Annotated in this window: 93 protein-coding genes, 1 tRNA gene and 1 riboswitch (2 of these 95 only partly in view); of the genes, 47 read left to right on the top strand and 47 right to left on the bottom strand. The window is 44.4% G+C overall.

The features are described 5' to 3' along the window. The 6 genes from CFX1CAM_RS06085 to CFX1CAM_RS06110 form a co-directional block, all read right to left on the bottom strand. Positions 1 to 1,061 carry the 5' portion of a C25 family cysteine peptidase gene (locus tag CFX1CAM_RS06085; protein WP_087862167.1) on the bottom strand. 1,603 nt of this gene lie to the left of the window's left edge, so the window shows 1,061 of its 2,664 coding nt (coding positions 1-1,061); the start codon lies at positions 1,059 to 1,061; its stop codon lies off the left edge, out of view. A 2-nt stretch (positions 1,062 to 1,063) separates the two neighbouring features. Further along, entirely contained in the window at positions 1,064 to 6,370 is a 5,307-nt protein-coding gene (locus tag CFX1CAM_RS06090; RefSeq protein WP_162287661.1) for a tetratricopeptide repeat protein, read from the bottom strand. A 152-nt stretch (positions 6,371 to 6,522) separates the two neighbouring features. Next, on the bottom strand, positions 6,523 to 6,852 hold the full coding sequence (locus tag CFX1CAM_RS06095) for a hypothetical protein (RefSeq protein ID WP_087862169.1): 330 nt from the start codon (positions 6,850 to 6,852) through the stop codon (positions 6,523 to 6,525). A gap of 73 nt (positions 6,853 to 6,925) precedes the next feature. Beyond that, positions 6,926 to 8,107: a sigma-54-dependent transcriptional regulator gene (locus tag CFX1CAM_RS06100; RefSeq protein ID WP_087862170.1), complete on the bottom strand. Its 1,182-nt coding sequence runs from the start codon at positions 8,105 to 8,107 to the stop codon at positions 6,926 to 6,928. Next, entirely contained in the window at positions 8,104 to 10,095 is a 1,992-nt protein-coding gene (locus CFX1CAM_RS06105; protein WP_087862171.1) for a two-component system sensor histidine kinase NtrB, read from the bottom strand. The genes CFX1CAM_RS06100 and CFX1CAM_RS06105 overlap by 4 nt, the downstream gene beginning before the upstream one ends. Further along, complete coding sequence (locus CFX1CAM_RS06110) at positions 10,073 to 11,554, bottom strand: RNA polymerase factor sigma-54 (RefSeq protein ID WP_231940967.1); 1,482 nt, start codon at positions 11,552 to 11,554, stop codon at positions 10,073 to 10,075. The genes CFX1CAM_RS06105 and CFX1CAM_RS06110 overlap by 23 nt, the downstream gene beginning before the upstream one ends. A gap of 87 nt (positions 11,555 to 11,641) precedes the next feature. On the opposite strand from CFX1CAM_RS06110, the gene trmFO reads away from it, so the two are divergent. The 3 genes from trmFO to hflX all read left to right on the top strand — a co-directional run bounded on the left by trmFO (position 11,642) and on the right by hflX (position 15,669). After that, entirely contained in the window at positions 11,642 to 12,991 is a 1,350-nt protein-coding gene (gene trmFO / locus CFX1CAM_RS06115) for a methylenetetrahydrofolate--tRNA-(uracil(54)-C(5))-methyltransferase (FADH(2)-oxidizing) TrmFO (protein WP_087862173.1), read from the top strand. Between the two features lie 128 nt (positions 12,992 to 13,119). Further along, positions 13,120 to 14,298, top strand: a complete 1,179-nt coding sequence (locus CFX1CAM_RS06120; RefSeq protein ID WP_087862174.1) for an aminotransferase class I/II-fold pyridoxal phosphate-dependent enzyme — start codon at positions 13,120 to 13,122, stop codon at positions 14,296 to 14,298. 6 nt (positions 14,299 to 14,304) lie between these two features. Next, positions 14,305 to 15,669, top strand: a complete 1,365-nt coding sequence (gene hflX / locus CFX1CAM_RS06125; RefSeq protein WP_087862175.1) for a GTPase HflX — start codon at positions 14,305 to 14,307, stop codon at positions 15,667 to 15,669. Positions 15,670 to 15,737: 68 nt separating this feature from the next. Here hflX and rpmF read toward each other — a convergent pair whose 3' ends face one another. The 4 genes from rpmF to CFX1CAM_RS06145 form a co-directional block, all read right to left on the bottom strand. After that, the gene (rpmF, locus tag CFX1CAM_RS06130; RefSeq protein ID WP_087862176.1) at positions 15,738 to 15,926 is read right to left on the bottom strand and encodes a 50S ribosomal protein L32; all 189 of its coding nucleotides are present in this window, start codon (positions 15,924 to 15,926) and stop codon (positions 15,738 to 15,740) included. 79 nt (positions 15,927 to 16,005) lie between these two features. Then, the gene (locus CFX1CAM_RS06135) at positions 16,006 to 16,287 is read right to left on the bottom strand and encodes a putative signal transducing protein (RefSeq protein ID WP_087862177.1); all 282 of its coding nucleotides are present in this window, start codon (positions 16,285 to 16,287) and stop codon (positions 16,006 to 16,008) included. Beyond that, positions 16,274 to 17,635, bottom strand: a complete 1,362-nt coding sequence (locus CFX1CAM_RS06140) for a YfgM family protein (protein WP_087862178.1) — start codon at positions 17,633 to 17,635, stop codon at positions 16,274 to 16,276. The genes CFX1CAM_RS06135 and CFX1CAM_RS06140 overlap by 14 nt, the downstream gene beginning before the upstream one ends. Before the next feature lie 123 nt (positions 17,636 to 17,758). Next, entirely contained in the window at positions 17,759 to 18,961 is a 1,203-nt protein-coding gene (locus CFX1CAM_RS06145; protein ID WP_197687097.1) for a sigma-70 family RNA polymerase sigma factor, read from the bottom strand. A gap of 448 nt (positions 18,962 to 19,409) precedes the next feature. Between CFX1CAM_RS06145 and CFX1CAM_RS06150 the strand changes: the two genes are divergently transcribed. The 3 genes from CFX1CAM_RS06150 to CFX1CAM_RS06160 all read left to right on the top strand — a co-directional run bounded on the left by CFX1CAM_RS06150 (position 19,410) and on the right by CFX1CAM_RS06160 (position 22,404). Further along, a complete protein-coding gene (locus CFX1CAM_RS06150; RefSeq protein ID WP_157891757.1) occupies positions 19,410 to 20,519 on the top strand; it encodes a glycosyltransferase 87 family protein in 1,110 nt (369 codons plus the stop codon). A gap of 142 nt (positions 20,520 to 20,661) precedes the next feature. Continuing rightward, a complete protein-coding gene (locus CFX1CAM_RS06155; RefSeq protein WP_087862181.1) occupies positions 20,662 to 21,834 on the top strand; it encodes a 6-phosphofructokinase in 1,173 nt (390 codons plus the stop codon). A gap of 24 nt (positions 21,835 to 21,858) precedes the next feature. Continuing rightward, on the top strand, positions 21,859 to 22,404 hold the full coding sequence (locus CFX1CAM_RS06160; protein ID WP_087862182.1) for an NUDIX domain-containing protein: 546 nt from the start codon (positions 21,859 to 21,861) through the stop codon (positions 22,402 to 22,404). Here the strand turns inward: CFX1CAM_RS06160 and rsmD are convergent. From rsmD to CFX1CAM_RS06175, 3 genes are all read right to left on the bottom strand, one after another. Then, a complete protein-coding gene (gene rsmD, locus CFX1CAM_RS06165) occupies positions 22,393 to 22,953 on the bottom strand; it encodes a 16S rRNA (guanine(966)-N(2))-methyltransferase RsmD (protein ID WP_087862183.1) in 561 nt (186 codons plus the stop codon). The genes CFX1CAM_RS06160 and rsmD overlap by 12 nt on opposite strands. 343 nt (positions 22,954 to 23,296) lie before the next feature. Next, positions 23,297 to 23,818 (bottom strand): GtrA family protein, encoded by a 522-nt coding sequence (locus CFX1CAM_RS06170; protein ID WP_087862184.1) that lies wholly within the window; start codon positions 23,816 to 23,818, stop codon positions 23,297 to 23,299. 7 nt (positions 23,819 to 23,825) lie between these two features. Next, complete coding sequence (locus CFX1CAM_RS06175) at positions 23,826 to 24,770, bottom strand: UDP-glucuronic acid decarboxylase family protein (protein ID WP_087863237.1); 945 nt, start codon at positions 24,768 to 24,770, stop codon at positions 23,826 to 23,828. Between the two features lie 152 nt (positions 24,771 to 24,922). Here CFX1CAM_RS06175 and scpB point away from each other — a divergent pair, with 152 nt between their 5' ends. Further along, on the top strand, positions 24,923 to 25,498 hold the full coding sequence (gene scpB, locus CFX1CAM_RS06180) for an SMC-Scp complex subunit ScpB (RefSeq protein WP_087862185.1): 576 nt from the start codon (positions 24,923 to 24,925) through the stop codon (positions 25,496 to 25,498). Further along, entirely contained in the window at positions 25,498 to 26,226 is a 729-nt protein-coding gene (locus CFX1CAM_RS06185) for a pseudouridine synthase (RefSeq protein WP_087862186.1), read from the top strand. The genes scpB and CFX1CAM_RS06185 overlap by 1 nt, the downstream gene beginning before the upstream one ends. Before the next feature lie 10 nt (positions 26,227 to 26,236). Here CFX1CAM_RS06185 and CFX1CAM_RS06190 read toward each other — a convergent pair whose 3' ends face one another. After that, the gene (locus tag CFX1CAM_RS06190; RefSeq protein ID WP_087862187.1) at positions 26,237 to 26,932 is read right to left on the bottom strand and encodes a hypothetical protein; all 696 of its coding nucleotides are present in this window, start codon (positions 26,930 to 26,932) and stop codon (positions 26,237 to 26,239) included. A 16-nt stretch (positions 26,933 to 26,948) separates the two neighbouring features. Then, on the bottom strand, positions 26,949 to 27,938 hold the full coding sequence (gene plsX / locus CFX1CAM_RS06195) for a phosphate acyltransferase PlsX (RefSeq protein WP_157891759.1): 990 nt from the start codon (positions 27,936 to 27,938) through the stop codon (positions 26,949 to 26,951). Positions 27,939 to 28,009: 71 nt separating this feature from the next. Here plsX and CFX1CAM_RS06200 point away from each other — a divergent pair. Then, positions 28,010 to 28,091: transfer RNA gene (locus CFX1CAM_RS06200), tRNA-Leu, on the top strand. A 46-nt stretch (positions 28,092 to 28,137) separates the two neighbouring features. On the opposite strand, the gene CFX1CAM_RS06205 is transcribed toward CFX1CAM_RS06200, so the two are convergent. Beyond that, on the bottom strand, positions 28,138 to 29,556 hold the full coding sequence (locus CFX1CAM_RS06205; protein ID WP_087862189.1) for a peptidoglycan DD-metalloendopeptidase family protein: 1,419 nt from the start codon (positions 29,554 to 29,556) through the stop codon (positions 28,138 to 28,140). A 258-nt stretch (positions 29,557 to 29,814) separates the two neighbouring features. Here CFX1CAM_RS06205 and CFX1CAM_RS06210 point away from each other — a divergent pair, with 258 nt between their 5' ends. Next, the gene (locus CFX1CAM_RS06210) at positions 29,815 to 30,579 is read left to right on the top strand and encodes an exodeoxyribonuclease III (protein WP_087862190.1); all 765 of its coding nucleotides are present in this window, start codon (positions 29,815 to 29,817) and stop codon (positions 30,577 to 30,579) included. Between the two features lie 55 nt (positions 30,580 to 30,634). Here the strand turns inward: CFX1CAM_RS06210 and gcvPB are convergent, their stop codons facing one another. From gcvPB to CFX1CAM_RS06240, 6 genes are all read right to left on the bottom strand, one after another. Beyond that, positions 30,635 to 32,098, bottom strand: coding sequence for an aminomethyl-transferring glycine dehydrogenase subunit GcvPB (gene gcvPB / locus CFX1CAM_RS06215; RefSeq protein ID WP_087862191.1), 1,464 nt, complete (start codon positions 32,096 to 32,098; stop codon positions 30,635 to 30,637). Next, complete coding sequence (gene gcvPA / locus CFX1CAM_RS06220) at positions 32,091 to 33,446, bottom strand: aminomethyl-transferring glycine dehydrogenase subunit GcvPA (RefSeq protein WP_087862192.1); 1,356 nt, start codon at positions 33,444 to 33,446, stop codon at positions 32,091 to 32,093. The genes gcvPB and gcvPA overlap by 8 nt, the downstream gene beginning before the upstream one ends. After that, complete coding sequence (gene gcvH / locus CFX1CAM_RS06225; RefSeq protein WP_087862193.1) at positions 33,446 to 33,838, bottom strand: glycine cleavage system protein GcvH; 393 nt, start codon at positions 33,836 to 33,838, stop codon at positions 33,446 to 33,448. Before gcvH ends, gcvPA begins: the two co-directional genes overlap by 1 nt. Before the next feature lie 91 nt (positions 33,839 to 33,929). Continuing rightward, a riboswitch (glycine riboswitch) is annotated at positions 33,930 to 34,025 on the bottom strand. A 113-nt stretch (positions 34,026 to 34,138) separates the two neighbouring features. Continuing rightward, the gene (locus CFX1CAM_RS06230; protein ID WP_087862194.1) at positions 34,139 to 35,971 is read right to left on the bottom strand and encodes an ABC transporter ATP-binding protein; all 1,833 of its coding nucleotides are present in this window, start codon (positions 35,969 to 35,971) and stop codon (positions 34,139 to 34,141) included. A gap of 2 nt (positions 35,972 to 35,973) precedes the next feature. Then, positions 35,974 to 37,743: an ABC transporter ATP-binding protein gene (locus tag CFX1CAM_RS06235; protein WP_087862195.1), complete on the bottom strand. Its 1,770-nt coding sequence runs from the start codon at positions 37,741 to 37,743 to the stop codon at positions 35,974 to 35,976. Next, on the bottom strand, positions 37,736 to 39,877 hold the full coding sequence (locus tag CFX1CAM_RS06240) for a Tex family protein (protein WP_087862196.1): 2,142 nt from the start codon (positions 39,875 to 39,877) through the stop codon (positions 37,736 to 37,738). The genes CFX1CAM_RS06235 and CFX1CAM_RS06240 overlap by 8 nt, the downstream gene beginning before the upstream one ends. A 191-nt stretch (positions 39,878 to 40,068) precedes the next feature. On the opposite strand from CFX1CAM_RS06240, the gene CFX1CAM_RS06245 reads away from it, so the two are divergent. From CFX1CAM_RS06245 to CFX1CAM_RS06255, 3 genes are read left to right on the top strand one after another with little or no spacing between them, the layout of a single operon-like run. Then, on the top strand, positions 40,069 to 40,767 hold the full coding sequence (locus tag CFX1CAM_RS06245; RefSeq protein ID WP_087862197.1) for a FadR/GntR family transcriptional regulator: 699 nt from the start codon (positions 40,069 to 40,071) through the stop codon (positions 40,765 to 40,767). Between the two features lie 19 nt (positions 40,768 to 40,786). Continuing rightward, positions 40,787 to 42,628 (top strand): 2-oxoacid:acceptor oxidoreductase subunit alpha, encoded by a 1,842-nt coding sequence (locus tag CFX1CAM_RS06250; protein ID WP_087862198.1) that lies wholly within the window; start codon positions 40,787 to 40,789, stop codon positions 42,626 to 42,628. Next, a complete protein-coding gene (locus tag CFX1CAM_RS06255) occupies positions 42,621 to 43,655 on the top strand; it encodes a 2-oxoacid:ferredoxin oxidoreductase subunit beta (protein WP_087862199.1) in 1,035 nt (344 codons plus the stop codon). The genes CFX1CAM_RS06250 and CFX1CAM_RS06255 overlap by 8 nt, the downstream gene beginning before the upstream one ends. Before the next feature lie 71 nt (positions 43,656 to 43,726). Here the strand turns inward: CFX1CAM_RS06255 and pyk are convergent, their stop codons facing one another. From pyk to CFX1CAM_RS06300, 9 genes are all read right to left on the bottom strand, one after another. Continuing rightward, positions 43,727 to 45,175: a pyruvate kinase gene (gene pyk, locus CFX1CAM_RS06260; RefSeq protein WP_087862200.1), complete on the bottom strand. Its 1,449-nt coding sequence runs from the start codon at positions 45,173 to 45,175 to the stop codon at positions 43,727 to 43,729. A 24-nt stretch (positions 45,176 to 45,199) separates the two neighbouring features. After that, positions 45,200 to 46,453, bottom strand: a complete 1,254-nt coding sequence (rocD, locus tag CFX1CAM_RS06265; protein WP_269457032.1) for an ornithine--oxo-acid transaminase — start codon at positions 46,451 to 46,453, stop codon at positions 45,200 to 45,202. Beyond that, entirely contained in the window at positions 46,395 to 47,333 is a 939-nt protein-coding gene (gene argF / locus CFX1CAM_RS06270; protein WP_087862202.1) for an ornithine carbamoyltransferase, read from the bottom strand. Before argF ends, rocD begins: the two co-directional genes overlap by 59 nt. A gap of 24 nt (positions 47,334 to 47,357) precedes the next feature. Then, the gene (locus CFX1CAM_RS06275) at positions 47,358 to 48,209 is read right to left on the bottom strand and encodes a hypothetical protein (RefSeq protein WP_087862203.1); all 852 of its coding nucleotides are present in this window, start codon (positions 48,207 to 48,209) and stop codon (positions 47,358 to 47,360) included. After that, positions 48,206 to 48,676 (bottom strand): rRNA maturation RNase YbeY, encoded by a 471-nt coding sequence (gene ybeY / locus CFX1CAM_RS06280; protein WP_087862204.1) that lies wholly within the window; start codon positions 48,674 to 48,676, stop codon positions 48,206 to 48,208. Before ybeY ends, CFX1CAM_RS06275 begins: the two co-directional genes overlap by 4 nt. Then, complete coding sequence (locus CFX1CAM_RS06285; RefSeq protein ID WP_087862205.1) at positions 48,673 to 50,772, bottom strand: HD family phosphohydrolase; 2,100 nt, start codon at positions 50,770 to 50,772, stop codon at positions 48,673 to 48,675. Before CFX1CAM_RS06285 ends, ybeY begins: the two co-directional genes overlap by 4 nt. Positions 50,773 to 51,047: 275 nt before the next feature. Continuing rightward, positions 51,048 to 51,659, bottom strand: a complete 612-nt coding sequence (locus CFX1CAM_RS06290; protein ID WP_162287662.1) for a helix-hairpin-helix domain-containing protein — start codon at positions 51,657 to 51,659, stop codon at positions 51,048 to 51,050. A gap of 32 nt (positions 51,660 to 51,691) precedes the next feature. Next, the gene (locus CFX1CAM_RS06295; protein ID WP_087862207.1) at positions 51,692 to 52,576 is read right to left on the bottom strand and encodes a DUF1385 domain-containing protein; all 885 of its coding nucleotides are present in this window, start codon (positions 52,574 to 52,576) and stop codon (positions 51,692 to 51,694) included. Positions 52,577 to 52,595: 19 nt separating this feature from the next. Continuing rightward, positions 52,596 to 53,966 (bottom strand): dipeptidase, encoded by a 1,371-nt coding sequence (locus CFX1CAM_RS06300; RefSeq protein WP_157891760.1) that lies wholly within the window; start codon positions 53,964 to 53,966, stop codon positions 52,596 to 52,598. Between the two features lie 213 nt (positions 53,967 to 54,179). Here CFX1CAM_RS06300 and trxB point away from each other — a divergent pair, with 213 nt between their 5' ends. After that, positions 54,180 to 55,136 (top strand): thioredoxin-disulfide reductase, encoded by a 957-nt coding sequence (gene trxB, locus CFX1CAM_RS06305; RefSeq protein ID WP_087862209.1) that lies wholly within the window; start codon positions 54,180 to 54,182, stop codon positions 55,134 to 55,136. Between the two features lie 48 nt (positions 55,137 to 55,184). On the opposite strand, the gene CFX1CAM_RS06310 is transcribed toward trxB, so the two are convergent. Further along, positions 55,185 to 56,333: a LysM peptidoglycan-binding domain-containing protein gene (locus CFX1CAM_RS06310; protein ID WP_087862210.1), complete on the bottom strand. Its 1,149-nt coding sequence runs from the start codon at positions 56,331 to 56,333 to the stop codon at positions 55,185 to 55,187. An 83-nt stretch (positions 56,334 to 56,416) separates the two neighbouring features. Here CFX1CAM_RS06310 and hemW point away from each other — a divergent pair, with 83 nt between their 5' ends. Further along, complete coding sequence (hemW, locus tag CFX1CAM_RS06315) at positions 56,417 to 57,598, top strand: radical SAM family heme chaperone HemW (protein WP_087862211.1); 1,182 nt, start codon at positions 56,417 to 56,419, stop codon at positions 57,596 to 57,598. Here the strand turns inward: hemW and CFX1CAM_RS06320 are convergent, their stop codons facing one another. The 3 genes from CFX1CAM_RS06320 to CFX1CAM_RS06330 all read right to left on the bottom strand — a co-directional run bounded on the left by CFX1CAM_RS06320 (position 57,599) and on the right by CFX1CAM_RS06330 (position 61,740). Beyond that, positions 57,599 to 58,630, bottom strand: a complete 1,032-nt coding sequence (locus CFX1CAM_RS06320; protein WP_087862212.1) for a L,D-transpeptidase — start codon at positions 58,628 to 58,630, stop codon at positions 57,599 to 57,601. Between the two features lie 32 nt (positions 58,631 to 58,662). Then, on the bottom strand, positions 58,663 to 59,436 hold the full coding sequence (locus CFX1CAM_RS06325; RefSeq protein ID WP_087862213.1) for an HAD-IIA family hydrolase: 774 nt from the start codon (positions 59,434 to 59,436) through the stop codon (positions 58,663 to 58,665). Between the two features lie 198 nt (positions 59,437 to 59,634). Next, entirely contained in the window at positions 59,635 to 61,740 is a 2,106-nt protein-coding gene (locus tag CFX1CAM_RS06330) for an acetate--CoA ligase family protein (protein ID WP_197687098.1), read from the bottom strand. A 149-nt stretch (positions 61,741 to 61,889) separates the two neighbouring features. Between CFX1CAM_RS06330 and CFX1CAM_RS06335 the strand changes: the two genes are divergently transcribed. The 3 genes from CFX1CAM_RS06335 (at position 61,890) to bfr (ending at position 64,997) form a co-directional block, all read left to right on the top strand. After that, positions 61,890 to 63,287, top strand: coding sequence for a glycerate kinase type-2 family protein (locus tag CFX1CAM_RS06335; RefSeq protein WP_087862214.1), 1,398 nt, complete (start codon positions 61,890 to 61,892; stop codon positions 63,285 to 63,287). Between the two features lie 177 nt (positions 63,288 to 63,464). Next, positions 63,465 to 64,439, top strand: coding sequence for an LCP family protein (locus CFX1CAM_RS06340; protein ID WP_087862215.1), 975 nt, complete (start codon positions 63,465 to 63,467; stop codon positions 64,437 to 64,439). 93 nt (positions 64,440 to 64,532) lie between these two features. Continuing rightward, a complete protein-coding gene (bfr, locus tag CFX1CAM_RS06345; protein WP_087862216.1) occupies positions 64,533 to 64,997 on the top strand; it encodes a bacterioferritin in 465 nt (154 codons plus the stop codon). A 69-nt stretch (positions 64,998 to 65,066) separates the two neighbouring features. On the opposite strand, the gene CFX1CAM_RS06350 is transcribed toward bfr, so the two are convergent. Beyond that, the gene (locus CFX1CAM_RS06350; protein WP_087862217.1) at positions 65,067 to 65,984 is read right to left on the bottom strand and encodes an alpha/beta fold hydrolase; all 918 of its coding nucleotides are present in this window, start codon (positions 65,982 to 65,984) and stop codon (positions 65,067 to 65,069) included. Positions 65,985 to 66,199: 215 nt separating this feature from the next. Here CFX1CAM_RS06350 and CFX1CAM_RS06355 point away from each other — a divergent pair, with 215 nt between their 5' ends. Continuing rightward, complete coding sequence (locus CFX1CAM_RS06355; RefSeq protein ID WP_087862218.1) at positions 66,200 to 66,694, top strand: hypothetical protein; 495 nt, start codon at positions 66,200 to 66,202, stop codon at positions 66,692 to 66,694. A 92-nt stretch (positions 66,695 to 66,786) separates the two neighbouring features. Here CFX1CAM_RS06355 and galK read toward each other — a convergent pair whose 3' ends face one another. The 4 genes from galK to CFX1CAM_RS06375 form a co-directional block, all read right to left on the bottom strand. Beyond that, positions 66,787 to 67,947 carry a galactokinase gene (gene galK / locus CFX1CAM_RS06360; protein WP_157891761.1) on the bottom strand — a complete coding sequence of 387 codons (1,161 nt, stop codon included), beginning with the start codon at positions 67,945 to 67,947 and terminating at the stop codon, positions 66,787 to 66,789. Between the two features lie 43 nt (positions 67,948 to 67,990). Then, a complete protein-coding gene (locus CFX1CAM_RS06365; RefSeq protein WP_087862220.1) occupies positions 67,991 to 69,004 on the bottom strand; it encodes a LacI family DNA-binding transcriptional regulator in 1,014 nt (337 codons plus the stop codon). Positions 69,005 to 69,225: 221 nt separating this feature from the next. After that, a complete protein-coding gene (locus CFX1CAM_RS06370; RefSeq protein ID WP_157891762.1) occupies positions 69,226 to 70,833 on the bottom strand; it encodes a LuxR C-terminal-related transcriptional regulator in 1,608 nt (535 codons plus the stop codon). A 274-nt stretch (positions 70,834 to 71,107) separates the two neighbouring features. Continuing rightward, positions 71,108 to 72,595 carry a S10 family peptidase gene (locus tag CFX1CAM_RS06375; protein ID WP_087862222.1) on the bottom strand — a complete coding sequence of 496 codons (1,488 nt, stop codon included), beginning with the start codon at positions 72,593 to 72,595 and terminating at the stop codon, positions 71,108 to 71,110. A gap of 444 nt (positions 72,596 to 73,039) precedes the next feature. On the opposite strand from CFX1CAM_RS06375, the gene recD2 reads away from it, so the two are divergent. From recD2 to CFX1CAM_RS06445, 14 genes are all read left to right on the top strand, one after another. Further along, a complete protein-coding gene (recD2, locus tag CFX1CAM_RS06380; RefSeq protein ID WP_087862223.1) occupies positions 73,040 to 75,259 on the top strand; it encodes an SF1B family DNA helicase RecD2 in 2,220 nt (739 codons plus the stop codon). 91 nt (positions 75,260 to 75,350) lie between these two features. Then, a complete protein-coding gene (locus CFX1CAM_RS06385) occupies positions 75,351 to 78,557 on the top strand; it encodes a BTAD domain-containing putative transcriptional regulator (RefSeq protein WP_087862224.1) in 3,207 nt (1,068 codons plus the stop codon). A 135-nt stretch (positions 78,558 to 78,692) separates the two neighbouring features. Next, positions 78,693 to 79,457 (top strand): beta-ketoacyl-ACP reductase, encoded by a 765-nt coding sequence (locus tag CFX1CAM_RS06390; protein WP_087862225.1) that lies wholly within the window; start codon positions 78,693 to 78,695, stop codon positions 79,455 to 79,457. Positions 79,458 to 79,508: 51 nt separating this feature from the next. Next, the gene (locus tag CFX1CAM_RS06395) at positions 79,509 to 80,519 is read left to right on the top strand and encodes a 3-oxoacyl-ACP synthase III family protein (protein WP_087862226.1); all 1,011 of its coding nucleotides are present in this window, start codon (positions 79,509 to 79,511) and stop codon (positions 80,517 to 80,519) included. Positions 80,520 to 80,536: 17 nt separating this feature from the next. Next, positions 80,537 to 81,850: an acetyl-CoA hydrolase/transferase family protein gene (locus tag CFX1CAM_RS06400; RefSeq protein WP_087862227.1), complete on the top strand. Its 1,314-nt coding sequence runs from the start codon at positions 80,537 to 80,539 to the stop codon at positions 81,848 to 81,850. A gap of 18 nt (positions 81,851 to 81,868) precedes the next feature. Continuing rightward, positions 81,869 to 82,177: a hypothetical protein gene (locus CFX1CAM_RS06405; protein ID WP_087862228.1), complete on the top strand. Its 309-nt coding sequence runs from the start codon at positions 81,869 to 81,871 to the stop codon at positions 82,175 to 82,177. A 20-nt stretch (positions 82,178 to 82,197) separates the two neighbouring features. After that, positions 82,198 to 83,460 (top strand): thiolase C-terminal domain-containing protein, encoded by a 1,263-nt coding sequence (locus CFX1CAM_RS06410; RefSeq protein ID WP_087863239.1) that lies wholly within the window; start codon positions 82,198 to 82,200, stop codon positions 83,458 to 83,460. Position 83,461: 1 nt separating this feature from the next. Then, the gene (locus CFX1CAM_RS06415) at positions 83,462 to 83,878 is read left to right on the top strand and encodes a Zn-ribbon domain-containing OB-fold protein (protein WP_162287663.1); all 417 of its coding nucleotides are present in this window, start codon (positions 83,462 to 83,464) and stop codon (positions 83,876 to 83,878) included. A 15-nt stretch (positions 83,879 to 83,893) separates the two neighbouring features. Next, on the top strand, positions 83,894 to 84,697 hold the full coding sequence (locus tag CFX1CAM_RS06420) for an alpha/beta fold hydrolase (protein ID WP_087862230.1): 804 nt from the start codon (positions 83,894 to 83,896) through the stop codon (positions 84,695 to 84,697). Positions 84,698 to 84,781: 84 nt separating this feature from the next. Continuing rightward, positions 84,782 to 86,248, top strand: coding sequence for a substrate-binding domain-containing protein (locus CFX1CAM_RS06425; RefSeq protein WP_087862231.1), 1,467 nt, complete (start codon positions 84,782 to 84,784; stop codon positions 86,246 to 86,248). 217 nt (positions 86,249 to 86,465) lie between these two features. After that, positions 86,466 to 87,179, top strand: a complete 714-nt coding sequence (locus CFX1CAM_RS06430) for an ABC transporter ATP-binding protein (protein ID WP_197687099.1) — start codon at positions 86,466 to 86,468, stop codon at positions 87,177 to 87,179. Continuing rightward, on the top strand, positions 87,176 to 87,940 hold the full coding sequence (locus CFX1CAM_RS06435; RefSeq protein ID WP_197687100.1) for an ABC transporter ATP-binding protein: 765 nt from the start codon (positions 87,176 to 87,178) through the stop codon (positions 87,938 to 87,940). Before CFX1CAM_RS06430 ends, CFX1CAM_RS06435 begins: the two co-directional genes overlap by 4 nt. After that, entirely contained in the window at positions 87,927 to 89,420 is a 1,494-nt protein-coding gene (locus tag CFX1CAM_RS06440; RefSeq protein WP_087862233.1) for a branched-chain amino acid ABC transporter permease, read from the top strand. The genes CFX1CAM_RS06435 and CFX1CAM_RS06440 overlap by 14 nt, the downstream gene beginning before the upstream one ends. Positions 89,421 to 89,427: 7 nt before the next feature. Further along, positions 89,428 to 90,576, top strand: coding sequence for a branched-chain amino acid ABC transporter permease (locus CFX1CAM_RS06445; RefSeq protein ID WP_087862234.1), 1,149 nt, complete (start codon positions 89,428 to 89,430; stop codon positions 90,574 to 90,576). 389 nt (positions 90,577 to 90,965) lie between these two features. Here CFX1CAM_RS06445 and CFX1CAM_RS06450 read toward each other — a convergent pair whose 3' ends face one another. Genes CFX1CAM_RS06450 through CFX1CAM_RS06460 form a run of 3 tightly spaced genes read right to left on the bottom strand, consistent with a single transcriptional unit; the run spans position 90,966 to position 93,805 of the window. Next, positions 90,966 to 92,243, bottom strand: coding sequence for a DUF4910 domain-containing protein (locus tag CFX1CAM_RS06450; protein ID WP_087862235.1), 1,278 nt, complete (start codon positions 92,241 to 92,243; stop codon positions 90,966 to 90,968). 31 nt (positions 92,244 to 92,274) lie between these two features. Continuing rightward, positions 92,275 to 92,838 (bottom strand): GNAT family N-acetyltransferase, encoded by a 564-nt coding sequence (locus CFX1CAM_RS06455; RefSeq protein WP_157891763.1) that lies wholly within the window; start codon positions 92,836 to 92,838, stop codon positions 92,275 to 92,277. After that, positions 92,831 to 93,805 (bottom strand): hypothetical protein, encoded by a 975-nt coding sequence (locus CFX1CAM_RS06460; protein WP_087862237.1) that lies wholly within the window; start codon positions 93,803 to 93,805, stop codon positions 92,831 to 92,833. Before CFX1CAM_RS06460 ends, CFX1CAM_RS06455 begins: the two co-directional genes overlap by 8 nt. Before the next feature lie 1,187 nt (positions 93,806 to 94,992). Here CFX1CAM_RS06460 and CFX1CAM_RS06465 point away from each other — a divergent pair. The 9 genes from CFX1CAM_RS06465 (at position 94,993) to CFX1CAM_RS06505 (ending at position 107,002) form a co-directional block, all read left to right on the top strand. Beyond that, entirely contained in the window at positions 94,993 to 96,138 is a 1,146-nt protein-coding gene (locus CFX1CAM_RS06465; protein WP_087862238.1) for an ABC transporter permease, read from the top strand. Next, positions 96,135 to 97,067 carry an ABC transporter permease gene (locus CFX1CAM_RS06470; RefSeq protein ID WP_197687101.1) on the top strand — a complete coding sequence of 311 codons (933 nt, stop codon included), beginning with the start codon at positions 96,135 to 96,137 and terminating at the stop codon, positions 97,065 to 97,067. Before CFX1CAM_RS06465 ends, CFX1CAM_RS06470 begins: the two co-directional genes overlap by 4 nt. Before the next feature lie 137 nt (positions 97,068 to 97,204). Further along, positions 97,205 to 98,230 (top strand): BMP family lipoprotein, encoded by a 1,026-nt coding sequence (locus CFX1CAM_RS06475; RefSeq protein WP_087862239.1) that lies wholly within the window; start codon positions 97,205 to 97,207, stop codon positions 98,228 to 98,230. A 91-nt stretch (positions 98,231 to 98,321) separates the two neighbouring features. Beyond that, entirely contained in the window at positions 98,322 to 99,893 is a 1,572-nt protein-coding gene (locus CFX1CAM_RS06480) for an ABC transporter ATP-binding protein (protein WP_087862240.1), read from the top strand. A 133-nt stretch (positions 99,894 to 100,026) separates the two neighbouring features. Next, positions 100,027 to 100,899 carry an FAD binding domain-containing protein gene (locus tag CFX1CAM_RS06485; protein ID WP_087862241.1) on the top strand — a complete coding sequence of 291 codons (873 nt, stop codon included), beginning with the start codon at positions 100,027 to 100,029 and terminating at the stop codon, positions 100,897 to 100,899. Positions 100,900 to 100,954: 55 nt separating this feature from the next. After that, on the top strand, positions 100,955 to 103,741 hold the full coding sequence (locus CFX1CAM_RS06490) for a molybdopterin-dependent oxidoreductase (RefSeq protein ID WP_087862242.1): 2,787 nt from the start codon (positions 100,955 to 100,957) through the stop codon (positions 103,739 to 103,741). A gap of 131 nt (positions 103,742 to 103,872) precedes the next feature. Beyond that, positions 103,873 to 104,250 carry a DUF1893 domain-containing protein gene (locus tag CFX1CAM_RS06495; protein WP_087862243.1) on the top strand — a complete coding sequence of 126 codons (378 nt, stop codon included), beginning with the start codon at positions 103,873 to 103,875 and terminating at the stop codon, positions 104,248 to 104,250. 198 nt (positions 104,251 to 104,448) lie between these two features. After that, the gene (locus CFX1CAM_RS06500) at positions 104,449 to 106,185 is read left to right on the top strand and encodes an ABC transporter ATP-binding protein (RefSeq protein WP_087862244.1); all 1,737 of its coding nucleotides are present in this window, start codon (positions 104,449 to 104,451) and stop codon (positions 106,183 to 106,185) included. After that, positions 106,178 to 107,002, top strand: coding sequence for an energy-coupling factor transporter transmembrane component T family protein (locus tag CFX1CAM_RS06505; RefSeq protein WP_087862245.1), 825 nt, complete (start codon positions 106,178 to 106,180; stop codon positions 107,000 to 107,002). Before CFX1CAM_RS06500 ends, CFX1CAM_RS06505 begins: the two co-directional genes overlap by 8 nt. Positions 107,003 to 107,012: 10 nt before the next feature. On the opposite strand, the gene CFX1CAM_RS06510 is transcribed toward CFX1CAM_RS06505, so the two are convergent. Both CFX1CAM_RS06510 and CFX1CAM_RS06515 read right to left on the bottom strand, forming a co-directional pair. Beyond that, on the bottom strand, positions 107,013 to 107,573 hold the full coding sequence (locus tag CFX1CAM_RS06510; protein ID WP_087862246.1) for an ECF transporter S component: 561 nt from the start codon (positions 107,571 to 107,573) through the stop codon (positions 107,013 to 107,015). Positions 107,574 to 107,617: 44 nt separating this feature from the next. Next, the gene (locus CFX1CAM_RS06515) at positions 107,618 to 108,760 is read right to left on the bottom strand and encodes a 4Fe-4S binding protein (RefSeq protein ID WP_162287664.1); all 1,143 of its coding nucleotides are present in this window, start codon (positions 108,758 to 108,760) and stop codon (positions 107,618 to 107,620) included. Between the two features lie 187 nt (positions 108,761 to 108,947). Here CFX1CAM_RS06515 and CFX1CAM_RS06520 point away from each other — a divergent pair, with 187 nt between their 5' ends. From CFX1CAM_RS06520 to pepF, 4 genes are all read left to right on the top strand, one after another. Further along, positions 108,948 to 109,343 (top strand): NifB/NifX family molybdenum-iron cluster-binding protein, encoded by a 396-nt coding sequence (locus tag CFX1CAM_RS06520; RefSeq protein ID WP_087862248.1) that lies wholly within the window; start codon positions 108,948 to 108,950, stop codon positions 109,341 to 109,343. 170 nt (positions 109,344 to 109,513) lie between these two features. After that, positions 109,514 to 110,569, top strand: a complete 1,056-nt coding sequence (locus CFX1CAM_RS06525) for a tyrosine-type recombinase/integrase (RefSeq protein ID WP_087862249.1) — start codon at positions 109,514 to 109,516, stop codon at positions 110,567 to 110,569. A gap of 240 nt (positions 110,570 to 110,809) precedes the next feature. After that, entirely contained in the window at positions 110,810 to 111,196 is a 387-nt protein-coding gene (locus CFX1CAM_RS06530; RefSeq protein WP_197687102.1) for a hypothetical protein, read from the top strand. An 88-nt stretch (positions 111,197 to 111,284) separates the two neighbouring features. Continuing rightward, positions 111,285 to 113,105 (top strand): oligoendopeptidase F, encoded by a 1,821-nt coding sequence (gene pepF / locus CFX1CAM_RS06535; protein WP_087862251.1) that lies wholly within the window; start codon positions 111,285 to 111,287, stop codon positions 113,103 to 113,105. A gap of 63 nt (positions 113,106 to 113,168) precedes the next feature. On the opposite strand, the gene CFX1CAM_RS06540 is transcribed toward pepF, so the two are convergent. Continuing rightward, positions 113,169 to 114,047, bottom strand: coding sequence for an SDR family NAD(P)-dependent oxidoreductase (locus CFX1CAM_RS06540; RefSeq protein ID WP_157891764.1), 879 nt, complete (start codon positions 114,045 to 114,047; stop codon positions 113,169 to 113,171). Positions 114,048 to 114,220: 173 nt separating this feature from the next. Between CFX1CAM_RS06540 and CFX1CAM_RS06545 the strand changes: the two genes are divergently transcribed. Next, entirely contained in the window at positions 114,221 to 114,640 is a 420-nt protein-coding gene (locus tag CFX1CAM_RS06545; protein WP_087862253.1) for an acyl-CoA thioesterase, read from the top strand. A 309-nt stretch (positions 114,641 to 114,949) separates the two neighbouring features. On the opposite strand, the gene CFX1CAM_RS06550 is transcribed toward CFX1CAM_RS06545, so the two are convergent. After that, positions 114,950 to 115,343 carry the 3' portion of an MFS transporter gene (locus tag CFX1CAM_RS06550; RefSeq protein ID WP_157891765.1) on the bottom strand. The gene runs 839 nt beyond the window's last position, so only the last 394 of its 1,233 coding nucleotides appear in the window; the start codon falls outside the window, past its right edge; the stop codon is at positions 114,950 to 114,952.

A 115,343-nucleotide genomic window follows, 5' to 3' on the forward strand; every position in this document is an offset into this window, starting at 1 on the left:
TCAAGCTCGGGTTTCTTAAGCCGCTTGGCAATTTTTGAAAAAGCACCCCGGATTTCTTCCAGGTCTTCTTCTGATGCCCATTTCTCAGGCGTTGATCGAAGCGGAACATCTTCAGGGATGACCGCCTGCACCGACTTAATCACTGGCGGCGGAGCAAATGCGGTCTGAATTTTCTGTGTGACATCAGAACTGCTGACTTGAGGTGATCGAGGTTGTGATACAAAGTTTTTGGCAAAGGTTGGCTTTTTTACCTGTCCAGCATTCAGGCGATTCCAGCCCAAATAAGCCGAGACAGAGGCGGGAATCGGCAGATCAAAACAAATCTCAAACCGATCTGGCCAAAGATCTTTAAATGGGTGGTCCACACCCATCAACTGCTCAATGACCTGACCTGCAGTATCGTGGGCTGCAACCCAATGCAAACGTTCAACCGCAGTCGCTTCTAACCCCAGATCCATTTCAACCAGGGCTCGAATCACGTTGATGTGCAGGCAATTAGGCCATTGTTGATGGTAAATCTCAGAAAGGTTGCTGAGCATATCCTGATTGCCCAATTCACGTGCTGTTTTTAGATGCAAAATCGCTGGCAACGCAGTAGGTGGATTGTGCACCATTGCCTCGTGAATGTGAACCAGCGCCAGATCAAACTCGCCCTGAGAGAAGGCTATCCTGGCACTCCACAGGGGTGCAAGCCATTTCTCTGCTTTGTTGTCAGGCGCTGCTTTTTCCTCCAGATAACACACCAGGTCAGCATAAAGCTTTTGTTGGGATTTAGTCGGCGAAAGACGCTGCAAATCACGCACTGCTTCCAGGAATGTCGGATCCCAGGTTACGATCTGCTCAAGCTGGTCAAATGCCTGGTTTTGCAGATCAAGTTTCGCATAGGATAATGCCTGGTGATATTTAACAAAGAGATCACCCGGATAATTTGCCAACCAGAGCATTGCAACTTCTTTGACAAACTGGTATTCTTGACAAATATTTCCTGCATTAAGGACCATTAAAAATCGATAACGGTCCATGGAATTTAAGCTTTTTTCAGATTGAGTTATTGATGACATTGTTATCTCACCTCTCGTAAGTTGTTTACCAGATTGAGGGCTGTGACCACGCCAAGCTGGCGGATGATATTGCTATCATCAGGTGAATACTTTTTAGCCGTTTTCAGCATCAGTTCGGCACCCGGATAATCTTTGATTTCTTTTAATGCTAACCCGGCATAATAATAAGGTCGTGGATCGGATTTATTTGCCTGGGAGCCTTTATCAAATATTTCAATGGCTTTTTCCACATCTCTACGTTCCTGGTAGGTTTTTCCTAATTCGATATAAGCTTCGATCAAGGTATCGTCTAAAGTGATGGCCTGTGAGAGATGGGTGATGGCCTGATCTAAATCTCCCTTGGCACGCTGCAAACGTCCCAACATTAAGTGTATTTCTGCCCGATCAGGTGCAAACCTCAAGGTTGTTTGAGCAACTTTTTCTGCCTCTGTGATGCGATTTGCCTGGATCAACCATTCTGTGAGGCTGGTCAACACTGCGGGGTCTTTAGGGTTATTTTGAGCCAGGACGATTAAATCTGGCAAAGCTTTTTCAACGCCAACCTGCTCTTTTTTTATCTTTAGATATTCCAAAGCCACTCTGGTGTTATCGGGGTCTTTATCCAGGTTCTGGATCAGTGTTGATAAAGCTTGAGCAAATTTTCCCTGTTTTGCTAATGCACGGGCTAAATAGATCAGTGCAGTTTCATTTTCACTGTGTTCTGTCAACACCGCTGTTGCCCGAGATTCAAGGTCAGAGAAATTGTTTTGCTCGAATAAGAGTTTCATTTCCATCTCAACCAGGTGCACATCATCAGGATCAAGTTGGCTGGCTTTTCGAATACTGAAAAGAGCATCAGAAATATCGCCCATACGACGGTTAACTTCAGCCATGGCTACCCAGCTTTTAGGATCATCGGACCGGTACGCTGTGCTTTTTTCCAAATCTGATTTCGCCTGGACAAAGTTGTTGGTTTGTACATTAAGTGACGCGCTTTTTTGCCAGTAGTATGCATTCTCTGGTTGATATTCCAGCGCAGATTGAATGTGTTTTTCTGCCAGATCAGGGTGGGACAGCCTGGCGTGCAGGTCAGCAGCCAGGATATGCCAATCAGGCTCTTCAGGCCAAAGGCTTAATGCCGTCTCAATTGAGTCAATTGCCTGTGCAGGCTGATCAAGGCTGAGATAAGCCAGCAGGGCGTGGTTGATCGGGTTAGCAGGGTCGATCTTGAGTGCTTTTTCAATGAGCGGAATTGCGTCGTGTCGCCCATGTCGTAGTGCGTAAACGCCATATGCTTGTAAAACCTTGACGTCGTTTGAATACGCTTCGAGGATGTCCCGGATTAAATTGTCATCTTCGCTGCCAATGAGTACCGCTGCTGCTTCTTCGGGTCCTTGTAAGCAGGCGTCCACATTCAGATGCACAGGCCAGATGCCAGTGAAAGCTGATTCAATCCTTGCTTTCATGCAGATAATTTGATCCTGAGGAACCTTGCTGTGAATGTTGACCAATAAACGCTCTGCGGTTGTGTGGTGTTCTTCTGAAAGGCAAGCTGATCCGGGGCTATGTGTGGTGATCGACACAGCAGAGGCGATTTGCTGAACCTCCGCTGCGGTCACCAATGCGTATAAATAACGCCAGTTGAATAGGGGTTGAGTATCAAATTGACCATAAACTTTAGACCAGGCCTGTATTGCATCTAAATATTCATCCAGCGCCAGGCATGCTTCTGAAATGCTGTGCTGGTTGATCATTTTCCTGAAGATTTCTGGCAGCGATCGCGTCGAATGATTCCCGAAGGTTGTATTGAGGTTTTTGATCGCCTCGCTGAGGTGTTTTTTGGCAGTGTCAAAGTCACCATTGTTAGCAGCAAAACGGCTTTTTATTGCCAGTACCCTGGGGTAAGTCAAATCGACGTCAGCCAGAAGCAAAAAACGTTCCAAAGCTTTTTCATAATTTTCCTGGTACAGGAATACTTCTATCTGAGAACAGATCAGATCCAGTAAATCATGTGAATCTTTATTCTTCAGCAATTCTGACGGGGTGATGTGCTGTGTAATTTCCAGCACGGGTTTATGGTCCAGTCCCACCATGGCTGTCTCAATGATTGCATTGGTGAGTTTTATGTCACCTTTATTTCTCTGGTGAGTAAGCGTTAGATGTTCTAAAGACTCCTCAAAATGTCCCAGTGCTCTAAAAAGGTATCCAAGGCGAAGATGATACCCATCCAGTGTTAGATCATGAGAATAAAGGAGGGGTGATTTGCTGATTAGAAGGGGAGGGGTGGTATCTGTCTCCAGTGTCTTCAATGCGCTATCGTCAATGGATATCAATGCCGCGCAGGCGTGTTCATATTCGCCAATATTAGAAAACAAATCCGCAGTTAATATCGCAATTTGTGGATATTGAGAAATCAGGCTCTGTTCAATATCAAGCGCATCTAAAGCTTGTTTGTGTTGGCCCTGCAAAGCATAAATGATGGCAAGGTCCATTACCATTAGCGGGTTAAAATCGGGATATATTTGCAGGGCTTTTTCCAGGGCTTGAGCAGCATTTTCGAGGTCATTTAAGTGAACGCAAACATAAGCTGCCTGGTGGAGTAGGTCGGGATTGGGCGGCGGGGACACGATAAAATCGACGACGTTCTCCTGAGCTTCTTCCAGCAATCCCGCAGAAATCAGCGCTTTTGCCAGCCAAAGCCGCAACTCACTGCGGTGAGGAGAGAGTTGAAGAGCTTCTTTCAGTGCTCGAACTGCTTCTTCGGGGTCATTTGCGCGAGTTTTAAAACCGGCATACCAGAGGATGTTATTTAAGTCCTGTGGCGCCATTATCAGTGCGCTTTTGGCCATAGCGTGTGCTTTTCCAGGTAGGTCGGTAGCCTGAAAGGCATCTGCCAGGGCGTGGCGAATGATCAGGTTACTGGGTTGAATGTCAAGTGCATCCTGCAGTGCTGCCAGCCCGACTTCCGGGTCTGCCAATCCCATGGCGGCTTGTCCCAACCCATACTTCAGACGCCAATCACCCAGTAAATTATGTTGCTCTGCCGCTTTTGCCAGCCTGGTATAAACATTAAACGCACTTTGATGCTGACCGTTTAGGCGTTCAACATCAGCTAATAAGCGAGTGATCACGGATTGATCCGCGTGTATATGAGAAGCTTGCAAGAGGATTGCGTTGACACGGTCCAGAACCCGTCCCGTTTCTTGTTCTGGATCGGATTCCAACCGATCCAAAACTAAGTGAGAGGCAGCGACAACAGTTTGAACATCTTCTGGAAATTTCTCAGCAGCAAAGAGCAGGAGCGGCTCAGCAGAAACCACCTGTTCCAACGCCAGCAAGATATGGCCTAACAGCTTGGCAGCAATTGGATTCTGCTCATAATTGTCGCTAAATGCTTCCATTAAGGGGTAGGCATGCTCAGGCTGACCTAACCGAAAATAAATATCTGCTAATTCGATTTTTCCTTCAGTGTGCTGAGAATCAAGCTCATAAGCCTGTTTGTAGGCAGCGAGCGCCTCAGCGTACTCCTGGTTGGCATCCTGAGCTTTTCCAAGAGCTCGCAGTAAGCGAGGTTGATTTGGGACAACCTTGATACTCTTTTTTAGCGTTTCAAGGGCGCGATCGGTTTGGTCATTCTCAGCCCACAGCCAGGCCATCGTTAACCAGGCGTCAGGCTCAGTCGGTATCAAATCGAGCACGCTTTCCATATGCTGGATTGCTTTAAGGGGATCACCTTTGAGGTGGTAAATTTCTCCCAATAAAACCAGCGCCTTTGGATTTTTTTCATAGCGTTGTAAAATGTTCTGGCAAATTGAAATGGCTGTTTCTGTTTGTTGTGTCCTTACAGCGGCCTCTGCATACATTTCCAAATCTTCTATTTCGCTGGACTCCATTGAATTAATGAACGTTTGCAGGAAGGTAAAGGCATCTTGCCAGCGCTCTGCGCGAGCATACAAACGAGCCAAAGAACGCTTGTGTGCAATCTCTGTGGGTTCAATTCTTTCAAGATATGAAGTCAGTTCAATTGATTTCTCAATCTGGTTGGATTCATCATACAAATCGCGAGCAATACTGATCGCCTGTAGATCGTTTGAATTTGATCGCAGATATTTTTCCAGCCAATGCAGACGATCTCCTCGACAATCTGCTTTTTGGATTGCCAACAATATCCCCGCTTCAGGAGAGAGGTGCGGCTGGTGGACATAATAACTCGCCAGGGGCTGTTTTTTTCGATGCGACCATTTGCTCGACGGAGTGTGAGATTTAATCGCAGCATTGATAATTTCTTTGTCTTCTCCATCAATCTGATGAAGCAAAAGTTGCTGTTGAATGGTTTCCGGCAATTCAGTTAACTGCTGGTGCGCATCTTCAAACTGACCATCGGCGATTAATGAGCGTGCGTAGAAAAGACGTGCTTGCTTGGAGTGGGGCACTGATTTAATGATTTCGAGCCAGCGGGTTGGCGCGACATGCCCTTTCTCATCAGCGAGGGTTTGAAAAAGTGCCTGTGCTTTCAAAAATTCAAAAATTTCAGTGACTTTCTGATAGGTGTCAGCTGCTTTCCGTTGGTTTCCGGTAAAAAAGTAAAACGCAGCCAAGCGATTAACATTTTCAGGTAAAGCGTAGGAAACGGTCTTTTCCAGGGGATCAGAATCCGCACTGACCGCATCAAAGGCCTCGATTCCGGAAAAGACATTGGCGAAGAATTCCCTGTTATTCTTGGTCTGAAGCAGTTGTCTTGCTAAATTAATTTGTAGTGCTTCTTGATTGAAATCTCTCAACCATCCCAGGTTTTCCAATTGGTGATCAATCGTAAGTTGCTTAGCAAATTCAAACAATTGATCCAATAACAAATCGGGATCCATCGGATTTGTTATCAGGGTGTGTAAAAGAATTGGAATAAAAGCCTGACGAATTGAATCAGATGGCGAAGAAATAAACTCATCAATCAAATCATTAAAATCATGGCAAATAGAAAATAAACATGCAAAGGGCGTTTGCCAGATACGATAGTTTTTGAGGATAGATTGAGGATTCCGGTTAATGAAGATTTCTTCAGAGAGCCCTTTCCAGGTGTCTCTCCTCATTCGTCGTTCATAGAGAGTTAAGGCGAGTAAACCTGCTGTATAAAGATCAGCAGGAGGGAGGCTGGTGTTAAATACAGTTTCCAAAGCTTGTGCTGCCGCTGCTTTAATTTGAGCAGGAAGATTGATTTCACATTGACCAAGGTCTGGAATAGATAAACCGATCTTCTGTTCGATCAACCAGGTAGCCATTTTCATGGGTGCGTAGCTGGCCAGGTCATTGGGAGCATTCAAAAAAAATGGCAAACTGTGGTCTTCCCCTTGAATAAATTGCCAGACCAAAGGGTCTTGTTGCAGGCTTTTCACTAGAATTTGGCCATCATTGGGCGAAAAGCGCTGTCTGATTAAATCGAGCCAAGCTGTTAGTGACATGATGTGTCCAATCTTGCCTGATGGGATCAATTTGTAATACCAAGATTTCTGGTGATGAAATATGCCGTTGTCAGCAAAGCAATACCCAGGAAAACAAGGAAAACGCCAATACCTGAATTGGTTTTAGAAAGATCGTGCAAGGCATTGATCAATGATGAGGCATTGCCTACCAAGCCGGCGACATTGTCTGTAATGCCTTTTTGTGCCAGTTTTGTGGTTTGCTTGGCAATTGTTTTAATGTCGCGACCAACAGCATGCTTTATCAGGATAAAGATACTGATAACAAGTACGATCAATCCAAGCAAGAACAACGCTGTTGCCATGGTCATTTGGAAATCAAAAGTTGAAGTAAACATAAAAACACCTCCAGATTAATATCTCTGGAGGTGATGTAGCAAGTTCTGTGCCAAGCGAACGCTTGACAGGGATTTAAATTGAACTTCTTTCGATGATCTCTGAAGGCAGATGCTGGATATCGATTGCAGGGTCATCGCAGAAAATGATGGCGCGTTCGAGCGCATTGCGCAGTTCTCGGATATTTCCTGGCCAGTCATAATCCATCATTGCCTCTAGTGCGCGCGGGGTAACATCCTTGATGTTGGTGCCCATGCTCATGTTGCTTTGATTTAATAAAAGGCCAACCAGTTCGGGGATGTCTTCCTTACGTTTTCTGAGCGGCGGGATGTCCAGGTCGACGACTTTCAAGCGGTAGTACAGGTCTTCTCGAAATTCGCCGTTTTTAATCATTTCTTTTAAATCCCGGTTTGATGCAGCGATAATCTGTACATCCACGCGGATGAGTGTCGTACCGCCAACCCGGCGAAAGGCACGCTCTTCGATAGCCCGCAAAAGCTTAGCCTGCATGTCAAGTGGCATTGATGAAATTTCATCAAGAAACAGGATTCCGCCATCAGCAACTTCCATTAAACCATTTTTACGCTTGTTTGACGCGCCGGTAAAAGCATTCGCTTCATGCCCAAACAATTCAGATTCCAACAAGGTGTTGGCAATCGCAGCGCAGTTGATTGCGATAAAAGGCTTGTCACTGCGGGGACCCGACTGGAGGATAAAAGTAGCCATAACTTCTTTTCCTGTTCCGGATTCGCCGGTAATTAAAACAGACACCGAAGCTTCCGCCGCACGTTGGGCAAGATTGATCAAAGCTTGCATGCGAGGGTGCTGACCGACTACGAATTTTGCTGATAATGCTTGAGAATGGCGCAAATGATCAAGTTCGCGACGCATGGCTACGAGGTCCTCTGCCCTTGATATGGATTTCTTTAAAGTTTTCATATCAATGGGTTTGGTAATGAAATCCAGAGCGCCTTTTTTCATGGCTTCCACGGCATAATCAATTTGACCGTGGGCAGTAATTACGATGAACTTTGGCTGAAAAGCCATATGAATGACTTCATCTAACAACGATAAGCCATTGCCATCGGGTAGGAGGATGTCTAAAATACAGATATCAGCTTTATTCAATTCTAAAAAGCCGCGTGCTTCTTTGAGGGTGCCCGCTTCCAGAACTTCTTTGCCATCTTTTCGTAGGCTGTCCGCGATTGCTTCTCGGGCAGTATCAACATCGTCTACGACCAGGATTGTTGCACTCATTCGTTGCCAGGACCTTTCTTCTTCAACAAGAATATCTTAAATATTGTTCCCCCGGGGTAGCTATCGACCTCGATTTTACCTTTATGGGTATTGATGATTTGCTGGGTGATTGCCAAACCCAGACCAGTTCCACGTTTCGAGCCCGTTACAAAGGGTTTGAACATGTGGGACTTCATTTCATCGGGGATACCTGTTCCGGTGTCAGTTAAGTTGATCTGAATGTAGCGATGGTCTTGATCATCTTCGGCTTCTGTTATTTTAATCCCCAATGAGCCGCCTTTTTCAGCCATGGCATTGACTGAATTACTGATCAAGTTGGTAAACACCTGGTCTAGAGCCCGCAGATCGCCTTCGATAATGGGATTGTCAACCTCAGTTTCATAATAAGTCGAGATATTTAATCGCATAAGCCTGGGATGCCATCGCTCCAGCATTCGTGTGAGCAAAAAATTTAAATCCACCCCAGCCATTTTATATTCCAGCGGTTTGGCAAAAGATAAGACACTATCCATTAAATACATCAGTTTGTTACATTCATCACGGATGTTGTCCAGCCATTTCAAGTTTGGATCACCTTCTTTTAGTGAGTCTTCAATAACTTGCAAAGAAAGCATTATCGCATTGATGGGATTACGTACTTCGTGGGCAAAAATCGCGGTAACTTCACCTAAAATTGCTCGCTGTTCCAATTGCTTATTGATGGCCTGATTTTCTTCTTGTTGGCTCAGGTCGCGAATCAACATGATTATTGAAAAGAGTTGCCCTTTGATCATCACGGGAGACATTAGAATTTGAGCAGGGAAAGAGCGACCGGTGCGGTGGTAAATGGTTAGATCGCCACTGGTAAGGCTGGGGATGCCCTGTTGGGTGGAACGCAGCGAAGATTCCAAAGATTCTGAGCCAATAAGAATGGTAGTAATTGGTTGACGGAGTGCTTCGACATTGGCATATCCCAGGATTGCTTCAGCTGCTGGATTAATTTCTGCTACAGTTAAATCTGGTGCAAGGATGATTACTCCCTCTTCCAGGTTCGTTACAATCTCATTCTGGATTTTTACCACTTGTCTGATCTTGTGGATGAGATTATTCTGAATTTGCTGTTTGTTATGGTTTTCCATTATCCCAGCTATATAAACGGCTAGCAATCTTGCCAGGGGAAGCGTGTTTAAATGGGGCACTTGCGATTCAGAACAGGCAACCAATAATCCGAAATTTGCTGCTTCAAGCCCCAATGGGACACTGACCAAATAACCAAGCTGAGCAGCCATTACATAATGGTGAAGGCCAGAAACGGCGGGTAAATCTGGCGTCCATATCCCAGGGCTTTGATGACTGAGAAGGTCGTCGTCGGTCAAGTGGGTGGGTAATTCCGATGCTCGCTCCTTATTTGACGTTAGATGAAGAACCATAGGAGGAGTCGACCCGGTTGCTTTGTATAAGCAAACGAGCGGCGTTTCCAATAATGCTCCAGCTTTCATAAGAATTTGTTCAAGAACGGGATCCATCATTGGTTTGTTGACCGATTGTAACAGAGAGGTCAGCCCTTCGATAACGGCAATTTGTTCACCTGCCTGAAATTTTTTGACCGGTCGCTCATCATCTGGCTTGAGTAGAATAATCAAATACTCATCTACATGGACAAGCGGAAAGATTCTGACAGTGACGGGCATTAATGGAAGTTTTTTATGGCGCAAAAAAGCTTTTTTGTCATGCCCGCTGAGTGGGTCAGTATTTGATATATTCGGGAGCAAGGTTTTTATGGATTGATGAATGAAATCAGCCTCGCCGAGGTTTGTCAGCAAGAAAAGGGCATTGTTTGCTGCTAAGATCGAATCATTGCTGGGCTGATAGATGATTGCAGGATCAGGTATTAAATTAAATAATGTCAGGAGGCTTTCAAGACCCTCTTCAGGTGTGAAATTGAAATTATTAAAATTGTCAGAGATATTTTGGGTCACATTTTTCTCATAGTGTAGCGAATTTTTCATTTCGTCTCAGATGGGCTGGGAGTATGCCTTCCATGGCACGATATTTCGCCACGGTCCGCCGAGCCACTGAGATGCCCTGGTTTTCCAATTGTTCCTGGAGTTCGGTATCGTTAAGTGGATGTGGTTCGTTAGCGATGATCTCCTTAAGAACTGTCCTGACAGCCAGGCTGCGATCAAAGAACATCGCCATTGGAATTATTCTTTTATTTGGCAACTGCACTGTCTTATTGGCAACTGCACGCGAAATGGTTGATTCGTGTACATCCAATTCTGCCGCAATTTGGGCTCTGGTAAGGGGTTCTAAAAACGTCTCACCTTGCATTATAAATGGTTTTTGAATTGCAACCAATCGGGACATCAGTTGTTGCATGGTATTGTTGCGTTGTTGAATGCACTTGATCAAGAGCGACGCTTTGCCGATGTCTTTTTTCCACTCCTCCTGGTTTTCTCCGGTTTGTTCTTTAATCGCCTGTTTAAACAAGGGGTTAATCCTCAAAAAACCACGTGATGGCATGATGATTTCAATAACCAATGGATTACCGGGTTTGTTATTAAGATAATAGATTAGGACATCTGGTTGATTAAAAACATCAGGTTTATTATCGCTCGGATTGCGGAATGTTCCCCAATTGGCTCTTGCTGGGAATGGGTTAAGGTTATCACTGATAAAACTTGCAAGACTTTGCATCTCATACAATGTGGTTCTGTATTTCTTTGCCAGCTCTGAATAATGGTGTCGGGACAGCAATTTAAAATCTTCGCTAATTACCTGTTTGGCAAATTCGGGCACAGTGCCTGTTTCAGCAAGGTGATCAAGTTGCACGAGCAGAGCTTCTTTCACATTACGGGAAGCGACTCCAATGGGATCGCAATGTTGGATTTTAGATAATACTTTTTCTACTTTGGAGGGCGGCACATGATGATAGCGGCAGATCTCAACGATGTTGATGTTGAGGAATCCATCCTCATCCAGGTTGGTCAGGATCATCGCTGCGATTTCCCGCTCATCAAGTTCTAACACTGGCGCCACCTGGCGTAAGACGTAACTGGACAGATCTAGATTTGCTGATGAAAACGGATCTTCGGGGTAATCCTCAATTGAGGTAGAGGCACTAGCGCTGAAGGTGTAAAAATCATCTCTTGGAGAGACAAACACAATGGTCTCGTCAGGATCCATGGTTTTTGGCTGGCTGCAGATTGAACAAGGACCTTCAGGTGGCAATCTTCGACCACACATTGGACAGCGGCGCTCGTTGATAAGCTCTAAAGCCGGATTTTGTGAAAGTTCACGATCAATGGTTTGGAGTAATTCAGTCGATGTCATGTACAACAATGTCATGGTTTGGGCGATATGCGCCGATGTCATCGGGCTTTGTGTTTGATATTGGCTGTGTGTAGACCTCAGTTGCACGAGATTGTCTCCTGATCTTATTATAAAATAATAATCGAAATGTTGCAAGATGTGTGCCAGAAACGATCGTATTCAGATAGCGAAAAGCCATGCCAGGCGTGGTAAAATCTCAAGAAAAGCAACTATGAGGCATCTATGAAGTTGACTGTCATTGGCGGAGGCCTGGCAGGTTGTGAAGCAGCCTGGCAAGCTGCAGAGCGGGGAGTTGAGGTCGTGTTGCACGAAATGCGCCCAATACTTAGTACTGGCGCCCACCGCACAGGAAAATTAGCTGAACTGGTGTGTTCAAATTCTCTTGGCTCAAACCTTCAAAATCGAGCTTCAGGATTATTGAAAGCTGAATTGCGCCAATTAAGATCGTTACTCATCGATTGTGCTGATGCAAGTGCGATACCGGCTGGTGGTGCGTTGGCTGTGGACCGGGAGCAATTTTCTGACCGCGTGGAAGATAAGCTTACGTCACACCCAAAAATAGATATTATCCGGCAAGAAATCCAAACCATACCGCTGAGCCCAGCAATATTGGCAACCGGTCCGCTGACCTCGCAGAATTTATCAGAGAAGCTACTCGCATTTACCGATCATGAGCATCTATTTTTCTTTGATGCAATTGCGCCGGTTATCGAATATGGCTCAATTAATTTCGATGTTGCATTTCGAGCAGACCGTTATGATTATGACAAAATTAACGAAGGCGATTACATCAATTGTCCTTTTGATAAAGATCGATATCAAGAATTTCTCAACGCTTTGATCCAGGCGAAAAGGATCCCGCTCCAAACTTTTGAAACTGAGATCGACGATGGAGTGGATGCTGGCACTGAGACCTACTTTCAACGTTGTCAGCCGATAGAAGTTCTCGCACAAAAGGGTGAAAGAGCGCTGTTGTTTGGACCATTGCGCCCGGTTGGATTGATTGATCCCAGAACTGGTCGCCGTCCGTACGCGGTGGTTCAACTTCGGCAGGATACATTGACTGGTGATCTTTACAATTTGGTTGGCTTTCAAACCAATCTGACCCATGCTGAACAGGCGCGTGTCTTCAGAATGATTCCCGGATTAGAAAATGTGAAATTCCAACGATTTGGACAGATGCATAGAAACACCTATCTGGCTGCTCCAAAGCTGTTGGATAATACTTTGGCATTTCATAAGCAGCCTGGATTATTTGTTGCCGGTCAGTTGTCCGGGACCGAAGGGTATGCGGGAAATATCGCCAGTGGTTTGGTGGCTGGAATCAATGCAGCGCATTATTTGCTTGGAAAGCCGCCGTTACAGTTGCCGGTGACTACAATGACGGGAGCGTTGATTCATTACATTACACACGCTGAAATCAAGAGTTTTCAGCCGATGAAAGCCATGTTTGGGTTGCTACCAGACCCTGATCAAACTCAGAGGTTGAAAAAAATCGAACGTTACAAATTTTACGCAGAGCGCGCCTTGACCGATTTAGACAACTACATAAAACACCATTTAACAACATAAATATTGAGTAATGGAGATTTTATGCGAGGAAGGTCAGGGCAAGGGAGGGCGTTTGTTCATTATTCAGTGACAATAGATATATTATAATAAAGGCAATATCACTAACAAAAGAGAGGTAATTCTGTCGTATGGAGATCAAACCTGCACAACGCATATCTTCAGTCAAGCCGTATTTTTTTGCAGATCTAGAAAAAACCATTGCAAAATTAAAGCAATCTGGCCTGAACATCATCCGCCTTGATATGGGATCGCCAGACTTGCCACCTGCCGATAATATTATTGAAACCTTGGTCAACTCTGCTCGTCGATCAGATGTACATGGTTATGGCCCCTCCGGTGGATCAGTTGGATTAAAATCAGCCTTTGCCAAGTATTATGAAGATCGTTTTGGGGTTGAGCTTGATCCAGAACGCGAAGTGTTAACATTAATTGGATCGAAAGAGGGAATTTACAATATCAACCAGGTGCTGATCGACCCGGGCGATGTAGTGCTTTTGCCAGACCCGTGTTATCCTGTTTACCGTTCAGGTGTGATGATCAGTCAGGGACAATCCTTTTCGATGCCCCTCTTGGCGGAAAATGGTTTTCTGCCGGATTTAGAACGCATCCCCGAGGATGTAGCGCAGAAAGCCAAATTAATGTGGCTTAATTATCCGAATAATCCCACTGGAGCAATTGCTCCGCTCTCGTTCTTCCAAAAAGTTGTGGACTTTGCCACTAAATATAATATTGTAGTTGCACATGATGCACCTTATGTGGATGTCTGCTTTGATGATTATATTGCGCCAAGCATTCTACAGATTCCAGGGGCAAAAGATGTATGTATTGAATTTAATTCGCTGTCAAAAACCTATAATATGGCTGGATGGCGAGTCGGTGTGGCTGTTGGCAACCCAGAAATTGTGCGATTATTGCGTTTACTGAAAAGCCAGATGGATTCTTCACTTTTCGTTCCAATTATGTTGGCTGCCGAAGCCGCGTTACTGGAAGATCAATCCTGGATCCGAAACCGGAATTTGGTTTATCAGCGCCGCCGCGACATTGTTGTGAAAACAATGGAAGAACTTGGCTTTACTATTGAGAATCCCAAAGCAGCTCTTTATGTTTGGGCTGGCTTGCCCAATGGATGGAAAGATGACATCGAGTTTTGCGATGTGTTATTGAGAGAAACCGGAGTCAGTATTACCCCCGGTGTCGTTTATGGCGATTCAGGCGCTGGATACGTGCGCATTTCTCTTGTTATACCGGCAGAAAAGCTTGTCGAAGCGATGTTGCGTTTGAAGGATTGGATCAAGGAGCGTGAATAGCCCTTTATGGCAAAAAACAAACTGATAAATACAGAACAATTACAACAAAGAGCCTTCTTAGTTGGTGCGAATGTGTCAACACGAGAGGATTTACTTTCGCAAGACGATTCGATGCAAGAATTGGAGTTGCTGGCTCAGACAGCAGGTATTGAAGTCGTTGGACATGTAACCCAAAATTTAACCATCCCCAATCCCAAAACATATATCGGCTCTGGTAAGGTTGATGAAATTAAATTACTTGTTGAGGAGTTTGACGCTGACCTGGTGATTTTTGACATCGAACTCTCTCCACGACATCAGCGAGAATTGGAGAAAGCCTTAGGAGATACACTTCAGGTTATTGACCGAACCGCCTTGATTCTGGATATTTTCGCACAGCACGCCCATACCAGTGAGGGTGTTTTACAAGTTGAGCTGGCACAATATGAATACCGCTTGCCGCGCTTAACCAGAGCCTGGACCCATCTAGCACGACAGGCAGGCGGAGGTGGTGGTCGAACTGGAAGCGTGGGCGGTGTCGGATTGCGGGGTCCAGGTGAGACCCAGCTTGAGGTAGATCGACGAACGATCTCTGCCCGTATCGAACTTCTTAAAGAAGAACTAGAAAAGGTCCGGGCGCATCGCTCCCGTTATCGAAAACAAAGAAAAAGAACTCACATACCTGTGATATCTCTTGTCGGATATACCAATGCCGGTAAATCCACTTTACTTAACAAGCTTTCTGATGCTGAACTCTTTGTTGCAGACAAGCTTTTTGCGACGCTGGATCCAACCACACGCCGGGTTTCGCTTCCTGGCGGTCAGAAAGTGTTATTTACCGATACTGTTGGCTTTATTCAAAAACTTCCAACCGAATTGATTGCAGCCTTCCGAGCAACGCTGGAGGAAATTTCAGCAGCGGACTTGCTTTTACATGTTGTAGACATTACCCACGTCAATGCCAGCGCACAGGCGAAATCAGTTCAGGAGACATTAGTTGAGATCGGCGCAGGCGATATCCCCATCATTACTGCGCTGAACAAAATCGATGGCCTTAAGGATCCGCAAGGTGCAATCGCTGCACTCGAAGATTTTCCGAATACCTTTCCAATTTCTGCTCTGACCGGCCAGGGCTTAGGCGCCCTTTTATCTGGCATTGAAGAATTTTTATATGAAACATTTATTGATATTGATGTGCAAATCCCCTATGACCAGGGTCAACTTCTCTCTTTATTTTATGAAAAAGGACAGGTTAAACAAGTCGTTAACCAGGAATTTGGTACACGAATAATCGGCTTAATCCCAAGAAGATTCATTAGCAGGTATGAGCCATACTTTTCTTCTTCACTTAAAAATTCTGCTATCGACGAAGATGATTTTGAGTTAGAGTGAGAGAAAATTGCGATCAATAAAAAAAGGGCGCATTTATCGCCCTTTTTTACCGTTTAACCTTTCAATATTTAATCAGGTTTTTTGACTTCAACAACCTTGCGTCCCTTATAATATCCGCAATTTGCGCAAACCCGATGTGGCAAACGTGTTTCGCCACAATTGGAACAGACGAGGGTGTTGTGCGCTTTCAAAGCGTCGTGTGAGCGGCGTCGATCTCTGCGGCCAGATGAGGTTCTTCGCTTTGGTAGAGGGGGCATCTCTTACTCCTTAATTCTTCATATAATGCCAATATAACTCGGGGATTATACCGGTTAACAATTGCCGCGTCAAGATGTATTAATTGTCAGGATCTGGTTCAGATGGACCATCCTGATCATCAGGAAAGTCAATATTATCAAACTCACCTGCAGCGATCTCATCAATCAACTTCTTCGCCTCGATGACCTGTGATTCAGGAACCAGGACTTCAACAATCCCCAATTTTCCAGCAGATAAGCCTAATATCCGGCCAACACTTTCCTGACTCAGGAGTACTTGTAAACCTTGTGCTTCAAGAAAACCTTTGAGTATATTGGCTTCTAAAAGACCCGCAGCCGAGTAAATGCTAATCCAATCCATGAGAACCTTCCTGGTTATTTAGCAATAATCTCAGGGACTTCGCATAGGCTTTAATAGCCGCTTCAGGTTCACCCCGTTTTAATGCAATATCACCTATGAGCTCCATAACCTTGTTTGATCCTGGTTGCTGTTCAGAATACTCCTTTAACCACACCTCTAATTTTTCGAGATGGGATGATTTTTCTACTAAATCCTGAATAATGGGTAGGGCTTCATCAATTTGTCCTTGGTCAAGCTGTTGTTCGATCCAAGAGAGTTGGTCTGCATCTGTACCCAGGGGAACCTCATCAAGCAAAATTTCTTTTAGGTCCTCATTCTGATCAAGCATTGTTTCTGTGCGGGCCATGTCTTTGAAAAGTGGCGTTGACTCGTCAATTGCTTGATTCTCCTCGACCTCTTCTTCAACCAAGCTGAGCTCGATTTCATCCGCTTGCTCTGATGTCACCTCATCAATTTCGATTTCGTTGTCTTCAACAGGAAACGCTTCATCAATTCCGCTTGCCATATCCGTTATTTCTTCATCAGCAGGCAGTACAACGGGTGCAGTGTCCTCTTTCGCAATCGCTAAGGCATAATCCAGATCAAAATCAGAATCATGGGTTTCAAAATCAAAAGAAGGTATTTCTTCATCTGGTGCAATTATTTCGCTTACAAGGTCCTCTTCTGAGTTGATTGAATCTGAGATATCTGCATTGGGAAAGGGTTCAACTTCGGACATAAGGGCTGTTTCTGTTTCAGGTTGTTCGGATTCTATTTCTGCTTCAGCGATCATTTCCTGTAACCATTCAGGAAGTTCTCCTTCTCGCAAAGGTTCATCTCCAGAAATTTCGGCTTGATCATTTTGTGTTTTTGATAATCCCACTTCAGATATATCAACAAATCCTTCTTCTAATGTGGTTTCATCGAAATCCGTATCTATGCTGACATCATCAAGCTCTTCGGAAAGTTCAATAACAGCAATTTCTTCGGTGATTTCCCAATCCTCGATATCATCACTCGCATCTTCTTCGTCAACAGGGCTATGCCCGCTCTCTTCAATAAAAGGAGCGTCATCTCGACCTTCATCAATGGGTGTGCCATCTGCTTCGGAATCGGCTTTCGCACTGATTGGTTGTGCGGGTTCAGATAGTTCTGCCTCACCTTCGCCATCCTGCTCAGAATAATCGGCATCGATTTCGCGTATCCAGGGGCTTGCTTGTTCCTCACTCAGCTTGGTTGGTTTGGTTTCATTTTCATCGAGGTCATCGATGCCTTGCAACCATAATGGAATCCCTTTGTTATCAGATTGAGTTTTCGAATTGCCGTTCTCATCAATCGGATGATCATCGCTTACTTGATTATTACCCATAGTCGTTCCTCGTCTTAAGAATTTTCATCGGTAATTATTACCAATTATCATAAGCTTTTTTACTGTATTGGTCAAGAAAAAAGCCGTCCTCAGGACGGCTATGAAAGTTTATGAGTTGTGCTCTTATTCACCCAAATAATCTCTAAGGCGCCGTTTGACAGAAGGATGCCGTAAGCGGCTTAGGGCTTGCGCTTCTATTTGGCGGACTCGTTCGCGCGTAACACCCATTTTGCGCCCAACTTCTTCTAAAGTGTAAGACTGACCGTCAAGAAGGCCATATCGTAATTGTAGTATTCGCACTTCTCTCGGTGGTAAAGTATCCAGCACTGAAACCAGATGTTCTTTCAGCAGGTTGTATGTTGCTGTGTCATCGGGTGGAGGTGCCTCTTCATCTTCAATGAAATCTCCCAACATCGAGTCCTCTTCATCATCAGTAGGTGTCTCTAATGAGAGCGGTCTTTTAGCCACCTGAATCATATTTTCCACTTTTTTCGGAGGAACTTCAAGTTTTTCTGCTAATTCCTCCACCGTGGGCTCACGCCCTAATTGCTGGGTTAATTGGTGTTGAACACGTAATAGTCTATTAATTTGATCGCCCATGTGTACAGGTACGCGTATGGTTCGTCCTTGATCGGCAATAGCCCGTGTTACAGCTTGCCTGATCCACCATGTGGCATAGGTGCTGAATTTATGACCGCGGCGATATTCAAATTTCTTTGTGGCGCGAATCAACCCAATGTTTCCTTCTTGAATCAGGTCAAGGAACGGCACACCACGCCCCATGTATTTTTTTGCAACACTGATCACCAAGCGAGAATTAGCAGTGATTAAATGCTCACGAGCGACCCATCCATCTTCAATGAGGTTTCGAAGCTCGATCCGACGGCGATCGTTAATATTCCCCCGCGCCAATTCTTCGCGAGCCATGCGTCCACTCTCAATGCGTTGCGCAAGCTCGACTTCTTCCAGGGCTGTTAAAAGTGGAACTCGGCTGACTTCTTTTAAATATAATCCGATAGTGTCATCTGTGTCGATGTTTGCCAGATCGTCGATATATTTTTCTTCTTCTAATTTAACTTTAAGTATTTCTTCATCAGAAGGGTCCGCTAATAAATTTGCATCTTCAATATACTGAATTCCGGCTGAATTCAACGCTGCAAATGCTTCTTCAAGTTGTTCAACATTTTTTTCTGCGTCGGGGAAGAATTCTAAGATGTCATTTATGGTGATATATGTTTTTTTTCTGCCAATTTGGATCAAACGTGAGATTGGTGAATACTGACTTTGCATGTTTGATTTATTGCTTGTCATTGTATTTGTATCCATAAATCCCTTCTATTCCCTGTTTAATTAACGACTAATCAAACCCAATTGCCATTAAAACATTTGGTTAAGGATCATTTTTGATGAGATGGTCGCCATATACAGCACTGAGAATACTATTTAATTCAGAAAAGAGCAACAACCATTTAATTGGATTATTTAATAAACATCGTGCGAAAAGCTGGAAACAACTTATTTTCAAAAAGACACATGGATTTTTGTCAGGCGTTGACTAAGGTTAAACAACTGTTCTTCAAGACAGGCAATTGGTTTAATTGTCTGATTATCTTTTCACGGGGTAAAATTTCTTCGAGTTTCAATGATGATGAAAAGATACCGAAAAACGACACTTTCTCAATACACCACCGTAGCGCTGGCTTCTGTTCTAATTATTGGATTTTGTGTTTTGGGCTTTTTCGCGATGACAAACATCCGGCATTTTGATATGTTCGTGATTCCCTGGGCAGCAGGAAGAGGCTGGCTGTTAGAAGGCATTAGCCCCTATGCGTTATCAGCAATCGATATTGCGCACAGTGCGATTGATGATTCACCTTTTTCAGCGCAACTGCTAACTCAGCCATTGTTTTCGCAGCCATTTTTTTCTTTGATCTTCTATTTACCACTCAGCCTGTTGCCCTATACGCTTGCCCGATCAATTTGGACTGTAATTCTGGCTCTTTGTGTGGCTTTAATTGGATATTTTGGTGTTAAATTTTCAGGTTGGCAGATAAATCGCCTGGGAATGGTTTGTATCGCGATTTTCCTAATTTTCTCACTGCCGGGCGCCATTGCGATATTAGAGGGAGAAATTTCTCCAGTTATTATCGTGTTGTTATTATCCAGTATTTTGTTAATTCAAAACAACCAGGACACACCGGCAGGGTTTTTACTTGCGCTTGCTACCAGTAATTTTCTGACCAGTGGCCTGGTTGTCGTGTCACTTTTAATTTGGGCTATTGTAAAAAAACGCTTGTCAATTATTGCAAGTTTTTTCTCGGGGGTTGTTTTCCTAGTGATCATTTCATTTTTAATCCAGCCTTCATGGTTTGAGGATTGGATTTCAGTTTTGTTAAAATTGAATATTAATTTGGAATGGGTAAGAACCCCATTGATGGACCTGGCTGCTTTCTTGCCCGGAATCGCAAAACACTTATCGATTTTCTTACATGGGCTTTTTGTTGTGTTTGCCATTCGTAATTTAATTACTTTATTGGTGCAATCCGATCGGGGCTTTATTTATGCGATGGTCTTGATGTTAAGTCTCACATACTTTTTGCACATAAGGGCATCAACAGTTAATACGTTGTTAATGGTCCCTTCACTGATATTTGTTATTCGGTATTGGTCAGAGCGATGGAAGCGCTTGGGTGCCTTGATGGCCTGGATGTTCCTGGCTGCGTCTGGGGTTGGTTCGTGGTTATTGGTTTACCCTGAATTTGATTTATCAAAAAATAATTTGTCATGGATATTTATTGTGTATTCCTTGGTTGTTCTATCAGGAATGATTTGGATTCGTTGGTGGGCATTAGAACTCCCTAAGTTGCCTTATGAATCATTGTAAAATTGCATGTTGGTGTGGCATGAAAAATTTTGTGCTATACTTGGCAAAGTTCACTTGCATATCAAAATGAGCTGACAAGGGATCAGGCTAACAAAAAAATAGACAATGATCGAAATTATATTGTTTTTTTGAAGGAGAAGAAATGAGGAAAAAACGAATTGGAGTTCTAACCGGGGGCGGTGACGTTCCTGGATTGAACCCTGCTATAAAGGAAGTTGTCCTTAACGCTTTAAATGCCAATTATGAAGTCATCGGTATTCGGAGAGGTTGGCGGGGCTTGCTCTGGTATGATATAGCCGACCCAGCCAAACATGATGAATACGTGGCTAACCTCACGAAGAACGATGTTCGTCTGATTGATCGAACTGGGGGTACGTTTCTGCATACCTCGAGAACAAACCCCCAAAAGGTGAGACCTCACGATATACCCGAATTCTTGTTAAAAACGGATCTGGGTGAACCCGTTGATGATCGTGGCACGAAAGATTATACCGATCATGTACTTAAAGTCCTTGATCACCTTGGGGTTGATGTTTTGGTCACAATTGGAGGTGACGACACCCTTAGCTATAGTGTTAAATTAAGCAGAATGGGTTTTCCGGTTGTTGCAATTCCTAAAACCATGGATAATGATGTGTTTGGCACAGATTATTGCATTGGTTTTTCTACCGCAGTAACCCGCTCAGTTGATTTGATAACCCAGTTACGCACATCAGTGGGTTCACATGAACGCATTGGTGTTTTTGAGTTGTTTGGTCGCAACTCAGGCGAAACCAGTTTAATCAGTGCTTATTTGGCTTATGTTGACCGGGCGATTATCTCTGAAGTTCCTTTTGACATGGAAAAATTGGCCAGGTTTTTGCATGATGATAAACGAAACAGCCCTTCGAATTATTCGATTGTAACTGTTTCCGAAGGTGCACACATGATTGACGGTGAAATTATTCAATCCGGTCCTGCCGATGCTTACGGCCATCAGAAACTTGGTGGGATCGGTGAAATCGTAGCTGAAAAAATTCAGGAATTGACCGACCAGCATATCATGTATCAAAAATTTGCTTATGTGATGCGTTCAGGGGCGCCCGATTCTCTGGATCGAATGGTTGCGATGTCTTTTGGAAACCTCGCCATGCAACTGATTAAACGCGGTGATTACGGGAAAATGACCGCACTGCAGGCTGGACGCTATACCACTGTGCCGATTGAAATTGTATTGACGGGGAAAAAACAGGTGGATGTTGAAGCTTATTATGATAAGGAAAATTACAAGCCAATGATCAAAGATTTTCTTGGCGTGCCGATGTTTTTGACTTGATTGTGGATCTTAACAGCCCGTGTGATGCCAATCAACACGGGCTGTATTTATAGAAAGATAATGAATCCTAAATCTGACCAGCGTATTGACGACCAAGAGCGGTATCTTGTCGTTCCCCGGACACTGGTGTTTTTATTTGATGAACAAGACCGGGTTCTTTTATTGAAAGGTGCAGAAAATAAAATCAGATGGGCTGGTCTGTATAACGGCATTGGCGGGCACGTTGAAAGGGGGGAAGATATCATTGATGCAGCCTATCGGGAATTACAGGAAGAGGCGGGCATTTCTGATGTTGATTTGTATTTTTGTTGTCAGATTACCATTGACGTGTCAGAACAAGTTGGTGTGATGATTTTTGTGTTCAAAGGTGATTGCTTGAACCACAAATTCACGGAGTCTCCTGAAGGTACACTTTCTTGGGTCCATCTGGATGAAATCAAGTCCAAACCTGTCGTCGAAGATTTACCGGTGCTAATCCCATTGATTAAAGCACACAAGCCAACATCCCCGATAATCGTTGGGAAATATCGCTATAATAAAAATGGGGATCTTGAGACCTTATTCAGATAGGACCCGTTCGTAAAAAACCAACATCGTATCCCCGTAAATACGGCGATCAACTTCATTGAAGTTCGTATAGGTAATACCTTCAACAAATTCCTTAGGATGTATTTGTATGATCACGGTTTCTCCCAGACCGACCCAGCCTGGATTTTCATCAAGGGTTTGCATTGTCTTTGCCCAAATAGACCTATATTGTGGTGGCGCGATATAAATAAAATCAAACGCTTGTTTAGGGGATTCCCGAAGAAAAGCAAAGGCATCTTTCTTCAAGACGGTTGCATACGGATGTAGTTGGGTTATCTGCAGATTTTCCTCGATAATTTTTACTGCACGATAATTAATATCTAAGAAAACAACGTGTTCAGCCCCTCTGGAGAGCGCTTCAATGCCGACAGCTCCAGTGCCACCGAAAAGATCTAAAAACAGTTTCCCCTCCATGTCAACCCCGATGATATTGAACAAGGCTTCTTTAACCTGATCTGTTATAGGCCGGGTTGTTTTTCCCGGAACGCTGAGTAACTTTGCACCTTTGGCGCTGCCTGCGATCACACGCATGAACGGGTTACCTCCACTATTACCCTGAATAACAAAATCGTGCTGCAGGTTGTTGCTTGGCGTTGGGTGTCGTTGATGAGCATGACCGAGCGTTTTCTACCGTTTTGCGCTAATGTTTGTGATGTTGCCAGATGGAGTTGTTCAAGTCTATCCAATCTAAAACTTTGACTGCTCTTGACCATGCCTTGAAAGTGCTTTTGAAATGCTTTCAATCTCTGTGACATTCTTTTCTCGTTCAGGTTATGTGCCGGGGTAGTGACACCGGTGGCCAACTGATGGCTGGGAAATGTTTTTCTCCAGAATATCTGGTTTTCAGTCGTTCTATATGGGTTAATAACATGGGCTAATCCATTTCATGGTGATCTGTATTTGTAGTTTTGGAGAGAATTTGTTGCTGGTTACCCTTGCCGATTGGAATGTCCCTATAGGTCCACAAGCGGTTAGCAAAAAAATTCCAAAACAAAATCACAGCAATGCTGATGGTCAGGGCTAAGTTTTGGCTGAGAACAAAATTTTCTATGGGTAGTTTCATCTCCACGCGTTCCAATAATTGCAAAATAAGGCTATTTAGCCAAGAGATCAGAGGTGTTCTGACCAGAATGCCTACAATATTAATCAAAAAGAATTTTGCAAGCTGTCTTTTTGCGTTTTGAGAGCGAGATTCGGGATAAGTCCAATACCGATTCCACAGAAAGTTGTTAACCACCCCGGCAGAAAAAGAAATCGCCTGCGCCCAAACCAAAGGCAAGTGAAAAACCAGGTTTGCCAGGTTCATAATACCAAAATCAACAATTGTGCCGGTAACCCCAACAAAGGAAAATTTTAGAAAACGGATCCGTTCCTGTTTGTTGCTGATAAACTGCATGGTGCCCTTATTTCTTGAAATGAGGGATGGTTAGCAAAAGACCTTCGCGCAAACTGGTTTTAGGTTCCCACCCAAGAATGCTCCTTGCCAATGTAATATCTGGTTGGCGTCTTTGAGGATCATTCGAATGTCTTTTCTCAGCTTGTTCAATGATTCCGGACGGGTTTCCAGTCAACTCATTAACCAGGTTTGCCAGTTCGCGTATGCTGATCTCGGCCGGGTTGCCGATGTTGACCGGTGCATGGTAATCACTCATCATCAATCGGTAAATGCCCTCGATTAAATCATCGACATAACAGAAACTCCTGGTTTGATAGCCATCTCCATAAATGGTTAATGGCTCTCCATGCATGGCTTGCAGCAAAAAATTGGGGATTACACGGCCATCATCGATGCGCATGCGAGGGCCATAGGTGTTAAAAATGCGCACAATGCGTGTATCGATATTGTGAAAGCGGTGGTAAGCCATCGTCAGAGCTTCGGCAAAACGTTTTGCTTCATCATACACGGAACGGGGGCCAAGCGGATCAACATTTCCTCGATAGGTCTCTTTTTGTGGATGCTCGAGAGGGTCACCATAGATTTCACTGGTTGATGCAAGCAAGAATTTAGACTTGAAAGCTCGAGCAACGCCAAGTGTATTGTGTGTGCCCAATGCGCCTGCTTTCAACGTTTGGATTGGCAGATTCGGGTAGCCTAATGGTGAGGCGGGATTTGGTGAAGCTGGCGAAGCAAAATGAACCACATAATCAATTGGGCTTGTTACCTGTATGAAATTCGAGACGTCATGAAAAATAAAGCTGAAATTCGGGTTCTCATTCAGGTGCACTATGTTTTCTCGATTGCCAGTGATGAAATTATCCATCCCGATCACCATATGACCTTCTGCAAGGAGCCGATCTGCAAAGTGCGATCCCAGGAAACCTGCTGCACCAGTAAGTAAAATACGCATTGTTGCTTCACTTTCTTTTATTTGATCGTCCATGAAAAGTTATGGCTTGTTCACCTGCCAATTCTACCCGCTTAGCAAAAACTCTGGTCGGTTTTTATCGAGTATAATCATTTTGCTGTTTTTAAGACACCAGTTAAAGGTACGTTTTGATCATGACAGAGAAACCAGATCAGGAAAACCTTTCAGCCCGAATTGAGGGTTTATTATTTGTTTCATCAGGACTTGTCAGCCTTAGTCAGTTAGCAAAGGTTTTGGGCGTTTCTGAGAATGTTGTTGCATCAACGCTAAATGACCTTGATGCCCACTATAAAAGTGCTGGACGTGGTTTGCGGTTAATGCGAGTTAAATCCAGGGTGCAGCTTACAACCGCGCCCGAGATCAGCGACACCATTGAGAAATTTTTAGACCTTGACACAACGACAACGTTATCACAAGCAGCACTGGAGACTTTAGCCATCATTGCTTATAAACAACCGATTACCCGACCTGAGGTTGATGTGATCCGCGGTGTAAACAGCGACGCGGTCTTACGCACCCTGTTATCAAAAGGGTTAATTGAGGAACTGGGCCGGGCGGATACACCTGGACGACCGATTTATTACGGAACAACGCCTGAATTTTTGCAATATTTTGGTCTCGAATCCCTGGATGAACTTCCATTCATTGATTTTGACGCGCTAGAAGAACTCCATGAGGAAAATGGAGACAGGGAGATATTAAAAACATAATGACTGCGGAACGAGTACAGAAAATTTTGTCGCAAGCGGGTTTTGGATCCAGGCGCGGCTGTGAAAAATTAATCGAAAAGGGGCGTGTTACTGTTAATGGGAAAATAATTCACCTGGGTGCAAAAGCAGATCCTGCCATTGACGAAATTCGAGTTGACGGCACGCCCATCGGTAAACCAGAGAAAAAAGTGTATATTGCAGTGCATAAGCCACGCAATATGCTCTCCTTGCATTCTCCAGGTGACGACCGCCCAACAATTTTTGATCTTGTGAAGGATGAGCGGCATCTGTTTCCAGTGGGTCGTTTAGATTTTGACAGTGAAGGCTTGGTATTGCTGACCAACGATGGGGAATTGGCAAATCAGCTATCCCATCCGCGTTATGAACATGACAAAGAATATGAAGTCCGGGTCACGCGAAAACCGGATGATGAACAATTGGAGATCTGGCGGCGCGGGGTGGTGCTTGAAGATGGTTATCGAACTTTGCCCGCTGTGGTCGAAGTAAAATCTGTTACGAAAAACGGAGCCTGGTTGACAATTATGCTGAGAGAAGGAAAAAATCGGCAAATTCGTCGAACCGGTCTGCGTATCGGCTTGCCTGTTCGACAGATACGCCGGGTTAGAATTGGCCCAATTCTATTAGGCAAACTCCAACCCGGACATTTTCGCTATTTACAACCTGGGGAAATCAACGCGTTAAAAGAATACCTTCGTCTGAAAAAATAAACCGTTTTTATTAAAATTCGCTAAGTGTCTCATTTATTTTTTCAATCAGTGTTTCTGAAATTTTAAGCTCTTCTTTCCGGTCATTTTTCCTGATAAAACGCCGTAGACTACTGATATCGACGATTGGAACCGGTGCGTTTTCCACATCTCCGATGACAGCCTTGGGGTTCATGGACACCAGGACGAAATTTGTCGGCGGAATCTGCTCTTCATTGACGTGTTTTTTTAGAAAATCAATAATTAGTTTTTCCTGATTAATAATTTCTAATTCGGGTTTTCCGATACTTTCCTGTCCAAAAATTTTCATAAAGGCAGACCCACCGCGCTGCCGCCATTTATTGTCGTAAGAAATTTCACCGGCTGCGATCGTCGGAATAGGAATCCACAGGCCACTGGGGCCAACAAGCAGCATAGGCACAGGGCCGTTATAGACATAAAATGTGTATTGATTATTGAGCTTGCTGAGATTGTCAGCGATGATTTCATCAAAGCGAGGACTGCGCCCAAAACGGGTGACATACGTGGTGCTGATTTGTGCGACGATAAAGCCAACAATGAGCGCGCCAAAGGACACCAGCGTCTTGGTGGGCGTAGGGTTCATGTTCAGGATCAGCCCACCAATAAGGATCGCAAAACCGCTGATTGAGAGAACATTGCCAATGGTTTTATTTCGTTTGATGAGTTTTTCATTGATTACTTTGTTCATAATTATTGATTAATCCTTATAAGATATTTGTGATCTCTGCACGTAAATGGCTCAAAAGCTGATTATCAACAGCATGCTTTGCCGACCTGATCGCGTTAGCCAGTGCCCGTGAATCTGAACGGCCATGACCAACAAAAACCAATGCATCAATACCCATTAATGGCGCTGCTCCAATTTCGGCAGGGTCCAGCATGGATTTAATGTTTTGGAAGGCAGGTTTGGCTAACAAAGCGCCGATTTTTGTCCTGAAGGAGCCCATTAGTTCTTCTCTGAGGACGTCGATGATCAATTTGGCTACCGCTTCTGTGGATTTTAATACAATATTGCCTGTAAAACCATCGGTAACCACAACATCGACCTGCCCATTAAACAGCTCTTTGCCTTCAACATTGCCGATAAAATTCAAGTTCGCATCTTTAAGCAGGTGATATGCCGCACGTATAAGCTCATTACCTTTATCTTCTTCCTCACCATTGGATAAAAGACCAATTTTTGGGTCCTTCAGACCCAGTAAAGATTGTGCGTAAACCTTTCCCAAGAATGCGAATTGCAACAGGAATTCAGGGCGACATTCAGCATTGGCGCCAATATCCAACATAACTGCATGCCCTGTCTTAACAGGGACGACTGCAGACAAACAGGGACGAATTACCCCTTTAATATTGCCAAAGCTTTTTATGGCATAATACATTGCCATGCCGGTATTACCAGCGGTTACAAATGCGTCTCCTTCACCTGCTTTTACCAATTCCATACCCACACGCATGCTGTTTTGCTTTTTTCGGCGGGCATCTTCAATTTTATCTTCCATGTCAAGCGCTTCGGGCGCGTGCACGATGCGCACGCGTGACTTATCGCCGGGGATAGCTGCCAGCTTTGCAGCCAATGTCGGTTCATCTCCTATCAGGATAATTTCTTCATGTAATGCATTTGATGCTGTAATTGCAGCCTTTACTTCTGGGTCAGGCCGATTGTCACTGCCCATCGCATCTAACACAATTGGCATCATTTACTCCTTTGAATGTTAGCGGTTCAACTTGACAACTGATTCAACAAGATTATAATTACTTTGCTGTTGCGCTGGTGCTGGAACTGGCAGACAGGCGTGGTTGAGGGCCACGTGCCGAAAGGCGTGAGGGTTCGATTCCCTCTCAGCGCATGCAAACACAAGCACCCTGATAAGTGCTTGTGTTCGTTTTTAATGTTCAAGGGAATGTTAGGTCAAGCCAGGTCTGTGGATTGACGGGTATCCCATTAATAATAATTTCAAAATGTAAATGAGGACCGGCCGATCGCCCTGTATTGCCAATTAATCCCAACAAATCGCCAGGCTGGACCGTATCGCCCACGCTTACATTAAATTCTGAAAGATGCCAATAGCCTGACACAATGCCCCAGCCGTGATCAATCAGGATGGCGTTGCCGCGGACGATGAGTTCTTCTGCCATGATCACCTTGCCAGTAGCTGGCGCGTAGATATTCAGGTTGGGCGCACACACTGCGAAATCCATCCCGGAATGATAGAAATTGAGTAAACCATCATTGTACGTCCGACGAAGTCCAAACAGGCTGTTCACACAAGGTTCGTCAATTGGATATTGAAACTGACCTTCCCAAAGACGATCAGGCGTTATGTTCAATAGTATTGGAGTGACATAAGCGTCCTCCTGCGCGATGACATCGTCATCCAAAGATTCTGCGGAGACATAAACCGTTTGATGACCATAAAACCCAGGTGAGACCAGAACCAGTTGTTCGAAATGTTCTGTTCTGCCAGCATTGTCTGTTGTGATGATCTCCATGGGGTATGCGCCTGGCTCTGCCAGGGCATGGATGCCACAAAAGCTAAAATACCGCAAGTCGCCATCAGAGAAAAAATGTAATGGTTGACCGTTAAACGTGCCTCTGGCAGTCAGCGGCTCTGAGGCAATGATTGAAATTTGCAGGGTTTCACCCTGGATCAATGGCAAGTTGTTAATCGATATGGATCGACTATGTTGTTGTTCAGTTTCATTACCTTCAATAGAATAACCTGTGAATAATCGTTCCCCAGGCAGCACATCCCAACTGCCCAGGAGATGATTATTCTCAACCAACGCCCAGGGAGAAACACCCACGTGAATGGCAGTTTCTAGTGTTGAACTCCCAGGTTGGAGCGTTTGGATTTCGATCCGTTGATTTTGCTCATCAGTCACCGGGAAAAGAAAAGCAGCGCCTGCAATAACCTCAGCAGGGCTGGTTAATCGATTTAATTTGACCATGTCGCTTAGCGGCAATTTGTTTTGGCGCAACAGGCTGGTCAACGATGTGCCGAAAGGGAAAATTTTCGAGGTCAGGACACCGGTAATTCCTTCTAAACCAGGAATCAGGATTTCTTGACCGATATCCAGTGCATTTGGGTTTGTAAGTGCATTGGCTTCAATGATTTCATCAGGTGTGACGCCAAAGCGAATGGCGATTTCGTTCAGAGTCTCACCAGATTGGATGATGTATGTGGGTCCCGTTTCCTGCTGCAGGGCTAATGCTGTACCCAAATTTGAAGGGATGATAATGATCGCGACTGAAAATAAAATCGTTATCAATCGTTTCATCCAAATATTGCGAGGGTGTGCATAGCCGGTCATTAATTCTTTAATCCTATCCAAACGTCCAAAAAAATTAAATCGGACGCGATTTTGACTTGATTATTCAACTTGTAAGTTTACCATAGCCATGAATAGAATGGAAACCTTCCCATGCCTGAAAGGCTTAGATAAAAACAACATTGTTTTCATTGCTGTCGATAAATGTGGATGGTATCTGAGCCAAAGGAATGAAGAGTATGGATAGTTTTAGTAGCTGGTATAATCAGAGACGCAAATCTATGAAATAAAGGTGATAATGTGAAAATTACGACATGGAATGTGAATGGTTTTCGAGCTGTACTGCGAAAAAATGCTTTTGAATGGATCCCTGACGTTGATCCTGATGTTTTATGTTTTCAGGAAATCAAAGCAACTTTAGATCAAATAAGTGCTGAAGAAGCAATAATTGAACCTTATGAGGGGATTTGGAATCCTGCTGAAAGGAAAGGCTACAGCGGAACAGCAACATATTATAAAAATAAGCCCCTCAGCCATGAGAAAGGGTTTGGTATCGAGCACTTTGACATTGAAGGTCGAGTGATCCGATTAAAATATCCCGATTTTTATCTTTATAATATTTATTTTCCAAATGGGGGCGAGGGAAACAAACGGGTACCTTATAAGCTGGAATTTTACGAAGCGTTTTTAGAGATTTGTGATGATTTGCATGCACAAGGCGAAAATATCATCATCACAGGCGACTTTAATACGGCACATCAAGAAATTGACCTTGCCAATCCAAAACAGAATGAAAAGAACACCGGATTTTTACCAGAAGAGCGGGTTTGGATTGACCGTTACCTTGAGCACGGTTTTAAGGATGCTTATCGCGAACTGTATCCCGAGGAAGAAAAATATACCTGGTGGACGTACCGGTTCAATTCCCGAGAACGCGATATCGGCTGGCGGTTGGATTATTATCTGGTCTCTGATGCGCTAATGGACCGTGTGGAAGACGTGGTCATACACAGCGACATTATGGGGTCTGACCACTGCCCGGTCAGCCTTATTCTGAAGGAATAAATCAAGAAGGCGTTGAGAGCGGTTGCTTTCAACGCCTCAATTACTTTAGTGGGTGTTATAAAATTTCAGGTGTCCAACAACACAAAACAAGATCACGCGCTGCTTTAACTTCGTCGGTACGGCGAATCGGCGCTGTATGAGGTGCTTTAGTAAGCAATTCTGGATTTTCGCGGGCTTCTTGAGCAATTGCCTTCATTGCTGCAGCAAAGGCATCAAGTGTTTGCTTCGATTCCGTCTCGGTGGGTTCAACCATCAGTGCTTCGTGGACAATCAGCGGAAAGTAGTTTGTAGGGGGATGGAAACCATAATCGATCAAACGCTTGCTGATATCCAGTGCGTGCACACTTGGAACATCCTTCCAGGTGCCCTCAACCACAAATTCATGCATACATATTCGGTCATAGGGCAGGAAATAATCTTTTTTCACTTTTTCCATCAGGTAGTTGGCATTTAATACGGCTTTTACTCCGATGTCTCTCAATCCATCGGGGCCATGCATGGCAATGTAAGTAAACGCTTTAACCAGAACGCCGAAATGACCAAAGAAGGCTTTCATCCTGCCGATTGATTTCTCTGGCATGTACAAGCCATAGAAAGGCGGATTTTCCTCATCGCCCTCATCGAGGATGGTAACGATTGGACCGGGCAAATATTCTGCCAAACTTTCTGATACGCCCACTGGGCCAGAACCTGGTCCACCGCCACCGTGCGGTGTTGAAAAGGTTTTGTGCAGGTTGAAGTGCATGATGTCAAAGCCAACATCACCTGGTCTCAGAATGCCCAGAAGTGCATTCAGATTTGCGCCATCACCATAAACCAGTCCACCCGCTGTGTGAACCATTTCGATGACTTCAACAACGTTTTCGTCAAACAAACCCAGGGTATTTGGATTGGTCAGCATTAAACCAGCCAGGGTTTCATCACAGTTCGATTTCAGGGCATCCAAATCGACATTTCCTCGTTCATCCGAGGGCAAAGGGACAACAACAAAACCGCTCATCGATGAGGTGGCAGGGTTGGTGCCGTGCGCTGAGTCGGGGATTAGGATTTTGACGCGTTGTGTTTCGTTATTGTCTTCGTGATATTTTTTAATGATCAGCGCACCGACCAGTTCGCCATGCGCACCTGCAGCAGGTGTCAGGCTAACTTTATGGAAACCACTGATCTCCTGGATCCATTCCTGGAGCTGGTACATCAGGTAGAGATTCCCCTGTACACTTGTGATGGGTTGCAAAGGATGAGTTTGGGAGAAACCTGGAAGGCGGGAGGCAACTTCATTGATCTTGGGATTGTATTTCATCGTACAAGATCCCAGAGGGTAGAATCCACCGTCCACCGAATGGTTCAGATGTGACAAATTTGTGAAGTGCCTGATGACATCTAACTCAGAAAGTTCGGGTAAATTGACAGCCTCTCTTTCAAAGCCCTTCGGAAGAGGTGAGCTGGGCACGTCGGACGCAGGAAAGGTGAAACCTTTACGTCCCGGTTGGGAAAGTTCATAAATCGTCTTTTCAGTCATGGGTCACCTCCGCTAAGGCAGCGACGAAATCGTCAATATCATCCTTAGACATCTTTTCTGTCACAGCAACCAGCATCTGGTTTTCCATTTCCGGGTAAGTCTGGCTTAGATCATAACCGCCGAGGATCCAATATTCTTCAAGACGATCATTAATTTCTTTAACGGACATTGGGATCTTAAGAACAAATTCGTGGAAAAAAGGTGCATCCGGAAAAGCCATTTCAAATCCTGGCAATCTCGACAGTTGCTCTGCTGCATAATGTGCTTTTTGATAACACAGGTTCGCAACTTGCTTAAAGCCAGATTTCCCCAGCACGGAAAGGTAGACTGCTGCAGCCAGTGCCATCAAGCCCTGGTTAGTGCAGATATTTGAAGTGGATTTCTCACGCCGAATATGCTGTTCTCGAGCTGTGAGGGTCAGTACATAGGCACGTTTGCCATCTTCATCAACAGTTTCACCGACCAACCGGCCAGCTAATTTTCGCACAAATTGCTCTTTGACGGTGAAGATGCCCAAGTACGGACCCCCAAAAGAAAGCGGAATACCCAGGGGTTGTCCATCTCCGACAGCGATGTCTGCATCGAACGCACCGGGCGGTTTGAGAATACCCAGGGCTGTTGGATTGAAGACAAAGGCCACCAGGGCGCCGAATTCATGTGCTTTTTCGACTACTTTCGTGTAGTCTATAATCCGTCCAAAGAAATCAGGATATTGGACGATGACGATGGCTGTCTCTTTGTCAATCATTCCCAAAAGCTTAGAGATTTGATCTTCGCCAGGGTTAAGTGGTTCATCGCCATGAACGATGACATTTTCAAGCCCGGTCATATAGGTGCGAATCGTTTCTCGGTATTCTGGGTTTACGGAACGGGCGACAAGCATTTTCTTACGCTTGCCACGGAAGTGATGGTAGGCAAGGTTTGCCGCTTCTGCTGTTGCTGTTGCGCCATCATAATGCGAAGCATTGCTGATATCCATGCCAGTAAGCTCAGTCATCAACGTTTGATATTCAAAGATGGCTTGTAATGTCCCCTGTGACACCTCGGGTTGATAGGGTGTATAAGCGGTGTAAAACTCTCCGCGACTCAGGATGGCATCTACAGCGGCTGGAATGTAATGGTTATAAGCGCCAGCGCCTAAAAAGGAAATGAATTCATCTGAGGTTGCATTGGCTGCAGCAATTTCATTTAATTCTGCTGCGATTTCCAATTCGGTGAGGCCTTGTGGCAAATTGAGGTCAGGAAAGCGATATTCTTGTGGAACTGAATCAAATAAGTCCTCAACAGATTTTAAACCAATGACCCTCAGCATCTCCTCAATTTCTTGGGGGGTGTGAGGTGTATACATTAGTCCTCACGATCTTCATTGTAAGCGTCGTATTCATCGGCTGACATCAAACCGTCCAGCTCTGAAGGATCATCTAATTTGATTTTGATTAACCATGCAGCTCCATAAGGATCGCTGTTCAATCGTTCAGGCTCGTCGCTCAGCTCTTCGTTGATGGCAATTACCATGCCGGAGGCGGGAGCATTAACTTCAGCAGCCGCTTTTACGGATTCAACTGTGGCAATTTCGCTACCTTTCGTAACGGCATCGCCTTCTTCAACCACAAATTCAACGTAGACAATATCCGACAATTGATCCTGGGCGTAATCGCTGATACCAATTATTGCTTCGTCACCATCTACTTTGATCCATTCATCAGTTTTAGCGTACTTTAATTCTTGAGGTGTATTCATGTTCACTCCTTTTCAAAATGATTTTGTTTTTCCCAGTGAGGTTCCCTGTCTTTTTGTGGGTTTTCAAGAACCCAGCATTGATCCAGGGTCGTCTGTTTAATGGGTCTTTTTACCTGAGAGTTTCGGTTGACAAACCTTGCCCCTTCGGTGCCGCCGTCACGCACACGGTCTCTCTCCATTAACATCTAACGATTTCATATAATTGTATTCGAGCAAATAGTAAGAGCTCGGTCAAAATGTGTCAAGAACACAGACCACATATGATTCTTCTCTAATTATAATATGAAATCCCTCTAATTGTTAAATCGTAAAATCATGTCTTTGAGCAAATTTCCCAGCCTCTTCGATATATTCCAGTGATTGATGCCTGAAATAAGTGTTGTACAGTTCAGCATAGTGATTGCCTTGTTTCATCAGAGCCTCATGGTTTCCTTCTTCAATGATTTCACCCATACGCATCACAAGTATTCTGTCGGCTGAACGCACCGTAGACAGGCGGTGGGCAATTAATATGCTGGTTGTGTTTGAAAGGATCAAGTCTAAGGCTGTCTGTATCTGTTGTTCGGTGAAAGGGTCGATGCTGGCAGTCGCTTCATCCAGGATAAATATGGAGGGTTTTTGAATTAAAACTCGCATCAATGCCACTAATTGGCGTTGGCCCATAGATAGTTGTGCACCCCGTTCTCCGACCTGGGTGTCAAGGCCGTTTGGTAAGGTTTCCAACCATTCTCCACCGCCTATTTTGCTTCCGATATCCAAAATCTTTTCGCGAAGGCAATTCGGACAGCTATAGCGGATATTGTCTTCAACGGTGCCTGAAAACAAAAACGGTACCTGCGAGACAATTCCCATTTGCTTTCTTAAAGCGAGCAGGTCATATTTCCGAATATCGATACCATCGATTAATAATTCTCCGTCCTGGAATTCGTAAAACCTTGCAATCAACCGCCCGATGGATGTCTTTCCAGCACCGGTATGACCGACCAGCGCCAGGGTTTCTCCGGGTTTGATATCCAATGAAAAGTCAGTTAAAATCGGTTCATCAGGCGTATACCGAAAATGAAGGCTTCTCATTTCAATATGACCTTCAATACGTTCTGGGACAACGTGATCAATCTGCTTAACAGAATGTTCAGCGTCAATTAAAGCGAAGATTCTTTCTGCGGCAGACAAACCGGTTTGAACATTCGTCCAGAAGGATGCCACACTGAAAACAGGGAAAAGGAATTGCTCTAGGGTGGATAAAAATAAGTACCATGCGCCTGCGGAAATATAACCACCAAGAACCGATATTGCGCCAAAATAAACCATCAATGCTGTTGCCACGCTACCAACGATGCGCAAAAGCGGAAAAACAATCGAAAGGACAAATCCACGTTTTACATTGACCTCGAATGATGTTTGGTTTGCCTCATTAAATTCATCATAGATGGCTTCTTCCTGGCGAAAGTTCTTGGCGATGGCGATGCCACTAATTGATTCTTTAATTGCCGAGTTGACATTTGCCATTGCTCGCATTCCTTCGCGAGTGATTTTGCGGGCTATATGGCGGTAACGGATAACCAAAACCAGCGATATTGGGACTAACAAAAGAACGGCAAGGGATAATCGCCACTCCGTTCGAAAGAGGATCACCAACAACGAAATTGATGTGATAAGTTGCGTGATCACATCTGTCGATATTGTCACCAGCTGGCCAAATTCCCTGGTGTCAAAAGTGATTCTTGATACGATCTTCCCTGAATCATAACTGTCGTGAAAGGAGAGGTCCTGTTGTACCGAAGCCTTAAATGCATCGCTGGAGAGCTGGCGAATCAGTTCAGCAATCGTTCGGGCAGAATATCGGCGTCGCAAAAAATTTGTAAGCCAGCTCAAGATTCCCAATATGAGGACGATGCCGGACAGGATCAAAATAAACCGGTTGGTAATTTCTGATTGTGTAACCTGGTCAAGACCACGCGCGACAATCACGGGCGAAATTGCTTCAATGATGGCCCTCACAATGATTGAAACGACAATAATTAATAAATAACGGATTTGCCCTTTAAAGTATTGCGCGATACGCTCCAGCAATTTTTTATCTGAATATTGTCGATCATATTTTTCTGCTGCTAAACCGGAATAAAAGCCCATATTTACTCACTAAAAATTCTTTGATACGATTTGGATGTTTGCATCAATGTCGTGTGGCTGCCCATGGATACCACCTGACCCTTTCGCAGAACGACGATCAGATCCGCCCACCTGATTTGAGACAAACGATGCGTGATGATGAGTGTTGTGCGTCCCTGGGCCACGCGAAAGATGGCTTTCTGGATGCGGTCTTCAGTGTCTGAATCGATTGCGCTGGTTGAGTCATCCAAAATCAAGATCTTGGGGGAGGTCAGGAATGCTCTGGCTAATGCTAAACGTTGCCTTTGTCCACCCGAGAGGGTTGCTCCCCGTTCGCCAATGATGGTTTCGTAACCGTTGTCAAAACTCATGATGAATTCATGTGCCTGAGCCTCTTTGGCTGCCTGAATTATTTCTTCCCGTGAAGCCTCAGGTTTGCCGAAAGCGATGTTATCTGCAATTGACTTCGAAAATAGAAACACGTCTTGTTCAATGATGGAAATCTGGTTTCGTAAAGCTTCAAGATACCAATCACGAACATCAACACCGTCAATTTTGACTGCCCCGGCTTGAACATCAAATGTGCGATTGATCAGCTTGACCAGTGAAGTCTTTCCTGAACCGGTCTGCCCAACAATGGCAACAGTTTGTCCGGGTTTTATTTCAAGGGAAATGTCTTTTAAGCTCAATTCGTCTTCGACATACCCAAAAGAGACGTTATCAAACGAAATTGCGCCTTGAATAGGCTGAGAATAGCCATCAATATTCTGGTCCAGGTTGTTTTCAGTATTTATTAATTCAAGGATCCTGCGCGCACCAGCAAATCCCAGAGAGATTTGGGAATAGGCAAATAAGGAGACATTTGTCGGAAATCCCAATAAGGAAAGGACACCAAAATACCCAATTACATCGCCAATCGTGATCAAATTTTGCTGCATGAGGTAAAGCGCGTGCGCTAAACCCACGGCCGTTGTGATTCCCAGCAAAAGCAGCGGAAGAAACCGGCTTTCAACATCCCCTTGCTTGATGGATGCATCTCGATATTCAAATGCATTATTACCAAACAAATCAATTTCCGCGTCTTCTTGAGCGGATGCTTTCACAATCTCAACTCCATCGATGGCTTCTGAGAGGCGGCTATTTAATGCGCCAAAAGATTCTCGAACATCACGAGTAATCGGGTTGAGGATGCTCAGATAATGCCACAACGCAATAATGTATAAAACGATAAAGGCTATCGGCACGATTATCAACGATGGGTGGTACGTGGGGGCAATAAATAATGGTAGGACAAGAAAATTGATGGATCCAATGACCAGGTTGAACCCGGGGCTGAACATATAGTTGACCTCACGAACATCATTCGTTGCACGTGCCATCAGATCGCCAACGGATTGCAGGTTGTGAAAGGTCATGCTTTTCCCAAGCAAGTTGACGAACAACTCCTGTCGGACATAACGCTCGATGTTTTGGGCGATGACCTCAAAGCTGAAGTTTCGCAAGAAATGCAAAAACCCACGTAAAATTTGAGAAATCGCAATAATAAGCGCGTAACTACCAATCGTTTGAATTGAAGGCACCGGTTGTGTAATTTCATAAAAAGCTTTGCCGATGTAAATTGGTACAACGCTTGCAAGCGCAGCATTACTCGCAGCCCCAATGATCGCTAACAGGAGCCAATGCCATTGTCTGATGGCGTGGGATAAGATCCAAACGTCAGGTTTATTGTGCCTGGTTTTATACTTGGTAGTAAAACTAAATTCTGCAACGTTTTCGATTGTTTTTTCAGACATTCAATTGTTCTTTCATTTCCAACCCAATGCGGTTCCGTTCCAGATCGATTGATATTATTTTAACTTCGATGACATCGCCAACTGTGAGGTTTGTTCCCTGTTGAATTTTTGAACGATGCAGCAAACCGTCGATATTCACGCCCAGATCAACAAAGGCGCCAAAGTCAACGATATTTCGGATTGTACCCGTTAATTGCATTCCCTGGGAAAGATCATTTATTGAAAGAATATCATTTCGCAAAATTGGTTTAGGAATGTCTTCTCGAGGATCTCTACCAGGGCGACCAAGTTCATCTAAAATATCCAGAAGGGTCGGTAAGCCAGTATTCAACACGGCTGCTAGTTGTTCCAGGTCTTCAGTCTCCTTAAATTTCTGGATTGTATTTTGCCAGTTTTCCTGATCGTAAAAGCACGCGCGTTTGATCTTTCGAAGCACTTTTTCAGCCACAACATAGCTCTCTGGATGAATGGCGGTAGCATCCAGCGGGTTCTCTCCATCCCGTATGCGCAAAAAGCCCGCAGATTGCTCAAAGGATTTTGGACCCATTCCGGGTACTACATGCAATGCTGAACGGTCCTGAAATGGACCATGCTCATCCCGATAGCTGATGATCCTTTCAGCCAGCGCCGGTCCGATGCCTGCTACATAGCTCAGCAAAGCCACTGAAGCTGTGTTGACCTCAACGCCGACAGCGTTGACCACTGATTCGACAACCTGGTCGAGTGCTTGTGAAAGGCGGGTTTGATTAACATCGTGTTGATATAGGCCAACGCCGATCGATTTTGGGTCAATTTTTACCAATTCTGCAAGTGGATCCTGCACCCTGCGAGCAATTGAAACCGCTCCTCGCAGATTGACATCCAGATCAGGAAATTCCATCCGAGCCTGTTTACTGGCGCTATAAACGCTGGCACCAGCCTCGCTTGTAATCAAGTAATGCAAGCCAGGGTATCCTTTGATTAATTCTGCGATAAAGGTCTCGGTCTCACGGGAAGCTGTACCGTTTCCAATCACAATTAATGTTACTCGATAGGTATCAATAAGATTGATGAGCAACTTACTGGCTTCAGGCGCCCGGTTTTGTGGAGGATGTGGGTAAATGGTGGTTGTCGTGAGCAGTTTACCGGTTGGATCTACGACCGCCACTTTTGATCCGGTTCTAAAACCAGGGTCTATACCCAGGACGACATGATCAGCCAGGGGAGGTTGCATTAACAAACCATGCAGATTTTTCGCAAAGATTCGAATTGCGTGCTCTTCTGCAAATTCAGTCAATGAGCGCCTAATATCCCGTTCAATGGTAGGTAATAATAAACGTTGTGCTCCATCGGAGATTGCGAAGTTGAGTGCATCATAAAAAACTGATCTGATGTTTGACGGATAAACTGATTTAATGGCTGGCAGCCAATCTCGTTCATGGATTGTGACTGAAACCTTGAGGATTTTTTCACGCTCTCCTCGGTTCAATGCTAAGGTTTGATGGGGTTGGATAAACTTTGCTCTTTGATTGAATTGGTAATAAAGAGCATAGGTCTTGCGCTTATCGTCAGTCTCCTCCACCCGTTCACTGGAAATGGTTCCAAAGATCAAGCCTTTCGCTCGCACACCCTGGCGAATTGTGGCATTGTCGCTGATCCTTTCAGCGATGATATCACACGCGCCTGAAATTGCTGACTGATGGTCGGGGACATCGTTATTAATATAAGGCTCCACGAAATCCTGGATTGATTTATCCATGACCGGTTGTGCAATAATTAAATCTGCCAGGGATTCTAAGCCCTTCTCTCTGGCGACCATGGCTCGAGTACGCTTTTTGGGGCGGTAGGGCAGGTATAAGTCTTCTAATTCGGTAAGATTTGTTGTGGCAAAGATTTGCTTAAGTAGTGAATCCGTTAGCTTTCCTTGAGAGTTGATGGATTTGATAATTGTCTGACGGCGTTCTTCCAGATTATTTAAGCGTGAAAATTCTGATTGAATCCTTCGAATCGACTCTTCATCAAGTCCGCCAGTCATTTCTTTGCGGTAACGGGCAACAAAGGGAATCGTATTGTTTTCTTGCAGCAAAGACACGGTATTTTCAATATTTTCGACTGGCAAACCTAGAATTTTTACCAGTTGATGAATGATGTCCATTGATGATCCTGTCTGCACTGCGAAAATAATTCGTTGATGAAACTCTCTGAGGGGAGAATTGTAACACTATTTAATAGGGATAAATGTCACAAGATCGTGTTTTTTGAATTCTCTATATTGAATTTTAAATAAGGTACAGTTATACTATTGATAGTATTAATCATATTAATCTGATAAGTAAGGTGGAAACTATGAGCCCTCAATCCATCGCCGATCAACTTTCCCCATTTTTAGAGTACCTCGCCAACCATCATAATTCTGGAACTGAATTTTTACCCAGTTTAAGTGAGATCAACAAAGAAACCGGAAGAAGTGTTTCAATTCTGCGAGAAGAACTGGAAGTTGCCAAAGCACTGGGGTTAGCCGAAGTTAAACCCCGAGTTGGTATTAAATGTTTGCCTTATTCCTTTACACCTGCTGTAACAAAAAGCCTGGCTTATGCTGTCTCCATAAACAAAGACACATTCCGCCAATTTTCTGACTTGCGCAATCACATTGAAACTTCATACTGGTACCAAGCGGTCAGCAGCCTTACAGCCGATGATATCGAAACCTTGAAAAACATTGTGCAGAGGGCACAGAAGAAATTACAATCAGCCCCAATTCAAATTCCGCATCCGGAACATTGCCTTTTGCATTTAACCATTTATTCAAGGTTGGACAATATTTTTGTCCAGGGGATTTTAGAAGCCTACTGGTATATCTATGAGGCTATTGGGCTAAATGTATATGAAGATCAGAAATATTTAGAACGAGTTTGGGTTTTTCACCAGCAAATGGTCGATTCCATCGCTGAGGGAGATTTCTTGTCGGGCTATCAAGCTTTGATCGCCCACATGGATTTGTTGTTTCAACGCGAACAAAAAAATGTCAATGTCCTTTTCGAATAATTTCTAAGAAGGTGCATAAATGATCGAAGAAAATCAGCTTGAAAAAAACAAGCAAGTTACTAGTGAGCGTATTATCAATGATTTTTGTTTGACGGTTTGTACGGTAAATGGGTCGGGAAGCGCCACAGCAAATAGCACATTGGTTCGATCCTTCTTTCGGATGGGCATTCCCGTATCTGGAAAAAATATCTTTCCTTCGAATATCAAAGGCTTGCCGACCTGGTTTTCGATACGGGTCTCAAAGGATGGCTACCTGGGTCGGGTTGCGCATGACGATATCATCATCCAAATGAATCCGACCACCTTCATGGAGGATGTTCGGTATAACTTGCCAGGAGGCGTGGTATTTTATGGCGATCATATCAAATTTCCTTCCAAACAGTCCGATCTCGTTTTTTACCCCATGCCCGTTAAAGATCTGATCAAGCAAGCCAAAGTTCCCAGAAACCTGCAAGATTATATGGAAAATATGGTTTATGTGGGCATCGTTGCTGAAGTTTTGGGAATCAATTTGGAGGTTGTCAAAGGTGCGTTGCTATCACAATTTCACAATAACACATCAGTCGCTGAATCTAACTTTGAAATTGTACTACTGGCTGGTGAGTGGGCGAAACACAATTTAGAAAAGCGCGATCGTTATTATGTTGAGCCCATGCAACCACTTGACGATTACATCATGACAAATGGTAACCTGGCCGGCGCTTTAGGAGCGATTTATGGCGGCTTTCAATTTTGCGGCTGGTATCCCATCACGCCTGCATCGAGCATGGTTGAAGCATTGATGGCAAATGCGCCCCGCCTCAGGCAAGATCCTGAAACGAAAAAGAATAATTTTGCCATTGTCCAGGCGGAGGACGAGCTTGCAGCCATCGGCATGGTCGTTGGCGCTGGGTGGGCAGGGGTTCGAGCAATGACTTCGACATCCGGTCCGGGCGTTAGTTTAATGACTGAATATATCAGCCTGGCCTATTTTTCTGAAGTTCCGCTGGTTTTGTGGGATGTTCAGCGTGTTGGACCCAGCACTGGTTTGCCAACAAGAACCGCTCAGTGTGATCTGACATTAAATTATTTCCTGGGTCATGGAGATACTCAACAAATTGTAATCATCCCATCTTCTGTGACAGAGTGTTTTGAATTCGGTTGGAAGGCTTTCGATATTGCGGAAAAATATCAAACCCCCGTGATCGTTCTCAGCGACCTGGATCTGGGCATGAACCTGTGGATGACCAAACGGTTTGAATACCCGGATCAACCCATCGATCGCGGGAAAATATTCTGGGAAGAAGATCTTGAGGCTTTTAAAGGTGAGTGGGGGCGTTATTTAGATATTGATGGTGATGGCATCCCCTACAGAACGGTGATGGGGAATGCTCATGAAAAAGCGGCATATTTTGCACGCGGGACTGGCCATGATGATTTTGGACATTACAACGAAGACCCTGAGGTTTGGCGTTCCTTGCTAGATCGACTTAAGAAGAAAATTGAGCTATCCAGAGCCTTTTTACCCCAACCCGTTTTCCGCAATATACCAGATGCAGAAATCGGGCTAATTGCCATGGGGTCAACGGAGCCAGCGGTGATAGAGGCACAGGATATGTTAGCAAAAGCAGGAATTCCAGCAGACTTTATGCGCATTCGTGCGCTTCCGTTTTCTGAGCAAGTTAGAAAGTTCATTCAATCACATCAAAGAAATTACGTTTTTGAGTTAAACCGGGACGGCCAGTTGCATCAACTGCTTGTAATGGAAAATTGTGACCTCGGCAGAAAGATGATCTCGAGCGCTTATATTGATGGGCTGCCGATGACTGCCAAATGGATTGTGAACGCTGTTTGTGGGAAGGAGCAACAAGAAAATGTCTGATAATGTTGAAGAAACCAATTTGCTTGGGTTATCCCGCAAAGATTACCTGGGATCACGATCCACATTATGCCCAGGATGTGGACACAATACGATCTCTGCTCAGATTATCAGGGCTTGCTTTGAGATGAGTATCCCACCACAGCGGATCGTGAAGTTCAGCGGCATTGGTTGTTCTAGCAAGAGCCCAACCTACTTCTTAGACAAATCCTTTGGTTTTAATGGATTGCACGGTCGCATGCCTTCTATGGCGCAAGGTGCAGCCTTTGCTGATGCTACGATGAATGTTATTGGGGTTTCAGGCGATGGTGATACAGCCAGTATTGGGCTGGGGCAATTTAAACACCTGATCAGACGGAATTTGCCAATGGTTTACATCGTCGAGAACAATGGCGTTTATGGGCTGACGAAGGGTCAGTTTTCTGCGACTGCGGAAAAAGGTTTGGGTCTAAAGAATCAGGGAGTGAATCCTTTTTTACCCATCGATATCGCAAAAGAAGCGTTAATTGCTAATGCGAGTTTCGTTGCGCGTTCTTTCGCAGGTGACCCCGCACAGGTGCGTGAGCTGCTTAAAGCCGCCCTCAGCCATCGTGGAACTGCAGTGTTAGACATCATCAGTCCCTGTGTAACCTTTAACAACCAGGATGACACATTGCATTCCTATCAATGGGTGCGTCAGCATCAGGCCCCTTTGCATGATATAACCTATATTCCCGAGCGAGATAGCATCATATTGGATGAATTTAAGGAGGGGGATGTCAAGGAAGTTGTTATGCATGACGGCTCAGTTTTAGTATTAAAGAAACTTGAGAAAGATTATGACCCAACAGATAAATGGCAGGCTTTAAAAATCCTTGAAGATGAAGAAAAAAATAGCTGGTTTTTAACAGGTTTAATATATATAAACCCACACAAACCGACTTTGTTTGATTATGCAAATCTTGTCGATCAACCGTTAAACCGAATTAACAGTGAAGATTTACGACCATCACCCGAGACTTTGGATATGATCAACCAGAGTATGTACTGAGGCACAAAGTTGCTGCTCAGATTTAAACACGACATCGGAGCTGATCAGCTCCGATGTCGTTATAAGGTGAACTATATTTCTCCCAATGTATATAACAGGGCAAGATTAGGTTGCCTGAAAGCACCAACCGGGAAGCCTGATATCAGGATGACTTTTTGACCTTTTTCGAGCTTAGTTGCTGTAATAATAGCAGTATCCACATGTTTGAGCATTGTCTCAAGTGTATCGGCATAAGGGACATATATCGGTGTTACACCCCAATACAAGCCCATTTTATGATATGTCCTCAATTCCGGTGTAAAGGCAAAAATTGGGACATCCGGCCTGGTTTTTGACATGAGCCGTGCTGTTCTACCGGATTGAGTAAAAACAATAATTGCCGCTACATTGCGATCGGATGCCAATTCTTTTGCTGCCCGTGTAATTGATAAAGAGTCTTTTTGTTGAGAAAGGGTAGCAAAATAATCAAACTTACTCCATTTGTTCAGGTCTTTTTCTGACCATTGAATAATGGAAGCCATCATCTCAACACTTTCGATTGGAAACTTTCCAGCTGCAGTTTCTCCTGAAAGCATGACCGCATCCGTTCCATCAAAAATCGCATTGGCGACATCTGTGGCTTCTGCCCTGGTGGGACGGGGGTTTTCGATCATTGAATTTAACATTTGTGTCGCGGTAATAACAAGCTTGCCGTGTGCATTGGCACAGGCGATGATTTCTTTCTGTGCAACTGGTACTGTAGCAGGAGGCATTTCAACCCCCAGGTCTCCTCGGGCAACCATGACGCCATCAGCAGCCTGCATGATGCTTTCAAGATCTTCTAATGCTTCCGGCCGCTCCAGCTTTGCGATAATGGGGGTCTTAACAGCTTCAGAATGTTCCGTAAGGGTTTCTATGACTTCTCGTACCGTTAGAATATCGTTTGCGCTGCGGACAAATGAGATCGCGACGAGATCAACCCCTTTATTGAGGCCGAATATTAAGTCTTCTCGATCTTTTTCTGTAAAGCTTGCTGTTGAAAGGTTTGCTCCAGGTAGGTTGACGCCTTTGTTCGACTTTAACAGTCCGCCCAATATAACCACAGCATCAATTCTTTCGCCGCTAATCGCCGTCACTTCCATTTCAAGGTAGCCGTCATCCAGAAGGATATGGTTTCCGGGTTGCAAACATTTATGCAGATCTGGGATCTCAAAAGGGATGAAAATATCAGCATCATCAGGAACATATGCTTTCGATGAGCTCAAAGTGACATGATCCCCCGCTCTTAATTCCACGCCACCTTCTGGTAACTTTCCAACCCTGAGTTTTGGTCCTTGAAGATCCTGAAGGATGGTAATTGGAATCCCCATTTCTGAAGACAGTTGGCGGATGATATCAATTTTCTTAGAATGTTCCTCATGAGAACCATGCGAAAAATTCAGACGAGCAACGTCCATCCCAGCAGAGACCAGGGCTCGAATGGTCTCTTTAGTTTCACTGCTTGGGCCTAAAGTGCAGACAATTTTAGCGAAACGATGCATAATGTTTTTCCTGAAATTGACCGATTAATCCATCAACAAGGTATCACGCACAATGGGCAGCAACCAATCGACTGTTTCTTTGTCGATAACCAATGGCGGGGCAAATCGTATTGTGTGCTCATGGGTTTCTTTAGCTAATACGCCCTTATCTCTTAAGACCTCAGCAATTCTTCTGGCGCCACCAAAATCATGTTTTAATTCAACGCCAATGAACAGTCCTTTACCACGAATTTCGAGAATGTTCTTCTTGGGGATTTCTTCAAGGAAGTCCATCATGTATTGGCCCAACACCCGTGAATTTTCGACCAACTTTTCATCTTCAATAACATCCAAGGCGGCAATGGCCACAGACGCACCGAGTGGGTTACCGCCAAAAGTTGAACCGTGATCGCCAGGAACAATTAAGCCCAAAACAGATTCATCAGCTAAAACCGCTGAAACAGGGTAGAAACCACCAGACAGGGCTTTACCAATGACCATGATATCCGGTCGAACGCCCTCGTGGTCACAGGCAAAAAACGCACCAGTGCGGCCCAAACCCGTTTGGATCTCGTCAGCAATGAAGAGAATGTTATGCTCATGGCAGAGTTTTTCGACGGCCTTCAGATAGCCCTCAGGAGGGAGCAAGACCCCATTTTCACCTTGAATGGGCTCGATCATGATGGCGACCGTGTTTTCGTTAATTGCGTTTTCTATTGCCTTGATGTCACCATACTCAACCATGGGAAAACCAGGTGTAAAGGGGCCGAAATCATCTTTATATTGGGGCGTGGAAGTGAATGAAATAATTGTGACTGTCCTGCCATGGAAGTTTCCGTCTGCAACAATAATTTCTGCTTTATGGCGCGGAACTCCTTTCACGTGGTATCCCCATTTCCGAGCGACTTTGATGGCAGTTTCAACCGCTTCCGCGCCGCTGTTCATCGGCAGAGACTTATCGTAACCCGTCATATCCGATAGTTTTTTGTACAAAAGGCCGAGTCTATCATTGTAGAAGGCTCGTGAGGTCAGGGTCAGTCGATCAAGCTGATCAATCATCGCCTGTTTGATTTTGGGATGATTATGACCCTGGCTAACCGCTGAATAAGCGCTTAAGCAATCAAGGTATTTCTTCCCTTCAACATCATATACCCATACACCCTCGCCTTTAACAAGGACGACATCTAATGGATGATAGTTATGGGCGCCATGTTTATCTTCAAGATTAATAAAATATTCGCTAGTTAACATCAGGATCTCCTTCATAAAGTAGTTTGACAAGGATTGCTTTTTGGGCATGCAACCGATTTTCAGCTTGTGGAAACAGCCTTGAGTGTGGGCCATCTGCAACTTCATCGGTTATTTCAAGACCACGATACGCAGGCAGACAGTGTAAAACAATGGCACTTGGTTTTGCATATCCAATTAATTTTTCATTAATCTGATACGGCGGAAAAACCTTTTCCCGCTCGCTGCTTTCCTCCTCTTGCCCCATGCTGGTCCAGGTATCGGTGTAAAGGACATCAGCGCCTTCAGCCGCATCTTCTGGTTTCCTAAACAAGCTTACCGATCCGCCTGAATCAGCCGCAAAACCCAGAGATTGCTTGACAGCCTCGTCAGGCATATCATAACCCTCAGGATTCGCAATCTTATAGTGTCCACCGAGTTTGGTGACAATCTTCATCAAAGAGATGGCGACATTGTTGCCATCACCGATGTAAGATACAGTTTTTCCTTTTAGCTCACCAAATTCCTCAATAATGGTAATGGCATCAGCCATAGCCTGGCAGGGATGGTTATAATCGCTCAAGCCGTTGATGACGGGAACCGTCGACCATTGAGCCAATTCAAGGATGTGCTCGTGGTCGAATACTCTTGCCATGATAGCCTGTACATAACCTGAAAGCACACGAGAAACATCTGCGATCGATTCTCGTGTGCCGAGCCCTACCTCTTGCGGCGATAAATACAGTGCATCTCCACCAAGTGTACGCATGGCCATATCAAAGCTTACGCGTGTCCTCAAGCTCGGCTTTTGAAATAACATTGCCAGCACCTTGTTTTTAAGCAGCGGTCTGAATACACCGCTTTTCTGCTCAGCTTTGAGCTTCATGCCTAAATCAAGCATATTTTCTAACTCAACAACTGAAAAGTCTGCTATATCAATAAAATGTTTCATTAAGCCTCCGTAATTGGTTTTTTGTTATTCGTTTTGTTTTTGGGTCAACTCAGAAAGAGTCAGTGAAACCTTCTCACCGTCTCGAAGCGTTTTCCCTTGATAATAAACATTGATCTGGGCAATTCCAAGCAAAAAGAAAACGCCTGTGATTATAATGCTTGCAACCAGCAAGAATGTGGACGTGTGTTTTCGAATTTCTGAAAATTGCTCCCGCAGATCAGAAAATATTCGTTCGTATTCTGTCAATAAAGCTTGAGACTTTATCAATGTATCATCAAAATTTTGGATGTCCTTGGATAATGCATTGATGTAGCTTTGAAAATTATCCATGCCACCTTCGGTTTCGCGTATGAATTGTTCAATTTCGAGAAATGCCTCCGGTACATCGGTCAAACTTTCAGAAACCTGTGCCAGGCTTGTGCTCAATGGTACATCCGGTCGGTAATCGGCGCCCAACAATGGGATCGCGGCAATGAACCTGAGGGTATTATCCACTAATCCAGCGCTCTGGGATGCAGAGTTGACTGCGACCTGGGTATCGAGGATTGTTTCTCTTAAATCTCCACCGATTAAATCTGCGGATGCATCCAAGGAGTCCGATATATTATCTAAAGTGATGATAAGGTTGTCCAATGTACTGGAAATAATCTCCAGGTTTCCAGAAGCAACATCCAATGTGCTGTCGATGAATAGCAGCCCATCATTGGTATTTATTAATATTTGGTCAAGAGAATCAATGACGCCATTAACTGCTTTTTCAATTCCAATTCTGTAGTACCAGGTCGTTGCAATGCCAAATAGCGAGAAAAGAATCCCAAAATAAGCAAAACAAATCAAAATCCGCCCCCATCCTCTGGAATTTTTGTTGACCTTCATGCACTATCCTCCATCCCAGATATCATAACACACCTGAGAATATTATTCTGTTTGTTCCACATTTCATCTTTTTCTTCAGGATTTGAATGGTCATAACCCAGTAAATGAAGCGTTCCATGAATGGTCAACAGGGCACACTCTTCGTGCACTGCCCACTTATGCTCATCAGCTTGCAATTTAGCCTGTTCATAAGAAATGACGATGTCGCCCAGGTAGAGTAAATCGGTTTCAGGATCGATATAATCCTGGTTAAAAGCCAGCACATCGGTCGTACTGTCGGTATTCCGATAAGTTTTATTCAGGAGCTGCATCTCTTGATCATCGGTAACTTTAACCGATAGAGAAGCACGCGTTTTTCCCTCCGCTCGAAGTGTGGCTTGTGCTGCGTGTTTAATTATTGATGGGTTAACTTTATTTTTTGTTTTCGGTGTAACGATTACATTTACAATGATATTTTCCTGGCTCATGTTTTTTCAGGATTGCTGGTGTTGGCAGTCTCGTTGTTTTTAATGATTGCCGGGTATTTGACCCTGGGATGGTAAGAACCTTTAAGTGTGTGGAAAAAAGATTCCTTGATTAATTGAAGGTCTTTCAAGGTTAAATTGGTATCATCCAATTGATTATTCTGTGTGTAAAACATAAACACAATGTCGATTAATGATTTAAGTTCATCCTCATCCTTAGGACGCTCGGCTCGTGTACGCGCTTCAGTACCATCGGCTAACATTAATAACGCAGTTTCTCTGGATTGTGGTCGAGGACCAGGATAAGTGAACAAAGATTTGTCAACATCATTCGGATTTTCTGCTTCTTGCAAAGCTTTCGTATATTGATAATGGGTATGCATTGTCCCATGATGTTCTTTTATGAAATCAATGATTCGCACCGGTAAGCGGTATTTTCTAGCCAGGATCTCTCCATCCGTAACATGACTGATTATTGTCTGTGCGCTGAGGTATGGGTCAATTTCATCGTGTGGATTGGATTCATTTTGAATTTGGTTTTCTATGAAAAAATGGGGGTTGCTGGATTTCCCACAATCATGATAAATTGATCCAACACGAACCAGCAAGCTATTTGCGCCAATAGCCTCAGCGGCCTGTTCAGCAAGATTAGCCACTTGCAGAGAATGTTGGTAACTTCCGGGTGCGTTTCTGAGCATTAATTGGAGCAAGGGGTGGTCAGGGCGTGAAGTATCGAGGAGCTGCAATGAGGTCGTAATTCCCAGGGTCTGAGAGAAGATATATTGAAGCAACAAAGTAAGGCTGGCAGCCGCGATACCATTGATGAGTGCGGCCGCGGAAAGCGTCGCAATTCCAACCATATCTGTAACCGTGTCGGGAAGACGATATCCCAAAATAATCGCAATGCCTGCAACTCCGATTGTAAGACCTGAAAAAAAGAAAGCGCCGATACGCCTGGCTTTTCCCAGAGTTAATACGCCCATAATTGTTGGAATTACAAAGAAAATCGTCAGGTCAAATCCATTGGGCATGCCATAAGCTGTCATTATTCCTAAGATCAACGACAGCAGCAGAGCGCCTTCAAAGTTAAAAATAATCGAAAAAGTCAAACCAAAAGCAGCTATCGGATAAATATACGGTACAATCGTGCGGTGCATGACAAAAAACCTGGCGATTCCAAGGAACAACAAGAAAACCACGGCGACTAAAAGCACTGCTTTTACCGAAAAAGTCTTTTCAACCAAAGTGTTTTTGTGGTATAGACTGATCAGTATCGTGATTAACAACGTCAAAATACCAGCGCCGAAAATGTCTTGCCAATAATTATTCGATTGAATCAAGCCGTACCGCTGGAGCGCTTCCCACTCAATTTCACCGATGATTTGACCTAATCTGACCAGTGTTTCTCCGGACACAAAAGACCGGACAATGGGCTCTACCGACTGGCGCGCCTCTTTAATCGCTGTTTCCGTGAGATCTGCACTTAAAATGCTGTTGGGAACAATGAATGGTTTTACAAGCTCCATAACAATGTCAGCCTGATCCTGTGGAAATGAAAAATCAATCAGTGAAAGAATGTTTCCTTGAGTTGTTGGAATATCGGGCTCACGCAATGTGTTGCGCATGATCTGTTCCAGCACGATAGTTGATTCCGCTTCAATTGCGTTCCAGCGACTGTCACTCAGTTGAAGAATACGGATTATGATTTCTTCCGGAAGGGCAAGAGCATCTAGGGTTTGAATATCTGAAATCTTTTGTTCCAGGTTAGCAAAGGGATCAAGCCTGACTGTCGTAATAAAATATAAAACCTCCCGCAATTGTTCAACCTGCCTGCGACCGATGCTGGGATCTGTTGGGAGGAAAATAGGTTCAACAGCGTTGGCAGCATCCTTGCGCGCTCGATCGGTTAGCAATTCGCTTTCAAAGCTGAGGGAATAGGGCGCTAGAATGTCCTGTGAAGCTACATCACCCAGTTGCATTTGATATGAAGACTGCCTTAGGATTTCAGGCAGGATGAGCATTAAAAAGGCAAGGATCGCTGATACGATTAGAATCAAGCCCTTTAAAAACCCTGGTCGGATGATTTGCTTTCTTTCCATGGCTTAGATTATACCTTTATTTTTTTAATCACTTATCCATGAAACGAGTTAACCTTTTTTGTCCAACACCATGTTATTTATTGCGATCAACGATCTTCCTGTACGCTGGACCAGTCGCTTAGTGTGCAGCACAAAGGGCAAACTCAAAACAAGACCCTGAATAAGGGATGTCTAAATTCATCCTGGCAAGGGAAACAGCGAGTATTAATGGAAAACGGTTGCTTTCAAATTCTAAAATACGATTCGTAATTTTAATATGATGTTTGTTTATCATTTTAATTACCAATCGTTAAATATTCTCTGATCGATTCAAGAATTGATGGTCCGATTCCCGGCACATTTATTAACTCATCAATGGTTTCAAATGGTCCGTATTGTTCCCGGTAATTAATGATGTCCGTTGCTTTGGCCGGTCCGATACCGGGTAACGACTCGAGGGCTTCTTGAGACGCTGTATTCAGGTCAAGTGGATAATCAAAATACGCCGGATTGTCCAGTGGATTATTACCCGGCGCATTACGAGCTGTTTCTGGTATGGATTCACCTTCCAATGGAATGTAAAAATAATCACCATCTCGCAAAAGAAAAGCATCATTGATCCGAACCGCATCTGCCTTTTCAGTCAGTCCGCCAGCCATTTCAATCAAATCTCTCAACCTGGCTTCGCGGTCAAGCGCATAGGTGCCTGGATTAACGATCTCACCTTTAATAAGCACCTGAATGGGCACAGACGTTGCAGTCGGCTTAGGCAAAGGTGTATGGGTTGGCGTAGGAGGTGGAGAAAGCGTAATTGGTACGCCTCGCTCTGGTTGAGATATCAACAGGATAGCGCCAGCAGCTAGCAGCCCAATAAGAACGCCAGCCAGGATAAACGACCAGGGTTTCATTGATGAGTCTCTCTCAATCATGAGGGGGCATTTTACTTTGTATCAAATTCACTTTCTAATGCGTACATTGTGTTAAAGGCTTGAATTGCCACTTCCAACATCTCTTTAGAAGGTTCACGTGTGCTCATGTTTTGCAACGCAAGATTAGGCTTAAACAGCAATTTGACGAAAGGTTTATCAATGTGCTTTGCCATCAGTTTGATATATTCATATGCTATGCCAGCTAACACCGGGATCATCAACAGGCGTGAGAGCAAACGCCAGTGAAGGGGGAGGGGACCAAACAAAGAGAAAAGAATAATTGACAACACCACCAATGTTAAAATAAAAGAGGTTCCACATCTGGGATGTTGAAGAGAAAAGGTTGAAACCTTTTCAGGGGTCAATTCTGCGCCGCCTTCAAAAGCATTGATCGTTTTATGCTCAGCGCCATGGTACATAAACACTCGTTGGATTTCCGGCATTTTCCCAATGCCCCACAGGTAAACGATCAATAAAATTAAACGAAGAACTCCTTCAATTAAATTGGCTGCCCATGTTCTTATTTCGAAGAATTTTAACAACAAACCAGATATCAATGCTGGCAACAAGAAGAAAATGCCAATGCCCAGTGCCAATGAGAAAATCACCGTAAAAAAGAGCGCGGGTCCTTCGATTTTTTCATCATCACCAGTTTGGATGTTGGCTGAGAGGGTAAGATAGCGAACCCCAAGACCTAGAGCGTCCCATAAGCCGACGAGCCCGCGTAAAAAAGGGACCTTGGTCAGAGGGCTGGAGTAAAGACCGGTTAATTCCTCATGGGTGACCACGATTTCATTGTTAGGCGCCCTGTTGGCCATAGCGACGACGTGTTTACCACGCATGAGGACACCTTCAATCACGGCTTGACCGCCGTAAGAGGGCATTCTTTCATTCATAAAATGTTCCTTAGTGACATTAAAAACTTAAAAAGAAACGGATTAATGTCTGCACACCCTTGGCATGCGTGGGCAAATGCATTCTTTCATTCGGTGAGTGGATCTGGTCGTCTGGTAATCCAAATCCGGTGATGATTGAATCAACCCCGAGGATATCTTTCATTGAAGTTGCGACCGGGATCGAACCACCCTCTCGCTTTCGAAATGGTTGAACACCCCAGGTTTGTTTTAATGCATCGATAAAAAAGCTCACTCCTGGTGCTTCCGCTTCGGCAAGATAAGCAGGTGCGCCAGACAGGAGGTCCAGCTCCCAACGAACAGATTCAGGTGCATTTTCTTCCAGGTAAGCTCTAAAACCTTTTTCAACGTCTTCTGGATCTTGGTCTGGCACCAAGCGAGTGGATATTTTAGCCATTGCATAGGCTGGAATGATCGTTTTAGCGCCTTTTTCGATAAAGCCGGCGTACAACCCATTTACATCAAGTGTGGGCCTGGCGCCGATTCGTTCAACGGGTTGAAAACCAACTTCACCGCCCAAAGCGGGTACGCCGGTTATCGCCTTATAGACTTCTTCATCGATTTCAATTTTGGATAATTCTTCACTTTCTTCGGGGGAGATCTCACGAACCCGGTCGTAAAAGCCCGGCAAAGTGACGCGACCCAATTCATCGTGCATTCCGCCGATCAAACGACTGAGGACATTCGCAGGATTGTCAACAACGCCGCCAAAAAGACCTGAATGTAAATCTGCAGAAGGACCAAAAACGCGCAATTCGAAGTAAGCCATCCCCCTTAAAGCATAGATGAGTGTAGGTTTGTCGGGTGCCAGCATCCCACCATCTGGATTTATGACAATATCACAGCTTAACAGGGCTTTGTTCTGTTTTAAGAAGGGCTCCAAGCTTGGAGACCCAATTTCCTCTTCGCCTTCAAGAATATATTTGATATTAACCGGCAATTCGGTGGTCCGGAGGATGGATTGTAATGCAGAGACCGAAGCCCAAATTTGCCCCTTCATATCGGATGAACCGCGAGCATACAGATATTCACCTTCAATTTGTGGTTCGAATGGGGGGCTATTCCACTCATCAAGGGGGTCTGTGGGTTGAACATCATAATGCCCATAAATCAAAACAGTCGGCTTTTGCGGGTCAACCATCTTCTCTGCGTAAACAATCGGGTGGTTTGCTGTGGGAAATGATATGACCTTCTCAAACCCGAGCTGTGTTAACTTCTTTACAAGAAAATCTGCAGCCAGCAATATGTCTGGTTGGTGGGCTTCGCTGGTCGAAATGGAGGGTATGCGCAGAAAATCTAGCAATTCATTTCTTAGTTCGCTTTGATTTTCAAGATAATAATTCAATGCGTTATTGACAAGTTTCGTTTTCATAATCATCCTTTGGTTGGTGTAATCGATTTCATTATAAGTCAATTTAAATGTTTTGGTATTCTGAGGTTCTTCCAGGGAAGTTAGAACAGGTATATAAAAATGCATTCAAATGGGGTAAACTGATATGGTTAAGTGTTTTTGGTAAAAATCCGATGGATCCAAAAATTAAAAACTGCGTCTAGAACTTAAATTAACAGGAGTGATCATTGAACCATGTCAGAAATTAACGAAAATGCCACCAATACAAAAGATGTAATTATTCTTGGTTCCGGTCCAGCTGGGCTCACTGCTGCATTGTACACTGCCAGGGCTTTTTTGTCGTCTCTGATATTAACAGGAATGTCCCTGCACGGTCAAGCTGGATCAACGGATATTATTGAAAATTATCCTGGTTTTCCAAACGGGATTGGTGGCTCTGAATTAGGGCTATTGTTTCAATCTCAGGCAGAACGTTTTGGCGCCGAGGTTGTTATGGATCAGGCGATAAGTGTTGATTTACAGAAATACCCGTTTATTGTCAAGACTTACAGCAGCACTTATGCAGCGAAAAGCATAATCATTTCAACAGGGGCAACACACAAAAAGCTAAATGTTCCGGGTGAGAAAAAATTTACTGGGCGCGGCGTCTCCTATTGTGGAACGTGTGATGGCTGGTTCTTTAAGGACAAAGATGTGATTGTGGTCGGCGGAGGTGATAGTGCATTGGAAGAGGGCATTTTTTTGACTCGTTTTGCTAAATCTGTGACCATCATTCACCGACGTGACAAATTAAGAGCAGGTGCTTTTTTGCAGAAACGTGCCTTTGCCAATCCAAAAATCAGCTTTATTTGGAATTCTGTTGTCACTGAAATAATAGGAGATGACAGCCTACAAGCGGCTAAGCTAAAAGACGTTATAACAAATGAAGAAAACATTGTTTCTATCGATGGTGTTTTCATTTTTATCGGGAATGAACCCAATCGCCAATTGTTTGAAGGTCAATTAGAGCTGGATGAAGAAGGTTACATCAAAGTCAATCGCTTCATGGAAACATCAGTATCGGGTGTGTTTGCTGCTGGTGAGATTGCTGACCCCCACTTTCGGCAGGTGATTACTTCTGCAGGCATGGGCGCAGCAGCAGGAATCCAAGCGACGCGCTATTTGGAAGATTTGGAAAGTGATGGTTCGTAGTAAGTGATTCACAAAAAACCGGAGGAGATTTCCTCCGGTTTTTACTTTTTAAGGCGCTGCGGATGAATTCATCCAGGCGAAGACTCGTTCCTCACTGTGTTTGCCCGCAATCTCCCAGTTTTCACCATTCTCTTCACTGCTACCAATTTGCCGGACAATATAAACCGACCATCGAAAAACATGTGGTCTGCTTTCTGCTGGAGCAAAAGAAGCAGGAATAATAAAGGATGTGCCTCTGACATATTCAGTGGTGGTCCAGGTGTTTTCGCTTGTCAGATCTGTAATGGTTACAGCATAGGCCTCATTTGTCTCTAAAGCACCGACAGCAGCCCATTGGAGTGTAATGGTGTCCGATACAGAAATGAAAGATGCACCGTCGGCAGGCAGAAGCAAGACAGGAGCAGGATAAGGTGGAAGTTGTGTCGGGGTTGGCGTTGGACCCGCGGTGGGGCGGCGCTGACATAGTGGGATATACAGGGTCCGACCTTCGAAAACTGTATCGCTAAGAAGCCCGTTATACTCACGAATCGTTGCCATGGCAACGTTGTAGGTGTTGGCAATTGAGCTGAGCGTGTCATTCGCCTGAACGACGTAAGAAATCGTCTCGCAGGCTGCTTCGGTCTTTTCAACATCACTCAGTGTAGCTGTAGGTTGCGGTGAGGCTGTAGGAGTTGGTTGAGGAATCAGTAGCTCCTGTTCTTCGTACAAATCACAATTTGCTGGCAGGTTGTTTTCCAGGATGATACTTTGAACGGAAACGCCGAAAGCAGCGGCGATGCCTGCACAAGCTTCACCGGGCTTGACAATATAAGGAATAGGTGGCAACGGTGTCCAGGTTGGTGCCTCAGTTGGTGTTAGTGTGTTGGTTGGCGTTTCCGTGATTGTTGGGCTTGGCGTAGCTGTGCCTTCAATAACGGCTACCTCTGCTGTCTCAACAGGCACATTTGCTTTGCCGTTGATCACTAAGAATAAGACCAAAGCAATAAGTGCAAGAAACAAGACGAGGAGGCCCAATATTGCGGGCAAACTGAGTGTCACCTCAGGAAGTCGTTTTGCGCGAATATTTGCCGATTTTGTGGCATCGGTCTTTTGATCAAGCTCGGTGCCGCATACCAGGCACCGGGAAGCCGTTGCGGTTAAACGGGTGCCGCAAACCGGGCATAGTTTTGTTGAAGAAGAATTCTTTTCTGAGTTCATAATTAATCCGGACTAGTATACCTCATAGGTTTTGATGCATGCAATATTCATTGTAACGCCATTGGAGTAATATAAATCTGCTGATGAATTATAGTCTCTACATACACATTCCGTTTTGTATCCAGCGCTGCCATTATTGTGATTTTAACACATACGCTGGCAAAGAGTCATTAATCCCTGATTATGTTGACTCATTAGTTGAAGAAATCCGTATCGTATCTGAATATATATCGCCATTTCCTTTACATTCGATTTATTTTGGAGGCGGCACGCCTTCTCTTGTCCCGGTTACTGAATATCAAAAACTATTCAATGCCCTTTTTGAGCTGACTTCAATCGCGGAAAAATGTGAGATCAGCCTTGAGGCTAACCCGGGTACAGTATCTTTGCCCTATCTTACGAGCTTGCGTGCCCTTAGTTTCAATCGGATCAGCTTTGGCATTCAGTCTACCAATGCGAGGGATTTAATCCGTTTGGGACGCACGCATACTGTAGATGATATTCTGGATGCGTTTGTTTTTGCCAGGCGCGCAGGTTTCCACAATATTAATTTGGATATGATCAATCACCTGCCCTGGCAGGACCTCACCGCATGGGAGAACTCGCTTAGTAGGGCCGTTGCGCTGGCACCGGAGCATTTTTCGATTTACAGTCTGATGATTGAACCCGGAACATCTTTGCATGATTGGTATCAAAGAGGGTTGATGACCCCTCAAGATGAAGACCTCGGTGCAGATATGTACGAATTCACCATCGACTATCTGGACCGGGCGGGGTATGAACATTATGAGATCTCGAATTGGGCGAAACGCGACGAGGAAAATCAATTTCGATGCATGCATAACATGCAGTACTGGTTGAATCAACCCTATATCGGCATTGGAGCTGGGGCGCATGGTTATATCAACACGATCCGGACTGAAAATGTTTCGGGCATTGAAAATTATATTACACGGATGAGAAAAAGGGGCGAATTTCGCGTAGGCTTACCTGAAACGCCTGCGACAATTCGTACTACTAAGATTGATGACATCACCCAAATGAAGGATTCAATGTGGTTGGCCCTGCGTTTGGTAAAAGACGGCGTATCATTAGATCGATTTGAGAGGAGTTTTGGCAAATCCGTGCTGGAAGTTTTCAAAGAACAGGTTGAGGAGTTGTTGCATCTTGGGTTGATTGAATGGGGTGGATTGAAGCAATCAAACTTAAAATTGACCAGGAGGGGGCTCATGGTCGCCAACCAGGTGTTTTTGCGATTTATTTAATTAAATCACGGTGACACTTGTGCCATAACCATTGACAACGCGATCATGGGGCCCACCATGTGGGGTTGTCCACAGGTACAACCATTTTGCCTCATGAATACGCATATTGACGCATCCACGGCTCATCGGAGTTCCGTAATTGTTGTGCCAGTAGGTCCCATGGGTGGCGATTCCGCCCTCCCAATCAAAAAAACAATTCCACGGAACTCCGACCAGCTCATAAGCATAAATATCCGAAGTCACTTGCCCATTACCCATATGCTTCGAAGGATGCTTTGGGTCGATAACAAATTTACCGGTAGGCGTTTTTTGAAGCGGCGTCAGCGAGCCCGTAGAGACCTTTGTTTGTAGAACAATCTGGTCACCTTCATAGGCGGTCAATAACTGCCTTGATATTGATATCTCAATACGTTTTTCCCCTGGAGGAACGTCCGGGGAGATGGGATCGAATTCCGAATCGTCCATAACCCGCATATGTTCTGCAGGGATAGCATACTTGACTTTATTTAACTGATCTTCTAACTGGTACCAGGGTCGATTATCTGGCCCGGTGATGATATCCCGTATCCAGTGCAGGGTTTGATAATACAAGCGATAAACAGGATCCCAGCCGTTGCGGGACGAGTACAGCAGCGCACGTGTGTAGGGGACAGTTATTTCACCCAGTTGTCCTTCCTCATGGATGGTATCGGTAAGGGGGTTTAACACGTGTTTGACTTCAGCCAGCCATTTTCGATGGACATAACCGCCCCAAACCCGGTACCAGATCGGGTTGTATTCCGGCCCATATTTTGATTCAATTTCATCGTAAACGTTGATCAAATCATCTTTTGCCCGTTGATAAAGAATGACACTATCTTCGTTAGGCTCTTTATGGATGCTGACTGATTTGATGTTTCCTACGCCGCTGACCCTCACCAAGCGTGGATGCTGGGTTTGGTGCAACTTTTCCAGGGGGCGAAAAGCAAGCGCTCCAAGGCTTAAAGCAGACAGTTTGAGAAATTTCCTACGTGACAAGGTCTTCTTAGGCATAAAAAGGAATTATATCGAAAATTAGCACTCAGTCAATTATCAAAATCCTTCGGTTCGATTTCGGCGACAGATGGTTTGATATGCGTGGGACGATAAGGATATTTTTCAATTTCGCCTAATTCAGTTACCCCGCTGAGTACGAGAATGGTTTCCATTCCACTGGTAACACCGGCAACGATATCTGTATCCATGCGGTCACCAACCATGATTGTATTTTCTGAATGGACATTGAGGTAATTCAGAGCGGTACGCATCATCAAGGGGTTGGGTTTTCCGACAAAAAACGGTGCGATTCCGCTGGCTTTTTCAATCAGGGCAGCCATCGCACCACAGGCAGGGACAAGCCCGTCCTCACTTGGCCCGGATGGGTCAGGGTTAGTGGCAATGAAACGAGAACCATGCATATTTATCAGCCGGATGGCTTTCTTAATCATCTCAAAATGATATGCATGGGTTTCACCCAGCACAACATAATCTGGATTAATATCTGTAATAATATAACCAATTTCATGAATGGCCTGTGTCAAACCACTTTCACCAAGGACGTAGGCTGTTCCGTCGGGGCGTTGTGAATGCAAGAAAGCAGCAGTTGCCAGGGCAGATGTAAAAATCTGTTTTTCGTGAATTTGAAGCCCGGCTTCCTGTAAGCGGTGAGCCAAGTCCCTGGGTGTGTAGATCGGGTTATTGGTTAGCAAGAGAAACTTACGCTTTTGTTTAATTAATTTTTGAATGAAAACATCGGCTCCTGGGATAATTGTTTTTCCCTGGACTAACACACCATCCATATCAATCAGAAAATTTTTCATGTGATCTCTTTTGTCCTGTGGTTCGTTGAACAGGTATTTTACTGCTATTTTGCCGTTTAGTTATCGCTTTGAAATTGTTGTTCGTGATAATGTAAAAATTTGTCCTGCCAACCTTATCGAATGTTTCTAAACATTAAAAATATTACGCCACCGACCAACGTTGTCAGTGGCGTATATCTTTTAATTGATATAGGAGGGTCAGTCTTTTAAAATGATCCTTGCGTCAACGATTTTGACGCCTTTACCTACTTCGTAAACCAGAATAGGGTTGGCATCTGATTCCTGGATATGTTCTCCCAGATCGCTGATCATATAGGCATACTTCGACAGAACCTCAGCGAGTGCCTTCTTGTCCCTAGGGCCTTCTCCACGCACTCCATCGAGTATGGGTGCTCCTCGAATGGCGTCCAGCATCTTAATGGCTTCCATATCAGAGATGGGGGCAACCCGGAAAACGACGTCTTTCAGAACTTCAACGAAAATACCACCAAGGCCGAACATCACCGTGGGACCAAAAGTAACATCATTGACAGATCCAACAATCGTTTCTGTACCCCAGGGTGCCATTTCCTGAACTAAAATACCGTGAATTTCTGCATCAGGTTTATGGGCTTTCGCGTTTGTGAGAATTGTTTGATAAGCTTCGCGAATTTCAGCCTCACTATTGATGTTGACCTTTACGCCGCCTGCGTCGGACTTGTGGAGAATATCCGGGGAGACAATTTTCATAACAATCGGGTAACCGTAGGATTCTGCCAATTTTACGGCTTCATCCTCACTGGTCGCTAAATCTGAACGAACAATCGGCAAGCCATAGGCTTTGAAGATACTCTTTGATTCAACCTCGGTCAGTCCGGTTCGACCTTCTGCCCTTACATTGGCGATAATATCCAGCGCAGTTTGCCTATCCACTTCGTGGTCATTATTAATGGGGCTATTTTTTAAGTCCTGCAAAACTGCGTACTCACGCAGGGTTCCCATGGCTTTAACTGCCAGGTCCGGGTCGTTATATGCCGGAATGCCATTCTCAACCAGCCACTGCATGGCACTGTCTGATCGCTCACCTCCAACGAAAGAAGTGGTGATCGGTTTGTCCGTTATGCCAGTTTCTTTAAGCGCGTTATACAAGGATTGCGCGATTTCCATCGGGTTTGTGATTGCGGTTTCACAATACAGAACGATCAACCCATCAACCCAATCATGTGAAAGGGCGAATTTAGTGGTTTCAAAGTACCAATCATTACCAGCCATGCCTGTTAAATCAACAGGGTTTTTTGCTGAGCCAAAAGAGGGCATGTGCTTCTTGAATTCTTCCTGAACGGTTTCAGGAGCGAATTTTAGGGGAATGCCAGCTGATTCGGCTGAATCGGTAGCTAAAACGCCAACTCCACCTCCATTGGTGATGATCAGTAAATTTTCTCCTCGCATGGGAGGCTGCAGAGACAATGCTAAAGTGCTGTTAAACAGATCACTCAGGTCCGTTGCCTGAATGGCTCCGGCTTGTTCAAAGGCTGCCCCATAAATATGTCGCGCGCCAGCTAATGAGCCGGTGTGTGAAGCTGCTGCGACTGCGCCGTGTTCAGAAACACCTGCCTTTAGCACCACAATCGGTTTTTTCGCTTTTGCACATTCATTGATAAACCGTCGACCATCTTTTAAACCTTCAATATACAATGTGATGCACCTTGTACTCTCATCTTCATTAAGCCAACCGACTGTGTCAGCGATATTTACATCGGACATGTTCCCAATCGAGATTAATTTATCAAATCCAATTCCGCGGGTATAGGTGATGGCGTCAATGGCAATCAAAAGTGCACCACTCTGGGACACCAGAGATGATGTTCCCACTAACGGCAAGAATGGTGCAAACGATGCATTCAATTTATCCGAATTGGATAGCGTGCCGACGATATTCGGTCCAAGGACTCGCATGCCATAAGAATGAGCCAGGCGGACCAATTCTTTTTCAAGTTCAACTTCACCAACTTCGCTGAAGCCAGAAGTAATGACAATCAGCCCTTTGACACCTTTTTCCCCGCATTCTTTTACCGTTTCCATGACATATTTCGCCGGAATGGTGATCACAGCGGCATCGATTGGATCCGGAACGTCCAGCACAGATTTATATACCTTATATCCAAGAATCTCATCTGCTGTGGGGTTGATCGGATAGATTCCGTCTTTATACCCACCGTCGATCAGGTTTTTCACCACAGTGTGCCCAATTTTCCCCGGTGTAGCCGAAGCGCCAACAACGGCGATTCCCTTTGGTCTTAATAGACCAGTCAATACATCATCCACGAGTTCCTCCTAGAGAAATAATTTTCTAAGTTCAGTTTAGGTAATTGCCTCGATGAAACTGATGCAATACCAACGGCTATTGTACCTTATAATTGTGTTAATCAAATTATCTATGACAATTATCCAGATAATTGTTGAGGTTTATCGCAATGTCTCAAGAAAATATATTTCTTAACAAAAATAACTTGATGAACAAAGTAGTTGCGCGCAATGGCAAGCTTGGATTTGACGCATGTGAGATACTCTCCGCTGCAATTCATGCGGTTGACCCATATACCTGCACCTTTAAACGAGTCCATCTACAAAATAGGAAGATTTTCATCGATCAAAATGTTTTTGACCTCAACCAATTTAAACGAGTATTTCTAATCGGTTTTGGGAAAGCCGCTGTGCCAATGGCAAGAGCAGTAATTGATAAACTGGGTTCTGTTCTTTTTCAGTCCATGGTTATTACAAAGGATCCAAAATTCATGGCTGAAAATGGTTTAAAAAACAAATTGCGTGTATATTTGGGTGGACATCCGCTCCCATCGAATGATTCGATTAATTCAACACAATTGATACTGCACAATCTCCCGGAAATGACGAAAGAAGATCTGGTGATCGTAGTGATCTCAGGGGGTGGGTCTGCGCTTTTCACCAATCCTGTTCGTGGCATTACTCTTGATGACCTGCAAGCATTGAACAGAATTCTATTGAAAAGCGGCGCTGATATTGAAGAAATTAATACACTCAGAAAACATCTGGACCAAGTGAAAGGGGGAGGGCTTGCTGTTCGCCTTCAACCTGCCAGCGTGGCAACATTAATTCTATCTGATGTAATTGGTGACCGGTTGGATGTCATCGCTTCAGGACCAACAGTCCCAGATCCGACCAACTATCAGGATGCAATCGATGTTCTTGATCGCTATGCCGTTCTTGATCAAGTGCCTCGAGCGATTTTGTCCCATCTGGAAAAGGGTAGAGATGGGCTTGTCCCAGAAACGCTCAAACCAGGGCAAATACCAACGAAGAAAAACTTGAATATTCTTGTTGGAACAAATTTCCACGCAGCAGAAGCTGCGCTGGAAAAAGCAAAGGCTTTAGGCTATTATGCAACTATCATAACCTCAGCTTTGACAGGTTTAACAGAACACGTAGCGAGTTTTATTGCTGGCATTGCTTATACCGCGCTGGCATATAATCAACCTGTTTCAAGACCAGCCTGTATTATTTTCGGTGGTGAACCTACAGTCAATGTCACTGGAGACGGTTTGGGCGGGAGAAATATGGATTTAGCATTAAAATTAGTGCCAAGGTTGGCAGAAAAACACGGTGTTTTATTTATCTCATTTGCGAGCGACGGTGAAGACGGTCCAACCGATGCTGCTGGGGCAGCCATCGATGGGTTTGTTTTCCGTGAGGGCATGGAAGAATTAGGATTGGATATCAATGACTACATCAATAACAATGATTCATATCATTACCATGAATCCCTGGGGGGATTGATCAAAACCGGCGCAACGGGAACTAATGTCAACGATTTGATGCTCTTGCTGATAAATTGATCCGTTGAAAAATTTCTTAATTATAATAAATTTCAAATGGCTACAATATTATTAAAGAATATTCTAAAATCAAGAAAACGATCTCTTTTTTGCTGACACAATTCTCGCTTTAAGGTATAAATACAAGTTGCTTTAGAATGGTTCCCCAAATATGATCAATCTGGAGATGACTTTATTATGAAATCTAAAAATAAGCGCCTGTATGGACAGGCATTGTTACTGATCTTCCTGACCGCGGTGTTCTTAATATCAAGCCTGATGATTTACCTGGGGGCGACCCGATTTCGCTCAATGCTACCGATATTTCAACTGCTGGACGGATACAATGAAGGGTCTTTATTGGCGCCCAAACCCGATGCAAACCCGGGTGTGGCCGATTTAGAGCCATTTTCTGGGGTTCAGTTATATATGATTTTAGGATCAGATTATCGCCCAGAAGCTGGACTTCGGACAGATACGATTATCCTGGTCGCCTTAGATGGGAGCTCCGGAAAGGCAAGCATAGTTTCTTTTCCTCGGGACCTATGGGTATCGATTCCAGGTTATGGTGAACAGCGTATCAATACGGCCATGCAGATGGGCGGTTTTCAGTTGCTAGCTGACACGTTGCAAACGAATTTTGGCGTTTACCCAACGCAATATGCGTTGATTGATATGGAAGGTTTTATGAAAGTGATCGATATTCTGGGTGGGATTGAGGTCACTACCGACAAATACACAGCCGATGCTTGTGAAACCTATCTCAATCCGAATAAATGGTGTGAGGTTCACCCTGGAACGATCACCATGGATCGGGATTGGGCTTTATGGTATGTCAGGGCACGTTACAACTCCAGCGATTTTGACCGGATGCGACGGAATCAGGAAGTGGTCAAGGCGATTTTTAATAAATCGATCAGCCCTGAAGGATTGATAAAGATGCCGCTTTTGCTGGAAATATTTAATACCCAGGTTGAAAGCAATATTAATCCGGACAAAATCTTGCCTATGGTTAAGTTTGCTGGAAAAATCAATAGCGAAGAAGGTGTCAGAAAATATATCATCGGTCCCAATGAAGTTACCAGTTGGACCACACCAGCAGGCGCCAGCGTGTTGCTCCCCAACACTGAAGCCATTCAAGCCATTTTGCAGGAAGCTTTAACCTTTGATTAATCAAACCGATGGAGATTATTTTGTTATTCTATCGGAAATCAAGTACAATTATCAATACAAAATATAATCTATGAATTTGGAGGAACAACACACATGAAAGGGCATCCTGAAATCATCGAAATTTTGAACGAACTGCTCGCTGATGAACTTACAGCCATTAACCAATACATTCTACACGGGGAGATGTGCGAAGATTGGGGTTATGAGAAGCTTCATGATGTTATTGAGAAGCGCGCCATTACAGAAATGATTCACGCTGAAAAATTGATCGGGCGAATTCTATTTTTGGGTGGTATGCCGATTGTCTCAAAATTGAAGGAGATTCACATTGGTGATGAGGTTTTGAAACAACTTGAGAACGACCATGCGGCTGAATTAGATGCAATCAATGCGTACAACAAAGCAATTGCCAAAACCATTGAACATGGCGATAATGGCACAAAGGTCCTGTTGGAATCAATCCTTACGGATGAAGAAGATCACATCGATTGGATCGAGGAACAGTTGGACCAAATTGAACAGGTGGGCTTCCAGCGTTACCTCAACAAACAGTCGTAATTCCCTGTCAAAACACTATCCAAAAGAGGAGCAGCTCGTATGCTGCTCTTTTTTAATTAACGACGTATGTTAAAATTTTTCAGAAAACCACTTTTGAATAAGTGACAGAAATGCACCTGGGGCTTCCTGGTGGGGCAGGTGCCCAGCACCTTGAATTATGGCTTTCCTGGCATTTGGCTGGATATTCACGATCGCGTCTGAATTGGCTTCTGAGAAAAGTAGATCAAATTCTCCGCGTATGACCAGTGTGGGGTGCTGAAAGTTTTTCAATTTCGCGGGTAAATCTGCTTGTAAATGTTTGATCCAGGGTGCAAGATTCCTTAATGTGGACAAGTAAGCTCTACGCTGACCATCATCCCATACGCGTTGATTGACTCGATAATATAAAAAAGATCGATCTTCCTGTGGGAGAGCCTCAATTTGATGATAGACATTATTTAACGAAGCATAAGCTGCATCCGGGTCATTGCGCAGCCTGGTATAGAGCCATTTACCCACCGCTGGCAGGCTCATCAATCGCAGGCTCCAGTCCTGCATCGTCTGTGGCTGGAACATGGAACCGCCAACGAGAACCAATCCATTGATGCGTTCGGGGTGACTGAGTGCTATCTGATGAGCTAAAATTCCGCCCAATGAACTGCCCATCAGGGTTGCATCTGGGATAGCAAGCTGGTTCATCAGGCCAACGATTGCGCTGAGGAAATAATTAGGTGTGTAATCCACATCCAGCTTATCAGAGCGTCCAAAACCGGGCAGATCAAGTGCAATCACGCGAAAATTGTCTGATAGCGGCGCATAAACATGCCGCCAGGTATCCGCCTCATCCCCCAGCCCGTGAATCATCATTAGAACCGGTTTGTTAACCTGGCCTGTATCAAAAAAGAACAGGCGCAGCGCAGGTTTTTTGAGTTCGATCTGTTGGCCATACCTGGCTAATGCGGGCCATGGTTCCATCGGTGTTTGATAGATTGTGTTCCTTTTAGACATACTCAACCTTCCTGATTTGTTAGAATTTAGAATGTCGTTTAATTATAAATAATATTTTCCAATTACGTATGGTATATCAAAAATAAAAGAAAGTTGCTCAATCCTATTCTATTATATTGATAGTAAATCTTTGTAAAATAGAAAAAATTAATGATATGATGACTGTCATCAATGCGCATAAAAGAAACATAGAAACATGAGAAAGGAGGGCCCAAATGGCCAAACCTAACAAGTATGCTCCACTTTTATGCACTATTTTCATGGTAATTGCCATCATCGGCATTGTCCTTGGCTTTGTTTTTAAACAAGCCCTTATCCCAATCATTCTTTTACTGCCAACCGCAATTTATGAAGCTTATCGAACAGAAGGTAAATCCACTAAAACGGCTTCTATCGTTTTGTTGGCGGTTTTGGTCGCGTTGATGTTCCTTGTTCTATTTGATGTTCAAATTAATATTACTGAAATCCTTGGCTCCGACCAGCAGTACATAGGCGGTTACTGGGTACCTTTAGGTGATCTGCGCATTGTCGCTACAACAGTGATTACAATTATCTCGGTTATTCTGTTTACCAGAACAAGGGGGGTGTATACCAGATGGTTGGCTGTAATTATTTTTGTGACATCTTTTGTGATCATCTATCTGATTGACCCGGCTGCTTTTGCGGACTTGTTTAAATATGGGATCGATGAGGCATTACGCCGCTTTTAAAAGCCACGAACGACAAGTAAAACAAAATATTTTCGATAATTTTTTTCCGTTCGCGCGGCAATGCTTGGGTTAAATATTATCATTGAACCATCTCAATTATTTTTTTTGAGGTTGTGTGTATGTACGCCAGTGGCACTTTTTACGATGAATAAGCAGGGAGCAATCCCCGCCTCATCCTGGTAAGCGGAGTGGACTTCTTGGATGAAGCCCAATTCCTCCCCCTGACTTACAAGCGCCAAAGCGCACCCACCAAACCCTGCGCCCATTAAACGCGCACCGAAGCAACAGGATTGGTTATTTGCCAAGTCAACGATCAGGTTCAAAGCATCACTGGATACCTCGTAATCATCTCTCAAACTGGCATGACTTTCATTGATGAGTTTACCCATTGATAGCAGATCATGATTTCGCATCGCGTGGACAAATTGCAAAACCCGAGAATTTTCGCTAATAACGTGTTTGGCGCGCTTATAGAGGATTTCAGGAATGACGGTTTGCATTGCATCTAAATCAGATTGGCTTGCTTCGCGCAAGCTATTTACATTCAACAAGCGCGTGACTTCTTGGATTTCTTTGTGCCTGGTGTTGTATGCGGAGTGTGTCAGTTCTCTGCGGGTGGTGGTGTCCATGATAATAAAACTTACATTTTCAGGGATGGGTACAAATTCATAATTCAGTGTTTTACAATCCAGCAGCATGGCGTGGTTTGTTTTTGCATCGGCTGAAATCAACTGGTCCATAATTCCAACATTCAAACCAATCCAATCGCGTTCAGCCTTTAAAGCGATTAATGCCAAATTGGTCGGATCAATGGAAATATTGGATGAAAGGATAAAAGTTTTTCCAATAGCTATTTCAAGCGCTGCAGACGAAGATAACCCGGCGCCAATGGGGATATTTCCCGAAACCACACCCTGCCAACCCTTCAATGGATACCCATCATCGGATAGTGCCCAAATTATTCCTTGGAGGTAATCAATCCAGGAGGTTTTTTGTTTCTCAAAATGAGATAATTGTGTTTGATAAAATTCATCAAAATCAACTGAATAGACAGCAACAAAACCGTCCTGCCTGGGAGAGAAAAGGATGGCGACATCGCGATCTATGGCTACTGGCAGCACAAAGCCTTCTGAATAATCCGTATGTTCACCGATCAGATTAATCCTGCCTGGGGCGACAACGATAGAGGCAGGTTCCTCTTTGAAGTGCTGCTTGTAAATTGCGCGAATTGTGTTTATGCGGGCTTGATCCATTGCTGTTAACCTTTTTACCACAGTGGTTGATTTCTGGTATTGATTAAATTGGCGCACAGGTTTTCCTGATTACCAGAGAAGGGGATAATCGGATCACCTCTGGATGGAAATCTGGCTTTTGGATCGCTTCAATCAGCGTTTTCACGGCTAACCGTCCAAATTGCTCGATTGGCTGTTTAATAGTAGTCAATGGAGGGTCAATATACGCTGTAATGGGCAAACCATCAAAACCAATCACAGAAACGTCCTGAGGGACGCGCAACCCGGCTTCTTTCAGGGCTTGAAGTGCCCCGATCGCCATCCAATCATTCAGGGCAAATATCGCTGAGAAGGGTACACCATAGCTTAATAGCTTGTCGATTGCAGCTTTGCCCGATTCAGCTGTCCAATCTCCGTTCATGATCAACTTCTGATCGACTTCAAGATTTTCATCCCGAAGAGCTTTTTGAAAACCCGTTAAACGATCACGAGTACTGGCCTTATTTTCCGGTCCAAGGATTATTACAATCGACGTATGGCCCAGGGAAAGCAGGTATTTCGCCGCGATGAAACCACCCTGTTCATCATCCAGGCAAATCGCTGGCACTTGCTCAAAAACGGGTGCATTTTTTATGTAAGTAATTGGCATTCCCTGATCGATTATCGGTAGCAAATGATGGTACCGGTGATCATCACGCGGATTGATGACTAACAAACCATCTACACGGCGGTTGATCATTTCATCCATTACTGGGGGAAATTGAATGTCCGTTTCAGCGCTGGCGAATAAAATAGAAAACCCATAATCCTGAGCAGTGTGCTGAGCCGCTTGAATAATGGATGAAAAATTAAAATCAGTAAAATTTGGCGTAATGCATCCTAAAGTTTGAGTTTTCCCCTTCATAGAACGGGCGATTGGATCGGGCGTATATCCCATAGCTTTGATCACATCTTTAACCTGTTTGCGGGTGTGGGGGGCAACATCGGGTTTTTGATTAATAACACGCGATACTGTTTGCTTGGACACGCCAGCCTTCAGTGCCACATCAGCAATGGTGATCCGTTTTTTTTGACGCATCGAGCACTCTCCGAAACAATGATTGGCGATGTTAGCGATCTCGGCATCGATACCGTGACCGTTACCATTAATATAACAGACCAACACTCCGGTTGTCAATAGATAGGGTCTGAAAAGACGTGTATTAAAAATAATGAACTCCAGCAATTTGCTGGAGTTCAAAAGAAAGGAGATAGAAATGAAGCCAAATGCAAATTAACGCGTTAAAACTAATAATTCAATCAGGGCGCACCTGTCAAAACGCCCATATTTTTTGCTTGTGAGATCGCTTGAATGCGATTTTCAGCCCGCAATTTACGATAAATGTTGCTCCTGTGGCTTTTAATGGTGTTAGAGGATAGAAAGAGCACTTCACCAATTTGTTTATTCGTTAATCCTTTTGCAATCAGTTGCAATACATCGGATTCCCTCTGACTTAAAAGATTGTCAGAACAGGACTTAATTACAGATTTTGCTTGATTTTGGAGATTAGTATGCAGGATATTTCGTATGTTTGTTAAGAAACCTTGATGGCCATTTTTATTTTCATAAAGGTTTATCAGCGGCAGAAGAGATTGGCCCATCAGAAGAAAGTCGCCCTGGTTGTTATCCAACTTAGCCAGAGCAACGGCTTTAGAAAAAGCACAAACCGCCAAGTCATCCTTCCCGATTTGTTCATAGGCAACAGCCAGGGCTGTCAAAGATCGAATAATATAGGAATTCGCGCTCTGATGCATGAATTTTGGAATAACTGCACGTAATATCTGGATCGCATGCTCTGGTAGGCCGTTAAGAATATAAATTCGTGCTGCAATGGGCAGCGTAAGCCCGAGTTCATACCCATAACGCTCATAGAGCTCATCAGGCGGAACTCCATCAAAGCCACTTGTAACAAGCCAATCAAAGGCTTGCTCGTGATGGCCCTCTTCAATTAACAAACGCGATTTTAACCTATTTGCCTGCTGAAGGTGAACCTTTGCATAAAAATCGCTTTTCGTCTGAATTAACTGAAATAAATCGTCCAGCAACATGTGAGCGGTGGATAAATTGCCCTCTCTAATATACGTTTCGCATAGATTTTGGTGTGCTGTAAATGCATACAATATTTCTGAATGGCCCGCAAGCTGGATCGCTTTTTGTAAATAAGATTTCGCTTCATCAAGACGATGCCAGAATAACATGAGGTGTCCGTACCCCGATAATAGCTTTATGGTATGGGGATTTTGTTTGACATCATGGTCATTGATAAATCTAAGACTTTTTTGGTAGATGGTCTCAGCTTCGGATAAGCGTCCCTGGACTTTGCGGATATAGGTGAGGTAATTGTAAGCTGCTAAAACGCTGCCCCAATCTTCGAGTTGATAGCCTGACATCAAGAGTTTTTCAAACCAGATTGTTGCATTTCCCAGGTCGTTTTTAATCGTGTAAGCCATTCCCAAGTTGCGCTCAACGATATGCTGAAAGTAGGTATTGCCTGGTTTGATCAGCTTAAGTGCTAATTTTGATTGCTTGATACCCTCCTCAGGATCTTTAAAATAACTGGAAATGATTGCGCGTAATGCAGCAATTTCACCTGTATGACTTTGTGTATGATCCAGTTTTTCTGCCCTGTTCAATACGGCATTGATATTCCCTGGACCCTCTTCACAAAACAGCAAGGCTGCAGCATGATAAATGATCAGTTGGGGTGAGGTTTCAAGCAGGTCGCTTGCTTGCTGTTGAATGAAATCAAGGCAAGATTGATAATTGCCAGACAACAAAAGCATTTTGGCATGACAAACAGGGTCAACTATCGCTTGTTCAGCATGCATTTCTGTGACAAAAAGGCTTGTAATTTGTTGTTCAGTCATGGTTCGACCCAATTGGCAATGCAATGCCAGAGGAAAGTCGGTTATCAGAACAGCCCGTTTTTTGAGCCAAATCCTGTCGTTTAAAAACTTCAGAACGTGTTTCTCGATAGCCCGGGGCCAGATCTGGATCAATGAAGATGGTTCAGCCGATTGCCTGCTTATTAAAGTCTAACATGCATGTAAGGGTATCGAACCATACTGCAGTAGGGTTTTTTGAGAGAAAACTCATAAAATTTACATTTAACCCCTCGTTAATAAGTGCCTGAGCGTTCGTTCAGGCACTTATTTCAATTGAATTACGAATGAAATCTTTCAAATCTCCTGACAGCTTTTCCAGCGATTTTTTATGAAGATACATCATATGACCTGCCTCATAATAGGTCATTTTGATGTCAGCGGAGAGCTTTTCTGGCAAGGGGATGTGATCGAAGGTGTATTCTGCTGCTAAAAATGGGGTAGCCAAATCATAATAGCCATTACAAACAATTACTTTAAGTCCTGGATGGAGCAAAAACCCAAGTCTGAGGTCCTGAGCTGTATTCACATAGTGGTTCTGGTAATCCTCGTATTTCCAACTCTGATAGAGCGACTTTAGAATCTCATAAGGAAGATCGGTCTCGTATTCCAGGTCACGCCGCAAATAGTCATACATCGTTGCAGTGTATGGACCAAGGATGATCGCATAACTCGGATCGAGCTCATTTCTTTCTCCGACCCGATCTTTATCAAAACCTTTAAACCGACTGTCAAAGCGGCCGATCGTGTAGCCTTCATCGCGAAGAAGTTCTTTGCAAAAACGATGAATATTGATGCGATAATTCGATCCCTCAATATATGATTCATTTAAACCGGTCAAACGAGCAAGCTTGGCAGTGACTGCTTTACGTTCATCTGCATTGAGGCGATTTCCCTTCATGAGAGCCACTGTGTAATCACCCAGGGCATATTCTCTCGCTTCGTTGACAGCAGTTTCAAGGTCAGTTTGCAAATCATCAGGGAGTTTATGGTGGAACCAAGCTGATGCAGTGTATGTGGGAAGGAACAGAATGTAAGGCAGGTCGTTGCCTTCGTCAAAGCTTGCAGTCAAAAAATTCAAAATTGACGAAACAAACATGATTCCATTTAAATACATTCCGTAACGTTGCTGGAGATAGCCTGCCAGGCCTGCTGCACGAGTTGTACCATAGCTTTCTCCAATAATAAATTTCGGTGATACCCAGCGTTTATTGCGCGTTGTCCAGATGCGGATGAATTCGCTGACTGATTGAATGTCTTTTTTGACATCGTGAAACTGTTCGGGTTTTTCTTTAGGGACAGTACGACTGTATCCGGTACTGACTGGGTCGATGAACACCAAATCGGTTAGCTCGAGAAGCGAATATTCATTCTCCACAAGGCGGTAGGGCGGTCCGATAGGATTGCCCTCATCATCCATCAAGACCCGTTTTGGCCCCAATAATCCCAGGTGTAACCACACAGACGATGAACCGGGTCCGCCATTGAATGAAAAAGTCACCGGTCTTTCAGAATTTTCGTTGTCTTTCGTGTAGGCTATGTAAAAAATACTAGCTTTTTGTTTTTCGCCCAGCTCAACATCTTCCTCTTTGAGTACGATCGTACCCGTTGTTACTGTGTATTCCAATTGAGCGCCGTTGATTTCAATTTTATGCTGGGTGACCGAGGAAGTTTCTTCAACGATTGTAGGCTTTGTGGGTTGTTCTGGTTCTTCAGTGATGGATTTGTTTTTATTTTCTGTACTCATAATTAACCTTTCAAATAGATTTCAAATAAAATGACCTGTGAAACAGGGGGATTCCTTTTTGTTTTTCTTGCATTCCAATGGCCATAAACAAAAAACAATTTGTATGTCCGTTGCCTGGATTCACAAAAAGCTGCATGGTTTCGGTACGCGAAGACTTTACTCACGGCAATTGTACTTGATCTGCCCAAAAATTTGTTTTTTAATGTCAGTTTTCGATTATTAGTATATAAAAAATGGAAAGATAACCATGGTTTATACTTAAAGCCAATCAAAAATTCAATAAGCAGGGATTAATTTTGGAAGATATTGTTCGTAGGAGGTTTTGAGAATCTGGATTCCCTTCTAACCTCAACGGGCAGGGGAGGATATGCTGAAATTATTCAGAACATGGATATATAACAAATCATTGTATGGTTGACAAGACTTCTCCGGTATACTTTGGATATGGTCATAATTTCTGGATCTGTTGAGCGAATCACATACTTTAATCCGGATAATGGATACACCGTCTTGAAGATGCGCCCAGACAGCGCACAGAAAGGACGCATTGTCGGCTTAAACCTTGATGGGCTGCTGACTGTAATTGGGAATTTCCCTGAATTATCCCCAGGAGAACATATTCGGGTTGAAGGCGATTACACGACCCATCCGAAGCATGGCTTGCAATTTAAGGGAACAAAATGCGAAAAATTACTGCCGGTTACAGAGGTCGGCATTGAGCGTTACCTGGGATCTGGCTTAATAAAGGGTATCGGGCCACAACTGGCAAAACGCATTGTTAGTCATTTTAAGAGGGAAGCCCTCGAGATCATTGAATCCGACCCCGGTCGTTTGAGTGAAGTGCCAGGTATTGGAGTAGAGCGTACTCGAAAAATTGTCGAGGCCTGGGAAGAGCAAAAATCAGTCAAGGAGATTATGCTCTTCCTTCACGAACACCAGGTAAGTACCAATCTCGCTGTGAAAATCTACAAAACCTACGGCAATAACGCATTGAATATTGTCAGAGAAAATCCGTACCAGCTCGAACAAGATATTTACGGGGTTGGTTTTAAAACAGCTGATCGGATCGCTCAAAACCTGGGATTGCCATCAAACTATCCTGCGCGGATAGAAACCGGAATTATTTATTTAATCAAGGAGATGATCAATGAGGGCCATGTTTTTACCCCTCAAAATCAACTTTCTGAACGCGCACAAGCGCTATTAAACGTTGATGCAAATCTTATCCTGAACAGCATTGAACAATTGGCCGCGGCCGATCGCATTCGCAGAGATATTTTCAGCCAGTCTACCACTGATACTGATAAACCATTATCGGGGAGATCTGAAAATACACCTGACTATGGGGAACCCATGGTTTACTTAATGCCCTTTTATTACAGTGAAAAAGGAGTTGCTTCTTATCTTAAAAGCTTGTTGGCGTACCCGGTAAACACTTGGCAAGCATCGCTGGAGTTTGAATCAAAAGGTTTATCTGATGAGCAGAAAGCAGCGCTGAAGACCGCGATGAGCCATCCGGTTAGTGTTTTAACGGGTGGACCAGGTACAGGAAAGACCACCTGTCTAAAAGCTTTAATTGAGGTCCTTGAGAGCAATAATATCGTCTATGCGTTGGCTTCTCCAACAGGAAGAGCAGCAAAGCGGCTCTCGGAAGCTACCGGGCGTCCAGCCAGTACGATTCACCGACTGCTGAGGTTTTCACCCGAAGGAGGATTTCAACACGATGAAAATAACCCGTTGAAAATAAAATTTTTAATTGTCGATGAAGCTTCCATGCTCGATCTGGTGTTAACCTATCATCTTCTGAAACCGCTTCAACCCGGGACTCAGGTACTATTTGTTGGCGATGTTGATCAACTTCCATCGGTTGGAGCTGGGGATGTGCTACGAGATATCATCACCAGTGGCGTTGTACCGGTATCGCAGTTGAAGACCATTTTTCGGCAATCGCATGATTCCCAAATTGTTGCCAGCGCGCACATGGTGAATCGGGGACAAATGCCCATTTTTTCAAAAACGCAGGATGGTGATTTTTTTCTCTTTCCCGCTGAGGATGCAGCAGCCGCTGCAAAGTGGATCCTTGACCTGGTTACCGTGCGTATGCCGGAAAAATTTGCCCTCGACCCAGTGAGGGATATCCAGGTTTTATCGCCATTGTATCGCGGTGAAGCAGGAGTCGACGCACTAAACCTGTCCTTACAAGAGAGCCTCAATCCAGCGCATCTCCAAAAAACCGAACAAAAAATTTTAGGAAATCTTTATCGTACCGGAGATAAGGTCATGCAGATTCGGAATAATTATGAAAAAGATGTATTCAATGGTGATATTGGCTTCATTGAGCACATTGATCCCATCGAACAAAACCTGACCTTGGTTATAGATGGATCGCGCAAACTCGTCTATGATTTTGGAGAATTAGACGAGATTGTGCTTGCTTATGCAATCTCAGTTCATAAATCCCAAGGATCGGAATTTCCCGCAGTCGTCATGCCAGTTCTGACCCAGCATTATGTCATATTACAGCGCAATTTGCTGTATACAGCGATCACCCGAGCTTCAATGCGGTGCGTCCTTGTTGGAAATTACAAGGCACTTCGCATAGCTATAGACAATAACCGTGTTTCACAGCGTTATTCACACCTGGCTGAACGCATCAAACAATGATTATTCTTCGCTGAATGCGAACGCTCAATTTGGTTCCTTGATATAATTTCAATCGGTGACTGGATACTGGTAAAGCAACGAAAAGAATCTCATGTCAATTCGCAACCTGATTATTCTCAGCCAACTCAATCCGCCATCACAGCGCTCTCATGTCCTGGAGCGAAACCGGATTACTCAAAAGCTGGTAAGAGCAATCAATTATCCCTTGACTATTCTCGAAGCAGGGACAGGCTATGGGAAAAGCACGTCGATACTCTCTTTCATTAACAGTCAGGAGTGCCCGATATACTGGTTCACGATTTCTGGCACAGAACGGGACCCGAAGCTGTTTTTAGCAAAATTGTTTACAGCGTTTAATCAACATGACTATCCCATAGGCGATGAAACACTGAAGACAATTGATACCCCAGAAGCAACTTCCACTGAAGCATTAATCGCTTTTGTTAACGCTGTTACCACCCATATCACACAGGAGGCTTATCTCGTCCTGGATGATTTTCACTTGGTCAGCGATGTTCCTGATGTTTTGGGTTATTTAGATTGGATTATTGAGCATCTTCCTTCCAAATTGCATGTGATCATATCCACCCGACATGCATTAAATTTCCCCTCACTTAACAAATGGCGGGTCAAGGATGAAGTATTGATCATCACCAGAGACGATTTGGCATTCACAGGCGAGGAAATTGCGCGATTGTTTGATCAGCAGTATGGCATCACACTGTCAGAATCAGCTATTGATCAAGTGCTCAATAAGACAGAAGGATGGGCAATTGGTTTGCAGATGATATGGCAAACATTGCAAAATAACCCGAATATGACAATTCAACAGGTTTTAGATGATGAACATCAATCTAAGTCAGCCCTATTTGATTATTTAGCAGAAGAAGTTCTGGAAGGCTTGGAACCTCGCATTCGAGAATTCCTGATAAAAACTTCAATTTTATCGAAGCTCGAAAGTGCTACCTGCGATTTCTTACTGACCATTGATCACAGCAATGTTTTGCTTGACCATCTTAACAATTCCGGCTTGTTTATTGAAGAGTTGCGGCCCGGTGTTTTCCGTTATCATCAAATGTTCAGATCGTTCTTACTAGACCAGTTCCGCGCCGAACCATCACAATTAATTGATTTGCATCTTAAAATTGCCAGTTATTTCCGAGCCCACGAATACTGGGAAGAGGCACTTTATCATTTGCTGTCTGCCGGGGATTATTATCAGGTCAACCAAATTTTAGAAAGCATCGGGAAACCGCTGATACAGGACGGGCGCAAAGAATCGATCAATTATTGGATTCACGAGATTCCCGAACCTGAGCGCAAGAACTATCCTTATTTGATTTACCTTTTAGGCGAAGTCCACCGATACTTGGGCAGTTTCGATGATGCCCTGGAATATTACCACCAGGCAGAACGTCTTTACCGGGCACGCCAATATTCCTTTGGAATTTCTCAAGCCTTGCGCGGTCAAGGCCAGGTTTTCTTAGACACAATTCGCCCAATTAATGGCGATCAATTGCTTCAAGACGCATTAAAACTGCTCGATCCAAAGGAAATGCCGCGTGAGGTAGCAGACCTTTTAGTGTTAATTGCTGAAAATCAATTGAATCTGGGCTATCCCGACAATGCTGAAAAATTGCTGTGGCAAGCTTCCGAATTGATGCCAGATTTGGAATTGGAAACAGATTTCATCCAGGCTCGCGTGTTTTTACGTACAGGGCGTCTGAAAGAAGGTATCAAGCTCTTGATGGATCGCGAAGCGAATAATCCTTCATTACCTCACTCTCGACCACAGCGTTTTCACCGGGAAAGTACGTTATTGTTGTCTTTGTATCATTCGATGCTTGGCGAATCTGAGCAGGCGGAGAAGTACGCTCACCAAGGAATTGAAATTGGTCGGCAATTGCGCTCGAAATTCGTCCAATCGGTGGGTTTTATGCGCCTAGGGCACGCACTTCTTATTCGAGAGCAATCTCCTTTTACAAACCAATACTTTATGCAAGCCATGCAATTGTTTCAGGATTCAATCGATCAAATTGATGTAGCCCGCATACATGTCGAACCGCTTTGGGGAATGTGCCGAGCCTTAGGTTATATGAGCCAGTTCAGCAAGGCCGAAAAACTGGCCATTGAATCCCTGGCTATTGCTGAAAAAGCGGGGGATGAGTGGATCAGCATCTTGATCCGTTTATCGCTTGGAGCTGGCGCAATCTTTGATCACAAATACGAATCCGCTCAACGCTATTTAGCTTCTGCAGAAAGTTCAGCATTACGTGTAAAAGATACGTTTACATTGTGTGTTTCCCGATTGTGGCTTGCAATTAAAGCATGGCAACAGGGATACCAAAATACTGCATTCAGTTATTTTGAAAAATGCCTTGCGTTGATCATAGAGCATGGCTATGATTTTATTTTGACCAGGGAAACACTTATTGGTCTTAAAGACCGCGAAGCAATTTATCCTTTGGTCCTGGCTGCGTATTCGAATGGCGTTGAATCAAATTTCCTCAATTTAATACTGCATCAAAGAGGCATTTCAGGGCTTGACTACCATCCGGGTTATACCTTGTGGGTGCAGACTTTTGGCAACTTCAATGTTTGGAGGGGGGACCATTTAATTGACATAAAAGATTGGAAGCGTGAAAAGGCTCGTCAATTCTTTCAAATACTGGTTGTTCAACGAGGGAAGTGGGTCCATAAAGACCAGATCTATGAATGGCTTTGGCCGGAAACATCTGGTGAAAAAAGTGTCACTTATTTAAAGGTGGTCTTCAATGCAGTCAACCAGGCTTTAGAGCCGAATCGACCCCGAGGAGAAGCCCCATTCTTTATCGAACGATCACAGGAATATTTTCGGTTGAATCCTAAAGCGCGAATTATTGTTGATGCGGACTTGTTTCTGAAGGAAATTAGCCAAGGCACTCTACATGGCAATGAAAATGCATTCAATTTATATCAAGGGCGTTATTTTGAAAGTAATCCGGTCAGTGAGTGGCTTACACATGAAGAGCAATACTATCATCAGCAATTCGTTCTGGTAGCCGACCATTTGTTAAATGCATATATTGAAGCGGGCGAGTTTCAGAGAGCATTAGACATCACCCACAAAATCCTGAATGATGATCCATATTGGGAAGCGGGGTATCGCGCCCAAATGCTCATTTTTCACCAATTGGGGCAGATCTCTATGGTGCATGAGGTGTATCATCGTTGTGTTGAAATTCTAAAAGAACAATTAAACGCTTCGATTTCTCCGAAAACTGAAGCGATTTACCGAAAACTGGTTTCAGAACCATAATTTCGTTCAAATCCAGTTGATTTGTTACCTCCCCGTAACTAATTTGTAATAACGCTTTGGTATAGTCATCTAAGTTAATGCCTGAAAAGAGCATTTGTTGGTCATGGTTAAATTTATAACTGAAGAGGAGTTCTTATGCGTTTGATCGATAAAGTGTGTTTAATCACCGGCGGTGCAGCGGGGATCGGAAAAGCTACGGCTGAAAAATTCTTAGCTGAGGGCGCCAGAGTTGTTATTTGTGACCTGGATTCAGATGCCGGGCAGGCCGTTGCCGATGAATTGGGCAACGGTGCTGCATTTTATAAAGTGAATGTCACAGAACGGGCTGATGTTCAAGCATGGGTGGATGATGTGATCGAAACATTTGGACGTGTTGATGTTCTGGTCAACAATGCTGGCATCACCCGTGACGGCCTGTTTGTGAAATTCAAAGATGGTGAAGTGGTCAGCCAGATGTCAGAAACAGATTTTGACCTTGTACTCAACGTGAATCTAAAAGGCGTGTTTAATTGCACCCAGGCAGTCATTCCTCAAATGATCAAACAGGGTGGCGGCGTGATCTTAAATGCTTCTTCCATTGTTGGTTTGTATGGCAATTTTGGACAAACCAATTACGCCGCAACAAAATTCGGTGTCATCGGCATGACAAAAACTTGGTCTCGCGAATTGGGGCGCTACAACATACGCGTCAACGCTGTTTGCCCCGGATTTATTCTCACTGAGATGGTCAAAAAGATGCCTGAAAAAATTCTGGAAGGTCTGGCTGCAAAAACACCGCTGGGTCGAATGGGGCAACCTGAAGATGTGGCGAACCTGTATGCTTGGCTGGCAAGCGATGAGGCGTCCTACATTCATGGCGCTACCATCAGCATCGATGGTGGGATGGTTCTCGGGACATAAATACATAACAGATCATTGGGTTTTCAAACCTGGTAATTAAGAGAGGAACAAATGCAACGCTACGGAAATATCATTGGCACAGGCAGATACCTGCCCAAAAATGAAGTTACAAATGAGACTTTTGCTCAATGGATGGGAGAGGTTAACCCGACATTAGCGGAGGTTGTCGGCAAGTTTGAAAAAAGTTCGAACATTAAGACACGTTTTTACGCAGATGAAGATATGGCAACATCTGATTTAGCTGTTGAGGCAGCAAAGGCTGCCCTGGAAGACGCAGGAATTACTCCTGACGAAGTGGACCTGATCATTCTGGGCACGGACTCGCCCGATTACATAACCCCGGCAACATCTGTCGTCGTTCAAGAAAAGCTTGGCGCTAAAAAAGCTGGCACTTTTGATGTCGGTTGTGCTTGTGCCAGCTTCCCGACCGGTTTAGCATTAGGAGCTGGATTAATCAGCACCAATCCGCATATGAAACACGTCCTCGTCATTGGCGCATATCTGATGCATCGCCTGGCTGATTACAAGAAAGATGTGATTAGCTTCTTTTACGGTGATGGGGCAGGGGCAGCTGTTTTAGCACCCAGCGACAAACCGGGTTTCGTTTCCTCAGCATTTTTTGCAGATGGCTCCTACTATCCAAACTGGGGCATTTATGCTGGTGGAACCGCAGAACCTGCAACAGTCGAAAATGTTCAATCGGGCAAGACTAAAGTGCGCCTGGTGACGGCGTTCCCGCCTGAAGTGAACAATGAGGGCTGGCCTAAGCGCATCCGAGAAGTTGCGAAAAACGGCAATTTTTCAATTGATGAAATCGATTTTGTGATTTTCACCCAGGTCAGGTTGAACACCATTGAATTGGTGATGGAAGAGGTTGGCTTGCCCATTGAAAAAGCGCATTGGATCATGGACAAATGGGGTTATACTGGCTCGGCTTGCTTACCAATGGCATTTGACGATGCGAGAAAATTAGGAAAGATCAAGGCGGGCGACCTGGTTGTCTTTGTTGGGTCTGGTGTTGGTTACAACCAGGCCGCTGTGGCTTTTCGTATGCAAAAATAGAAAATAGGAACTTCATCATGCCACCCAAACAATTTTCAGATAAATATATATCCCTGTCGGATGCCGTTTCGATGGTTAAATCTCATCAGAGCATTGGGATCGGAATCGCTGGATCTGAGCCGCCGGGATTATTTACAGCTCTTGCAGAACGCGCAAAGGATTTGGAAGACGTTCGTTGCTGGACGTGCTTACCCATGCGTTCCTATGATATTTTTACAAAGCCGGAAATGGCCGGACGAATTTTTAATGAAAACTGGTTTTACAGTGCTTCTGATCGCCAATGTCATCCTGAGGGCCGTGTATCCTACGTGCCGAATAACTTGCATCGTGCCGCTGCAGATAAACTGGTTTCAACCAAAGGACATTTGGATAATTTTTGGGGAACAGCAACACCCCCAAACAAAGATGGTTATATGTCCCTGTCTTTAGGGATTGTTGTTCAGAAAGATTTATTAGAAGCAGCAAGTTTAAAGATTATCGAGGTGAATTCCAACCTCCCGTGGGTTTATGGTGACACCCTAGTGCATGTCTCTGAAGTGGATTACCTGGTTGAGAATCACGTACCTCTAGTGGAATTGACATCCGAACCTCCTACCGAGGTTGAGAAAAAAATCGGGCACTATATTGCAGATTTGATTGAGGATGGATCCACAATTCAACTGGGCATTGGTGGAATCCCCAATGCCATCACTGCAGACATTATGGAACGCAAGGATTTAGGTATCCACACCGAGATGCTTGTCGATGGCATGGTTGATCTGATGGAAGCCGGTGTGGTTAACAATCGAAAGAAGACACTCCACCCTGGTAAATCAATCGGTGCATTTGCTTTAGGTACCAGCAAACTTTACAAGTTCATTAATCGTAACAAAGATGTGGAATTGTATCGAGGTCGTTATACCAACGACCCTTATATCGTAGCCCAGAATTACAAAATGATCAGTGTCAATACAGCCTTACAGGTGGACATTCTCGGTCAGGTGTGTTCACAAAGCATCGGTACCCGACAATTTAGTGGAACAGGTGGTCAGTTGGACACGCATCGTGGTGCGCAGATGTCTCCGGGTGGCCGCGGCATCATTGCGCTGCGATCAACGGCAAAAAATGGCAGCATTTCAACAATTGTTCCAACACTGGCACCCGGAGCTGGCGTGACCGTTCCCAGCCAGGACGTGGATACGATCATCACAGAATTTGGTGTTGCAGAATTAAGAGGACTGACTGTTAAAGGGAGATTGGAAGCATTAATTGCCATTGCTCATCCCAACTTCAGAGATTGGATCCGAGACGAAGCGCATCGTCTCGGTATCGTTCCTAAAACAATTTTCTAATTTAAGGAGGTTAATTCAATGTCAGAAATACTCGGAAAATGGATCCAGGCAGAAGGTCAATCCTTTCCAGGTTTGTGGTTTGAATTTCGAAACGACGGGTCTTTTACTGCCGAATATGAGCCGATGGGAATAAAATCCAGCGGCACCTTTGAAATTGATGGTGAAAACATTACCATGCAACAAACCGAGCATACTTTAGGGTTCATCGGTGAGTTTAAAGGGCTTTTCACCGTGGAAAAGAATCAGCTGAAGATGGTTTTGGCTTCCAATCCCGGTGGAGCACGACCTGCTGATCTCTCAGAGGCTCGTATTTACATCAAAGAATAAAAAAGGAAACAATGATACTGATGCCAGAGAAAAAATTAAAAAGGGGAGTCGCGGTTGCTGGCGTTGGCCTTAGCAAATTCGGCGCCTTTCCAGAAAAGAATTCACGCGATCTTTTTGTTGAAGCATTCCTGGATTTAATGGGTTCAATGAAAGGCTTTGACCCTCATCAGATTGAGGCCTTCTACCTGGGAAATTTCAGCAGCGATCAATTTGAAAAACAAGCCCATCTTGCTCCAATCCTGGCAAGTTGGGTCGGTCTTTCTCCGATATCAACACTTCGCATAGAAGATGCGTGTGCATCAAGCGGCGTGGCTCTCAGGCAAGCGGCTTTAGCAATAGCTTCAGGACAATACGATGTTGTCCTGGTCGGTGGCGTGGAAAAGATGACAAGCCTGGAAATCGCTGCCGTTACTGAAGCCTTAGGGACTGCAGCTGATGCTCAATTTGAGGTCTCAGTTGGCTTCACATTCCCGGGCTTTTACGCTGCTATGGCAACGGCTTACATGCATGAATTTCAAGCCGACCCAAAAGCTTTTTATCATGTCAGCATTAAGAACCATAATAATGGTGCGCTGAATGAATATGCTCAATTTAGACAGACCATCCGGGAAATCATGGAAAGCAAAAAAGAACGTGCAGCTCAGAAAGGCCGACCTGTTCCAGCGTGGGAAGACGAATTTGATTTCTTGAGCGACCCCAAAGGTAATCCAATGGTCGCGTGGCCAATGGCGCTTTTTGACTGTTCACCCGTATCTGATGGGGCAGCAGTTGCCTTGTTGGTCTCAGAAGAGATTGCAAATTCGTTTACAGAGACACCAATTTATATGATTGGAAGTGGTCAGGCCAGCGATGGCGCATTGCCTGAAAGAGAAAACCTTTACAGCATCCCTGCAGCGTTAGAAGCGGGCAGGCAAGCCTACCAGATGGCGAATCTTGGCCCGGACGATATTGATATCGCCGAAGTCCATGATTGCTTTACTATTGCTGAAATCATTGCCACAGAAGACTTGGGCTTCTTTGACCGTGGTAAGGGCTGGCAGGCGGCTATTGAGGGTAAGACAGCCCGCGACGGTATCCGTCCGGTGAACACCTCTGGTGGATTGAAAGCCAAAGGTCATCCTGTTGGTGCCACAGGTGTCGGTCAGGTTGCCGAAATATGGAAACAATTAAACGGTATTGCGGGTGAAAGACAGGTTCAGGGCAATCCGAAAATTGGGTTAACGCACAATGTCGGTGGGACCGGACAAACCTGTGTCGTTAATATTTTCGAACGGAGAGCGTAAAATGGAAGCTTATTCGATGAACAGTCAAGATTTCTTCGAAGCATTAGAGGCAGGAGTATTGATTGGGTCTCACTGTTTGGATTGTGGTACCAAGTCTATCCCTCAACGACAAATTTGCCCTAAATGCCTTGGCTCTCGGACAGAGATCGTTGAATACTCTGGAAAAGGTTTCCTGGCAGCTTTTACCGTGGTCTATGTTCCCTCTTCAATGATGGCTAATAATGGTTTTGATAGCAAGAATCCTTACTGCGTAGGCATTGTCGAACTGGACGAAGGCCCAAAAATTTCTGCTCAGATTCTGGACGTGGATCTAAGCAACCCTGAAAGCATATCCATTGGGACAAAACTGGTCATGGCATCTGCCAAAAATAACGCTGGTGAAAACCAAAAACCTCACCTGGCGTTCCGGCCAGTTTAATCGGAAGGAACTGTTGTGCCGCGAATTAAGGTCAACGACATAGAACTATATTATGAACTTTCAGGCCCGGAAGGCGCACCGGTTCTGGTGCTTTCCAACGGGATTATGATGGGCACAGCCAGTTGGATTTATCAAAAAGCACAATTAGAGCAGCATCTGCGGGTTCTACTTTACGACTGCCGGGGCATGTGGCAATCCGACCATCCTGACGGTCCATATTCCATGCAAATCCATGCAGACGATTTGGCAGGGTTATTGGACAAACTGGAGATCGAAAACGCCCACATTGCAGGGATTTCATATGGCGCCGAAGTCAGCATGGTGTTTGCGCTGTTATATCCTGAGAAAACTAAATCTTTGATTGTCATTGCTGGTGTGAGCGAAATTCACCCGCTGCTCAGGGCACAAACTTATCCTTGGTTGCTGGCAGCAGAAAGAGGCGACCCCGATCTGCTTTTTCGGGCTTCCTACCATCTAAATTTTGCAGAGAAATGGATTATGGATAACTCGGCCTTTATTGAAACTTCCGCTGATCGATATGCTCAGTTAGACATGAAAGCCCTGACCTGGTTGATGCACGCTTTCTATGAACTTGATATCACAGATCAACTTTCAAGGATAAAAGCGCCGACTCTGATCATTGCTGGCGAAGAAGACCTGATCAAAGGGAGCAAATATGCTAAAATTATTTCAAATCATATTCCGCATAGTGAATTTGCAGTTATTCCTGGATCGGGTCATGTCATTTGTTTAGAGAAACCCGGGATTTTGAATACCTTGTTGCTGGGTTTTGTCATTAAAAATTCTGGATCAGCTTGATGAATTGGGAGGTGGTGATTTAAGAATATATAAACAAATTTATTTGAACCGTAAAACCATTATAGATTACTGAAGGAGTAAAAGATGAAAAAACTACGTTTGACAATATTGACCATTTTGGTGATTATTCCCTTGCTTGTCACCTCGTGCGTCCAAAAAGTTGAGGAGGTTCCTGAACCGGTTGAAGAACCGGTAGTTGAAGAGGTTGTTGTTGAAGAACCCGTTGTTGAAGAACCGGTTGTTGAGGAACCTGTTGTTGAAGAGGTTGTTGAAGAGGTTGTTGAAGAACCCGTTGTTGAAGAACCTGAGGAAGAAGAATTAGGTCCAGTATTGAAAATTGGTCAGATCGGCCAGATGTCAGGTTTAATGGCGCTGTATGGTCTCCAGCAACAGCGTGGCTTTTTGATGGGTCTTGAGTATATGTCGGGTGGAAAAACCGACGATCAGGGTCGCTACATCATTGCCAATCGACCCGTTGAGGTCATCGTGAAGGACGACGAAGGTGATCCTGAGAAAGCAGTCGCATTGGCGCTTGAGTTAATCGAGCGAGACGGCGTTGAGCTGATCCAGGGTCCCGTGTCCTCAGCTAGCGCAATTGCATTGACCAACATTGCCCTTGAGAACGAGATCATTCTGATGATCGATCCCGCCGCTTCTTCTTTCACGACCGGCCCATATTTCAACCCTTACGTGTTCCGAACCGCCCGGACCAACTTTGATGATACCCTGATCATCGCGAAATACCTGGTTGAAAACATCGGACCCAAATTTGCTCATATTGGTGTTGATAATGCTTTTGGGCAGGGTTCTGGTATTGCGCTCAAATACTCTGTTGAACAACATGGTGGTGAATTAATCGCTGATATCTATGCACCCTTTGAAACCACCGACTTCACCCCTTACATTCAGCAGGCAATGGATTCAGGCGCCCAGAACCTGTTCCTGACCTGGTCTGGAACCGGTTATGTGACCTTATTCCAGAACATGGCTGACATGGGCACTCTCGAGGTGATGACAGTCGGCACCGGGTTTGGAGACAATGCATCATTTGCAGCAGTGTTTGGTGACGATACCATCGGCTCAATCGGTTTGAATGTTTACCACTACACAGTTCCTGACAACCCTGTCAATGATTGGTTGGTTAAAAATCACTTTGAGCGCTTTGTGGGTGAACCGGATGGTGCTATCAACGCCTATCCAGACCTTTTCACCGCAGGTGGTATGGCTTCAGCTATTGCTTTGGCAAAAGCACTCGAAATTACCGGTGGCGATACCTCAGGCGAAAAGATGATTCCTGCTCTCGAAGGCCTTAAATTTGAAGGGCCGAAAGGAACCTATTATATTCGCCCCGAAGATCATGTTTGCGAACAGCCAATGAACATTCTCAAACTCGTCAATTTGAATCCAGATCTGGACGGCGACGGGATCAATGAGTACCGTTTCTTCGAAACCATTTATGTTTCTGAATACGACGAGCTGGGCGTGCCCTGTACTTTGGCTGGTGATTTCGCAGCTCGCTGCGGTAACCTTCCAACTATTCCGGTTGAATAATTTATTCAACTTAACAATTGGGGAGAGGGAAAACCTCTCCCCAAAATTTATGATTTATTCTTCACGAACAAGGGTTTACCGGTGAGGTGATTTTATATATATTCCAATTTTCTTCTGAATTATTGATTATTATTAATTTAACTCCATAAGGACATATTGCATGACAACAGATATCATTCTCGAAGCAAAAAACCTCACAAAAACATTTGGCGGGTTAATGGCTGTCGATGATGTCAGCATCACAATCAAGAAAAAAATAATGCATGCCATCATCGGTCCGAATGGCGCTGGAAAGACAACCCTATTCAATTTATTAAGTGGTGTCATGCCGCCTACAAATGGGGAAGTTTTTTATAAAGGTGAAAACATCACCAATTTACCGCCCTACAAAAGGGCGCATTTGGGAATTGGCCGATCTTATCAAATAACAAATATCTTTCCAAATTTGACTGTTCTGGAAAACATTCGTCTGGCAACTCAGGCAAGGGGAGGTGACAATTTCAAACTCTTTCGGAAAGCAGATGATTTTCAGTCATATATTGATCAAGCGCGGGAAGTGATTAAGGCGGTGGATTTAGCAGGCAAAGAAGCGTTCTTAGCCCAAAACTTACCTCATGGTGAAAAACGCAAACTTGAACTGGGGATCATGCTGGCTTGTGATCCCGAACTTCTATTATTTGATGAACCTACAGCAGGTATGTCATCGGAACAGGTTCCAGAATTAATTGATATCATCAACCGGATCGTGCAGCAGCATGAACGCACAGCCATCTTAGTAGAACATCGTATGGATGTTGTGATGTCAATTTCTGATGTGATTACGGTCATGAACCAGGGTCGTATCCTGGCAGAGGGGACACCGAGTGAGATTGCTAGTAATTCTCAAGTTCAGACAGCCTATTTAGGTGATTTATACGGGGAGCTGGCATGAATATGAAGCATTCACAAGACGACATTCTGGTATTAGATCATATTCACACGTTTATCGGTCAATTCCACATTTTGGAAGGCGTTTCGGTCAGGGTGCCCAAAGGATCAATAACGGTTTTATTGGGGCGAAATGGCGCAGGAAAAACAACCACCCTTAAATCAATTTTAGGTTTAACACCTCCTCAAGAGGGAAAGGTTATCTTCGAAGGAATAGAGATTCAAGGGAAAAGAGCATACGATGTCGCCAATCTGGGAATTGGTTATGTTCCAGAGCACCGGGCTATTTTCCGCGCGCTTTCTGTAATGGAGAACTTGAAACTGGCTGAACGGAAAAAAGGTGATTTTGACCGCAACTCCGATTTTATTTTCGATCTGTTCCCAGACTTAAAAAGACTGTATAAACTGCCTGGCAACCATCTTTCAGGAGGGCAGCAACAAATGCTAGCAGTTGCTCGAGCATTGGTCCCCGATAATAAACTGTTGTTAATTGATGAACCCAGCGAAGGGTTAGCGCCCATCCTAATTCAACAAATGATGGAAGCCATTCGCGTGCTGAGCGAAAAGACAACCATCCTGATGGTGGAACAGAATTTCATCATGGCCAGCCAACTGGCCCAAAAATTTACAATCATTGATGATGGTCAGAGTGTTCAAGAAGGAATGATGAGTGATCTGGTCAATGATACCGATATGATACATCAATACCTAGGCGCCAGCATAAAAACACGTAAAGAATTGGAGATGGAACATGGATCCCAATAATAAAAGAAAAATTATCATCTCAATTGTTGCTGTCATTGTTGTTGCATCTATCATTGGTGTTTACCTTTACACCGGTAAGGAGCCATTTATCCGCACAACACTCTCTGGTTTAACCCTGGGATCCTTATTTTTTATGGTTGCTGCCGGGTTGTCCCTGATTTTTGGTTTGATGGACGTTTTGAATTTTGCCCATGGCGCCATGTTCATGTTGGGAGCGTATATGGGCTGGCAGTTATATACCAATCCGACCTTCATCTTTGGCATACTGCCCACGATTACTGCCTTAACCTGTGGTGTAATGATGACCCCGGTTATTAAGCCATTTTTGATCCGCTGGAAGATTTCAGGAAAATGGCAAAGGGCGCTGCCAAAGATAGCCTACGTACTGGCTGTAGTGATTCTTCTCGTTGCATTCCTTAATTTCGATATCATGGAATTGGCTAATACGGCTATGGTAGCGGCAACAACCACAACGGTGGGTAATCCTCTAGCGGAAATCACTCCTCAAGAGCCGCTTGGGCAATTCTGGTATCGACCGTTATGCCTGATTATTTCAGGGTTGCTGGTTGCTTTCGCCTCATCAAAGCCTGGTGCGAAGACCGAATTTGCGCCAAAAGAAGATCTTCTTAAAAAAGCAATTGCTCCTATCGCTCTGTTGATCCTAACGGTCATCGCTACTTTAGTTCGTGAATCCGCTCCCATTGCGATATTGTTGATGAACGGCAATTGGAGATTCCTGATCGCAATTGCCGTCGCGGTTGGCTTCGGGTTTATGTTTGGCACACTGGTTGAAGTCACTTTGATCAGGCCCTTGTATATACGGCCTTTCTTTATCGTGTTGATGACCTTAGGTCTCAGCTTTGTGATTCGTGAATTAGTTCAATTACTCTGGGATCCATTAGCATATCAAATGGTGCGACCGCCGTTGTTTGCTCAGCCCGGAAAAGCTGAAAATTTATTGGGATGGCTGCGAAACGGAAACGCGACCATTAACATTTCCGGAGTGACCTTCCCAACGTATCGCCTTTTTGTCATCTTCTTGGGATTATTAATGTTCGCTATCGTCATGATTATCATGACAAAGACACGTTTAGGGATGATTATCCGAGCCGGAGTCCAGGACCCACAAATGGTAGAAGCCCTGGGAATTAATGTCAAGCGAGTGTTTACCTTTGTTTTTGCCTTTGGTGTCGCCCTTGCGGCGCTTGGTGGGATTGGCGCAGGGCCTTTCCTGCCCATTCAACCCTTGATGGGAGATCAATTCCAGATGCTGGGATTCATTACCGTTGTCATTGGGGGGATGGGCAGTTACGTGGGTGCGTTTGTAGGTGCGATCATTCTTGGTATGGGACGTGCATTCGGTGATTACTTCGCGCTGAAATTCTCCCTATCGCCAGCGATCGCAGAAGCGTCAACAGTGATTATTATGGTGGTTGTCCTGCTCATCAAGCCCCAGGGCCTTTTTGGGAAAAAGGAGTAAGTAAAACATGGCAAATAATCCAAATACAATCAAGAAGAACCAGGTTCTTACCAATATCAAAGGGGAAGGTGTACTCCTGGGATTATTAATTGTGTTGATTTTGTTTCCCTTTGTGATGAGCCTCATCACCGGTAAGGGTGTAAATGAAGGTGTGACCAAATTCTGGCAGGGACAATTGATCATCTTTTTTATTATGTCAGTTTTCGCCATGAGTTATGATCTATTGATGGGTTTCGGTGGAATACTATCATTTGGGCACGCAGCTAGTTTCGGAGGAGGAGCGTACGCTTTTGCCCTTTTGATGAAGCATGTGGTCCCGCCAATTACACAAAATTACCGCATCATGATAGCGAGCGTCAATATCACCTATGCGATTGTCCTGCTGGCGGTATTCTTGGTTGTTTTGCTTGTTTCCGTGCTCATTGGACTTTTATTTGCGGCTACATCAATTCGCCTTAAAGGCGCGTACTTTGCAATGCTGACCCTCGCGTTGGGTTCTGCCATGCATATGCTGGTGAAAGCGACTGACTTTCATAAATGGACCGGCGCAGATGAAGGTTTGCATGGTGTGCCGATGCCGGTTTGGTTGAATCCAACACAAAACCGGTTAACCGTCTATTTTATCTCGTTGGCTTTTTTGGTGATCTGCTATCTGCTCATGAAGCGGATGGTTAACTCGCCGACCGGACGTGTGATCATTGCAAACCGAGAAAACGAAGATCGCATGCGGATGATTGGATACAACCCGGTAACCTATCGAACAATTGCTTTTGTCTCATCTTCGATATTTGCGGGTTTCGCAGGCGCCTTATATTCTATCTGGAATGCAAGCGCAACTCCAACCATGGTTTCCGGCGTCATGACAGTAAATGCACTGATTATTACCATCCTGGGAGGCATGGGCACCCTTGTTGGCGCAATTCTGGGTGCTGCGATTATGCAAGTCATCAGCCAGTTCTTTTACACCTGGTTTGGCGCCCGCTGGCCTCTGGTCTTTGGTATTCTTTTTATCTTAATCGTGATGTTCTTGCCTTATGGGATTATCGGTACCTGGCGCTTGAAAAAGAATGACATTAAAACGGGGTGGTCGAGATTGGTTGATTTACTGATTCCTAAAAGAACAGGATCTAACCCAGAAGAAGAGACGCAAGTTTAAAACATCATAATTAAGGATGAATTGCAAAGTCAAACCGCGTGGGGCTTCGCTTTCCTCGCTGTTTGAAGTTAAATTGACAGCCTAAGACGAAGACATAATTATAAAATACCGGCTACTTCGTATAGTATTGATATCGTTGCTGATAGAATAACTGCTCTTTGCTCTCGGGAGATGGGACCTTCCTGGAAAAATTGACTGAAAATGACAATCTCAGCCGGAATATGCTAAAGCGCTGCAATCGATACAACCGGTATTAAATAAATGGGAGGGAGGTGAGCTGTTTGCCGAAGTGCTTGCTTATTGATGGGTGCAACACTGCTGGGAAAAGCCGTTGAACATAAATTGTTCATTGAGAATAAGATTCCAGAAAAGTTAGGCAGCAGGAATCTTCATGCTGACACCAGCAGATGATGACTTTTTAATATGTCGACCGTATCAAACAGTTCCCACATTGGCACTTTGATAATCTCTGCAATGGATAATAAATCGTTGGTCCCATCACAATAAGCAATCAAATTCATCATATTCCGCACAATTTTATGACTGTTTTTTGTGCTTAAAGTAGGATAAAGGCCGCGCTTTCCTAATTGTGGCTCACATAAAACCGTGGTTTTCAGAATCTCATTTCGCTCAAGGCACATCAGGCAGTGTTCGAGGATATTGTAACCTCCGTATAGGCCGTCTGGGGAAATGAAGTCCAGGTCGTCAAGCGAGGTGTGATATTCGGGGTAGGCGCCGTATTTCGTGCGCATGATTGTGGCAACAGGCAGGTCAATCCCCGGGCTGCAGTATTGCCGTTCATCGCTGGCGCGTTCTAAATAAGAATAACTGATGAAATCTGGTTGCAAATGCTTGAGAACGTGGCGTGCAATTTGATCAGCCAGTGTGTTTCCGTAGCGGGATGCCAGGTATGAATAGGACCGCTCGTCGCCAATGCAGGTGATATTAAAACCAGCAATGATCTTCGTTTTCATCTCAGGAAGATTCTGACTTAAATAGACGATAGATCCAATCGTTTCAGGGATAAAAATGATGCGATAGCTGTATTTTCGATCTTTTTGATCCAGCAGCCGTTTAGCCAGGAAGGTTGTTACAGCCGGGCCGGATAATTCATTGTTGGCCATCGATGGGTGGCATATATATGTAGAAAGAAATATTTCCTCACTGGCTTGACCGGGGAGAATAAGTTCGCCATAGGTGAGGTAGCCTTTAGAGAGCGAACTATCGATGTAAACTTGATATTGACCTGGCTTCAAGGATTTCCGCTGGTTGTGCGGTAAACAAAACCCCCAGCGTTTCTGGTAATAGGAGGTGATATAGGGTATGGCTTCCGGTTGCTCTGGTATTGAATACAAATGTGCTTGTAATTCATCAAGGTCAATAGTCCGGTTAACCGGTACTGAGTAACCAACAACGTGGAGGTTATTCTGCTGAAAATCAACGATTTTCTGCCCATCCGGGTCAATAATGTACGCTTCGGTGATATTCCATTCCTCAGGCACGGTCCAATCAAATGCTCGGGTTCCTGTCGGTATCTCATAGGTTTTCAGTGCTGGCAGATGATTCTTGATGATTTCCAGGGTTTTTCGAACGCCGTTTCCAGTGATGCTGCGGCAAATTGGAAACAATTCCACACATAAATTATAAATTTCTTGCTTTTCGGTCATCAGCTTGCATCCAATGATATCTTAACTAAGTTTACAGGGTTGTGAGTGGATAAAAAACTCGGTAATTGGCTGCATCATCCGGATCATCAGTCAATATAAAGCCAGTACGAAGTAACATTTTTACTGAAGGACCATTGGCTTTCAAGACATTCCCGGAAATCCCGCGCAGTTTGTTGCGAGACAACTGGTCGATCGTGTAGGCTTGCAAAGCAGTTGCAAGGCCTTTTCCTCGTTCTTGTGGAGAAATGCCAAGGAAGGCCTCATGAATAATGCCTTCATTGACCTCAGATTCTCGAAAATAATAGAAGTTAAACCCGACCATCTGACCATCTTCGTTGAATGCAACGCTACAAACCTTCTCGCCACATTGTTTAAAATATGTCTTTCGCCAAAAACTTAACTCGCGTCCTTCTCTTACAAGCTTGTGTAAAGCATCCATTTCATCAATTTGATGGGTTGATAAGCCAGTAAATTGATAGTTAGAGAATGTTGAATCCTGCATGGGATGTAAAGTTCGTGAAGCGCGAATATTTCTGACTAAAAACCGAAATCCTTCCCATTCATAACGGATTTTTTTAATTAAAGAATTACACAAGATGATTTTCTCCGGGAAACTTGATATCAAAATATAGAATCGGCGACGCACCATAACTGTGTTTATCATCACCCCGATTGGGGCTGTTGGCGCCATTAAAATCAAAAGTCGACATCCCTTTTGACTTTGCAGCTAAGATTGATTCTTTGATCATCCAAGCAGCCAAACCCGTTCCGCGCCAGTCCTCATTCACCAAATTAAGCACCATATTCGCCTCAGATTGATCGTACAACAACAGGCAAGCAGCAATAACTCGCTCATCTTCAGGACCCTGAAATGCAATCAAATCGCCAAAGCCCATATTTACAAGATCGACCAGCGCAGAGATTTGTTGACAGTTCTTCTCCTTAATTTCATCGGTCTGATCATCAACGACACTAAGGTATAGGTTCATCAGGTCATCGCTTCGCCATTGTGTTGCTCGTGGGGGAGGGGGGTATTTCTCAATTGCGCGTAGTTCACGCCTTCGAAGTTGTCTGAAATCGGCTATGATTTCCTGATCCGTTTTGTTTTGTAAATTTTCGATACATGCTGTATAGCGTGGTCTGATACGGAACCGAGGTTGATCTTTATGATGATAATTCCACCAGTCAAACACTCGCACATCTAATAAGCCTTTGGGCAGGGAGGCTTCTATCGCTCCATACTCAATGATAAAACGGTCAATAAATTGCTCATACACTTCAGTTGTTCGTGCTAAGCTGCGGTGAGCTGGTAGTGGAAAAACGCCATTCATCCATAAGGGACCCACATAATATGTCAAAGCTGGCAATTCAACCTGTTTTTCAGTTGATTTGCAGATTGGCCAAATACATTGGGGTTGGTTCCCTTTGACCGCCTGCCACCAATCAACTTCATGTGATAATTTACTTAATACCTGGGGATGGGTAAACACAGAATTGTGCGGTGAATCTGCCCAAAGATCCAACGCCTGAGCTTCATTAATCAGGTTAATATCGACTGCCATTCAAATTACCCGGATAAACTGATTGAATTGACCATTGTGTGCATCTCTATTTTATACCATAAATCTATCAGCATGCGGACTGTGGTTGTTGTTATTTTGTCCATGTGTGGAGCTATTTGGTGCAGGATGGTTTCAACAACCAAAATGATCAAGTCTAGTAGCATCGGTAACATTTTTGGGTGTATCGGGTTCGAGAAAAGATGAAGATTTTAATATTATATATATTTATATATATTATATTATTATATATATATAAATACTTAAAATACAGAATGCCATATGATATGGCAATTAGTATTGCTCATGATAAAAAAATTTAATAATTTACATTGCCTAGATTTAAGCGGTGAGCTGGGAGTGAATATTAGTAGAATTTCTATGACAATTACTGGTTCGATTTTCCTGGACCAGGACGCAAACTAGGATCTGTCAGCGCACAATGAAAGATGCACATAGGTATGCTCAATTATTTCCAGTACATGCAGTAAGGGGTCAAAGCAAACTTGCTGTAAAACAATAATCAAAATTGATGTAATGGCTGCTATTACGAAAGGGAAAAGCAAAATATGTAATATTATCACTAATTTTAGTTTATGAGAATAATCATTTTCTAAAACTATGTGATTTCATAGAGAAATCGTGTTGAATTGAGACGCCACTGGTCAATGATCAAATGCTATTCTGAAAATAATTTCCTCTTATACTTGCCCGTATCAATGGATTGATGTTCGATCTCTAACGTTGTCTCCTTTTCGATAGCCACAATTATCGTTTTCTTCTGGATAAGATGCCGTGTATTGTCTTTGCCAGCCTGCCCGCGATGTATATCGCTGTTCGCCGCGCCTTCCCCACTTTTTTGTGGAAATATGCATTATTAGTAAAGTTAAATATTATTATATTATATTAATTATTCACAATATTATTATTATGCACAAAACATCCTTCGCACGCAAGGTTAATCATATTCCTGAACAAATTCATTGACGAATTATTAACATGGAAAAAGAAATTATGATAAAATATCATAAACCACTTATATAACCCCTATAAATCCAGGACTTAGTATTATTGCTTGAGGTCAGGCTAAAATAATTAACAGCCTTTTAAACATAAATTATTGATAGTTTAGCATAATTATACTGTATAATAATTATACTTATATTAATAATACGGAGAGCTATCATACGATGAAATCTCGCTTAGGTCAAATTATTGATGCTTTTTTACCCTTATTCGCCACACTGGCTGCCCTGCTTGTCGGAGCGATCATGCTCATCGCCCTCGGTGTCAATCCACTTGTTGCCTACCAGGCACTTTTACAAGGTGCTTTCGGCAGCAAGAACGCCTTTGCCGAAACGCTTGTGCGGGCAACCCCCCTGTTGTTGATTGGTGTCGGTATATGTATCGCCTACCGTGGCAATGTCATTAACATCGGCGGCGAAGGCCAAATGATCATGGGGGCTTTGGTCGGAGCATATATTGGGGTTACCCTGACCAACTTCCCGGGCTGGTTAAATATTACTTTAGGCCTGTTAGGCGGTGTAGTTGCAGGCGCTATCTGGGGTGGGATACCCGGTGTTTTGAAAGCATATTTTAATGTAAATGAGATTTTAAGTACCGTAATGATGAACGCCATTGCTGTCCAGTTCAAAAACTACTATCTGACAGGCTCGTTGATGGACCCAAGCCAGGCGGATATGGCTTCAAAGATACCTCAGTCCGCGCGACTGGAAGAGATTTTTCGATTACCACGGCTGTGGCAGCCTACACGCTTGCACTTAGGCTCACTGATCGCGGTTATCCTGGCGATCTTAGTGTATATCTTGTTGTGGCACACAACAACCGGTTATCGCATCAGGGCTGTTGGACAGAATCCGCATGCAGCAAAATATGCTGGCGTAAAAGTGAAGCGTTATATCGTTCTGGCATTGCTCCTGAGCGGCGCTTTGGCGGGTCTAGCCGGTGCAACTCAGGTTTACGGCGTCAATTACCGCATGATTACAGATGGCTCAGCCACTGGTTTTACCGGGGGCGCTGGCTTTAACGGAATTGTCGCCGCCCTATTTGGTCAATTGCATCCAATTCTAACCATACCGGCTTCTGTCTTATTTGGCGCATTAATCGTTGGCGCAAACGCAATGCAAAGAGTAACGCAGATTCCTTCTGCGTTAATTACTGCGCTCAACGGTCTGGTGGTTGTCTTTGTTGTCAGCAGTGATTACTGGCGAATACGACGCCAACGAAGAAGGGTGTCGACAGATGATTCTTCTGATGAAGAGAGTTATTTGCAAAGTGGAGATAATTCACGTACTACAGGCGAGGTGACCCCATGATTTCTAATCTTTTTTCGATGACAGCCTTTCTGGGCATCCTCGCATCCGGAATAAGACTGGCAACGCCCTATTTATTTGCCTCTATTGGAGAAATGTTCAGCCAGCGCAGCGGGGTATTAAACCTTGGTGTCGAAGGTCAAATGATTTTGGGTGCATTTTTCGCATTTTATGTTGCCAAAATCACCGGAAATCTCTGGTTGGGCGTATTGGCTGCAATGGGCGTTGGCGCATTGATGGGGCTGGCAATGGCTATTGTGACAATTGAACTCCATGCCACGCAAGGAATCAGCGGGATTGGCTTCTACCTTTTTGGTGTGGGAATGAGCAACTTACTCTTTCAAACCTTGATAGGCACTGTCGAAACTGTGAGCGGTTTTCCTCGCATCGCCATCCCGCTACTCAGCAAGATTCCCATATTTGGAGATATTTTCTTCAACCAGAATATTCTTGTTTACCTTGCTTTTTTGATGGTTCCATTGGCCTGGTTTATCCTTTACAAAACAACCCTTGGTTTAAAAATCCGTGCTGTTGGTGAAAATCCCCAGGCTGCCGACACTTTAGGTGTTAGCGTTCCAAAAGTGCGTTATTTCACCATCATTTTAGGTGGAACGATGTCGGGGTTGGCTGGCGCGTCGTTATCCATTGCTTTATTGAACGTTTTCCAACAGGGTATGACTGCGGGTCAGGGATTTATTGCTGTAGCTCTGGTTTATTTTGGAGCCTGGAAACCCTGGGGTGTCCTTGGCGGCGCATTGTTATTCAGTTTAGTTAATGGTCTTCAGCTATGGATTCAGGTCCTGGGCATACCTATACCATCGGAATTTTCCACAATGATGCCTTATTTCCTGACAATTTTAGTCCTGACACTTACTGTTTCAAAGGTCAAGACGCCATCTGCATTAACCAAACCATTTGAGCGTGAAGGGTAAAAAAACAATTTACAACCTGTTTTTTTGACTGTTAAATAATTATTGTTTTACCCGGGAAAGGAGGTTTGCGAATTACTTTGATAATATATTTTAGCTTCAATAGTGAAAACAACGAAAGACATATAGGAGAAAATAAAATGAAGAATTTAGTTAAATACCTGTCCCTTTTACTGATTTTTGTGTTTGTATTAGCTGCCTGTGGAAAACCTACAGCGGATGAGCCCTCAGTCGCAGAAGAACCTGAAGTAGTCAAAGAGCCAGAGGTAGCTGAAAAACTGCGAATTGCCATTGTTTCACCAAGTGAGTACAACGATTTTGCTTTTACGCAAAGCATTTATGACGCAATGACCCTGTTTGAGACCACACATGATATCGAATGGGCTTTCTCAGGCATGATGTTTAATGTTGATGACGCCGCCGCAGCTCTTCGAGATTATGCCGCCCAGGGCTATCAATTGGTCATTGGTCACGGCTCGCAGTATGGCTCCTCCATGCAGGAAATCGCACCGGATTTTCCAGAAACCAGTTTTGCCTGGGGAACCACCGTTGAAACCTTTGGACAACCCAATATTTACGCTTACGAAGCTGCCTCCCATGAGGGCGGTTATGTGATGGGCGTGATGGCTGCTATGCTGTCAAAGACCAAGGTGATTGGTGTGGTTGGTCCCATCGAAACCGGAGATGCGAAGCTCTATGTGGATGGTTTCGTCGCAGGCGTGTTGGCTACAGATCCTACAATTAATGTTCGTGTGACCTATATTGGCTCCTTCGGTGATATTGCTCTGGCAGCAGAAGCCGCCGAAACACATCTCGCTGCTGGTGCAGACGTTATGACCGGCACAGCGCAAATGGTCGTTGGAGCAATTGGTAAATGTGAAGAAGCTGGGGCTTACTGGTTTGGCACTCAGGCTGAGCAGTCGACCTTTGCTCCAAACACCGTTGTTGCCAGCCAGGTTTACCATTGGGAAGTTGTCCTGGAAGATATGGTCGCAAGGCGTGCTAAGAATCAACTCGGTGGTGAGTACTTCCTCATTAACCTTGCCAACGGCGGTCAGGTTATAGCCTTCAATGAAAATGTTACTATTCCCGCAGAGGTGATGGAAGCTGCTCAAGCAACCATTCAAGGGATTATCGATGGGACAATAACTATCAATTTGCCCTAAAGATAATCAAATGTCATCTCATCAAATTTCGGAAACCCTTAAAAGGGTTTCCGAAATCTTCAAATTTTAAAATAGATACAGGTAAATCCCAATGACAGGTACGAATATTCTTCCTTCTGAAGGCCCTATCATCCGAACAATGAAAATGGTCAATATCACCAAGCGGTTTCCTGGTGTACTTGCCAACGAAAACGTTGATTTCGATGTGAATGCACATGAGGTGCATGCCTTGCTGGGTGAAAATGGTGCTGGCAAAAGCACGCTGATGAAAATTTTGTATGGCATGTATCAGCAAGATAGCGGAGATATTTTCATTAATGACAATTTAGTCAAAATCACCTCCCCAACCCATGCGATCAACCTTGGCATTGGTATGATCCATCAACATTTCATGCTCGTGGACACCCTAACCGTAACCGAAAATGTCGCATTAGGGCTGAAATCATCTAGGGCTTTCCTCACTGATTTAGATGTAGTTGCTAATCGAATTCAAGCATTGGCAAAAACATATGGCTTGCAAATCGACCCTGATGCGTATATTTGGCAACTTTCGGTCGGCCAGCAACAGCGGGTGGAAATTATTAAAGCCCTTTATCGAGGTGCGGCGTTGTTAATTCTTGATGAGCCTACAGCCGTGTTGACACCTCAAGAAGTCGATGAATTGTTCGCCATTATGCGTCAAATGGCGAAGGATGGTTATGCACTAATTTTTATTTCTCACAAACTACACGAAGTTATTGATATTAGTCATCGGGTGACCGTCTTACGCAACGGCAAAAATATGGGCACGCGTCCAACCTCCGAAGTCACCAAAGCTGACCTTGCCAATTGGATGGTTGGTCATCAGATAGACTTTATTACCACCACAAAACGCATTGAAAGAGGTGGCGTTGGGCTGAAACTGGAAAACATTTCTTGTGGGAGCGATCGCGGAACTGTCGGGCTTTCTGAGGTTAATCTCGATGTATATTGCGGCGAGATATTGGGGCTCGCAGGAGTTTCTGGAAACGGGCAGCGTGAACTGGCTGAGGTCATGGCTGGTTTGCGCAAGCCAACTTCAGGGCTTATTTACCTGCATGGCGAAGATGTGACCAATTTTGATCCTGACCGCTTGATTAGAAAAATGTTATCATACATCCCTGAGGAACGGATGCGTGATGGGATGATCGGAAATTTTTCGGTTTCTGAAAACTTGATATTGCGAGAACATGCACAACCAAAATTTTCTACAAAAAGCGGCTTTCTAAAACCGAAAGAGATCATTTTACATTCTATACGTATGATTCAGCAATTCAAAATAAAAACACCCTCTCAAAAAACATTGGCAAAGAGCCTTTCCGGCGGAAATATCCAAAAAGTCGTTTTGGCACGTGAACTATCACGTAAACCCGGTGCAATTATTGCTGCACAACCCACGCGCGGTCTGGATATTGGTGCTGCTGAATACGTCCGTGAACAACTCATTTCGCAAAGAAATGATGGCACCGCTGTCCTTTTAATCTCTGAAGATCTGGATGAGATTTTTGCACTTTCCGATCGAATTGCTGTCATTTATGAAGGTAAAATTATGGGCATCCTGGATAGAGACCAGGCAACCAGAGAAAAGGTCGGATTATTGATGGCCGGAATTCGAGAAGAAGATCATCAGGATGTGCCTTTATAAAACCTAACAAGCGCTATGCGATTTAAGTATTCATCGGTAAGGTGGTCGCTGGACGTTTGAAGTTTTCAGCGATGTTGGGGCAGCCCATCGAAAAGTACCGCCATCTTGATCAATCTCAAAAAGGATACCACCTATGAAACTTTGGCAAGAATTAAGACAACCCACAACAATAACTGAAGCAATTGAAGTTCTGACCACTGCCCCTCAACCAGCGATGCCGATCGCCGGAGGCTCTGATTTATTGCTTGATATTCGGCAGGGCCGCCTTGCGCCAGTACACACCCTGGTTGACCTAAAAAGCGTCCCAGAGATGAATGTTATCGAGCAGCGAGGTCAGGAGCTTTTCATTGGCGCCTCGATCTCGATTACAAACATCATACAAAATGAATTGACTCTGAAAAATGCCCGGGCGTTGGTTGAAGCCTGCAACCTGATAGCTGGCCCACAGGTAAGAAATACTGCCACTCTTGGCGGTAATGTAGCGCATGCACTCCCTGCTGCCGATGGAACCATTGCCATGCTGGCGCTGAACGCTCACGCAGAGGTAGCCAGTAAAGCTGGCTTACGTCGGATGCTATTCCAGGATTTGTTCCTCGGACCGGGAAATTCGGCGATTGATAAAACATGTGAGCTGATCACCGGATTTTATTTGATGCTGGCAAACCGTGGACAGGCTTCCTGCTTCAAGCGGATCATGCGCCCACAGGGCGTTGCACTACCTATTTTGAATTGTGCGGTGTGGGTTTGTCGAGACGTTGATACAGTTATTGATGTTCGGATATCTGTCGGTCCGGGAGGCCCCGTGCCTTTTCGCGCCACAGAAGCGGAAGCCATACTTAAAGGCCGTCCATTAGATCAAGATCAGATCAACAAAGCTTTGGAAAAGCTATTGTCCCAGGCAAATTTCAGGACGAGCCCTTTACGGGCTACAGCATCTTACAGACAGCATCTCATTAAAACGCTTTTCAAAGATACATTAACTGAAGCCTGGATCCGCGCTGCTTGAAAATTGGATTCTGAATCCTCAATGATAATTCACGACCATGATACCCTGGTGAAAAATGAGAAAAGAAATAACCCTTACCGTTAATAATAAAGAATACACCTTACCGGTGAAACCTGGTGAAATGCTGGCGACACTTTTACGACAGCGCTTGCGCTTAACTGGAACGAAGATTGGCTGCGATGAAGCAGAATGTGGCGCATGCACAGTGCTGGTGGATGGCGAACCGATGATGTCTTGTATCTATCCCGCAGAACGGGCTGACGGCAAAACCATTCTCACGATTGAAGGTCTGGCTGAGCAGGTTTATGAGGTGATTAAGCTCCACCCCCTTCAAGAGGCCTTCGTGCAACACGGCGCTGTTCAATGTGGGTTTTGCATCCCCGGCCAAATTATGACCGCTTACGCCCTGTTAAAGCGCAATCCGAACCCAACCAGTGATGAAATCCGTTATGCACTCAAAGACACCTTATGTCGATGTGCTGGCTATCCATCGATTGAAAATGCAATCCTTGCAGCAGCACATACATTGCGTACCGGGGAGCCACTGCCTGCACCAAAAGTGCCCGATTCAATCCATTCTCACGCGGTAGTCGGTCTCACCCATATACGACCAGACGCTATTGAAAAGGTCACAGGAAAAGCTATCTTTACTGACGATCTGGTGTTCGATGATATGTTGTATGCCTGTGCAAAACGCGCACTGGTCCCCCACGCGATCTTAAAAAGTTTGGACATTTCAAAAGCCCAAAAATTGGAAGGTGTTGCGGCTGTTTTGACAGCAGAGGACATTCCCGGTGAACACACCCATGGTCTTGTGATCTTCGATTGGCCAGCAATTGTTGGTATTGGTGAACGCATCCGCTATGTTGGCGATACTATCGCAATTGTGGCTGCTGAAACGCCAGAAATTGTAGAACAGGCAGTCGATTTGATCGAAGCCGAATTTGAACTTCTGCCTGTCATCAGCAATCCCGTGCAGGCTTTGCAGGATGATCAACCTCAGCTCCACGAAAACGGGAATCTACTCAAACATATTAAAGTGCGCAAAGGCAATATGGATGCAGGATTCGAGAACGCTGACGTGATCATTGAGCATACTTATCATACACAAATCGCGGACCATGCCTTCATGGAGCCGGAGTGCAGTATTGCTGTTCCCAGGCCAGATGGTCGTATGGAGATTTACGTTGGCTCGCAAATTCCCTACCAGGATCGTAGCCAGGTTGCCCGTGTTTTGGGTTGGGACGAAAACCGTGTGAGAATTGTTGGTCAGAAAGTTGGCGGAGGTTTTGGCGGGAAGGAAGACATTGCCGGCCAAATCCATAGCGCACTATTAGCCAATGAAACCCAACGCCCGGTTAAATTGCTATTTAACCGGCATGAAAGCTTGATGGTGCACCCCAAACGACATGCTACTCAAATTCGAATTAAACTTGGCGCAAAAAGCGATGGACGTATCATTGCAATACTGACGGAGCTCTTTGGTGATACAGGTGCGTATGCCTCTCTGGGAGAAAAGGTGATGACCCGTGCCACAACCCACTCTGCAGGGCCTTACGACGTGGAGAACGTGCGCGCTGATTGTTACGCGATGTATACCAATAACCCACCTGCGGGCGCTTTTCGTGGTTTTGGGGTTACCCAGTCCGCCTTTGCCGTTGAAAGTACCATCGACATGCTGGCGGAGAAACTGAATATTGACCCGGTTGAACTGCGTCGGATGAATGCTTTGCATGTTGGTAGCATCACCAACACAGGTCAGGTGCTTACCGAGTCGGTCGGCCTGGTTGAGTGCATTGATCGTGTTGAGAAAGAGATGTTAACGCGCAATGCAAAGCCTTTTGAACCGGTTGTTGATCCTGATAATCCGCATTTGGTCAGATCATGGGGTTTTGCAGTGGCCTATAAAAACACCGGTTTGGGAGGCGGCGCGCCTGACATTTCTAATGCTGATATCGAGATGTTTGAGGATGGCACCTTCGAAATTCGTAGCTCTGCTGCAGAGTTGGGGCAGGGTTTGGTAACTGTAATGCAACTGGTTGTCTCAGAGGAACTGGGTGTACCGCCTCAGCAGGTGCGCGTCCTGGTGATGGATACAGACCTGACACCTAACGGCGGTCCGACAACAGCGTCCCGCCAGACCTATCTTACCGGGAACGCATCGCGTTATGCAGCCATCGCATTGCGCAATTCCATTTCAGCTTATTTGGCTGAACAATTTGATATTGACCCAGGTCTCATTCAATTTAAAGATGGTTTTGTTCATTTGCGCAGCAAAAAGATTTCCTTTGGTGAAATTGCCAGCGAAATGAAGCGTATGGGACAAATGCCCCGTGCTCTTTATGAATATGAAGCGCCAAAAACGCAGCCCCTGGGTACTGGCGGAGATATGCATTTTGCCTATTCTTTTGCTGCTCAAGCTGCAGAAGTTGAAGTCAATACACTTACCGGTGAAGTGAAAGTGTTGAATGTAATCACTGCAAATGATGTTGGCATGGCAGTCAATCCACTTGGATTGCAAGGTCAGGTTGAGGGGGGCGTTATGATGGGTCTGGGTTACTGCCTGACAGAAGAATTTATAGTCAAGGATGGCTATGTCGTCACAGACTACCTTGCACGCTATCGTATGCCAGGAATTATGCTCACACCGAAAATAACTGCTATTATTGTAGAGCACCCAGCAGCAGAAGGACCCTATGGTGCCAAGGGTGTTGGGGAAATATGCAGCATTCCCACCGCTCCAGCTATTACAAACGCCATATACAATGCTGTTGGTGTGCGCTTCGACCGAATTCCAGTTGACCAGGAGGTCATCGCAAAGGCTCTATGGCAGCTTGATTGAAAGAATGTGTGAGGACTAAACATCGTATATCTGCGATGATCAGTTTAGGTCTTTATAAAATGAAATGGGATATCATATAAACCACCACCGAATCAGGTGGTGGTTGGCGAGTTTACTCTTTGGTGAAAAATATGTCTTTGAATGAGTTATCTTTATTGGTTCAAGTTGATGGGAATGTTGTCTTTCAAAGCACTGGTAAATGGTTATATCCATTATTTGATCTGGAAGAATACCTGACCAGTCACCCCATCGATCTAACCAAAGCCAAACTTTTTGATAAAGTAGTTGGTAAAGCCTCAGCACTGTTGATGGCCCGCTTGGGTGTGAGTTGTGTGCATGGCGCAATCATGAGCAAGCTGGCCATGGAGGTTCTAAAGCATCATAACGTAACCTATTCGTATGACGAGGTTGTGGAGCGAATCAGTTGCCAGACAGAATTATTGCTGGCAACCATCGACGATCTGGATGAGGCTTATCAAATTCTGTGTAAACGAGCTCAGCGCTGCTAACCCTCTTTTTATTAACGTCTTAAAAGCATTTAAAATGTAAAACTACACGAAATCATTGTTATTTACTTCAAAACGCACCAGCGTTCATTTGCATCTGATTTCTAAATCAGATATTTATTTAAAGGCGTCAATGGTTATCGTCTCTTTTCTTAGAGAAATTGACATCCACAAAAATCAGTTTCCGGATAAGATTAGCACGTGACTGCTTTAATCCAAATTGAAGATCTCCACTATCGCCCAGACGCTACCGACCAGGCCGCCCCCGAAATTCTGCGTGGCATTGACCTCAGCATCGAGGCAGGCTCGCTTGTGGCCATCATCGGAGAAAATGGATCTGGAAAAACAACCCTCCTCAAACACGTCAATGGTTTATTAGTTCCTACAAAAGGTCGAGTCGTTATCGACGGGCTGGATACCCGACAAAATGAAAACCTTCCCAGGCTGCGAACGATCGTGGGCATGGTATATCAAAACCCGGCGGATCAGATTGTTGCTTCAACGGTTGCGGAAGACATCGCCTTTGGATTGGAAAATATCAATCTACCCTCTGCAGAGATACAAAAACGGGTGGAAGAACAACTTCGGACGGTTGGAATGTTTGAAGCAGCAGAGCGACCTCCCCACCTTCTTTCCGGGGGTCAAATACAAAAAGTAGCGCTGGCAGGTGTGCTTGCGCGGCAGCCCCGCGTCATTCTGTTTGACGAACCGACATCGATGCTTGATTCACTGGCACGGCAAACCTTTCTGCAGACTGTGCGCAAATTACGACAGAATGGGATGACAATTGTCTACATCACGCATCACATGGAAGAGACAATTTCTGCTGATCAGATTGTCGCAATGCATTTCGGACGCATCATTTTATCTGGAACGCCGACAGAGGTATTCGCTCAGAGAGAAAAACTACGCGAAGCAGGCCTTGAAATACCAGGAGTTACCCGGATTGCTGATGAATTTCACGCTTTGGGATGGAAAATCCCTGTGCCCGTCCTTGAGACTCAGATTCTGAAAAATGCGCTCCCTTTTTATTATGGAAAAAACTCTGCAACACAACCTCTAAAAAAAACGTATGGCATTGAGTCATCCCGCTCACTGATTGAGTTTCAGAATGTTCACTATACCTACCTATCAGGCTCACCTCTGGCTCAACAAGCCCTCAATGGTGTCGATCTCACGATCTCTGAAGCCAGTGTCCATGGTCTTGCAGGTGCTAACGGGTCTGGAAAGTCAACACTCTTACAGCACATCAATGGGATTTTAAGACCCGATTTGGGACATGTTCGTGTGGGAAACTTCCTTCTCGATGATCCTCGGACAGCCTTGCGAGACGTTGTTCAACGTGCTGGACTGGTCTTCCAAAATCCTGAGACCCAATTCTTTGAAACTTTTGTTGGGGATGAAATTGCATATGGCCCCAAGCAATTTGCCATGCAGGATATAAAAGAGCGTGTCCGACATGCTATGGAAATGGTTGGTTTGGGTTTTGATGCATTTAAAGATCGACGTTTAGAAACTTTGAGCGGTGGCGAGAGGAGAAAAGTAGCCCTGGCTTCCACCTTGGTACTTGACCAGGATATTTTATTGTTTGATGAGCCCACGGCTGGTATGGACCCCCGAGCCCGGGCTGAGTTAATGGCTTTATTTAGAGCATTGCAGAAAAAAAGAAAAACCCTCATCATTGCCAGCCATAGATTGGAAGAAATTGCTGAAATAGCTGATGAGTTGTCAATCATGCAATCGGGCAAGGTCACCCATACAGGTTCCTGCAGCCAGGTGATAACAAATGCAGTTGCCTTATCAAACGCATCGCTCTCACCACCTTTAGCGGTCGATATAGCCAGGACATTAATCGCACAGCAATGGCCAATTGATATCGAGAAAAGTTATACGCCTGGGCTTTTAATGTCCTCTATCAAGGATTGTCTCCATGAATAGCCGGTTTGAGTTTTTGGGCAATACAGCTATCGGGCAATATATCCCACGTGATTCGCTGATTCATTGTCTTGATCCTCGTGCCCGGATGCTCATCTATTTAGCCTTGTTCACAGGCGTTGTATTTACTCCCCGCATTTCGGGTCTTTTTTTGGGTTTGGGAATGGTATTACTTCTTTACATTCTGGCCAAAATCCCGGTAAAACCAGGGTGGCAGAGTTTCAAACGTGCGCTGCCATTTTTATTGATATTAGCAGTCCTTCAAATTATTTTCGGAACAATTACCCATACCGATGTGATTTTAGGAAACGTGGTAGGCATTATCGTCACCCAACGCGCAGCTTTCAACGCCGGCATGCTTTTAGCGAGGTTTTTTATTCTTATCTTTTTACTAAATGGGTATGCGATGACTCTATCGACCTCACAAGTCACCTCTTCCCTGTTTTATTTACTAAAACCTCTCGAAAAGCTGAGATTTCCTATCAACGACCTGACCGCAGTTGTGCAAATTACCATGCGTTTTCTTCCGATGATTGCCCAATCTGCTGAAAAAATAGCTAAGGCTCAGGCAGCGCGCGGCGGTGATTGGGAACAAAGGGGATTTAACCCCATCCGCCAAGCAAAACGAGTTTTGCCTCTGATTGTTCCTTTGATGGTCAACAGCCTTAAGCGGGCTGAAACGATGGCGCTGGCCATGGAATCTCGCGGCTTTAATGCTGCAGTAGCTCGCAGCAGTTTCTATACCTTGAAGTTCACGTTATTGGATGGGGTCTTTCTTTTGATAGCGCTGCTGGTCAGTTTGTTGATGCTGACGCTATAGCTTAATAATGCTAAAACGATGAGCCTCGTTTGCCCCTACGACCTTCAATTTGTTTCCAGATGCTGACAACGCTTACCACCAAAATTGATGCAGCAACTGCCTCAAGCAGCCCATTGCTCAATATTATTGGCGGGATAGCAATCCATGGTAGCAATCCCAGGGCGCCAATCATCGATAAAACAAGGGCGGTATTGACGAGACTCCCAGTGATGCCTGCAGTAAACAATGCAGGAATTGGCCAGCGTTTCAGGGCGCGGTAAACCAACCATGAGATTGGCCCGATAAACAGACGCGGTATCACAGAAATCAAAGGATTGGTGAACCAAACATCGGTAGGACCTGTTGGTGCTATGGCGGCCTGGATCAGGCTGAAGATGCCAAAGATCAGGCCAATGGCAAAGCCGACAACGGGACCTTCCAGTACAGCGCCGATGATGACCGGCAAGTGCATAATCGTAAGGGATACTCCTGAAAACCATGGGATAAATCCTAAACGAGTGATCCCTAAGAAGATGGAAATGGCGCTTAATACACCAGTGATAACAATTTTTCGCGTTCGATCCTGTACCATTTCAAATAAACTTTCAACAATCCGTTCTACAGATTTGGAGCATACTACTTTTTCATAAAAGATGTAAGCTTTCCAATAATTGCTTCTTTTTGGATCTGGCTATCCAATGTGCTGGCAGTAGGATAAATTTTCCCGAAATTTTCTCGCACAACCATATTAATTGCATTTTCAGGACAGTGGCTGGCACACAAACCGCACCCAATGCACAAGTCGACATCAAAAGAGAGCTGACCTTCCACATCTGTAAGAGCATTCACGTAACAATAATCAACGCAAATCAAACAATTAATGCAAACTTCCCAATCAATCACCGCGTGGAACCGCGAGGGTTGTGAGACATTTTTCAAGCCCAATTTCATTGCTCCCAAAATGGGACAACAACAAGGACAGCAATTACACAAAAAATTGATCTCACCTTCAGCATTATTGACATTGTGTACCAGGCCTGCTGCTTCGCTGCGTCTGATAATTTCAAGGGCTTCTTCAACAGAAATTTCACGAGCAACGCCAATTTCGATCAAGTTTCGACCGGCTTCATTGAATAAAAAGCAGGTTTCTTTTTCATGACCGCAGGGCTCACCAGCCATTTCCTTGGAGAGCCGACAATAACATTCTGCCAGTGCGATTGTGGAAGACTTTCGCAGCAATTCAGTTACGAAATCATAGGGAACGGCTTGTTGTGTATCCTGAATAGTCTCATTGATGATAATTTTCTCGCCCTTTTTGGGAGGCTGAATGCTTTCTTCTGTGGCTAATACCCTGGCGTAAGGCGTTTTTGTTGGCAGCTTGTAAGTTGAAACCGCGGCTAAGTCCATCCAATATTTGGCATACCGTTTTCCTAAAGCAGTACCTTTCTTTTTCCGCACTTGATTTTCGGCGACAAACGCACCAAAAACCCTGGAAAAACTGTCTTCTTCTTCACCTCGATGGCGTTCAATGAAGGATTCTTTGATCAGTAAGGTCATATGTTTCGATATTTCAATGTCAGAGTACCCTTTGCGTTTTGCTTTTTTCAGGAGTTGAGACTCCTTAATCTCGCCAAAAAGAGGAAGAAGAAAATAAAAATTGACAGTTTCCTCAGTCACAGTCTGTTTAAAAGCAGTCATCAGGTTGTTTCGGTCGGGAACTTCACCAAGTTGCAAACTGAAGTAATCGCACAATCTTTCGTAAACATCTTTTTTCGCCATTGGAACGCCTTTCTCTATGTGTTTACGCTTTGCCACCATTATACATGAAACGATCTTGATCAAGCATAATTATGGATCTACATTAGGCTCGCCCTTTATGAATTTGATGATAAAATATAGGGGATGTATTACGATGATGTCTTCGGAAATTTGTTTCTGAAGGCAAATTAGGTGTCGGAGGAATTTAATGAAAATTGCATTTATTACAGACGATGGGAAAACGATCAGTCAACATTTCGGTCGAGCATCACACTACCTCGTTGTCGAGGTAGAAGATGGCGTTATCCAACATCAGGAAATGCGTGAGAAATTAGGACATCAACAATTTGCTGACCACGCACACCAACATCAACATGGTCAGGGCAGCGGAATGGACGCAGCTTCACATGACAAGCACAATCGAATGTCACAGGCGATTAGCGATTGTGACGTATTAATTTGTGGCGGAATGGGCATGGGCGCTTATCAGAGCATGCAAAGCTTTGGGATCACGCCACTGGTTACGCAAATTCGTGATATTGAGGCAGCCTTTCAAGCATATCTTTCTGGTGATCTGCAAGATGAGACGCATTTATTGCACTAATTCAACCAGTCCGTGAAACTATTTAGCCTGTGGTCGAACGAACCCAGGCTTTTTTATTACCTGTTAGCTTTCTTAAGCTCCAATAGAAAATTTTTGAAAATTTAAATGGTAGAATAAACAAGCAGAGTAAGGTTGTTGCAGTCTTACCTGTTTTGATTATTGTAGGTCTTATGGAACAAAACGAAATAATTCCAATTGATTATGGTCAGCGACCGACATCCCTACAAGCCCGTGGCCAAAGAACCGCCAGCAAAAACCCGGTCGTCTCCTACTTAGCCAGTCTTAACAGTAAAGACAGTCGGCGAGTGCAGAAGGCTGCATTAGATCAAATCGCCAGTGCTTTAACAAACTCCCAAATTGAGGATAGCCTGGATTTTCCCTGGGAGCAATTGGATTATGGCGCTGTAACTGCGGTCAAAGCGTGGCTGAACGCGCGATACGCACCTGCAACGGTGAACCGATACCTGTGCGCTGTTCGGCGCGTACTGAAAGAAGCCTGGCGTCATAATTTAATCAACGCCGAAGCCTATCAACGCGCTGCAGATGTTCGTTCAGTTTCTGCCCAACGTCTTCCATCAGGACGCGAATTAGATACGGAAGAAATTAAACGTCTGATCCTGGTTTGCCTGGAGGATGAAGAAAACCCAAATCTCGGACTGCGCGACGCAGCAATTATCAGCTTAATGTACTCTTCAGGACTGAGACGTGCTGAAGTTGTGACTCTTGACCTTGAGGACTTCGATGCCAAACTGCGGCAATTACGAGTGATTGGTAAACGTAATAAAGAACGCTTTGCATTTCTTGCCAGCGGCGCTGTTCGAGCAATACAGAAGTGGATTGAGGTGCGAGGCAATGAACCAGGACCGCTATTTTATTCAGTCAATAAATCCGGGAAGATCGTGAGGCACAGAAAAGAACGAAAATCAGCAGCTCAAAAACAACAGGGCATGGCTCCAAATCAAATTGTCGCACGCTTGAGCGACCAGACGATTTACCACCTGATTGAAAAACGTTCCCTGCAAGCTGGTCTGGTCAAAAAAACTACCCCACACGATATGCGGCGCACTTTCGTGAGCGACCTTCTGGATGTCGGTGTGGACCTTTCTACAGTTTCAAAAATGGCGGGGCATGAAAACCCTAACACAACCATGCGCTACGATCGCCGCCCTACCCGCGTGATGCAAGACGCAGCTGAAAAGTTAGATATACCCTATCCTAAAGATTGATAAAATAAAAACACCCGCGAGCCCCAAGGATAGCTTGTGTAAATTACGGGTATTCTGGCTACTTTTGGATGCAAGTCCGCTGTTTTAGGGTGTCATTTCAATCAACCGATATTTAATGTCAATCAATGCCCCTTTGTCATCATTATCAGGAAAATCGCATTCTTTTTTACTCCGGTGTTATACTTATACTATCAACAAACCATCTATTTAGATGGTGTTTAGATGGTAAATAGGTTAAAAATGTCGGAAACTGAAAAGATAACAATTAACATCGGAAGCGTTGATTTAGGCAGGGTTGATTTGCTCGTTCAGGAAGGTTTTTATTCCAGCCGGTCAGATTTTGTCCGTACTGCCATTCGGAACCAGCTCGAACGGCAAAAGAAAGCTGTCGATTCGATTACTTCACGAAAATCAATGGTTATTGGCACATTGAGTTTTACGCGACATGAATTAGAACAAAAACGCGATGAAAATGAGATGATCAATGTGAAAGTCATCGGGATGTTAATTCTCACCGATGACGTGACCCCCCAATTAGCTTTGGATACGATCCAATCTCTGACGGTGCGCGGCGTGTTTAAAGCACCGGATGACGTCAAAGAAGCGCTTGTCGACCGGTTGCATTGATTTTATTTATGATTTAGCTTATTCCTGGTATGATTGAGGGGGTGTTAGATAATCATCTACTGACCATGTTTTCACAATCGGAGGAATTATGATAGAAAAAAACTTACTGCCACTTCGGTCTGAGGTCCCACTGCATGAAACCTGGAACCTGGAAAATATTTTTCCTGATGTTCAGTCCTGGGAGACGGCCAGGGAAACTGTTCTCAATCAAATCCCCTCGCTTATCACTTACAAGGGTCAATTGTCACAAGGACCAAAAACTCTAGCAACCTTTCTCGAACAATACGAAACGTCCTTGCGATTGGCTTCAAAAGTGATGGTCTATGGGATGCTAGCCTCTTCTGTTGACACCCATGACCAGAACGCGCAGGCAATGGCAGGACAGGGTCAAACCGCATTTGTCCGCTTGCATGCTGCAACATCTTTTTTAAACCCGGAGTTAACAGCAATTGGATTTGATCAATTGCGAGAATGGGTTAAAAAAGATCAGCGCCTTGCACACCTTGATCATTTTATTGATGAGTTAGAACGGAAAAAGGACCATGTGCGCACTGAGGAAGTTGAAGAGGTTTTGGCTCTCTCGGGGGAGCCCTTGAGCCTATTTTTCCGTGCATATAACGCTATAACCAATGCGGATCTTGTTTTCAAGGATGCCTTTGATGAAAAAGGCGCCACAAAGGAAGTCGGTCAGAGCAGTATTGACAGCTTGATCACCGAACCTGATCGTAACGTTCGCAAAACCAGTTATGAGAATTATGCTCAGGGTTACATTGATTTTAAAAATACCTTAGCTGCGCTTCAAATAGGCGGTATACAACGCGATATTTTCAACGCTCGTTCTCGTCTTTTCCCTTCTTCTTTAGAAGCGTCTTTGAGTGCCAATCATATCCCTGCGGCTGTGTTTTATGCATTGATCGACACGTTTCAAAGTAACCTCCCCATCTGGCAACGCTACTGGAGAATCCGCAAGAAAGCCCTGGGTTATGATCAGCTTCATGTTTACGATATAAAAGCCCCGCTTTCACAAAAGTCACCACACATCCCCTTTGAACAGGCCATAGAATGGATTTGCGAGGGCATGGCGCCATTAGGCACTGAATACGTCGAAATACTGCGAAAAGGCGCCTTAGAAGACCGCTGGGTGGATCGTGCTCTGAACAAGGGTAAACGTCAGGGCGCATTTTCCAGCGGCGTTTATGATACCAACCCGTTTATCATGATGAGTTACACCGATAACGTCTTCAGCATGAGCACACTGGCTCATGAACTTGGCCATTCAATGCACTCATACTATACGCGTAGAGCCCAACCTTTTGTTTATAGCCACTACTCCCTGTTTGTAGCAGAAGTCGCTAGCAATTTCAACCAGGCCATGGTGCGTGACTATATGTTTGATACGCAAACTGATTCCAAATTCCAACTGGCATTGATTGAAGAAGCGATGTCTAATTTCCATCGTTACTTCTTTATTATGCCAACGCTGGCGCGATGGGAACTGGAAATGCATCGAAGGGCGGAAGCTGGGAAACCCCTGACAGCAGAGATCATGTGCAATGTTTGTGCAGATTATTTTGCAGAAGGGTACGGTGAAGATGTCGTTTTTGACAGAGATCAAATTGGCATTACCTGGGCTCAGTTCCAGCACATGTACATGAATTTCTATGTCTATAATTACGCTACGGGCATTTCTGCTGCTCACGCCCTGGTGAACGGCATTCAACATGGCGGACAGGAAGAAGTCGATCGTTACCTGAAATTTATCAGCGCCGGAAGCTCTCTTTATCCTTTAGATGCGCTCAAAATGGCCGGTGTCGATATGACCAGCCCTGAACCCGTTGACAAAGCCTTTGAAGCCATGGCACGTTATGTTGATCGTTTAGAAGAACTTGTAGAAACACATCAAATTTAGTGAAAATTTCAATAAAAAACAATAAAGCGTCCAATTGGACGCTTTATTCGTATTTTATCGCGTTTATGTCCAGTCAATGCCAGTTAACTGACAAGAAAGCTCCCAAAGCTCACGAGCTAGGTCTTCTCGCCTGGCGGCTCGGCTGGGTGTTTGAGGAGCGCAGTCTCTGTAATAACTCCCATTTGACAGGTCACTTATCGCAACGTCGGATAGAAACAGCAACGTGTCGATAGGTACATTAGTATCAGTACCGCTGCGTCGGTGAAATCTCCAAACCAAGCTGGAAATTCCTGGTTCGCTCTTTGAAGCTATGCCTGTATTGACCAAACCAGGATCAACGGCAAAAGCTTCAATGTCCTGGCAGCGGCGGTTCAGTTCAGACGTAAAGAGAATGTTACACAATTTCGATCGTTTATACGCTATCAGCCCGATGTATAGCCACGGGTTGCTGATCCTTTTTAAATTGATCGGTACGGTTTTGTGGGCATACGATGAGATCGTAATCACGCGACCGTGTGGTGCTCGCTTGATCCACGGTAATAACTGGTTTGTTAACACGAAAGCAGCAAGGTGGTTGACAGCAAAGGTCATTTCAATCTTTTTGTCATTAAAACGCTTATGTTCAAGATACAATCCTGCGTTATTGATCAGAACATCCAAATGTTCATAACCCCACTTAGCCAGCAGCACCTGAGCGCCTTCGGCTAGATTATGTACCTGCTGTTGATATCCCAGATCTGCCAGGAGGAATTCGATTTTTGCATCAGGCACGGTCTGCAATATATCATTTTTTGCCTGTTGAATGCGTGTTTCAGATCGACCCGCGCCGATCACCCAAGCCCCTTCTTGAGCAAACCTGGTTGCCGCAGCTAACCCAATCCCTGAAGTTGCCCCGGTAATCAGCACCGATTTTCCTGCCAAATTGAAATTTTTCTTCAACATCATCCTCATTATTTCAACTGCTGGTGGTTAACACCGAAGGATTATAGCACTGAAACCAGTAAATCATGTCAATGTTGGTAAAATTGGTTAAAAATTCCGGTTATAATGGGCATCAATGATGTCAAATTTGGTTTTTATTAAATTTTTCTGACTTTCAAACCCAAAGGACTGCCATGATTCCAAAAACCTTCAATTATGATCGATTGGTAAAAAGTGAAGACCTGAACCATCACAGCACATTATTTGCAGGTCGCTGTGCAGAGTGGTTTGTCGAAGCCGGCTTTATTGCGGTAGCCAGTTTGCTGCCAGCACATAATGTCGTTTGCTTGAAAATCCATGGTTTGTTATTTAAAGAACCGTTGAAATCTGGAGACATTGCCCGTTTTAAAAGCAAAATCGTTTTTGCAGGTCGGTCTTCACTCATTGTCTTTGTGAGTTTATCTGAAAGCAAGCAAGAGGATCCAATTTTGGAAGGTTTTATCACCTTCGTCTACATCGATGATGACGGCCGAGCACAACCTCATGGACTGACAATTGAACTGACTGATCCTGAGGATATTGCTCTTAGCCAACGTGCAGCAGCGTTGCGCTGAAACGCTCAGAACAAATCATAAATCCTCTCGAATTTCTGAAATCCTTAATGTTGGCGAATCCAACCGTTCGATTGGTTTTCCCATCAAATTATCACAATTATAAATGATGAATACTGATCGAAGATATGTCGCCTGATGAAGAAAAACTTGCAAGGTAAGATTTACATTTTACACATCAACCGGGATTTGTTTTGTAACTCTTTGTGATCACTGCAAGTTTGGAATAATAATTGTGCAGCGGTTGCAAGCATCTCGCAAATTAATCCTGTATGATCACAGTAAAAAACCCCTCAGGATGGTGCCTTTCTTTCACCGAAGATTTCTCTGGCTGCGATGTTTTTCTTTTGTATTGTTTGAAGTGAATATGACAAATATTAAAATCCCAAAACCAAAGAAAGTTAAAATGAGAAGCGTCGTAATGATGTGGAAGCTTCCAAAACGCTCAAATACTTGGCCCAATAACATTGGGATCAACATGGAGCCGAGACTGCTGCCTAAGAAAAACAAGCCGGTAATGCGACCGGTGATTCTCAAACGCGATTCTCCCAGTACCAGCAGGGTTGGGAAAACCGAGGACAAGGCCAGACCTAACCCAGCAGATCCAACCCATAGTGCCAGATTGTTGGATGGGAAGATGATAATCAAAATCAAAAAGATGATTGCCAGAAAGAAATTTCCCAACAGCAGATGGGCAGCTTTAATT

Origin of the sequence: Brevefilum fermentans (assembly GCF_900184705.1) — a bacterium.
GTDB lineage: Bacteria > Chloroflexota > Anaerolineae > Anaerolineales > Anaerolineaceae > Brevifilum > Brevifilum fermentans.

What these genes read in the sequence shown, in the direction of transcription:
- CFX1CAM_RS06095 (WP_087862169.1), bottom strand. Translation starts at nt 6,852, where the DNA reads ATGTTTACTTCAACTTTTGATTTCCAAATGACCATGGCAACAGCGTTG.
- CFX1CAM_RS06100 (WP_087862170.1), bottom strand. Translation starts at nt 8,107, where the DNA reads ATGAGTGCAACAATCCTGGTCGTAGACGATGTTGATACTGCCCGAGAA.
- CFX1CAM_RS06105 (WP_087862171.1), bottom strand. Translation starts at nt 10,095, where the DNA reads ATGAAAAATTCGCTACACTATGAGAAAAATGTGACCCAAAATATCTCT.
- trmFO (WP_087862173.1), top strand. Translation starts at nt 11,642, where the DNA reads ATGAAGTTGACTGTCATTGGCGGAGGCCTGGCAGGTTGTGAAGCAGCC.
- CFX1CAM_RS06120 (WP_087862174.1), top strand. Translation starts at nt 13,120, where the DNA reads ATGGAGATCAAACCTGCACAACGCATATCTTCAGTCAAGCCGTATTTT.
- hflX (WP_087862175.1), top strand. Translation starts at nt 14,305, where the DNA reads ATGGCAAAAAACAAACTGATAAATACAGAACAATTACAACAAAGAGCC.
- rpmF (WP_087862176.1), bottom strand. Translation starts at nt 15,926, where the DNA reads ATGCCCCCTCTACCAAAGCGAAGAACCTCATCTGGCCGCAGAGATCGA.
- CFX1CAM_RS06135 (WP_087862177.1), bottom strand. Translation starts at nt 16,287, where the DNA reads ATGGATTGGATTAGCATTTACTCGGCTGCGGGTCTTTTAGAAGCCAAT.
- CFX1CAM_RS06140 (WP_087862178.1), bottom strand. Translation starts at nt 17,635, where the DNA reads ATGGGTAATAATCAAGTAAGCGATGATCATCCGATTGATGAGAACGGC.
- CFX1CAM_RS06145 (WP_197687097.1), bottom strand. Translation starts at nt 18,961, where the DNA reads ATGGATACAAATACAATGACAAGCAATAAATCAAACATGCAAAGTCAG.
- CFX1CAM_RS06155 (WP_087862181.1), top strand. Translation starts at nt 20,662, where the DNA reads ATGAGGAAAAAACGAATTGGAGTTCTAACCGGGGGCGGTGACGTTCCT.
- CFX1CAM_RS06160 (WP_087862182.1), top strand. Translation starts at nt 21,859, where the DNA reads ATGCCAATCAACACGGGCTGTATTTATAGAAAGATAATGAATCCTAAA.
- rsmD (WP_087862183.1), bottom strand. Translation starts at nt 22,953, where the DNA reads ATGCGTGTGATCGCAGGCAGCGCCAAAGGTGCAAAGTTACTCAGCGTT.
- CFX1CAM_RS06170 (WP_087862184.1), bottom strand. Translation starts at nt 23,818, where the DNA reads ATGCAGTTTATCAGCAACAAACAGGAACGGATCCGTTTTCTAAAATTT.
- CFX1CAM_RS06175 (WP_087863237.1), bottom strand. Translation starts at nt 24,770, where the DNA reads ATGCGTATTTTACTTACTGGTGCAGCAGGTTTCCTGGGATCGCACTTT.
- scpB (WP_087862185.1), top strand. Translation starts at nt 24,923, where the DNA reads ATGACAGAGAAACCAGATCAGGAAAACCTTTCAGCCCGAATTGAGGGT.
- CFX1CAM_RS06185 (WP_087862186.1), top strand. Translation starts at nt 25,498, where the DNA reads ATGACTGCGGAACGAGTACAGAAAATTTTGTCGCAAGCGGGTTTTGGA.
- CFX1CAM_RS06190 (WP_087862187.1), bottom strand. Translation starts at nt 26,932, where the DNA reads ATGAACAAAGTAATCAATGAAAAACTCATCAAACGAAATAAAACCATT.
- plsX (WP_157891759.1), bottom strand. Translation starts at nt 27,938, where the DNA reads ATGCCAATTGTGTTAGATGCGATGGGCAGTGACAATCGGCCTGACCCA.
- CFX1CAM_RS06205 (WP_087862189.1), bottom strand. Translation starts at nt 29,556, where the DNA reads ATGACCGGCTATGCACACCCTCGCAATATTTGGATGAAACGATTGATA.
- gcvPB (WP_087862191.1), bottom strand. Translation starts at nt 32,098, where the DNA reads ATGACTGAAAAGACGATTTATGAACTTTCCCAACCGGGACGTAAAGGT.
- gcvPA (WP_087862192.1), bottom strand. Translation starts at nt 33,446, where the DNA reads ATGTATACACCTCACACCCCCCAAGAAATTGAGGAGATGCTGAGGGTC.
- gcvH (WP_087862193.1), bottom strand. Translation starts at nt 33,838, where the DNA reads ATGAATACACCTCAAGAATTAAAGTACGCTAAAACTGATGAATGGATC.
- CFX1CAM_RS06230 (WP_087862194.1), bottom strand. Translation starts at nt 35,971, where the DNA reads ATGGGCTTTTATTCCGGTTTAGCAGCAGAAAAATATGATCGACAATAT.
- CFX1CAM_RS06235 (WP_087862195.1), bottom strand. Translation starts at nt 37,743, where the DNA reads ATGTCTGAAAAAACAATCGAAAACGTTGCAGAATTTAGTTTTACTACC.
- CFX1CAM_RS06240 (WP_087862196.1), bottom strand. Translation starts at nt 39,877, where the DNA reads ATGGACATCATTCATCAACTGGTAAAAATTCTAGGTTTGCCAGTCGAA.
- CFX1CAM_RS06245 (WP_087862197.1), top strand. Translation starts at nt 40,069, where the DNA reads ATGAGCCCTCAATCCATCGCCGATCAACTTTCCCCATTTTTAGAGTAC.
- CFX1CAM_RS06250 (WP_087862198.1), top strand. Translation starts at nt 40,787, where the DNA reads ATGATCGAAGAAAATCAGCTTGAAAAAAACAAGCAAGTTACTAGTGAG.
- CFX1CAM_RS06255 (WP_087862199.1), top strand. Translation starts at nt 42,621, where the DNA reads ATGTCTGATAATGTTGAAGAAACCAATTTGCTTGGGTTATCCCGCAAA.
- pyk (WP_087862200.1), bottom strand. Translation starts at nt 45,175, where the DNA reads ATGCATCGTTTCGCTAAAATTGTCTGCACTTTAGGCCCAAGCAGTGAA.
- rocD (WP_269457032.1), bottom strand. Translation starts at nt 46,453, where the DNA reads ATGCCCAAAAAGCAATCCTTGTCAAACTACTTTATGAAGGAGATCCTG.
- argF (WP_087862202.1), bottom strand. Translation starts at nt 47,333, where the DNA reads ATGAAACATTTTATTGATATAGCAGACTTTTCAGTTGTTGAGTTAGAA.
- CFX1CAM_RS06275 (WP_087862203.1), bottom strand. Translation starts at nt 48,209, where the DNA reads ATGAAGGTCAACAAAAATTCCAGAGGATGGGGGCGGATTTTGATTTGT.
- ybeY (WP_087862204.1), bottom strand. Translation starts at nt 48,676, where the DNA reads ATGAGCCAGGAAAATATCATTGTAAATGTAATCGTTACACCGAAAACA.
- CFX1CAM_RS06285 (WP_087862205.1), bottom strand. Translation starts at nt 50,772, where the DNA reads ATGGAAAGAAAGCAAATCATCCGACCAGGGTTTTTAAAGGGCTTGATT.
- CFX1CAM_RS06290 (WP_162287662.1), bottom strand. Translation starts at nt 51,659, where the DNA reads ATGAAACCCTGGTCGTTTATCCTGGCTGGCGTTCTTATTGGGCTGCTA.
- CFX1CAM_RS06295 (WP_087862207.1), bottom strand. Translation starts at nt 52,576, where the DNA reads ATGAATGAAAGAATGCCCTCTTACGGCGGTCAAGCCGTGATTGAAGGT.
- CFX1CAM_RS06300 (WP_157891760.1), bottom strand. Translation starts at nt 53,966, where the DNA reads ATGAAAACGAAACTTGTCAATAACGCATTGAATTATTATCTTGAAAAT.
- trxB (WP_087862209.1), top strand. Translation starts at nt 54,180, where the DNA reads ATGTCAGAAATTAACGAAAATGCCACCAATACAAAAGATGTAATTATT.
- CFX1CAM_RS06310 (WP_087862210.1), bottom strand. Translation starts at nt 56,333, where the DNA reads ATGAACTCAGAAAAGAATTCTTCTTCAACAAAACTATGCCCGGTTTGC.
- hemW (WP_087862211.1), top strand. Translation starts at nt 56,417, where the DNA reads ATGAATTATAGTCTCTACATACACATTCCGTTTTGTATCCAGCGCTGC.
- CFX1CAM_RS06320 (WP_087862212.1), bottom strand. Translation starts at nt 58,630, where the DNA reads ATGCCTAAGAAGACCTTGTCACGTAGGAAATTTCTCAAACTGTCTGCT.
- CFX1CAM_RS06325 (WP_087862213.1), bottom strand. Translation starts at nt 59,436, where the DNA reads ATGAAAAATTTTCTGATTGATATGGATGGTGTGTTAGTCCAGGGAAAA.
- CFX1CAM_RS06335 (WP_087862214.1), top strand. Translation starts at nt 61,890, where the DNA reads ATGTCTCAAGAAAATATATTTCTTAACAAAAATAACTTGATGAACAAA.
- CFX1CAM_RS06340 (WP_087862215.1), top strand. Translation starts at nt 63,465, where the DNA reads ATGAAATCTAAAAATAAGCGCCTGTATGGACAGGCATTGTTACTGATC.
- bfr (WP_087862216.1), top strand. Translation starts at nt 64,533, where the DNA reads ATGAAAGGGCATCCTGAAATCATCGAAATTTTGAACGAACTGCTCGCT.
- CFX1CAM_RS06350 (WP_087862217.1), bottom strand. Translation starts at nt 65,984, where the DNA reads ATGTCTAAAAGGAACACAATCTATCAAACACCGATGGAACCATGGCCC.
- CFX1CAM_RS06355 (WP_087862218.1), top strand. Translation starts at nt 66,200, where the DNA reads ATGGCCAAACCTAACAAGTATGCTCCACTTTTATGCACTATTTTCATG.
- galK (WP_157891761.1), bottom strand. Translation starts at nt 67,947, where the DNA reads ATGGATCAAGCCCGCATAAACACAATTCGCGCAATTTACAAGCAGCAC.
- CFX1CAM_RS06365 (WP_087862220.1), bottom strand. Translation starts at nt 69,004, where the DNA reads ATGCGTCAAAAAAAACGGATCACCATTGCTGATGTGGCACTGAAGGCT.
- CFX1CAM_RS06370 (WP_157891762.1), bottom strand. Translation starts at nt 70,833, where the DNA reads ATGACTGAACAACAAATTACAAGCCTTTTTGTCACAGAAATGCATGCT.
- CFX1CAM_RS06375 (WP_087862222.1), bottom strand. Translation starts at nt 72,595, where the DNA reads ATGAGTACAGAAAATAAAAACAAATCCATCACTGAAGAACCAGAACAA.
- recD2 (WP_087862223.1), top strand. Translation starts at nt 73,040, where the DNA reads ATGGTCATAATTTCTGGATCTGTTGAGCGAATCACATACTTTAATCCG.
- CFX1CAM_RS06385 (WP_087862224.1), top strand. Translation starts at nt 75,351, where the DNA reads ATGTCAATTCGCAACCTGATTATTCTCAGCCAACTCAATCCGCCATCA.
- CFX1CAM_RS06390 (WP_087862225.1), top strand. Translation starts at nt 78,693, where the DNA reads ATGCGTTTGATCGATAAAGTGTGTTTAATCACCGGCGGTGCAGCGGGG.
- CFX1CAM_RS06395 (WP_087862226.1), top strand. Translation starts at nt 79,509, where the DNA reads ATGCAACGCTACGGAAATATCATTGGCACAGGCAGATACCTGCCCAAA.
- CFX1CAM_RS06400 (WP_087862227.1), top strand. Translation starts at nt 80,537, where the DNA reads ATGCCACCCAAACAATTTTCAGATAAATATATATCCCTGTCGGATGCC.
- CFX1CAM_RS06405 (WP_087862228.1), top strand. Translation starts at nt 81,869, where the DNA reads ATGTCAGAAATACTCGGAAAATGGATCCAGGCAGAAGGTCAATCCTTT.
- CFX1CAM_RS06410 (WP_087863239.1), top strand. Translation starts at nt 82,198, where the DNA reads ATGCCAGAGAAAAAATTAAAAAGGGGAGTCGCGGTTGCTGGCGTTGGC.
- CFX1CAM_RS06415 (WP_162287663.1), top strand. Translation starts at nt 83,462, where the DNA reads ATGGAAGCTTATTCGATGAACAGTCAAGATTTCTTCGAAGCATTAGAG.
- CFX1CAM_RS06425 (WP_087862231.1), top strand. Translation starts at nt 84,782, where the DNA reads ATGAAAAAACTACGTTTGACAATATTGACCATTTTGGTGATTATTCCC.
- CFX1CAM_RS06430 (WP_197687099.1), top strand. Translation starts at nt 86,466, where the DNA reads ATGGCTGTCGATGATGTCAGCATCACAATCAAGAAAAAAATAATGCAT.
- CFX1CAM_RS06435 (WP_197687100.1), top strand. Translation starts at nt 87,176, where the DNA reads ATGAATATGAAGCATTCACAAGACGACATTCTGGTATTAGATCATATT.
- CFX1CAM_RS06440 (WP_087862233.1), top strand. Translation starts at nt 87,927, where the DNA reads ATGGATCCCAATAATAAAAGAAAAATTATCATCTCAATTGTTGCTGTC.
- CFX1CAM_RS06445 (WP_087862234.1), top strand. Translation starts at nt 89,428, where the DNA reads ATGGCAAATAATCCAAATACAATCAAGAAGAACCAGGTTCTTACCAAT.
- CFX1CAM_RS06450 (WP_087862235.1), bottom strand. Translation starts at nt 92,243, where the DNA reads ATGACCGAAAAGCAAGAAATTTATAATTTATGTGTGGAATTGTTTCCA.
- CFX1CAM_RS06460 (WP_087862237.1), bottom strand. Translation starts at nt 93,805, where the DNA reads ATGGCAGTCGATATTAACCTGATTAATGAAGCTCAGGCGTTGGATCTT.
- CFX1CAM_RS06465 (WP_087862238.1), top strand. Translation starts at nt 94,993, where the DNA reads ATGAAATCTCGCTTAGGTCAAATTATTGATGCTTTTTTACCCTTATTC.
- CFX1CAM_RS06470 (WP_197687101.1), top strand. Translation starts at nt 96,135, where the DNA reads ATGATTTCTAATCTTTTTTCGATGACAGCCTTTCTGGGCATCCTCGCA.
- CFX1CAM_RS06475 (WP_087862239.1), top strand. Translation starts at nt 97,205, where the DNA reads ATGAAGAATTTAGTTAAATACCTGTCCCTTTTACTGATTTTTGTGTTT.
- CFX1CAM_RS06480 (WP_087862240.1), top strand. Translation starts at nt 98,322, where the DNA reads ATGACAGGTACGAATATTCTTCCTTCTGAAGGCCCTATCATCCGAACA.
- CFX1CAM_RS06485 (WP_087862241.1), top strand. Translation starts at nt 100,027, where the DNA reads ATGAAACTTTGGCAAGAATTAAGACAACCCACAACAATAACTGAAGCA.
- CFX1CAM_RS06490 (WP_087862242.1), top strand. Translation starts at nt 100,955, where the DNA reads ATGAGAAAAGAAATAACCCTTACCGTTAATAATAAAGAATACACCTTA.
- CFX1CAM_RS06495 (WP_087862243.1), top strand. Translation starts at nt 103,873, where the DNA reads ATGTCTTTGAATGAGTTATCTTTATTGGTTCAAGTTGATGGGAATGTT.
- CFX1CAM_RS06505 (WP_087862245.1), top strand. Translation starts at nt 106,178, where the DNA reads ATGAATAGCCGGTTTGAGTTTTTGGGCAATACAGCTATCGGGCAATAT.
- CFX1CAM_RS06510 (WP_087862246.1), bottom strand. Translation starts at nt 107,573, where the DNA reads ATGGTACAGGATCGAACGCGAAAAATTGTTATCACTGGTGTATTAAGC.
- CFX1CAM_RS06515 (WP_162287664.1), bottom strand. Translation starts at nt 108,760, where the DNA reads ATGGCGAAAAAAGATGTTTACGAAAGATTGTGCGATTACTTCAGTTTG.
- CFX1CAM_RS06520 (WP_087862248.1), top strand. Translation starts at nt 108,948, where the DNA reads ATGAAAATTGCATTTATTACAGACGATGGGAAAACGATCAGTCAACAT.
- CFX1CAM_RS06525 (WP_087862249.1), top strand. Translation starts at nt 109,514, where the DNA reads ATGGAACAAAACGAAATAATTCCAATTGATTATGGTCAGCGACCGACA.
- CFX1CAM_RS06530 (WP_197687102.1), top strand. Translation starts at nt 110,810, where the DNA reads ATGTCGGAAACTGAAAAGATAACAATTAACATCGGAAGCGTTGATTTA.
- pepF (WP_087862251.1), top strand. Translation starts at nt 111,285, where the DNA reads ATGATAGAAAAAAACTTACTGCCACTTCGGTCTGAGGTCCCACTGCAT.
- CFX1CAM_RS06540 (WP_157891764.1), bottom strand. Translation starts at nt 114,047, where the DNA reads ATGTTGAAGAAAAATTTCAATTTGGCAGGAAAATCGGTGCTGATTACC.
- CFX1CAM_RS06545 (WP_087862253.1), top strand. Translation starts at nt 114,221, where the DNA reads ATGATTCCAAAAACCTTCAATTATGATCGATTGGTAAAAAGTGAAGAC.